The sequence below is a fragment of the Streptomyces sp. NBC_00572 genome (assembly GCF_026341815.1).
Lineage (GTDB): Bacteria > Actinomycetota > Actinomycetes > Streptomycetales > Streptomycetaceae > Streptomyces.
The window spans coordinates 173014-288356 of the sequence record NZ_JAPENX010000002.1; the positions used below are offsets into that span (position 1 = coordinate 173014).

Annotated in this window: 99 protein-coding genes, 1 tRNA gene and 7 pseudogenes; 46 read left to right on the top strand and 61 right to left on the bottom strand. The window is 69.6% G+C overall.

Annotation, left to right across the window (positions count from 1 at the left end; translation table 11 throughout):
• Positions 1-261: 261 nt before the first annotated feature.
• Together OG514_RS33095 and OG514_RS33100 are read left to right on the top strand one after the other, a co-directional pair.
• Positions 262-348: pseudogene (locus tag OG514_RS33095) on the top strand (IS5/IS1182 family transposase); the annotation flags it as partial.
• 450 nt (positions 349-798) lie between these two features.
• Positions 799-2385: an N-acetylmuramoyl-L-alanine amidase gene (locus tag OG514_RS33100; RefSeq protein ID WP_266901154.1), complete on the top strand. Its 1587-nt coding sequence runs from the start codon at positions 799-801 to the stop codon at positions 2383-2385.
• A 614-nt stretch (positions 2386-2999) separates the two neighbouring features.
• On the opposite strand, the gene OG514_RS33105 is transcribed toward OG514_RS33100, so the two are convergent.
• On the bottom strand, positions 3000-3941 hold the full coding sequence (locus tag OG514_RS33105; RefSeq protein ID WP_266901155.1) for a hypothetical protein: 942 nt from the start codon (positions 3939-3941) through the stop codon (positions 3000-3002).
• Between the two features lie 77 nt (positions 3942-4018).
• On the bottom strand, positions 4019-4852 hold the full coding sequence (locus tag OG514_RS33110; protein ID WP_266901156.1) for a hypothetical protein: 834 nt from the start codon (positions 4850-4852) through the stop codon (positions 4019-4021).
• A 508-nt stretch (positions 4853-5360) separates the two neighbouring features.
• On the opposite strand from OG514_RS33110, the gene OG514_RS33115 reads away from it, so the two are divergent.
• Positions 5361-6176, top strand: a complete 816-nt coding sequence (locus OG514_RS33115; RefSeq protein WP_266901157.1) for a hypothetical protein — start codon at positions 5361-5363, stop codon at positions 6174-6176.
• A 329-nt stretch (positions 6177-6505) separates the two neighbouring features.
• Here OG514_RS33115 and OG514_RS33120 read toward each other — a convergent pair whose 3' ends face one another.
• Together OG514_RS33120 and OG514_RS33125 are read right to left on the bottom strand one after the other, a co-directional pair.
• Positions 6506-7432 carry an IS5 family transposase gene (locus tag OG514_RS33120; RefSeq protein WP_266901158.1) on the bottom strand — a complete coding sequence of 309 codons (927 nt, stop codon included), beginning with the start codon at positions 7430-7432 and terminating at the stop codon, positions 6506-6508.
• Positions 7433-7862: 430 nt separating this feature from the next.
• A complete protein-coding gene (locus OG514_RS33125; protein WP_266901159.1) occupies positions 7863-8663 on the bottom strand; it encodes a maleylpyruvate isomerase family mycothiol-dependent enzyme in 801 nt (266 codons plus the stop codon).
• 151 nt (positions 8664-8814) lie between these two features.
• Between OG514_RS33125 and OG514_RS33130 the strand changes: the two genes are divergently transcribed.
• Both OG514_RS33130 and pyrF read left to right on the top strand, forming a co-directional pair.
• Positions 8815-8964: a hypothetical protein gene (locus tag OG514_RS33130; RefSeq protein WP_266901160.1), complete on the top strand. Its 150-nt coding sequence runs from the start codon at positions 8815-8817 to the stop codon at positions 8962-8964.
• A gap of 141 nt (positions 8965-9105) precedes the next feature.
• The gene (gene pyrF, locus OG514_RS33135; protein ID WP_266901161.1) at positions 9106-9801 is read left to right on the top strand and encodes an orotidine-5'-phosphate decarboxylase; all 696 of its coding nucleotides are present in this window, start codon (positions 9106-9108) and stop codon (positions 9799-9801) included.
• A 21-nt stretch (positions 9802-9822) separates the two neighbouring features.
• Here the strand turns inward: pyrF and OG514_RS33140 are convergent, their stop codons facing one another.
• From OG514_RS33140 to OG514_RS33160, 5 genes are all read right to left on the bottom strand, one after another.
• The gene (locus tag OG514_RS33140) at positions 9823-10944 is read right to left on the bottom strand and encodes an IS630 family transposase (RefSeq protein ID WP_323181670.1); all 1122 of its coding nucleotides are present in this window, start codon (positions 10942-10944) and stop codon (positions 9823-9825) included.
• 112 nt (positions 10945-11056) lie between these two features.
• Positions 11057-12043: an IS481 family transposase gene (locus OG514_RS33145; protein ID WP_266901163.1), complete on the bottom strand. Its 987-nt coding sequence runs from the start codon at positions 12041-12043 to the stop codon at positions 11057-11059.
• Positions 12044-12128: 85 nt separating this feature from the next.
• Positions 12129-12668 carry a 2'-5' RNA ligase family protein gene (locus OG514_RS33150; RefSeq protein ID WP_266901164.1) on the bottom strand — a complete coding sequence of 180 codons (540 nt, stop codon included), beginning with the start codon at positions 12666-12668 and terminating at the stop codon, positions 12129-12131.
• Entirely contained in the window at positions 12649-13155 is a 507-nt protein-coding gene (locus OG514_RS33155) for a hypothetical protein (RefSeq protein WP_266901165.1), read from the bottom strand. Before OG514_RS33155 ends, OG514_RS33150 begins: the two co-directional genes overlap by 20 nt.
• A gap of 299 nt (positions 13156-13454) precedes the next feature.
• The gene (locus tag OG514_RS33160) at positions 13455-13886 is read right to left on the bottom strand and encodes a subtilase-type protease inhibitor (RefSeq protein WP_266901166.1); all 432 of its coding nucleotides are present in this window, start codon (positions 13884-13886) and stop codon (positions 13455-13457) included.
• A gap of 622 nt (positions 13887-14508) precedes the next feature.
• Between OG514_RS33160 and OG514_RS33165 the strand changes: the two genes are divergently transcribed.
• Both OG514_RS33165 and OG514_RS33170 read left to right on the top strand, forming a co-directional pair.
• Positions 14509-14934 (top strand): hypothetical protein, encoded by a 426-nt coding sequence (locus OG514_RS33165; protein WP_266901167.1) that lies wholly within the window; start codon positions 14509-14511, stop codon positions 14932-14934.
• A 500-nt stretch (positions 14935-15434) separates the two neighbouring features.
• Positions 15435-16262 carry a hypothetical protein gene (locus tag OG514_RS33170; RefSeq protein ID WP_266901168.1) on the top strand — a complete coding sequence of 276 codons (828 nt, stop codon included), beginning with the start codon at positions 15435-15437 and terminating at the stop codon, positions 16260-16262.
• Positions 16263-16492: 230 nt separating this feature from the next.
• Here OG514_RS33170 and OG514_RS33175 read toward each other — a convergent pair whose 3' ends face one another.
• On the bottom strand, positions 16493-17026 hold the full coding sequence (locus OG514_RS33175; RefSeq protein ID WP_266901169.1) for a hypothetical protein: 534 nt from the start codon (positions 17024-17026) through the stop codon (positions 16493-16495).
• A 264-nt stretch (positions 17027-17290) separates the two neighbouring features.
• Entirely contained in the window at positions 17291-17569 is a 279-nt protein-coding gene (locus OG514_RS33180) for an antibiotic biosynthesis monooxygenase (protein WP_030766880.1), read from the bottom strand.
• Between the two features lie 91 nt (positions 17570-17660).
• Between OG514_RS33180 and OG514_RS33185 the strand changes: the two genes are divergently transcribed.
• Complete coding sequence (locus OG514_RS33185) at positions 17661-18233, top strand: TetR/AcrR family transcriptional regulator (RefSeq protein WP_266901170.1); 573 nt, start codon at positions 17661-17663, stop codon at positions 18231-18233.
• On the opposite strand, the pseudogene OG514_RS33190 reads toward OG514_RS33185, so the two are convergent.
• A pseudogene (locus OG514_RS33190) lies at positions 18223-18467 on the bottom strand (IS5/IS1182 family transposase); the annotation flags it as partial. The gene OG514_RS33185 and the pseudogene OG514_RS33190 overlap by 11 nt on opposite strands.
• Before the next feature lie 515 nt (positions 18468-18982).
• Here OG514_RS33190 and OG514_RS33195 point away from each other — a divergent pair.
• Positions 18983-20614 (top strand): VCBS repeat-containing protein, encoded by a 1632-nt coding sequence (locus tag OG514_RS33195; protein ID WP_266901171.1) that lies wholly within the window; start codon positions 18983-18985, stop codon positions 20612-20614.
• A 49-nt stretch (positions 20615-20663) separates the two neighbouring features.
• Here OG514_RS33195 and OG514_RS33200 read toward each other — a convergent pair whose 3' ends face one another.
• Complete coding sequence (locus tag OG514_RS33200) at positions 20664-21773, bottom strand: DUF5954 family protein (protein ID WP_266901172.1); 1110 nt, start codon at positions 21771-21773, stop codon at positions 20664-20666.
• Between the two features lie 473 nt (positions 21774-22246).
• On the opposite strand from OG514_RS33200, the gene OG514_RS33205 reads away from it, so the two are divergent.
• Both OG514_RS33205 and OG514_RS33210 read left to right on the top strand, forming a co-directional pair.
• Positions 22247-23644, top strand: coding sequence for a S1 RNA-binding domain-containing protein (locus OG514_RS33205; protein ID WP_266901173.1), 1398 nt, complete (start codon positions 22247-22249; stop codon positions 23642-23644).
• An 842-nt stretch (positions 23645-24486) separates the two neighbouring features.
• Positions 24487-26274 carry an NAD(P)-binding domain-containing protein gene (locus tag OG514_RS33210; protein WP_266902255.1) on the top strand — a complete coding sequence of 596 codons (1788 nt, stop codon included), beginning with the start codon at positions 24487-24489 and terminating at the stop codon, positions 26272-26274.
• Between the two features lie 418 nt (positions 26275-26692).
• Here OG514_RS33210 and OG514_RS33215 read toward each other — a convergent pair whose 3' ends face one another.
• From OG514_RS33215 to OG514_RS33250, 8 genes are all read right to left on the bottom strand, one after another.
• On the bottom strand, positions 26693-27343 hold the full coding sequence (locus tag OG514_RS33215) for a GNAT family N-acetyltransferase (RefSeq protein WP_266901174.1): 651 nt from the start codon (positions 27341-27343) through the stop codon (positions 26693-26695).
• Positions 27344-27346: 3 nt separating this feature from the next.
• Positions 27347-28183: a hypothetical protein gene (locus OG514_RS33220; RefSeq protein WP_266901175.1), complete on the bottom strand. Its 837-nt coding sequence runs from the start codon at positions 28181-28183 to the stop codon at positions 27347-27349.
• The gene (locus OG514_RS33225; protein WP_266901176.1) at positions 28153-29673 is read right to left on the bottom strand and encodes a class I adenylate-forming enzyme family protein; all 1521 of its coding nucleotides are present in this window, start codon (positions 29671-29673) and stop codon (positions 28153-28155) included. Before OG514_RS33225 ends, OG514_RS33220 begins: the two co-directional genes overlap by 31 nt.
• Positions 29670-30107 (bottom strand): GNAT family N-acetyltransferase, encoded by a 438-nt coding sequence (locus tag OG514_RS33230; protein WP_266901177.1) that lies wholly within the window; start codon positions 30105-30107, stop codon positions 29670-29672. The genes OG514_RS33225 and OG514_RS33230 overlap by 4 nt, the downstream gene beginning before the upstream one ends.
• A 27-nt stretch (positions 30108-30134) precedes the next feature.
• Positions 30135-30434: a phosphopantetheine-binding protein gene (locus OG514_RS33235; RefSeq protein ID WP_266901178.1), complete on the bottom strand. Its 300-nt coding sequence runs from the start codon at positions 30432-30434 to the stop codon at positions 30135-30137.
• Between the two features lie 72 nt (positions 30435-30506).
• Positions 30507-31478 carry an alpha/beta hydrolase gene (locus OG514_RS33240; RefSeq protein WP_266901179.1) on the bottom strand — a complete coding sequence of 324 codons (972 nt, stop codon included), beginning with the start codon at positions 31476-31478 and terminating at the stop codon, positions 30507-30509.
• The gene (locus OG514_RS33245; protein ID WP_266901180.1) at positions 31468-32268 is read right to left on the bottom strand and encodes a hypothetical protein; all 801 of its coding nucleotides are present in this window, start codon (positions 32266-32268) and stop codon (positions 31468-31470) included. Before OG514_RS33245 ends, OG514_RS33240 begins: the two co-directional genes overlap by 11 nt.
• Positions 32265-33065 carry an HpcH/HpaI aldolase/citrate lyase family protein gene (locus tag OG514_RS33250; RefSeq protein ID WP_266901181.1) on the bottom strand — a complete coding sequence of 267 codons (801 nt, stop codon included), beginning with the start codon at positions 33063-33065 and terminating at the stop codon, positions 32265-32267. The genes OG514_RS33245 and OG514_RS33250 overlap by 4 nt, the downstream gene beginning before the upstream one ends.
• A gap of 383 nt (positions 33066-33448) precedes the next feature.
• Here OG514_RS33250 and OG514_RS33255 point away from each other — a divergent pair, with 383 nt between their 5' ends.
• The 4 genes from OG514_RS33255 to OG514_RS33270 all read left to right on the top strand — a co-directional run bounded on the left by OG514_RS33255 (position 33449) and on the right by OG514_RS33270 (position 36936).
• Entirely contained in the window at positions 33449-34651 is a 1203-nt protein-coding gene (locus OG514_RS33255; protein WP_266901182.1) for a hypothetical protein, read from the top strand.
• Between the two features lie 51 nt (positions 34652-34702).
• Positions 34703-34936, top strand: coding sequence for a ferredoxin (locus OG514_RS33260; RefSeq protein ID WP_266901183.1), 234 nt, complete (start codon positions 34703-34705; stop codon positions 34934-34936).
• 113 nt (positions 34937-35049) lie between these two features.
• A complete protein-coding gene (locus tag OG514_RS33265) occupies positions 35050-35817 on the top strand; it encodes an iron-containing redox enzyme family protein (RefSeq protein ID WP_266901184.1) in 768 nt (255 codons plus the stop codon).
• 177 nt (positions 35818-35994) lie between these two features.
• Positions 35995-36936, top strand: a complete 942-nt coding sequence (locus OG514_RS33270; protein WP_266901185.1) for a 3-oxoacyl-[acyl-carrier-protein] synthase III C-terminal domain-containing protein — start codon at positions 35995-35997, stop codon at positions 36934-36936.
• Positions 36937-37304: 368 nt separating this feature from the next.
• On the opposite strand, the gene OG514_RS33275 is transcribed toward OG514_RS33270, so the two are convergent.
• The gene (locus tag OG514_RS33275) at positions 37305-37508 is read right to left on the bottom strand and encodes a cold-shock protein (RefSeq protein ID WP_147981444.1); all 204 of its coding nucleotides are present in this window, start codon (positions 37506-37508) and stop codon (positions 37305-37307) included.
• Between the two features lie 667 nt (positions 37509-38175).
• A complete protein-coding gene (locus OG514_RS33280; protein ID WP_266901186.1) occupies positions 38176-39444 on the bottom strand; it encodes an MFS transporter in 1269 nt (422 codons plus the stop codon).
• A 172-nt stretch (positions 39445-39616) separates the two neighbouring features.
• On the opposite strand from OG514_RS33280, the gene OG514_RS33285 reads away from it, so the two are divergent.
• Positions 39617-40177: a CGNR zinc finger domain-containing protein gene (locus OG514_RS33285; RefSeq protein ID WP_266901187.1), complete on the top strand. Its 561-nt coding sequence runs from the start codon at positions 39617-39619 to the stop codon at positions 40175-40177.
• A gap of 194 nt (positions 40178-40371) precedes the next feature.
• Here OG514_RS33285 and OG514_RS33290 read toward each other — a convergent pair whose 3' ends face one another.
• The gene (locus tag OG514_RS33290) at positions 40372-40917 is read right to left on the bottom strand and encodes a hypothetical protein (protein ID WP_266901188.1); all 546 of its coding nucleotides are present in this window, start codon (positions 40915-40917) and stop codon (positions 40372-40374) included.
• Between the two features lie 290 nt (positions 40918-41207).
• On the opposite strand from OG514_RS33290, the pseudogene OG514_RS33295 reads away from it, so the two are divergent.
• Positions 41208-41576 (top strand): annotated as a pseudogene (locus OG514_RS33295) (hypothetical protein); the annotation flags it as partial.
• Between the two features lie 845 nt (positions 41577-42421).
• On the opposite strand, the gene OG514_RS33300 reads toward OG514_RS33295, so the two are convergent.
• Positions 42422-43843 carry a hypothetical protein gene (locus tag OG514_RS33300; RefSeq protein ID WP_266901189.1) on the bottom strand — a complete coding sequence of 474 codons (1422 nt, stop codon included), beginning with the start codon at positions 43841-43843 and terminating at the stop codon, positions 42422-42424.
• Between the two features lie 142 nt (positions 43844-43985).
• Between OG514_RS33300 and OG514_RS33305 the strand changes: the two genes are divergently transcribed.
• Entirely contained in the window at positions 43986-44255 is a 270-nt protein-coding gene (locus tag OG514_RS33305) for a hypothetical protein (RefSeq protein ID WP_266901190.1), read from the top strand.
• Positions 44256-44461: 206 nt separating this feature from the next.
• On the opposite strand, the gene OG514_RS33310 is transcribed toward OG514_RS33305, so the two are convergent.
• Positions 44462-45373 carry a transposase gene (locus OG514_RS33310; RefSeq protein WP_266901191.1) on the bottom strand — a complete coding sequence of 304 codons (912 nt, stop codon included), beginning with the start codon at positions 45371-45373 and terminating at the stop codon, positions 44462-44464.
• 284 nt (positions 45374-45657) lie between these two features.
• Between OG514_RS33310 and OG514_RS33315 the strand changes: the two genes are divergently transcribed.
• Entirely contained in the window at positions 45658-46089 is a 432-nt protein-coding gene (locus OG514_RS33315; RefSeq protein ID WP_266901192.1) for a VOC family protein, read from the top strand.
• A 67-nt stretch (positions 46090-46156) separates the two neighbouring features.
• Here the strand turns inward: OG514_RS33315 and OG514_RS33320 are convergent.
• Positions 46157-46552, bottom strand: a pseudogene (locus OG514_RS33320) (transposase family protein); the annotation flags it as partial.
• A 404-nt stretch (positions 46553-46956) separates the two neighbouring features.
• Between OG514_RS33320 and OG514_RS33325 the strand changes: the two are divergent.
• A pseudogene (locus OG514_RS33325) lies at positions 46957-48186 on the top strand (IS110 family transposase).
• 33 nt (positions 48187-48219) lie between these two features.
• Here the strand turns inward: OG514_RS33325 and OG514_RS33330 are convergent.
• Positions 48220-48381, bottom strand: a pseudogene (locus tag OG514_RS33330) (IS5/IS1182 family transposase); the annotation flags it as partial.
• A gap of 239 nt (positions 48382-48620) precedes the next feature.
• Positions 48621-48887, bottom strand: a complete 267-nt coding sequence (locus tag OG514_RS33335) for a hypothetical protein (RefSeq protein ID WP_266901193.1) — start codon at positions 48885-48887, stop codon at positions 48621-48623.
• Positions 48888-49903: 1016 nt separating this feature from the next.
• Here OG514_RS33335 and OG514_RS33340 point away from each other — a divergent pair.
• A complete protein-coding gene (locus tag OG514_RS33340) occupies positions 49904-50260 on the top strand; it encodes a DUF805 domain-containing protein (protein ID WP_266901194.1) in 357 nt (118 codons plus the stop codon).
• 945 nt (positions 50261-51205) lie between these two features.
• On the opposite strand, the gene OG514_RS33345 is transcribed toward OG514_RS33340, so the two are convergent.
• The 4 genes from OG514_RS33345 to OG514_RS33360 all read right to left on the bottom strand — a co-directional run bounded on the left by OG514_RS33345 (position 51206) and on the right by OG514_RS33360 (position 57840).
• Positions 51206-51688: a DedA family protein gene (locus tag OG514_RS33345; protein WP_266901195.1), complete on the bottom strand. Its 483-nt coding sequence runs from the start codon at positions 51686-51688 to the stop codon at positions 51206-51208.
• Between the two features lie 1611 nt (positions 51689-53299).
• Positions 53300-54874: a hypothetical protein gene (locus OG514_RS33350; protein ID WP_266901196.1), complete on the bottom strand. Its 1575-nt coding sequence runs from the start codon at positions 54872-54874 to the stop codon at positions 53300-53302.
• Positions 54875-54892: 18 nt separating this feature from the next.
• On the bottom strand, positions 54893-55078 hold the full coding sequence (locus OG514_RS33355; protein WP_266901197.1) for a hypothetical protein: 186 nt from the start codon (positions 55076-55078) through the stop codon (positions 54893-54895).
• Between the two features lie 17 nt (positions 55079-55095).
• Positions 55096-57840 carry a hypothetical protein gene (locus OG514_RS33360; protein ID WP_266901198.1) on the bottom strand — a complete coding sequence of 915 codons (2745 nt, stop codon included), beginning with the start codon at positions 57838-57840 and terminating at the stop codon, positions 55096-55098.
• A 538-nt stretch (positions 57841-58378) separates the two neighbouring features.
• On the opposite strand from OG514_RS33360, the gene OG514_RS33365 reads away from it, so the two are divergent.
• From OG514_RS33365 to OG514_RS33375, 3 genes are all read left to right on the top strand, one after another.
• Positions 58379-59422 (top strand): calcium-binding protein, encoded by a 1044-nt coding sequence (locus tag OG514_RS33365; protein WP_266901199.1) that lies wholly within the window; start codon positions 58379-58381, stop codon positions 59420-59422.
• Positions 59423-59736: 314 nt separating this feature from the next.
• Positions 59737-61401 (top strand): LuxR C-terminal-related transcriptional regulator, encoded by a 1665-nt coding sequence (locus tag OG514_RS33370; RefSeq protein WP_266901200.1) that lies wholly within the window; start codon positions 59737-59739, stop codon positions 61399-61401.
• Between the two features lie 153 nt (positions 61402-61554).
• Complete coding sequence (locus OG514_RS33375; RefSeq protein WP_266901201.1) at positions 61555-61854, top strand: hypothetical protein; 300 nt, start codon at positions 61555-61557, stop codon at positions 61852-61854.
• 216 nt (positions 61855-62070) lie between these two features.
• On the opposite strand, the gene OG514_RS33380 is transcribed toward OG514_RS33375, so the two are convergent.
• Both OG514_RS33380 and OG514_RS33385 read right to left on the bottom strand, forming a co-directional pair.
• Positions 62071-62328 (bottom strand): DUF6221 family protein, encoded by a 258-nt coding sequence (locus OG514_RS33380; RefSeq protein WP_266901202.1) that lies wholly within the window; start codon positions 62326-62328, stop codon positions 62071-62073.
• A 78-nt stretch (positions 62329-62406) separates the two neighbouring features.
• A protein-coding gene (locus tag OG514_RS33385) for an IS5 family transposase (protein WP_266901203.1) occupies positions 62407-63266 on the bottom strand; the annotation gives its coding sequence in 2 pieces (ribosomal slippage) (positions 62407-62924 and positions 62924-63266; 861 coding nt in all).
• 427 nt (positions 63267-63693) lie between these two features.
• Between OG514_RS33385 and OG514_RS33390 the strand changes: the two genes are divergently transcribed.
• Together OG514_RS33390 and OG514_RS33395 are read left to right on the top strand one after the other, a co-directional pair.
• Complete coding sequence (locus tag OG514_RS33390; protein WP_266901204.1) at positions 63694-63945, top strand: hypothetical protein; 252 nt, start codon at positions 63694-63696, stop codon at positions 63943-63945.
• 367 nt (positions 63946-64312) lie between these two features.
• A complete protein-coding gene (locus OG514_RS33395; RefSeq protein WP_266901205.1) occupies positions 64313-64891 on the top strand; it encodes a DUF6368 family protein in 579 nt (192 codons plus the stop codon).
• An 863-nt stretch (positions 64892-65754) separates the two neighbouring features.
• On the opposite strand, the gene OG514_RS33400 is transcribed toward OG514_RS33395, so the two are convergent.
• Both OG514_RS33400 and OG514_RS33405 read right to left on the bottom strand, forming a co-directional pair.
• Positions 65755-66114 carry a DoxX family protein gene (locus tag OG514_RS33400; protein WP_266901206.1) on the bottom strand — a complete coding sequence of 120 codons (360 nt, stop codon included), beginning with the start codon at positions 66112-66114 and terminating at the stop codon, positions 65755-65757.
• Between the two features lie 168 nt (positions 66115-66282).
• On the bottom strand, positions 66283-66777 hold the full coding sequence (locus tag OG514_RS33405; RefSeq protein ID WP_266901207.1) for a cupin domain-containing protein: 495 nt from the start codon (positions 66775-66777) through the stop codon (positions 66283-66285).
• Between the two features lie 80 nt (positions 66778-66857).
• On the opposite strand from OG514_RS33405, the gene OG514_RS33410 reads away from it, so the two are divergent.
• The 3 genes from OG514_RS33410 (at position 66858) to OG514_RS33420 (ending at position 69002) form a co-directional block, all read left to right on the top strand.
• Positions 66858-67709, top strand: coding sequence for a LysR family transcriptional regulator (locus tag OG514_RS33410; RefSeq protein ID WP_266901208.1), 852 nt, complete (start codon positions 66858-66860; stop codon positions 67707-67709).
• 172 nt (positions 67710-67881) lie between these two features.
• Positions 67882-68424 carry a 2'-5' RNA ligase family protein gene (locus OG514_RS33415; protein WP_266901209.1) on the top strand — a complete coding sequence of 181 codons (543 nt, stop codon included), beginning with the start codon at positions 67882-67884 and terminating at the stop codon, positions 68422-68424.
• Positions 68425-68621: 197 nt separating this feature from the next.
• A complete protein-coding gene (locus OG514_RS33420) occupies positions 68622-69002 on the top strand; it encodes an FKBP-type peptidyl-prolyl cis-trans isomerase (RefSeq protein WP_323181672.1) in 381 nt (126 codons plus the stop codon).
• Positions 69003-69370: 368 nt separating this feature from the next.
• Here OG514_RS33420 and OG514_RS33425 read toward each other — a convergent pair.
• Positions 69371-69444 (bottom strand) — tRNA-Met (locus OG514_RS33425).
• Positions 69445-69493: 49 nt separating this feature from the next.
• Between OG514_RS33425 and OG514_RS33430 the strand changes: the two genes are divergently transcribed.
• Together OG514_RS33430 and OG514_RS33435 are read left to right on the top strand one after the other, a co-directional pair.
• A complete protein-coding gene (locus OG514_RS33430) occupies positions 69494-69664 on the top strand; it encodes a hypothetical protein (protein WP_266901210.1) in 171 nt (56 codons plus the stop codon).
• 323 nt (positions 69665-69987) lie between these two features.
• Positions 69988-70593: a hypothetical protein gene (locus OG514_RS33435; protein ID WP_266901211.1), complete on the top strand. Its 606-nt coding sequence runs from the start codon at positions 69988-69990 to the stop codon at positions 70591-70593.
• Here OG514_RS33435 and OG514_RS33440 read toward each other — a convergent pair.
• Positions 70568-70840: a hypothetical protein gene (locus OG514_RS33440; RefSeq protein ID WP_266901212.1), complete on the bottom strand. Its 273-nt coding sequence runs from the start codon at positions 70838-70840 to the stop codon at positions 70568-70570. The two genes, OG514_RS33435 and OG514_RS33440, sit on opposite strands and share 26 nt — an antisense overlap.
• 181 nt (positions 70841-71021) lie before the next feature.
• On the opposite strand from OG514_RS33440, the gene OG514_RS33445 reads away from it, so the two are divergent.
• On the top strand, positions 71022-72251 hold the full coding sequence (locus OG514_RS33445) for a PP2C family protein-serine/threonine phosphatase (RefSeq protein ID WP_266902259.1): 1230 nt from the start codon (positions 71022-71024) through the stop codon (positions 72249-72251).
• Positions 72252-72303: 52 nt separating this feature from the next.
• Here OG514_RS33445 and OG514_RS33450 read toward each other — a convergent pair whose 3' ends face one another.
• Positions 72304-73020, bottom strand: a complete 717-nt coding sequence (locus OG514_RS33450) for a triacylglycerol lipase (protein WP_266901213.1) — start codon at positions 73018-73020, stop codon at positions 72304-72306.
• A gap of 162 nt (positions 73021-73182) precedes the next feature.
• Here OG514_RS33450 and OG514_RS33455 point away from each other — a divergent pair, with 162 nt between their 5' ends.
• Positions 73183-73779, top strand: coding sequence for a histidine phosphatase family protein (locus tag OG514_RS33455; protein WP_266901214.1), 597 nt, complete (start codon positions 73183-73185; stop codon positions 73777-73779).
• Positions 73780-73882: 103 nt separating this feature from the next.
• On the opposite strand, the gene OG514_RS33460 is transcribed toward OG514_RS33455, so the two are convergent.
• The 3 genes from OG514_RS33460 to OG514_RS33470 form a co-directional block, all read right to left on the bottom strand.
• The gene (locus OG514_RS33460) at positions 73883-74914 is read right to left on the bottom strand and encodes a polyprenyl synthetase family protein (protein WP_266901215.1); all 1032 of its coding nucleotides are present in this window, start codon (positions 74912-74914) and stop codon (positions 73883-73885) included.
• 101 nt (positions 74915-75015) lie between these two features.
• The gene (locus OG514_RS33465) at positions 75016-76164 is read right to left on the bottom strand and encodes a tetratricopeptide repeat protein (RefSeq protein ID WP_266901216.1); all 1149 of its coding nucleotides are present in this window, start codon (positions 76162-76164) and stop codon (positions 75016-75018) included.
• 464 nt (positions 76165-76628) lie between these two features.
• Entirely contained in the window at positions 76629-77279 is a 651-nt protein-coding gene (locus tag OG514_RS33470) for a DUF4360 domain-containing protein (protein ID WP_266901217.1), read from the bottom strand.
• A 1131-nt stretch (positions 77280-78410) separates the two neighbouring features.
• Between OG514_RS33470 and OG514_RS33475 the strand changes: the two genes are divergently transcribed.
• Entirely contained in the window at positions 78411-80300 is a 1890-nt protein-coding gene (locus OG514_RS33475; protein WP_266901218.1) for an ATP-binding cassette domain-containing protein, read from the top strand.
• A gap of 339 nt (positions 80301-80639) precedes the next feature.
• Here OG514_RS33475 and OG514_RS33480 read toward each other — a convergent pair whose 3' ends face one another.
• Complete coding sequence (locus OG514_RS33480) at positions 80640-81668, bottom strand: zinc-binding dehydrogenase (protein ID WP_266901219.1); 1029 nt, start codon at positions 81666-81668, stop codon at positions 80640-80642.
• Entirely contained in the window at positions 81661-82098 is a 438-nt protein-coding gene (locus tag OG514_RS33485) for a tautomerase family protein (RefSeq protein ID WP_266901220.1), read from the bottom strand. The genes OG514_RS33480 and OG514_RS33485 overlap by 8 nt, the downstream gene beginning before the upstream one ends.
• A gap of 83 nt (positions 82099-82181) precedes the next feature.
• On the opposite strand from OG514_RS33485, the gene OG514_RS33490 reads away from it, so the two are divergent.
• Positions 82182-82766, top strand: coding sequence for a TetR/AcrR family transcriptional regulator (locus tag OG514_RS33490; protein WP_266901221.1), 585 nt, complete (start codon positions 82182-82184; stop codon positions 82764-82766).
• Positions 82767-83087: 321 nt separating this feature from the next.
• Here the strand turns inward: OG514_RS33490 and OG514_RS33495 are convergent, their stop codons facing one another.
• On the bottom strand, positions 83088-83426 hold the full coding sequence (locus tag OG514_RS33495) for a hypothetical protein (RefSeq protein ID WP_266901222.1): 339 nt from the start codon (positions 83424-83426) through the stop codon (positions 83088-83090).
• A gap of 139 nt (positions 83427-83565) precedes the next feature.
• On the bottom strand, positions 83566-83922 hold the full coding sequence (locus OG514_RS33500) for an HGxxPAAW family protein (protein ID WP_266901223.1): 357 nt from the start codon (positions 83920-83922) through the stop codon (positions 83566-83568).
• A gap of 107 nt (positions 83923-84029) precedes the next feature.
• On the opposite strand from OG514_RS33500, the gene OG514_RS33505 reads away from it, so the two are divergent.
• Both OG514_RS33505 and OG514_RS33510 read left to right on the top strand, forming a co-directional pair.
• Positions 84030-84536, top strand: a complete 507-nt coding sequence (locus OG514_RS33505; RefSeq protein ID WP_266901224.1) for a MarR family transcriptional regulator — start codon at positions 84030-84032, stop codon at positions 84534-84536.
• A gap of 320 nt (positions 84537-84856) precedes the next feature.
• Positions 84857-85405: pseudogene (locus OG514_RS33510) on the top strand (IS5 family transposase); the annotation flags it as partial.
• Here the strand turns inward: OG514_RS33510 and OG514_RS33515 are convergent.
• The gene (locus OG514_RS33515; RefSeq protein WP_266902331.1) at positions 85400-85750 is read right to left on the bottom strand and encodes a hypothetical protein; all 351 of its coding nucleotides are present in this window, start codon (positions 85748-85750) and stop codon (positions 85400-85402) included. The pseudogene OG514_RS33510 and the gene OG514_RS33515 overlap by 6 nt on opposite strands.
• A gap of 128 nt (positions 85751-85878) precedes the next feature.
• Entirely contained in the window at positions 85879-86781 is a 903-nt protein-coding gene (locus tag OG514_RS33520; RefSeq protein ID WP_266901225.1) for an AraC family transcriptional regulator, read from the bottom strand.
• A gap of 435 nt (positions 86782-87216) precedes the next feature.
• On the opposite strand from OG514_RS33520, the gene OG514_RS33525 reads away from it, so the two are divergent.
• The 3 genes from OG514_RS33525 to OG514_RS33535 all read left to right on the top strand — a co-directional run bounded on the left by OG514_RS33525 (position 87217) and on the right by OG514_RS33535 (position 90881).
• Positions 87217-88332, top strand: a complete 1116-nt coding sequence (locus OG514_RS33525) for a serine hydrolase (RefSeq protein ID WP_266901226.1) — start codon at positions 87217-87219, stop codon at positions 88330-88332.
• 252 nt (positions 88333-88584) lie between these two features.
• On the top strand, positions 88585-90279 hold the full coding sequence (locus OG514_RS33530; protein WP_266901227.1) for a serine/threonine-protein kinase: 1695 nt from the start codon (positions 88585-88587) through the stop codon (positions 90277-90279).
• Entirely contained in the window at positions 90276-90881 is a 606-nt protein-coding gene (locus tag OG514_RS33535) for a hypothetical protein (protein ID WP_266901228.1), read from the top strand. Before OG514_RS33530 ends, OG514_RS33535 begins: the two co-directional genes overlap by 4 nt.
• Before the next feature lie 266 nt (positions 90882-91147).
• Here OG514_RS33535 and OG514_RS33540 read toward each other — a convergent pair whose 3' ends face one another.
• A complete protein-coding gene (locus OG514_RS33540) occupies positions 91148-91585 on the bottom strand; it encodes a hypothetical protein (RefSeq protein WP_266901229.1) in 438 nt (145 codons plus the stop codon).
• 915 nt (positions 91586-92500) lie between these two features.
• Here OG514_RS33540 and OG514_RS33545 point away from each other — a divergent pair.
• The gene (locus OG514_RS33545) at positions 92501-92884 is read left to right on the top strand and encodes a hypothetical protein (protein ID WP_266901230.1); all 384 of its coding nucleotides are present in this window, start codon (positions 92501-92503) and stop codon (positions 92882-92884) included.
• 260 nt (positions 92885-93144) lie between these two features.
• Here the strand turns inward: OG514_RS33545 and OG514_RS33550 are convergent, their stop codons facing one another.
• From OG514_RS33550 to OG514_RS33560, 3 genes are all read right to left on the bottom strand, one after another.
• Positions 93145-93879 carry an SOS response-associated peptidase gene (locus OG514_RS33550; protein ID WP_266901231.1) on the bottom strand — a complete coding sequence of 245 codons (735 nt, stop codon included), beginning with the start codon at positions 93877-93879 and terminating at the stop codon, positions 93145-93147.
• 233 nt (positions 93880-94112) lie between these two features.
• On the bottom strand, positions 94113-94349 hold the full coding sequence (locus tag OG514_RS33555) for a hypothetical protein (protein ID WP_266901232.1): 237 nt from the start codon (positions 94347-94349) through the stop codon (positions 94113-94115).
• 829 nt (positions 94350-95178) lie between these two features.
• Positions 95179-95520: a DUF5713 family protein gene (locus tag OG514_RS33560; protein ID WP_266901233.1), complete on the bottom strand. Its 342-nt coding sequence runs from the start codon at positions 95518-95520 to the stop codon at positions 95179-95181.
• A 507-nt stretch (positions 95521-96027) separates the two neighbouring features.
• Here OG514_RS33560 and OG514_RS33565 point away from each other — a divergent pair.
• Complete coding sequence (locus tag OG514_RS33565) at positions 96028-97611, top strand: phosphodiester glycosidase family protein (RefSeq protein WP_266901234.1); 1584 nt, start codon at positions 96028-96030, stop codon at positions 97609-97611.
• 391 nt (positions 97612-98002) lie between these two features.
• Here the strand turns inward: OG514_RS33565 and OG514_RS33570 are convergent, their stop codons facing one another.
• Positions 98003-100909 carry a BTAD domain-containing putative transcriptional regulator gene (locus tag OG514_RS33570; protein WP_266901235.1) on the bottom strand — a complete coding sequence of 969 codons (2907 nt, stop codon included), beginning with the start codon at positions 100907-100909 and terminating at the stop codon, positions 98003-98005.
• A gap of 80 nt (positions 100910-100989) precedes the next feature.
• Between OG514_RS33570 and OG514_RS33575 the strand changes: the two genes are divergently transcribed.
• The 4 genes from OG514_RS33575 (at position 100990) to OG514_RS33590 (ending at position 104711) form a co-directional block, all read left to right on the top strand.
• On the top strand, positions 100990-101535 hold the full coding sequence (locus OG514_RS33575; protein ID WP_266901236.1) for a carboxymuconolactone decarboxylase family protein: 546 nt from the start codon (positions 100990-100992) through the stop codon (positions 101533-101535).
• A gap of 28 nt (positions 101536-101563) precedes the next feature.
• Positions 101564-102631, top strand: coding sequence for a GNAT family N-acetyltransferase (locus OG514_RS33580; protein ID WP_266901237.1), 1068 nt, complete (start codon positions 101564-101566; stop codon positions 102629-102631).
• Between the two features lie 87 nt (positions 102632-102718).
• On the top strand, positions 102719-103384 hold the full coding sequence (locus OG514_RS33585; protein ID WP_266901238.1) for a DUF4097 family beta strand repeat-containing protein: 666 nt from the start codon (positions 102719-102721) through the stop codon (positions 103382-103384).
• Between the two features lie 109 nt (positions 103385-103493).
• Positions 103494-104711 carry a serine hydrolase gene (locus OG514_RS33590; RefSeq protein ID WP_266901239.1) on the top strand — a complete coding sequence of 406 codons (1218 nt, stop codon included), beginning with the start codon at positions 103494-103496 and terminating at the stop codon, positions 104709-104711.
• Between the two features lie 74 nt (positions 104712-104785).
• Here the strand turns inward: OG514_RS33590 and OG514_RS33595 are convergent, their stop codons facing one another.
• The 7 genes from OG514_RS33595 to OG514_RS33625 all read right to left on the bottom strand — a co-directional run bounded on the left by OG514_RS33595 (position 104786) and on the right by OG514_RS33625 (position 115340).
• Positions 104786-105883, bottom strand: coding sequence for a MerR family transcriptional regulator (locus tag OG514_RS33595; RefSeq protein ID WP_266902261.1), 1098 nt, complete (start codon positions 105881-105883; stop codon positions 104786-104788).
• A 139-nt stretch (positions 105884-106022) separates the two neighbouring features.
• Positions 106023-107915, bottom strand: coding sequence for a glycoside hydrolase domain-containing protein (locus tag OG514_RS33600; RefSeq protein ID WP_266901240.1), 1893 nt, complete (start codon positions 107913-107915; stop codon positions 106023-106025).
• A gap of 189 nt (positions 107916-108104) precedes the next feature.
• Entirely contained in the window at positions 108105-109067 is a 963-nt protein-coding gene (locus OG514_RS33605; protein WP_266901241.1) for an ABC transporter substrate-binding protein, read from the bottom strand.
• A 1-nt stretch (position 109068) separates the two neighbouring features.
• Positions 109069-111048 (bottom strand): proline/glycine betaine ABC transporter permease, encoded by a 1980-nt coding sequence (locus OG514_RS33610; RefSeq protein ID WP_266901242.1) that lies wholly within the window; start codon positions 111046-111048, stop codon positions 109069-109071.
• A 193-nt stretch (positions 111049-111241) separates the two neighbouring features.
• Positions 111242-112312: a glycine betaine/L-proline ABC transporter ATP-binding protein gene (locus OG514_RS33615; RefSeq protein WP_266901243.1), complete on the bottom strand. Its 1071-nt coding sequence runs from the start codon at positions 112310-112312 to the stop codon at positions 111242-111244.
• Positions 112309-113835, bottom strand: coding sequence for a GMC family oxidoreductase (locus tag OG514_RS33620; RefSeq protein ID WP_266901244.1), 1527 nt, complete (start codon positions 113833-113835; stop codon positions 112309-112311). Before OG514_RS33620 ends, OG514_RS33615 begins: the two co-directional genes overlap by 4 nt.
• Entirely contained in the window at positions 113832-115340 is a 1509-nt protein-coding gene (locus OG514_RS33625; RefSeq protein ID WP_266901245.1) for an aldehyde dehydrogenase family protein, read from the bottom strand. Before OG514_RS33625 ends, OG514_RS33620 begins: the two co-directional genes overlap by 4 nt.
• Positions 115341-115343: the final 3 nt, after the last annotated feature.

Genomic DNA, 115343 nt, shown 5'->3' on the forward strand with positions numbered 1-115343 from the left:
CGTGAAGGTGGCCATCCGGTCGACCAGGGGCTGCTATGGCGTCAGGACATCGTTCAGGAACAGCTCGACGGTCTCGCTCCGGGGGGGTGCTCGTCGTGGAGGGAGGTGGTCCGCGTCGGGAATCTCCGCGTACATGCCGTGGGGCGGGACGCGGGACATCTTTTGGACCCGCGATCCGATTCCCCGATATGCGCGATAAAGCCGTGTCCTGTGCCATGGCTTGAAATTTCCAACCGGTGGCGGACCGGAATCGCTCACCGTCTCGGGCGGATGTGCGCGCTGCGGCCCCGCAAGCGGTTCGCGAAGGACCCCGTGTTGATCGCAGACGGCAGTCTGGTCCCCACGCGTGGGATCGCTGCTCCGGTGCGGTGACGGGGCTCTGTGTGTTGGGCGTGTCGGTGGGACCGCGAGGCCCCCTCCAAAGGATTGTGACGGCCGCAGCATCGGCCCTGGACCACACCACGACCGCCACAGCGAAATGGACATGGGATGACCAGAAGACACCGGCGGCACCAGGGTTTCGGCGCTGCGGGAGTGGCAGTGACCCTCATCTGGGGATGTGCCACCGCCGGGAACGCCCGGCCCTCCGACGCGGCACCCGGCGGCTTCGAGCGGGCGGCCGAGCAAGCGGCGGCGGAATTCGGTGTGCCGAAGGAAGTGCTTCTCGGCGTCAGCCACGAGTCCTCGTGGTGGGAGCCCAATGGCGGGCGCCCGAGCACCAAGGGGGGTTACGGTCCGATGCACCTCACGGACACGACGTCCGGGGGAACGTACGACCATCGCCCAGGCGAAGGGCCGGTGGACGCAACGGGCACCGACGACCCCTCCGAGCACACGTTGCAGGCCGCCGCCGCGATGATCGGCGTCGCGCCCCCGACTCTCCAGCGAGACGAACTGCAGAACCTTCGAGGCGGCGCTGCACTGCTCGCCTCGTACCAACGGCAGATCACCCGTGACATGCCGCCCGACCCGGGTAGCTGGTACGGCGCTGTGGCGCACTACAGCCAGGCCGCCGACACCGCCGCGGCCGGACGGTTCGCCGATGGCGTGTTCACGGTGATCCGCACCGGCAAGCAGAGGGTGCGCAAGGACGGCCAGAGGGTTTCCTTGACGAAGACGCCGTCCGTGCGTCCGACGAGGTCACAACTCGCGTCCCTGGGGCTGCGGACGACGGCCGCGGCGGCAGTGCCGGAGTGCCCCAGCGAGCTGAATTGCCGGTTCGTTCCCGCAGCTGCCTCGAACTACCAGGTGTCCACACGGAACGCGAACGGCATGGACGTCGACTTCATCGTCATCCATGACCTCGAAGGGTCCTACGAGGGGGGAGTCAGCTGGTTCCAGGATCCCGTCAGCGGGGCTTCCGCGCATTACGTGATGAAGGCCGACGGCAGTGCGGCAACGCAGATGGTCGCCACCAAGGACATTGCTTTCCACGCCGGAAACTACTGGACCAACCTGCACGGCGTCGGTATCGAACTGGAGGGATACGCTGCCCAGGGGCCCACCTGGTTCACTCCGGCCCAGTACAAGGCGACTGCCGCGCTGGTGGGCTACCTGGCACGGCGCTTCGATGTCCCGCTGGACCGCAAGCACATCATCGGGCACGACAACGTCCTTCCGCCGAGGCCGGCCCGCGTGCCGGACGCGCACTGGGACCCCGGCCCCTACTGGGACTGGGAGAAGTTCATGGCTCTCCTCGACACCGACCGCCGCCAGGAGCGCGAGGCCGAGGGAGGAGAGACGGGCGGGAACATCGGAATCGGACAGGCGGTCACGATCGCCCCGGCCTACGGCCAGAACGCGCAGACGGTCACGGTGTGCGCCCCGACGTGCCGGTCCCAGACACAGCCTTCGAACTTCCTCTACGTGCGCACGGAACCCCGCACCGACGCTCCGCTCGTCTCCGACCTCGCCCTTCGCCCCGACGGGTCGGCGGGAAGCCACCGCATCGACGACTGGGGATCCACCGCGATGTGGGGCCAGGAATTCGTGGTCGCCGACACGCGAGGGGACTGGACGGCCATCTGGTTCGGCGGACAGAAGGGATGGATCCACAACCCGGCGGGCACGAACACTCGCCCCGCCCCGAACGCGCGGATCGTCCGTCCCGCGAGCGGGGCGAAGTCGGTCTCCATCTACACGACGGCCTACCCGCGAGCCGACGAGTACCCCCAGGGAGTGCCCGCATCGGCCCAGACGCGGTTCGCCATGTACACGTTCCCTCAGGGGCAGGCGTACGTGGCCGCTCCCACACCAGTGAACGCAGACGACTTCTTCCCTGCCACACCCACGCGCCCGGAGGTTGTGGTCACCGGTGACCAGGCGTATGACGTGATCCAGTACAACCGGCGCCTGGCTACCGTGAACACCGCGGAGACAGACTGACAGCCCCGGAGCCGGCGCGCGCCCCAGAGTGAGCCGCGGCAGAGCCGCGGCAGCACTGCCATGGCTTCCTACTGGGGACGGCGCCCGACGCCGCAGTGCAGGGGGCCCGCCCTCTTCCCCGGCGCGCCGCTACCCAGCCGGCTGGCATCCTCGTTGACGACGTAGCCGACGTTCCGTGGAGTTCCGTAGTACTCGCCCTTCATCTGCCCGGTGCTGAGCCAGGCGACGAAGCAGTACAACGGGGTCGGGTTCGACGTGTCGCCCTTGTCGGCGACGAGGGAGGCCTCCGACGGGAAACCGCTCGCGCCACAGCGACTTCTGGCGCCGTATCTTGATGGAGGCCCCACTCGTCGCGACGACCTTGCGTTTGCCCTGGTACTCGGCATCGGCGTCGGCCAGGCCCTTCTTGCGGGCGAGGACCTTGTTCTTCTCCACCTTCGCTTGCGCGTCGCTGGGGCCCGTTCCTCGTTCTGAGCCATCGCCTCCGCAACATGTTCAGCGCCCGGGTAACGAAGCCCGGATTCTTCTGTCCATGCCGGTTTGCTGAAGGTGTCCGGCACGTAGCCTCCTTGTATTCGGTTGTCTTCCCTCGGCTCGATGCCGGGTCGGTCCGACTACGCCAAGACGTCGATGTGGCGTGCGCAGGCATCCTGGATTGCCTGGAGGTCAACACGTACACGGCCGCCGCCCCCGGGACAGCCCGCCTCGATTTCTGCCAGCACCTTCCTGCCCAGTTCAGCTACCGCTTCGTCGGCAAGGAACGGCAAGCCGATGGTGCGGTAACCGGTGTCCACGGTGGTCGAGAGGTCGCGCTTGAGAGCGTCCCAGCTTCGCCGGGCGGCCATCCGCTTGTCTGCCTGCTTGTCGTCCGCCCTCTGCGGAGAGCGGGCCTGATCCAACGCGTCCAGGTCGCGGAGCAGGCTCTGCACGTCGGTGTGGATCTGCGTGCAGAGTTTCCGCGTACGAGCGAAGGTCTTATGGGTAACCACGGCCATCGCGACAAGGAGGGTCAGGGCGATGGAGAGCAGCGGTGCGGGATAGGCGGCGCTGAAGCGTGCGTTCAGAAATGAGGCGATGGCAAGGATCCCCGCGGCGTTCGCGATGGTCCGCGAGGTGGCGGCGCGCCGAACGCGACCGGGGAGTCGCTGAAGGAGGAAGTCCTTCGGCTCCATCCACCGCATGGTCAGGGGAAGCCCGATGTAGATCAAAGCCAGGGATGCAGCCGCCGGGCTGTAATCGAGTGGTTGAGCCGTCCCCTTGGCGACCTTGATCCCGACCGCAACGAGCGTACCGAGGGTGAAGAGGGCCATTACGGAGAGGGCCGCGACGATCTTGACTAGTCCGTCGCGCAGTGGGCTCTCCTCCAGGAAGCGCTTCAGGGGCGTCAATCCGGAGATCGCAAGGCCGCCGCCCACAAGAAACAGGACCAGGCCGGGGGTTCGGTCGCTGCCTTCGGTGAGGGTGTTGCCGTAGGCGTTGACCAGGATGCCGATAGGGATGCAGGCGAGCCTCCAGTAGGCACGCACGCCATGAGCCGTCAGCTGCCAGAGCGTCATGCGTGCAACTGTGTGGAAGCGCAGTACCCGACGGGGGCGATTTGAGGTAGATGTGAGGGTTCAGGATCGGGGCACTTTCACGACATCGGACCCTTCGTCGTCCAGGCGGCCGCGAATCCGCAGTGGTCGTGTCGGCAGGTGCCGCATTCGCCGCAGCGGCAGTCGTCGGTGTCGATGCACGGCTCGTCGGGGCCGAGGGCTCGGCCGAGGTCGGTGTGCGCAGCGCGTGCCGCTCTCTGGACTGTTCGGCAGGTCAGGCCGCCGAGTTCATCCGGAGCGTCCGTGAGACGGCGCGGACGGACGAACGCCACTACCAGGAGCCGGATGTTGCAGCTCTGCTCGGCGAAGTGCGGGCCGTTTTTCGGTTGATGGCCTTGCGGAACGCAGAGGTTGAACCCAAAGCGCCCAGGGGCGTCAGGAATGCAGCCCAAGCGGTGATGGATTGCGCATCTGGCGTCGTGGAGACCGCCATTGTGTTCGGTCCAGTCGCCCATGCCGAAAGGGCCTTTGTAGAGCTGCTCCACAGCGGAGTGACGGCCGCTGCGACGGCCCACACTGTCCTTAATGATCCAGCGGCGACCGTTGAGGCGTGCCCGCAGGCTTTGTCGACGGTCCCCGGCCTTTCTGCCGGCCAGGTGGCTGGGATCGTGAATGCAAAAAACAGCGTCAACTCGTGGGGCGAACGCAAGAGAGAAGCGGGCAACGCCCTCGTGGAGCCGTTGGGCGAGTTTGCGGAGGCCGTCCGCGAGATGCTGAAGCCTGACGATGACTTCGCCCCGTCGGTGCCGTGCAGCGCCGGCGATGGTGGCGGCGCGCGGCACCAGTCTCCGACCACGAGATGAGCTCCGAGCTTGGCCGCACCAGAACTCCGTAGCCATCGACAGCGCCGTCTCATGCGGTGCCGAAGGCATGACGGCACTTGCATCCTTCACCTTCGTGCGCCACAGCGACGGGCTCCGCTACCCCTTCGAACGTGACGGCGAGCACAACGGCCGCCCCGCGTACCGTCGAACGGACGGAAGCGTGAGGTGTGTCTGTTCACCGACCGACGGCTGGCACAGCGAGATCGCTGACGGCCTCGTCACCGCCCATCCCCTCAACACTCACCCTGACGGCCTCGTCGCCACCCATCCCCTCAGCACTCACGCTGACGGACCCGAACCCCCTGCCGCCGTCTGACGCAGCTTCAAAGACGACCGTTCCTACCTCGACGACCTCCGGCCCCACTGCCTCGAAGCATGATCCGCCGGACAGACAGCACCTAGCCCGTTTGGCACCAGAATGTCCCTGGTACGAGGCCGAGCGAACGTTTCTGCGGATCCGGCACCTCACACGATGGCCATGATCACGAGGGAACTACCCGCACCGGGGACCACCCGCATCGGGACTCCCCTCGCCGTCCCCCGGAGGTGGCCACCCGTGGCCGTCGTCATCATCGTCGCCGTACTCGCCCTGCTCGCGGGTCTCGCCGCCAACCGCTGGCTGCGGCCCCGGCTGCTCAGCGAGGACGACGACACAGGCATGGCTGTGAAGGACCCGGTCGGCCCACTGCTGACCCTGACGGTCCTCCTACTCGCCTTCGTCCTGGTCACGGCCAACGGCTCCTACGGCAAGGCCGAAGTCGCCTCACGCGGCGAGGCCCGAGCCCTCGACCAGCTCGTCGAGACCGCCGAATACGCGCCCGAGGCCCAGCGCGCACAGATCCAGTCCGCCGCCGTCTGCTACGCCCGCGCCGTCCGCACCCAGGAATGGCCGGCCATGGCAGACGGCAAGGGCTCCTTGGCGCCGAGCGTATGGTCGACGGACTTCCGCACAACCGGGGATGGTGTGCCGAATACCCCGGCGCCTCAGTTCGCAGCGGCGCCCGACGCTGCGCAACGCGCTGAGCCGCCGCTTCCCCCGCTCGCAGGCCGGCCCCTGCCAGGCAACCGCGCCGCGCCGCAGGAGTTGAGCCAGAGCCGCCTCCTCGTGAACAACCAATCCGGTGGTGTCGACAAAGGACTCATGAGGCTGGGAGAGGGCGGGACCCGGACGAGACCGCAATGCAGGCCAGTCCGTCGTACTCCTCGGCCAAGAAGGACGGGCTTAGAGGTTGTTGTCCTTCCGGGCTTGAGGACTGCGTTCTCGCTGGTCAGGCATAGGGTCGGCGGTCTTGTGGCAATGGTGACGTGTCGTGTCGTTGCTGTGGTGGAGGTCGAGGATGCCGTCGGTCGTGGGACTGCTGGAACAGCGTGAGCTCACCGCTCGCCGTCGTGTCGACGATCTGCGGGAGGACGGCGACCGCCTCCAGGCGGAGCTGGCCGTGGCTGAGCGGGAGTGGAACGAGTGGGTCATCGCCCGCTCACGCGTTGGCGAGGTACTGGCCCCGGGCAACGACGCCGTCGTCGGCCCCGCCGCCTCCGAGGTCTGCCGGCTCCCGGTGTGCAACCGGCGCGGCTCGAACCGGCGGAGGCGGCGAAGCCGAAAACAGTGGTGCCGGTGTGGCGCGCGGGCCTGGCCTGGTCGGCGCTGTCGGTGGACCACCAGCGCATCCTGCAGGCCCTCAGCGACCGTATCCGACTCGCTCAAGGAGCGTTGACGTGCCAGGAGATGGCCGCCTGCTTCGGCCTGGACCCCGTACCGGGAAAGGTGGAGGCACTGCGATCGAAGGCCAAGCGGCTGACGGCGCGCGGCTGGCTGATCGAGCCGGCACCTGGCCGATTCACGCTCGCGAAGGACGTGGCCGGGCCGCGGCGGGTCATGAGCATCGTCATCGACCAGTAGACCATCGCCTCCGCGCTGGCGATGGAACGCTCGAAGTCGCGCACGAGACGGCGACTTCGCATCAGGTGGGCGAAGAACCGATCGACGATCCACCGCTTGGGCAGCACGACGAAGCCGCGCATGTCGTCGCTGCGTTTGACGATGGCGAGGACCAGGGCGAGGGCCGCGAGGGAGTACTCGACGAGGCTGCCGGTGTATCCGCCGTCGGCCCAGACCAAGGCCAGCAGGTGGTGCGCGGCAGTGACCTGGGTGAGCAGAACCTGGGCCGCGGCGCGGTCGCCCACATCCGCTGCGGTGACCATCACCGCGAGCAGCAGGCCAAGGGAGTCGACCACGACGTGCCGCTTGCGCCCGTTGACCAGCTTGCCGCCGTCGAAGCCGCGGCTGTCAGAGCCGACGACCGCGTCCGCTTTGACCGACTGCGAGTCAATCACGCCCGCGCCCGGCTCCGAGTCCCGCCCAGCCCGCTCGCGGACCAGGCGGCGGAGCCGGTCGTGGAACTCGCGGACCAGATCGTGGTTGCGCCAGCGCCGGAAGAACGCGGAGACCCGGTCCCACGGTGGGAAGTCGGCAGGCATGGCCCGCCACTTCGTGCCGTTGTCGACCAGGTAGCGGATCGCGTCCAGCATCGCGCGGTGGCAATAAGCCTCCGGTTGCCCGCCCCGGGCCCGCAGCCAGCCCGGCACCGGCAGCAGTGGCCGGACCACCGCCCACTCGGCGTCCGACATGTCGGTGGGATACCGACGCTCGCGCGCCCCGTGGTCTCTGGCGTTCCCGAACCTGTGAGCCAGACAGTCACACACGCGAGAGTGGCCGAAGTGGAGCCCACTCCCGCGTTGGCGTAGAAATGCGACAACAGGGCCTCCTGGACCGCACGTTGGCTTCGACCCTCTTCGAGCTACCAAGCGGCCCCGCTCTCATGCACGGCAGCCGCCGCAGTCACCCGATCGACTGACTTCTCGACGAGATCGGGACGGCAGTCGCGTCGCTTCTCGTGATCGCTGGGACGGCCAAATACGCACTGCCCTCCAGGTAGACGGTCGGCTTGGTGACGCCCGAGGCCGCCTCGCGGGTTTGAGCCCGGTGCCGCGACTGACGAACCTGGGGAAGAGTCGTGTCCTACCGGCTCGAGGCGCGGCCAACCGCCCACGCTACGTCCTACTTCTCCTCCGGCTCCCAGGCGCGGAGCAAGTCGAGAAGCCCTGCGTCTCCGTCAACGTGCAAGGAGTCGGCCTGGATCCGGTCGTACAAGTAGAGGACCAGCTCACTGGCCGTGCCATGGACGGAGGCGCCGGCTGCGTCCGAGTCCTCGCCGGTCGCGGCGGTGGGCGCGGGGATGCGGGTGGTGCGTGCGCCGTCGCCGTCGACGGTGAGGCGCCAGGAGCGGCCCTCGGCGGCGTGGAAGTCGAAGGCCGTCGGCTTGTGCGGCCAGGCACTCGGCGTTGCGCAGACGGTGAACAGGAACTCCTCCACACCGTCGAGTGCCAGCTCGACGGGCAGCGGCTGCGGGGCGCCCCCGGCGAGCTGGGCGTCGTAGGTGTGCACCGCGGTCTCCTGGACCCGGTGCCGGGCGGTGCCGCCGGCGGTCTGCGGTGACTGTGACGCGGGCCACCACGTCCAGCAACCGCTCTCCGGTCCCGCCGCGCGCAGGGCGCCCAGCAGAAGCTGCGTCGACGCGTCCAGCCAGGCCAGCAGGGCCTCACGCTCCTGCGGCACTTCCAGCGCGGCGCGCGCGGCGACGGCCTCGGCCGGGGGCCCGTCGGCGGACCCCGCGCCGACGATGGCGGCCCAGAAGCGGTCTCCCCCGCCCAGGTGCTTCACCAGATCGAACAGCGTCCACCCAGGGCAGGACGGCACCTGCGCGTCGAGACCGGGCGCGGCGGCGACCACGGCACGGAAGGCGGTCGACCGTTCATCGATCAGTCGCAACAGGTCAGGGAAGTCAAGATTCTTTTCCACGCCGGATGTCTATCACCGTGCTCCGGTGATCGGACAGCGATTTTCACAGTCGCCGCCGGTTGGCCATTGCGGACGTCCTCGCCTCCCACCGCTCGGGTGACAAACTGCGCACTGCTGCGAGGACGCTGGTGGTGGCGATACGCCAGGCGTCGTGCCTGTGGGTGCCCTGGCCTCGCCGCGCGGCCGGGCACCTCAGCGACGTGACGTCCACCCGGTGCGCGCGGTCATGCTGCCGCTCGATGTGATGGACGCGGAGGTCACGACGGCGGAGGAGGAGCGGTCGGGTCGGGAGTTCAGGTGACTCCCGTTCGACCAGCACTCCTCAAGTACGGAACAACAACAGCCACTTAAGCCAGCTAGTGCCGTGACCGGAAACGATCACCGGGTTGGCGTTGGTCGACCCCGGTAACTGGCCGTGTGAAGGGGGCGGCACAATGTCCCGATGGATCCGAGAAGCCAGATCATCGTCGCCTTGGATTGCGACAACCGTGCAACCGCTGATGCTGTTGTTGAGCAGCTGGGCGGCGAGTGCCGCTTCTACAAGGTCGGCCTGGAACTGCTCACCGCAGCGGGGCCGGAAGTCATCAAGGACCTTGTTGCACGAGGCAAGGAGCTCTTCTTGGACCTCAAGCTCTTCGAGATCCCGAACTCGGTTGCCGGGGCAGTTCGCGCCGCGGGAGCATTGGGCGTGTCCATGGTCACCGTGCACGGCATGGGCGGCATCAGCATCATGTCCGCCGCGGTCGACGCTGCCCGCGACTTCCCCGGACTGCGCATCCTTGCCTTGACCGTGGTCACCAGCATGACCGACGCGGATCTTACTGACATCGGTGTCGGCGGTACGGTGGATGAGCAGGTGCTCCGGCTGGCCCGCCTCGCGCAGAAGGCCGGCTGCCACGGCGTGATCGCCTCGCCGCAGGACGTTGCGGCCTTGCGCAGCACCCTGGGCCCCGACGCCCTGATCGTCACTCCGGGAGTCGCGCTGCCTGGTGAATCCCCGGCCGAGCACGCCCGTCCCGGGACACCACGTGCGGCGATCACCGCTGGGGCCTCGCACGTCGTCGTCGGCCGGACGGTCACTCGTGCCGCTGACCCGGCGGCCGCATTCCGTCTCGTCCGGGCGAGTCTGGCTCCGTAGCAGACGCGCCCCGACCAGGGGTCAGACAAGCGCGGGGAGGGAGCGGCCGCCCCAGCGGATGCCCCTCTCGCTGCGTATACGAGCGCGCTCCTTCCGCTGGGCGGCGAGGACGTCCGGGTGACGCGCATTCTTGTTGCGCCAGCGCAGGTAGGCGTGCAGAGCCCGGGTCTGGACGGTGTGGTTGCGGTGGTTGGAGTTCGCGACGGTGAACTGTCGCAACGGCCCGAAGTGGGCCTCGATCGGGTTGGCCCAGGACGCGTAGGTCGGGGTGAAGCACAGCTCGACCCGGTTCTTCCTGGCCCAGCGCCGGATGGTCTCGCCCTTGTGAGCGGACAGGTTGTCCAGGAGGACGTAGATCGGGGCGCCGTCAGGGCGGGCCGCGCGGATCGACCTGAGCGCGGCCAGGGTGTTCGAGGCACCCTTCTTGCGACGGTTGACGCCCCACAGGGTGTCGTCGCCGATTGAGTAGCAGCCGTGGAAGTACCGGACGCCGTGAGTGCGGTGGTAGGTCGCCGGGTGTCGCTCAGGGCGACCGGCAGGGGCCCAGCCCGATCCGGCGGTCGGGCGGATGCCGAGCGGGCCGAACTCGTCGAACGCGAAGACGCGGCCGGGAAAGCGGTCCAGGACGTGCTCGATTCGGTCGAGCTTGGTGTCACGGTCGGGGTCCGGGGACTCCTTCCAGGTCTTGGTGCGTTGGAAGGTGACGCCGCGGCGGGCGAGCAGGGCTCGTAACGCCTCACGGCCGATCCGGATGACGCGGCCGTGCACTTTGCGCAGGTAGGCGGCGAGTTTGCGGATGGACCAGCGGGTGAAGGGCTGGCCGAGTTTGGTCGGACGGGTGGTGGCCGTCTGGACGACGAAGTCCTCGTCGTCAGGACTGAGAAGGCGGGGACGGCCTCCCGCCCATTGAGGGTCCAGGCATGCCAGGCCGATCTCGTTGAACCGGTGGATCACGTCGCGGACGGTGTCCTCCGCGGCCTGGACCAGTTGCGCGATCACAGGGACCCGGTTCCCACCGGCCGAGGCCAGCAGCATCATCGCGCGCCGGTACCGCACCGAACTGGTGCTGCCCCGGCGCACGATCCGCTGCAGCTTCTGCCCCTCCTGGTCGGTCAACCTGCGCACACAGACAGGCTCAGCCACCACACCCCCAGCGATCGGACGGACGGACGTCACCGCACATCCAACCGCCACGACCACCAACCCGGCGAACCTTCCCGGTCAAAGCACTAGCTGTGCAACTGCCGGAGCTTGGTTACACCGGGGTCTGAGCTTTCTGCTTGAGGCGTTCGTAGGGTGTCTGGCCGCCGAGGGCGCCGTGGCGACGGTGGTAGTTGTAGTAGTCCTCCCACTCTCGCAGCTTGTCATTGAAGACGCCGGTGTCGTCGATGACGACGCCGGCGAGCATGCGGTAGAACTCTTCGGCGTCGATGCGGTGCGATCGTTCGACCTTGCCGGTGAGGTGCGGGGATGCGGGCTTGATGTAGGTGTGGGCGATGCCCTTGTCGAGCACGTTCCAGTGGAAGACGGACTGGAACTCCGCGCCGTTGTCGGTCTGGATGACCTCGACGCGGAACGGGAGCCGCTCCAGGACGTAGTCCAGGAACTGGACGGCGGTCTTCTGGTCGCACCGCGGGTAAATCCGCAGGACCCGCGGGCGGGTGCAGTCGTCGATGGCGGTGAACTGGTAGTACTTCGCCCGGCGCCGCCGTTTCGGAGGGGTCCCGGTCACCGGCGCCGCGGCGGGGGCCTGCTCAGGAAGGCCGATCGGTTCGATGAACTTGACGTCGATCTGGACCCGATTGCCGGGCAGCTGTTTCTCGTAGCGGGTGTAGCGCTTGTCATGCCGTTTGTAGCGCTGGGAGGCCGGCAGCCGGTTCATCCCGAGCTTCTTGAGGATGCGGTAGACGGCTGAGCAGGCGATGTCGATGTCGTGGTACCGCTTGAGGTACATCTTGATCTTCATCGGACCGAAGTGATAGTGCCGCCGCAAGTAGACGATTTTGTCGACGACGTCAGCATCGGTGGCGTGAGGGCAGTGGTGCGGCTTGCTGGAGCGGTCCCGCAGACCTTCGATGCCTTCGTCCTGGTAGCGGCGCTGCCACTTGTAGAAGCAGGTGCGGCTGATGCCGTAGTAGCGGCAGGTAAGCGCTACGTTCCCGGTGACTTCCTCGACATGGCGCAGGACCGCCAAGCGGTGCTGGGCTTGGCGGTCCTGCTGCTGTTGCAGCGAAGGGGGCATGGCAGATCTCCGTCACGGCCGGAGACCCATGCGTAACCAACGTCCGACAGTTTTATAGCTAGCTAGCTGGAGCTTCAGGCTGTGCTCATTCCGAGAGGGCGAATGACGCTCTTTCCTGCCACTTCGTGCCGTCGTACACGATGAGTTCGACCGACGAGACGTGAGAGGTGAACGGGAGCCCGTCGGCGAGATCGGCTTCGATCTTCTCCAGTACAGCATCTTGCTGGCCTTGAGCGATGGTCAGGTGCGGGACGAACTCGGTGAACCGCCCGCCATACGGAGGTGCCTCGGGCCATCGATCAGCGATCGCCTGGGTGAGCTGCCGCAACTGAACGTCTGGCTCGGGAACGAGATACGACACCCCCGGGAACCGTCCACATCTCTCGAACCGCAGGTTAAAGGCATGGTGGCTTCCCATCACGTCCGCGAGCGCGGAGTGGACGCCCGAATCCATGCGGCTCTCGTCGAGAAACGGGTAGAGCACGGTGACATGTGCTGGAACCCCGGCCTGTGCTGAGGGGTCCAACTGTTCGCGCCACCCTCGGACGGCGGACTCTGCCTCGGGGATCCGGACGATAAGCCCGGTCTGGCCTGCCTGAAACGCGCTACCACTTTTGTCTGCCATGACATCGAATGGTGTCACGTCTGCCGCACGCGGCACGGCGCATTTTTGGCTGAACGATCAGGACGGATCTCCGGCACACGTCGGCGAGAAGGGCCGCCGAGACGGCGACACTGCTGCCGGTGGACGCCGCCGGAACCCATGAACAGACGCTGTCGGTTGAAGGGCTCTGACTCAAGGAGTTGAGCCAGAGCCGGTTGAAATGAACGAAGCCAACCGGGCGAATACCGAGATCGGCCACGCGTTTCTCGTCGCGGGGGCCGTCCTGGGCGCGGTGCATGCGGTCGACGTGGTCGGTGACGAGTTTGAGGAGCTCCGGCTCTGGCTCGTAGCCGAGCGCTGCGAGTTCGGGTGGCAGGACGTATCCCGGCGGCTGCTGCGCGTAGACCTCCGCCATCCGCTGCCAGTGGGCCTGTGCCAGCGTCTCGGGCCAGGCACCGGCCAGCGGGGGCGCATCCGGGATTCGGCGGCCGGCGGCTCGGCGAGCCATTCCCGACCACGAAGGCGAGAGAGCAGCCGAGCACTCCCGCGCCGACGATCACGACATCTGCCCCGCCTGCCGCACGCTTCATGCACCCCCGCGCTGGTCCGGAACCGGCAGCCCGGCGCCCTTGCCCCTGCCACAGGCCCCGAAGCCCCCAGTGCCCGCAGACCACCGGGATTCGACTGACAGTCGGCGCCTCCGCGCCGGGTCCGTCCGCGGTGGCCACGTCCGGCACCGGGGCGGGCCGTCCTCAACCCCCGCTCGCCTTCGGCTGTCGCCGCCCCCGTGCGGCCCATCTGAGCCGGTCAGAACGCGAAGGCCGCCCCTCCGTTCAGGGAGACGCCCATGGTGCAGGCGTTGGCGAAGGTGTACTGCCAGGACGTGCGGGACCCCTCCCACACTCCGTCCACCGTGACGGTGACGGGGTCGAAGAGCTGCGGGCACATGCGGTCCGGCTCCGGTGAGGCCAGCAGCCCCGTGAAGGCGCCGTCCTGGGAGGTGGCCTTGAGCTCGGCGCAGGCGGCCTCGGGGGCGGGGTGCGTTCCGCCGGCGGTCGGCGCGCAGCTGAGTGTGACCGCCCGCAGGATGGTGGCCGAACTCGTGTCCGTGCCCTTGCTGATGCTCAACACGACGGCGGAGGGCGCGTACAGGCTTTCGGTCCGGGCTTCCGCGACACCGGCGGTGCCGGCGAGACACAGGAGAGCGGACGCGGAGACCGCGACGGAACGACGAAGCATGACGGAGACTCGCTTTCGATTCGAATGGTTGAGGCGGCATCTACCTTCGGATCACCACCCCGTTCGCGCTTCGGAGTGTGTCTGACACACAGAGCGACCGCATCTTCGCGGTCACTATCCGGACACCTCCACCCACATGCCGGTGATCGAATGAATGTTCAGCAGGTCAGCCCTGGTTCCGAACGGCTCCGCCGCGTATCCGAACCCGCTCTCTCCAGCCCCGCAGCAACTGCCGGCCTGCGCAAGGACGCGTCAGATTTACCGACCGGTCGTTCAGTACGACCGATTCACGACGCTCGCTTCGGCGGCAGTCCTCAAGCCCTTCCCCCACGCGTCGAAGCCGTGACACCGACCGTGCGCCTTCACGGCGACCGCCATGGGCTGCCGGGACAGCACCGCGCATCGACTGGTTCAGCGCCGCCCCGACACGCCTCCCTGACAGTGGATCCATCACCGCCCCGATGGACGTGCTGAGTCTGCTGGGCGTCAGGCTGTCGAATCTCCTACGGGAGACCTGGGAAAGGTTCATTCCGCTGGCCGGAGGAGGGATGCTCAACCCTTGCGAGGTGCCGTCGACGACGTCCCCCTGACCACGCTCTTCCCTGTCCTGTCGCCTGCCGGAGTGGACGCCTTGAACGAGGTGGCCCGCAGGGTCGACGCAGCTCGTACCGGTAGGGGCCCGGCGGACTGGGAGTGGTTCCCGGAGCATGCCGCCGTCCCGGGCACGCAGCCGACGACGCCGATCATCCTCGGGCCGGCGGTCATCGAGCACGCCGAAGGGGGCGAACGGCTGGAGTTACTGCTTCAGCCGGTGTGGACAGACTTGGGCCGGCTCGCGGTCGGTGGGGCGGTGAACGTGGCCTGCTGGTGCGACACCGATCACGCCACCCATGACGTCGACGCCCTCAGGCTCGTGGCCGACGAGGAGACCTCACTGCCCGAGGTCTTCCGTGCCGGCGCCGAACGTCCGACCGGATGGCTGGCCGATCTCCACGACGCAGACCACTGGCGTGCTCAAGCGGGGTTACCTGCCCGGTGGGCCCGCTGAAAGTCCGGCGCCGGGCACGTTCGTCTGTACCTGACCGGGTACGGTCACGTGCGTGCCGCCGGCACCCGGGGCGTGCGATCGCTTCATGCTGCGGGACCGTGGCCTGTGGCGTTCCAGGCTGTGGGTGGTGGCCACGTTTCCGTCTCCGGGACGTCGCCGTTTCCTGGAGCGGATCCGCCGGCCGCCCGTGAGGTGGGCAGGAGGAGGGGCTGGTCACCGTGGACCGGCCACCAACGGACTCGTGCGCGGCGGATTCCGATTCCAACGCGCAGAGGCTCCGCCCCCCGTACTGGGGCGGAGCCTCATGGCCGTTCGTCGGCCCAACGTCCGCCTTCAGACCATCGGCCTCATCCCTCTGCATCAATGTGAGCTGCGCGCCGCCCGGTTGGCTTTTCTTGCGAGCTTTCCCCCGTCCACAGCCAGCCGTTTGAACACACGTTGCAAAGGGGCGCCGGGGGGATTCTGGAGTTGACAGCTCGGGGCCTGCCTAGGCGGGAGCCGTGTCGATGATGGTCGCTAGAGGCCGGCCCGTTGCGTTGATCGCCGCTACGGCGATCGCATTGCCCCTCACAGGAATCCCCTCGCATTCCACTGCACCTTCGGATACGTGGAAGCAGCACTGTCCGCAGGCGAGCGTCCCCCTTCCCGAGGCCTCGGGAAGGGAGAATGACTACGATGCGTTCTCCGACCCGAACGGGGCCTGCACCGTCATCCGTAACACCTCAAACGCGGTGTTCTGGGTGGAAGTGGAGGAACCGAACGAAGTGGTCTTCGTGAACGGCACCACGGTGGAAGGCGATTACCGCGGGCTGCCCGAGGAGGCCGCCGCGGCAGCCGTGGGTCAGCGCAGCAACACGCAGGTACCCGTTCTCAGTAACGGCTACGCGGTGATCCGGCACATCAAGGACTACCTCTACTGGATCCGTGCAGCGGATCTACCGTCCCAAGTCAGGGCTAGGTTTGCCTTCGAATTCACCAAAAACGTCTCCTGGTGGCTCCCGGAAATCAAAAGAGCGGCGGCGCGGGCTGCGCTGCACGAGCACATCCAGGCGTGTGCGAGGGCAGCGTCTGACCTGTGGGCCAGTCTGGAAGCCCAAGGGCGGCCGACCTCGCTGCAGCAGATCTTTGACCACCTGGGCACCGCGCAGCTCACCGCCTTCGAATGCAAACCGGTTTACGACGCAGCGAAGCCACCGAAAGACAGGGCGACAGGTCCCTTGGACACACCCCAGAGCCGAATCAGCCGGACTGCGCTGCAGAGAGCCAACACCTTGTTGGACGACTTCGCCAGGATGATCCGGAGTGGCAGAATTCCGCTGCACCGCTGAGATGGACCCGGTGAATGATACGGCCAGAGCGGGGCAACCCCTGGGCATGTCAGCCCTGAGAGGGTGGCACCCGCGCCAAGCTGAAACGCCTGGTCAAGCTCGACGTCCTCACAGAGGTCGATGCCGGCAGCTTCACCAGGAAGCAGTAGCCGACCGAGCACCGCTACCAGCAGCCCTGCCCCAGTCTCACCCGGAAATGGACGTTCACGAATCGCCCTGTGAAGTGGTTGTCACGCCTGAGCGCGCCGACGGCGGTAGTAGGAGATGGCGACTGCAGCCACCAACGGGCCCCAGGCCAACAGCGGTGCGTAGCAGACAGCCAGCAACCAGTCCTTAGCTGACGAACCCATGGAGGGGTTGGAGCCGAAGATGGCAACGAGTCCGCCGTAGGTCGTGATTGCGATCAAGGCTGCCGCACCGAGCAGCGCCGGTACAACAGCTGCCAATGGGGCGACCCGCTGTCCGCCCAGCAGCGGGATCCAGCGGGGCACGGTCTCACCCCACGGCTGGATGAGACCGAGTGTCAGCAGCGCGATGCCTTCAGAGACGAGGGTCAGCGAGGTGATGTACACCGGTTCCCACCAGAGAAGGGGGCCGTTGTTGTCCACCGGGAGCCCCGCGACCAGAGCGATCCGCCACAGCCCGGAAGGCAGTGTGACGATGGGCACAAGATGGGCCGAAATCCGCGCCCACCGGGGCACATTTGGCAACGTTCCGGTAAGCACTCGTCTCCGCCCCCGGATTTCGGGGCCCTGCTTCAGCATGCGACGTCCTTCACCTTCCTGGGAATTGCGCTGTCATCCAGGGACAAAGACGCCAGCGAGTCTGCACTGCCCAGGCCCGGCAGCTCCGCGCGTCCATCGAGGACCTCACCGCCCGCCTCGGCGAACTCGACGCGGAGAGCGAAAACCTGCGCATCACCCGCAAGACCCTCCTGAACATCCCAGCATCGGAGCCCGCCGCGGATCCGCCGCGGCCCCTCCGGCCTGATCCGCCGCCGGACGGGCCCCGGCAGGTGGTGGAGTGGGTCAGGCCGCCTCGAGCGGAACGATCGTGCGGGGGCGCGATTCCCGCTCGTCGTAGGTGACGTCTACTCCTGCTTCCTGAACGGCGGCGAGCGCCGCGATCCGTGCTTCCTCGGACTCCCACTGCACGATCGAGATCACTGCGTCGCCGGACACCCAGCACTCACCCGAGAGACATCCCGGTGTGCGCAGCATGACCTCGCGGACTTGGTGGACGCGCGAGATGAACTCATCACGGTGGGCAGGATGCGGATAGTGGTACGCCACCATTCCTATCTTCATGATGCTCTCCTTCGCTCGGGATCGCCGCAGGCGTTATACGCTTGCGTATAAGTAAGACTAGATCGAATGTACGGTTGCGTATATTCGGTGGATGAGTGAGGTGGGACACATCGTGGGCGCTCCCCGGACACCGCGCGACAGATGGGTGGAGGAAGGCCTGCGAGCACTGGCCGACGGCGGTCCCGACGCCGTCAGGGTCGAGGTGCTGGCGAAGCGGCTCGGCGTCACCAAGGGCGGGTTCTACGGATACTTCGACCACCGCGACGCTCTGCTGGAAGCGATGCTCGACACCTGGGAGCGGGAAAGCACCGACGAGGTGATCGAGCGGGTCGAGCGCGAGGGCGGCGACCCCAAGACCAAGATCCGGCGCGCGGGCGTGCTGACCTTCTCCAGTGACCGGCTGCTTCCCATCGACCTCGCGGTCCGCGACTGGGCCCGGCGTGACCAGGCGGTCTCCGAGCGCCTGCGGCGGGTGGACAACCGGCGTATGGCCCTGCTGCGCGAGATGATCGGCACCTTCTGCTCTGATCCCGACGAGGTCGAGTCCCGCAGCCTGATCGCCTTCTGCATGGCGATCGGACAGCACTCCCTCGCCGCCGACCATGAAGGGCGCACCCGGGCCGAGGTTCTCGACCATGCCACCAGCCTGATCCTCAACCCCTGAATCCCGAGCAGTCCTCGATCAGGGATTGTCCGGCGAGTCGGAGGCGGAGCCAAAGGCGCAGCGGCAACGGTCACGGTGCCGTGAAAGACGTACGCCCTCCTGTCGAAGCGTGTGGCCACGGCCCGGTAGGTCTTCAACCGGTTGATCAGCCGTTCGACTTCGTTCCTGCGCGCGTAGCGTGCCAGGGTCAAAGCCTGTGGGCCTCCCGCCGTTGCTGCCACGGCGTTGGCGGTGGAACGACGCAGTCCTGCCATCCCACCACACACCACTGAGCGGGGGTGGAACTCGGTGAAGGGGGCCGACAGCGGCGAAGTCGTACAGCGACGCTGGAGTCCGGCGGACAGAACATCGAAGGCCAGTTCGGCGTTCGGCGCCTGGTGCCCAACCTACGATGCCGTGACCGGGTCGCTACCCGGACGCTTCGTCGCCGCGATGCTCGCGCTGACCTCCCGTCTCTCGCGGCCGTCTTGATCCGGATGCACGCCTGAGGGAGGCACGGCGGATCCGAGGGATCTCACGGACTCCAAAAAGTCACTTGTTCTATAGATCATTCCGGTGAGTACACTCCGCCTACACATCCGGGGGCCTCCCTACGTACGTGCCCGTCTCGGTGGCCGTGCCGAAGCCTCGCGGACCCCCGTTCCGGTTCCGGTTCTTGTTCACGTTCCCCAGGGGGATCTTTGCGTTCTACGTTCTCTGGGCATGCCGGCCACGTCGCCACCTGCACCGCGCTCGTCCTGTCTGCCGGCATGCTGCTGGCGTCGCCCGCCATTGCCGAGTCGGCTCCTCGGCCCGTCCTGGAGCTGCCGCTGACCGAGACGTCGGTGGTGCCGACGCTCGACGTGTCGGCGCTGGACGGCATGGCCCGTACCGCTGAGGCGACGGCCGGCTCGAAGCCGCGTTTCGACGTGACCGGCGACGGCAAGACCGACCTGATCCACCGCACGCGGAACGGCTTCACCTTCGTCGCGCCGTCTTCGGGCGGGGAGCACGTCGAGTTCACCACCGCCGGCTCGTTCCTCGACCTCGACCTCGTCCCGCTCGGCGACCAGAACGGCACGGGCAAGCCCGAGGTGCTGTCGCTCTCTGCGAACGGCGCGCTGCGGCTGTACTCGGACGCCTCCACCACCACCGGCACGCCCAGTTGGACGGGCTACGGCTGGAACATCTACAACAAGGTGTTCTCGCCCGGTGACGTCGACGGCGACGGCAGGGCCGACGTCATGGCCCGCCAGTACAACGGTGACCTGTACTTCTACCGTTCGACCGGTACGGTGACGGCGCCCTTCGCCGGCCGTGTGAAGGTGGGCCCCGGGTGGGGCGCGTACGACCAGCTCGTGGGTCTCGGCGACAACGACGGCGACGGCAAGGGCGACCTGCTCGCCCGCACCCCTTCCGGCCAGGTGTACTTCTACGGCAGCACCGGCAACAAGTCGGCGCCGTTCAAGCCGCGCAGGGCACTCGCCACCGGTTGGCAGGTCTACAACCAGGTCATCGCTGTCGACGACCGCAACCTCGACGGTCACGCCGACGTGTTCGCACGTGACCTGAACGGCACCCTGTGGGCCTATTACGGCCGCGGCAACGGGACGTTCACGTCGCGGGCGCAGACCGGCAGCGCCTGGAACCGGGCGGAGCAGTTCGGTGGGGCGGGTAACGTTCCGTCCGTCGGCAAGACCCTGTTCATCGCCCGCGACAAGGCCGGAACCCTGTTCTGGCACCGCGGCCTGAACAACGGCAAGCTCGCCGCCCGCGAGCAGGTGAGCGACACCGGTGGCTACGCGGGCGCGAACCTCTCGCTCGTCTACTCGCTGGACGGTGGCACGCTCCCCGACCTCCTGGGGGTCTACAAGGGCCGGCTGTGGAACAACGGCAAGGACCTCGGCGCCGGCTGGCAGGTCTACAACCGGCTCGTCGGCCCCGGTGACCTGACCGGCGACGGCAAGTCGGACCTCCTGGCCCGTGACACGTCCGGTGTCCTGTACCTGTACCGCGGCAACGGCACCGGTACGGGCTTCGCCTCCCGCATCCGGGTCGGTGACGGCTGGAGCGCGTACAACCAGATCCTCGGCGCGGGTGACTACACCGGCGACGGCCGTGCGGACGTTCTGGCCCGTGACGGCTCTGGCAAGCTGTTCCTGTACAGGGGTACGGGCTCCGCGACGGCCCCGTTCGCGGGCCGGCTGAACATCGGCGGCGGCTGGGGCTCTTACACCAAACTGGTGGCGCCGGGCGATCTCAGCGGCGACGGCCGGGCCGACCTGCTCGCCGTGGACGCGGCTGGCGACCTGTACCGATACCTGGGCACGGGCACCGGCTCCGCGATCAGCTCGCGGGTGAAGATCGGCTACGGCTACCAGGCGTACGGCAACCTGTACTAGAAGGCCGACGGGCGCCCCGCACCTGAGTTCCGGTGCGGGGCGCCCGTGTTCACGAGGCGGCTTCGTCTTCTGCGGGCTCTTCGAAGTGGACGGTGCCGTCTTCGTCGAGGCGGGGATGGAGGGCCTGGGGGGCGTGGGTGTTGATGTCGGAGGGGCGTGGGCCTTCCGGTCCGTCGGTGCCCCAGCGCAGCAGGCGGCGGGCGCGGGCGATCCGGGAGACGGTGCCGTGGACCTCGACCTGGTTGAGCCGGCCGGCTCGGAGCCGGTCCGCGGCCTCGGCGAACGCCGCCAGTTCACCGACCGCGGGGCTGGTGTTCTCAGCGACGATTGTGTGGGCGTCGACGTCTGCGTCGGCCTCGTAGGGGATCAGGCCGCGCTTGCGCGGTTCCCACCAGGTCAGGGCGAAGGCGAGGGTTCGGCGTGCGTCGTGGGGGGTGGCTTGCAGGCCGCTGCCAGGTGTCCAGGGCTCGTTGCCGGACTTCTCTACGATCAGGAACGCCGCCGGCATGAGCACCACGTCGGGGTGACTGTCCACGGCCCGTTCGGAGTCGTGCAGTACGGGGGTGGGGAACCTGGTCCCGGTGTAGGCCAGCGAGCGCAAGGACAGGCGCTCCGCCGCCTGGAGTGGGGAGAGGGGCGCGTCCGGGTCCAGGACGAGGGTGTCGTCGACCCGCGGACTGCGGGCGCCGGCGCCGGGGCTCCAGTCGGGGGCCGGAGGGTCGGGGTCGGTGGGCCGTGGCGTTTCGATATCGCCGTGCGCGTCGATGGCCGCGTACTCCTCGGCCCGCACCACGCGGTAGCGGGTGTCGAGCACGGTGAGCTCGTCGACGTACTCGTTCTCCAGCCGGGCGACCGCCGCCAGCAGAGCACGCCGTTCCTGCCTGCTCTTCGCCTCGTCCTTCGCCCGGAACCACAGCAGGGAGTTCAGCCCGTCGCGGGCCTGCTGCGGACAGCCGTGCGTGACCTCGACGACCACCCGCCACCGCCGCCCGTCATCCTTGCCCTGCGAGGCCACGCCGAACAGCGGGCCCCGAACCGCCAGGGCGCTGTTGCGCGCCGCCGCGTCAAGGGCATCGGCCTCCATCACGGCCTCTACCGGCTCCACCGGAACCCTCACCACCACCGGCCGCCCCTCCGGCCCCACGCCCTCTTCACTCATGCCACCATCGTGGCGGCCCACGTACGCTCGCATCAGGGTTTCACCGGATCGTCCACCGACATCAGTGACGTCCCTACGGGGGCGGTCTCCTCCTCAGGCGTATTTCCGGCGCCGCGCCGTCGCCTTCTCGGCACGGACCTCATCACCCTCGCTTCTCGGCACGGTCCTCGTCAGAAGCGTCTGCTGCGGTGCCGGCAAGGCGTGCACGGCCGCCTCGATGGTCGCGGGCGCCGACGACCGGCTTCTCCAGCGCGGCCGTCGGGTCGACGACTCCCCCGCCGGGCGCCGCCTCACCCTCCAGGTGCTTCGGCTCCCGTTGCGCTGATCGATTCGGCCTGATGCGGCATGATGCGGCGCGGTATCCCGCTTGCAGAAGGTGATCTCGAAGGCGGCGATGCGCCGGCCCCCGCCCTACGCTCCCGATCACGAGATCGACCGCCGAGCGAGCATCGTCGACAACCACGGGGAGCAACGTGCCGCCTTTCGTCTACCGGATCACCAAGTACGACCCTGCCGACCGCGACGAGCACGGCAGCTACATCGGCGCTGAGGACTCGCTCAGCGACCACGGACCGGTAGAGGCTGCATACCTGCAAGCAATCGCCGCCTTCGCCGAGGACACCGGCATCGACCGCCTGGCCATTCGTGAGCCGGGGATCTCCGGCTTGGCCCACTTCGGCGTGGAACCGACGGTCGCCGGCCACGGTCTTGCCGGACACTTCCCGCCCGATCTCAGCGGGTTCCACGACGGTGCCGAGGTGTCCCTCTCCCTCGGCCTGGAGCTGGTCAGGGTCATGCTCCGCGGCAACGGCGCCCGGTGCGGTCTGGAGGTGGAGGGCAGGTTCGTCGTGGAGGTCGGTTGGGACCAGTACGTCTACGTCCGCAGCGACAAGCCCTGCGAGCGCGCCGTCTCCCACGTCCGGGCTCTCGGTCTCTTCCCGGAGCGGCTGGACGCCTCGCCCTACGACGCGGGCTTCGACGAGCCCGGCGTGCAGCGACCCGCCGACGAGGACTTCTGGGCCCGTCTGCGCTGGTCCATCGCCATGCGGCACGCAGCGATTCTGGAGGAGGGGTACCTCCACAATGCCTCCCGCTGGCATCGCCTCACCGAAGACACACTCGATGCGGTGCGCGCCCGGCTCACCCCTCGTGCCCAGCTGACCGTCTGGCCTGACCTGTCCACCGATGTCGACGCGGTCCTCGCCTCGCTCCCCGACGAAGGTCCGGTGGAGTTCGTATGGGAGGACGAGAACGGGGTCGTCTCCAGCACGATGGCCGACGAGTCCGAGTACAGGGACCTCGCCGCCCGGGTCGCAGGCGCCCGCGCCGCCATGGCCCTGTCCTTGGTTCTCGACGAACGCCACCCGCTGTTCACCGCGGTCCTGCCCGACAGCGACGGCGTCCTGCGCGCGCGATGGAGGACCGAGCCGACGCCGAGCGACCGGAACTGGGCCTTCCTCAAGACCCTTCGCCGTGGGCGGATCTGCACCGGCACGGTCACGGAGATCGCCGGCTTCGGTGTGACGTTCGTGGACATCGGCGGCTTCATCGCGATGATCAACATTCCCGAGCTGTCCTGGCGGCCTTTCGATCACCCCTCCGACGTGGTCGCCGTCGGCCAGGAGATCTCGGCCGAGATCCTCGACGTCGACCTGGTGCGCGAGCGTGTACCGCTGTCCCTGAAGGCATTGCAAGAGGACCCGATGCCGCAGTTCATCGAGCAGGTCGGCCACATCACGAAGGTCCCGGCGCCGCGAGTACCGATCCACCGTGGACAGGGACGGCCGCGCGCCTTCGGCACGCGAGGGGGACTCGCCCCACCACCCCTCGCGTGCCGACCGCGTGTCCGGATGAGGCGGTCTCGCTCGTGACGGCGACCGCTCCCGACGCCCTGGCCGTCGCGCTCGGCAGTTCGCACGCATGCCGACCCGCGGCGCCGTCCTCGACTTCGACCTCATCACCCGCCTCCGGACCGCTGTCGCTGTCCCCTGTTCCTGCACGGCTCCTGCGCAGTCGTGGCCTCGGTCAGCTGATGAACGCTCAGGAAAGCGGCGTGCGAAGCAGGTTGTTGCTGCGGCACGTCGCAGGAGCGGGCCAGGGTTGTCCGGTAGGCGGCCTGCGAGGCGGTGCGGCGGATGCTCCCGGACCCCGGAGGAATGCCTTCATATTCCTCTCGCTCTCGACCGCCTAGGAGATGAGCCGGCGTCGCCGGACCGCCGGAGGGGAGGCGAGGGACGCATATCAGACATTAACGATGTCTTCACTTCCGCCCACCGCGCATATCCACGGATCAGGCGGTGCGAATGCTCTGCGATATCGCGCGTGCATGCATTCTTGATTCCGCCCACCAATTGCCCACCAATTGCCCACCAGAAACTATCAATCGAAATCTTTGATGTCTAGACCAATGAGATAATTCAAGGCCCCTTCGTAACGCGATACAGCCCTAGACGTACACATTGCCGCAGGTCAGAGGCAATCCGGAGCTTTCAACTCCGGTTTGTTCAACTGTCGGCACTTGCCCATCTTGTCTCACTCTCTGAGCATCGATCAAATTCCTGTTGCACCCATACGGGCCTCGTGTAATCTTCCGATCATGCAGATCAAGGAATGCTGACTCTTTCCGCCTCCAATATCACTGCAGGTCAGAAAATAGAGGAGAAGACCCATGGGTGGCCGCTTCGACATGGGAGCACCAGGCCTCGCAAACGACATGAGGGGAATAGCGGTCGAATCCGTTCCCATCGCGTCCCTGATCACCAGAGAATCTCCGAGAATTCAGGCGGAATTACCTGAGCACGTCCGGTTGCTCGCGGAATCGGACAAGCCCTTTCCGCCGATCGTGGTGCACCGCCCCACCCTGCAGGTGGTCGACGGAATGCACCGGGTCCGTGCCTCGCTGCTCCGCGGCGCGGAGCGCATCGACGCACGGTTCGTCGACGGCGACGAGCGGGACCTCTTCCTGCTGGCCGTGCGTCTCAACATCACCCACGGCCTCCCCCTCTCGCGCGCCGACCGCCGGGCGGCGGCCACCCGGATCCTGCGGTCCCATCCCCAGTGGTCCGACCGGGCCATCGCCGAGGCGACCGGCCTCGCCGCCAAGTCGATCAGTGCCATCCGCCGGGACAGCGTCGCCGCCGACACCACGCTGAACGTGCGGATCGGGCGAGACGGCAAGCGCCGCCCCCTGAGCAGTATCGAAGGACGCAAGTCCGCCAGTGAGCTCATCAAAGCCCGGCCCGGCACCCCGTTGCGCCAGATCGCCAAGGAAGCGGGCATCTCTCTGGGCACCGCCGCGGACGTACGGTCCCGGGTGCTGCGCGGCGAGGACCCGGTGCCGCAGGGCAGGACGCGTGTGTCGCGGGCGTCGGCCGTCCGTCGGCCCGTCACGACCGTCACCGCCGTCACCACGGAGCTGCCGGCCTCACCCGCGGCGACCCGGTCCGTCGAATCTCCAGCCCAGCGCGACGTGGCGACCATGATGCGGATCCTGCTCTCCGACCCGTCCCTGCGCTTCAACGAGGGCGGCCGCAGCCTGCTGCGGTGGCTGTCCGGACACGTGCTCGAGTCCCGGGAGGCCCAGACCGTCGCCGACGAGGCGCCGAGCCACTGTGTCGGCACCATCGCCGACCTGAAGAGGGATATTTCCATGCGCGTGGGATTCGTCGGTGCCGGATTGATGGGGGCACCCATGGTGGAACGTCTGATCGCGGCGGGGCACGACGTCGTGGTCTCGTCCCGCGTTCCTGCGGCGCTGCCGGCGGAATGGCACACGGTGAGCGGTCCCGCGGCCGCGGCCGACGGCGCCGACGTCATCTGCACCGTGCTGCCCGACTCCGAGGAGGTCCGCGCGGTCGTCGTGGAGATACTCACGGCCGCGAAGCCCGGTGCGGTCGTCGTGGAGATGTCGACCCACTCCCCGCGGGTCGCGCGCGAGCTGGCAGCCCTGGCCGGGGCGCTGGGCGTGGACTATCTGGACTGTCCCGCCGGCGGGGGGATCGCGGCCGTGCGCGCCGGGGCGCTGGCGTTCTGGGTGGGCGGAGCCGACGCGGCCGTGGAGCGAGCGCGGCCGGTCCTCACCGCGATCGGCGACCCGGACCGGCTGCGCCACTGCGGGCCCGTCGGGTCGGGTCTCGTGGTGAAGCTGCTCAACAACTACCTGGTGGCCGTCAACGCTGCCGCCTCCGGAGAAGCACTCGCCCTGGCGCGCGAGGCCGGTGTCGACGTCCGTACCGCGATCGAGGCCGTCACCTCGGGCGGCGGTGGGGCCAACGCCCAGCTCGCCAACCTGTATCCGAACCGCGTCCTGGCCGGGGACTTCGAGGCCGGCTTCAAACTCGGCTACATGGTGAAGGACTTGCGCCACGCCTTCGACCTGGCGGCGGAGCTGGGCGTCGACTCCCCGCTCGGCCGGGCCGCCGGGGCCCGCATGGACGAAGCCGCCGACCGCTACGGAACCGAGGTCGACTTCGGCTCCGTGTCCCGCCTCAGCGGCTGGTAGCGAGCGACGGACGGCCGTCGGCTGCGGTGGCGCCCAGCAGGCCGCGGCCCCCGGCCGCGACGAGGGTGCGGACGGGGGCCGGCGGAGAGCACGAGACGGCCGAAAGCGGTGGCGGCCGATATCGACGAGCACGCCGCAGCCAGGCCGTGCCCGGAGTGGCGCCGTCTGCCCGCAGGGCAGGGCCCGCGGCGTCTGGTGCGTGCCGGCAGGGTGCCGGGATGCCCTCGTAGCAGGGCTACTCGGGCATCCCGGCAACGCGGCGATCGCGCGTACCAGACGCCGCGGGCCAGGCGGGATTCTTCGGACACGGCCCAGCGCGACGTCGGGCGCGCACCGGCCGTAGCGGCGCCGGGTGCATGCCTCCTGCTGGTGGCGGTTGTTGTCGACGGCGGGCGCGCGGCTGCCGGCGCGCGGTGCGTCACCCTGCGGAGTGGGACCCGTTCGAGCGGGCGCGGGAGCGTTCCACCTTCTCCTCCAGCAGCTTGCGGCACTCCGGCCACTCCTCGGCCGTGATCGAGAACATCGCCGAGTCGCGCAGCCTGCCGTCCTCGCCCGGTGCCCAGGACTTCGACCAGTTCCGCAGCACGCCCTCGAACCGCGCGCCCGTGCTCGCGATGGCGGCCCGGGACCGCTCGTTGCGGGCGTCCGTCTTGAGGTCGACCCGCGACACCCGCCACTCCTCGAAGGCGTGCCGGAACAGCAGGTACTTCGTCTCGGTGTTCACGCCGGTGCCCTGGGCGGACCCGGCGAGCCAGGTGAAGCCGACCTCGATGGCGAACAGCCGGTCCTCGCCCGGCCACGGGCGCGGATCCCAGAAGGCCGTGGCACCCACCGCCCGCCCCGTACGGAGGGAGATCTGCGCGTACGGCGCCAGTCGGCCCGCCGCCGCGCGCCCGAGCTGCTCGTCGATGTAGCGGCCGGTCTCGGCGGCCGTGGGCACCCAGGTGAACCCGTAGGAGCTCCGGTCCTCCTCGGCGGCGGCGGCCAGGTCCTCGGCATGACGGTGCGTCAACGGCTCCAGCCTGACCAGCGAGCCTTCGAGGACCGGCGCCTCACCCGTGAAAACCATCGTTCATCCCATCCTTCTCATTCGGTTCCTCGCGACGGAGAGCAGTTCGACGGGTGCCCCGCCCGGCGTCCGGATCAGGGCCATGGCCAGACGCCGACCGCCGACGTCCGTCACGATCGGCGCGGCGAGCAGAGTCGCGCCCGCGGCCAGCGCGCGGTCGCAGTCCGCCTCGACAGAGGTGCTGAACACCCCCATGGACGGAAATCCGATGTCGTTCATGGCGTGGCCGGGTCCGTCCTCGCTCCGGGCAATCACGAACGCGCACTCCCCCTGCGGCCGCGGCGACGGGATCGTTCCGCACGCCACGTCCGAACCGCGCTCCTGCCAGGAGGCGTCGGCGAACTCCGCCCAGAACACGGTCTCTTGGATCACGTCGGGCACCGTGCAGAGTATCCCAGCGAGCCCGCCCCCCGTGGATGCGGCGTCGTACCACGCGAGGCCGCCGACCGCGGGCAGTCGGCGGCGCACCGGATCGGCCATCGGGCCGGCCCGCCGGAGCGCGTCCCGCACCCCCGGCTCCCCCGCCTCCTGTTCCGGGGCCGCGTCCCCGTCCGGCGGAGGGCTGCGGAACAGTGCCCCGTACGCGCTCGGCCGGCCGGACGTCCGCCGGTGCTGTACGACTTCCAGCCGGAGGCCTCCCGGGCCGGCGAGCAGGGCGAGCGGCAGCAGGGTGTCCCCGTCGTCGATGCCCTCGAAGCCGGCTTCCAGCGCCACCTCGTCGCGGAAGACGGGCGCGAAGCCCCACGGCTCCGCCAGGGCCGTCCCGTGGTCCAGGCCGGCTTCCATGGTCAGGTGCGTCACTCCGGCGATCACCGCGCGCCCGCCCCGTGGTCCTGCCACGAACCGGCCAGGCTGCGCGGCACCCCGGGCAGCGCGTCCCAGCGGGCGACCACCGAGGGGCGCTCCAACTTGTCCTGCCCGCCCCTGGGCAGGGGTTCGTCGGTCAGGACCACGCGGCACGGCGCCCGCTGGGCGCCGAGGGCCTCCCGGAGATGGGCCAGGATGTCCTCGGCCGTCACGTCGCCGCCGTCCACGAGCCGTACGAGACAGCCGATGTCCTCGGTGCTGTCGGCCAGCCGCAGGGCCAGCGCCGCCGCCTCCAGGATCTGCGGGTGCGCCGACGCCACCTCCTCCACCTCGTTGAGGTAGATGGCGTAACTCCCCTTCATCACGGCGTCCTTGCTGCGCCCGACGAGGTGGTAGTTGCCCTCCTCGTCGCGGCGGCCGATGTCGCCGGTGCGGAGCCAGCCGTCGACGAGCGACTGCGCGGTGGCGGATTCGTTCCGGTAGTAGCCGGTGAACACCTGGGCTCCGGAGAGCTCGATCTCGCCGACGCCCTCACCCTCGACGATCGCGCCGGAGGCCTCCCGCAGCCGTGCCGTCACCCGCTCGGGGACGCCGACGCTGTTGGTCGCCAGGCCGTCCGGGCCGAGGTGGCCGAAGAAGGCCGCCGACGAGGTCTCGGAGAGCCCGTACGCGTTGTACAGCGGCGTCCCGAACCGGCGCTGGAACCGCTCCTGCGTCCGGGGCGAGAGCGGAGCACTGCCCGTGAGGCACAGCGGTGCCTCGACGCTCGTGTCCCGGTCGGCCGCGAACCGGTTGACCAGCTCGATCAACTGCGGCACGAGGAAGGTCTGGTCGATTCCGTGGTCCTCGATCCGCGCCCAGTAGTCCCGCGCGGTCGCCACCGTCAGCTCCGGCAGGACGACGACGGTCGCCCCGAGGACCGCGCCCCAGGTGTGGTGCAGGTTGATCACTCCGGAGCCGGACATGCGCATCGAACGGGCGATCCGCCGGACGGGTCGGCCGCGCAGCCGCCTCGACGCGGAGGCGTTGCCGAGCGTCCCCTCGTACAGGCGCTCGTGGGTGAAGACGATGGCCTTGGGGTCCCCGGTGCTGCCCGACGTGTAGCCGATGAACATGGCGTCGGCCGGCGCGTCGGACGGGTCGGAGGCGAGGGGTGCGACGGACGGCGGGGCGCCGGTCCCGTCGGCGTCCAAGGTCACGCCGAACGCCGGCGTGCTGTGCGCCAGGACCGACGACGTCATCCGCCCGCCCCACTTGGCGTCCAGGAGGACGGGCGGGCAGTCGAGCTGCCAGAGCGCGAGCAGGGTCGGCACCAGGTCGGGATGGTCCTCCAGGACCAGGGACGACACCCGGTGCGGTGTGATGCCCTGGTCGATCAGCGCCTCCCGGATCTCCCCGGCCCGGATGCACAGGTCGGCCCAGGTCTGGACGGTGCCGGTGTGGGGCTCGCGCGCGTGGACGACGGCCGGGTCGTCCGGTCGCGCCGAAGCGAGTTCCTCATGGCACCTGAGCAGCTCCCTCACGCCCCGGCGGCCTTCCACTCCAGGTGGTGCAGGCTGAGTTCGAAGCCGTTCCGGAGGTACGTGCGGTGGGCACGCCTGCGGTGGTAGCCGGTGTCCAGGTGGACGGCGCCGCAGTCCAGCCTGCGCGCCTCGTCCTGGACGAAACGGAGGACCGCGCTGCCCAGTCCCGCCCCGTGGTGCTCGGTCAGTGCGCCGAGGTCGTCCAGGTAGATGGCACGGCCCCAGGCCATCGAGTGGACGATCCGGAAGCCGGCGGCTGCCCGGACCTCACCGTCCTGCTCCAGGAAGGCGATCCGGTACGCCTCGCCCTGCTGGACCTTCCAGCGCTCGACGAACTCGTCCTCCGAGGTGATGTGGGGGCGCAGTTCGCGGAACACCGGCCAGCACCGGCGTACGTCCTCTTCGTTCCGGGCGGTGTGGATCTCGTGGGTCATCGGCTCTCCTGACGTCGTGGCATCGGTTCACGGGTGGTGCGGGACGGCCGTCGGGGTGCCGGGGCCGTCGCCTGCGGTGCTCACGCTCCGGGCGAAGACGAAGCCGTGGGCCTTGCGCAGGGTGGAGAGCTCTTCGATCCTCAGGGTCACGATCTCGATCTCCTCGCCGCGCTGCTCCTCCAGGAAGTCGAGGAACGCCAGGGTCCCCAGGGAGTCGAGGACTTCGGCGGCGAAGAGGTCCGTGTCCGCGTGCACGTCCGCCGTCTCGGCGCCGATCTCCTTCAGGAAAGTGATCGCGCTCGCCACGAATTCGTCTTCGGTCGGCACGGGGCCCCTCTTTCGATGGTGTCGTTTTCGATGCGGTGCGGTTCGGTGCGGCCGGCCGGGGGCCTGCCGCGGTCAGTTCACAGCGGTGCGCAGCACTGCGTAGTGCTCGTACCGGGCTCGGTGCGACACCGTCGCCTGCCCGAGGGTGTCGAAGGCGTGGAAGGTGCCGGGGAACTGGTGGAGTTCCGTGGGGACACCGGCCGCGGTCAGCCGCCGGGCGTAGGCGGCGCCCTCGTCCCGGAGGGGGTCGTACTCCGCGGTCATGACGTACGCCGGGGGCAGGCCGGACAGGTCCGCGGCCCTCGCGGGCGCGGCGTACGCACTGACGGAACCGACGCGGCCACGGCCGAGGTAGTGGTCCCACATGTGGACGCAGTTGCGGGAGTCCCAGGCCGGAGTGTCGGTGAACGCCGCCATGGACGGGGTGTCCATGCGGTCGTCCGTGACCGGGTAGAGCAGCATCTGGAAGACCGGCGACGAAATGCCCTCTTCGCGGGAGCGCAGGCACAGCGCGGCGGTGAGGGCTCCACCGGCACTGGATCCGGCGACTGCGATCCGGGCGGTGTCGATACCTTCCGCCGCGCCGGAGCCGAGCATCCACCGGTAGACGGTCACGCAGTCGTCGAGGCCGGCGGGGTACGGGTGTTCGGGTGCGAGGCGGTAGTCGGCGGCGACCACGACGAAGCCGGTCTCCCGGCTCGTCTCCAGGCACCGAGGGTGCTCGAAGTCGAGGTCTCCGGAGAGGAAGGCGCCCCCGTGGAGGAAGAGGACGGCCGGGCGGGCCTCGGTGACGCCGGTGGGCCGGTAGATCCGTACGGGCACCCGGCCGCCGGCGCCGTCCTCGATGAGCGTGTCCCGGACCCGTACCCGGGCGTCGGTCCCGTTCCACAGTCCGGCCAGTCGTGCCAGCCTGGTGCGCCGGGCCGCCTCCCGTCGCACGGCGAGGGGGTCGGTGTGGTCGATGCGCCGGTACAGCCGGGCGGTCCGTCGGAGTCCGGGGTCGATGGGGTGGGCGAGGGCCGTTGTCGCCGGGTCACCGTGCACGCGTGTCTCCCTTCGGGTGCGGCGGTCGCCGCTGGTCCGTCGTGGTTCGGGCCGCTCGGTCCGCGGGCGCCGGATGGCGCAGGACGAGGATGGTGGCCCCGTCCGGCCCGGCCTGCACAGCCGCGCCGAGGGTGCGCGGCGGCTGCCAGCCGAGCGTCTCGGGGCCGTAGGAGGCGTCCGCCGATACGACCGTGCCGGCGGCGACGTAGAGGAACTGGCCGCCCTCCCCCGCCTCCGGGAGCGGCAGCGCCGCCCCGGGGCCGCAGGTGAGCCGACTGACCCGCAGGCCGTCGCGGGAGTCGTCCAGCAGCGTGACCCCACCGTCCGTGACGGGCGCGGCCCGATCGCCGGATTCCGGGCCGATGGCCGCGCGCGCGGACGCGTCCACGTGCAGGCTCCGTCCGGTGCGGCGGGGCGGCAGGAGGGCGCGGGACTCAGGCATGAACGCGGTCGCGTCGGTGGGTTCGGCCCGCAGGGTGAAGTAGCGCAGTGGCGGGTCGCCGCCGGTCAGCGGGCCGTAGACGGTGTGCGCGTCGGCGTAGTGGACGTCGAGTTCGCCGACCGGGCGGCGGCCGAACAGCGACCCCCGTGCGCCGCACAGGATCTGGAACTGGTCGACGGGGTGGAAGTGCGGCCGCAGCACGTAGTCCCGCTGCTCGACGAGGTACGCCTGGGGACCACTCGCCGACGCGGCGCCCCCGAAGTAGTCGACGACCCTGCTGACCCGTCCCTCGAACATCACCCGGCGCCGTACCGCCTGCCGAGGAGAGACCCACTGCGGGTGCGTCACGGCCTCCTCTGCTTCCGGAGCATGTCCAGGGTGAGCGTCGTGGTCTGGACGAAGAACTTGACCTCGTTGCCGATGGCGATGCAGCGGAAGCCTTCCGCCGCGTACTGGCGTGCCGCCTTGGTGCTCTGCGCGAAGATGCCCGCGGGTTTCCCCGCGGCGGCGCAGGCCGCGAGGACCGTCCGCCGCGCCTCGTCGAATTCCGGGCCGGCCGTGCTGCCCGGCTGTCCGAGGTCCATGGCAAGGTCGCCGGTCCCGATGAACAGCATGTCGACGCCGTCCGTGGCGGCGATCTTCTCCGCGTTGCCCACGGCCTCGCGGCTCTCGATCTGGACCACGCACAGGACCGCGTCGTTCGCCTCCTCGAAGTACCGTGCGGAGGCGGTGAAGTACGCACTCGCGCGGATCGCGTTGACGCCGCGCGCGCCACGGGGCGGGTAGCGGGTGTACCTCGCGGCCTCCTCCGCCTGTTCGACCCGGTTGACCTTCGGCACCATCACGCCGCCCACGCCCAGGTCGAGGGCGTGTTCGATGGCGTGGGGGTCGAGGTTCGGCACCCGGACGATCGGGGTGACGGCCGAGCCGTTCAGCGCCTGGACCTGGTGGAGCACATCGGTCCTGGTCATCGCGCCGGCCTCCATGTCGATGACCGCCCAGTCGATCCCTGTGTACGCGGCGGCCTCGGCGAGCTGTGCGTTCCCGCAGACCAGGAACAGTCCATAGGCCGGGCCGTCGGCCATCGCCGCCCGGAGGCGGCCGTCCGTCCACGGAAGCGGGGGGCCTGGTACGGGACTTGTCATCGCTGCGGTCTTCTCCTGTCTGCGGTTCCGCGATCCCGGGCCGGAATTCCCGGGCCCCGGTGGCCGCCCACTAAGAATTCGAAACCCGTTCTTCCGGTCCGGCGACCTATCGAATGAGGCTTGGATCGTGCCATACCGCAGGAACAGCGCACCAGCGTTCAACTGCTCCCTACACCCTTCTGATTCAGGGCGCTAGGATGACCATCGATTCGATGCGGAGAAAGTATCCGCCGAGTCCAACCCTCCTGGTCAGAGCGGCACGAATATTCGCGTGAGCTGCCACCACCTGGCATCCGAGAGGCACCATGAATTCACCTCATCCCATGCCGATATCACCATTCGACGGAATCGACAATGCCGTTCATCTCCGTACGGCGATCTCTATGGCACCGGACTCGAACTGTCTGAACGGCGTTTTCGAATCCTGCCGCCGGCCGCTCGTCTACAGCCGCCACCACTGGCTCCTGTACAAGGGCGAGTACCAGGTCCGCGCGGGCCTGCGCGGCGCGCTCGAAGCGGTCGGGTCACGCGCCCCGCAGGAGTGGGACGACGACGAGGCGGACCTCGTGCTCACGTTGTTCGCGCTCGACCTCTCGGCGGTCGGCCTCGATGAACTACTCGACCGGGCCGACTCGTCCGCCGTCCGGGCCACGCTCCTGGAACGCCACTCGCTGTACGCGGGGGTGCTCGATCCCGCGGAGGAGCCACCGGCCGCACTGCTCGACCTCGCCCGCCGGGTGGCCGAGATGCGGCCGCTGGTCACCGCTTCTCACGAGCCGTACTCGGTCATCGACGGACGCGCCTGGTACCGGACGGAAGGGCTCGTGCCGCGCACCGAGATCGACGCGTCCGTGCTCTCCGACGCCGTGGACGACGTACTCCGTGCCGAGTTCGGCATCCCGCCGGCCGCGTCGGCCGGTGAACGACTCCGTGAGGCCACCCGGGCGGCGATCGCCACGGACGGCGACAGCGCGGCCGTGCTCCGCGGCATCATGCGCGCCGCGCTCGACGACGCGACGCTGCGCGCCGACCACGTCACGGTGACCTGCCCGCTGGGCGACATGCTGGACCGGCCGCACGAGATGACCACGAGCGACGCCTTCTTCACGGAGACCCAGCTGCGGGACGGCATCGAGCTCGGCGACTACGCGGAGCGTCTCGGGCACGAGTCGGCCGACCAGCTCCAGCGCACGATCCGGGCCCGGATGCTCAAGCTCAAGCGCGGCGCGATCCGCAGCCTGTACGGCCCCGGCTGCATGCAGGGCCAGTTCGTGGAGAAGCACGGCGGGCACATGGTGTTCCGCAACGAGGACGCCCACTATCGGGGGCACCAGAGCATCGGCTGCTCCAGCGGGGGCCGAGCCGCCTTCGCCCTGCGCTACCGGCACGACGGCGACGACCGTGAACTCACGCCCATGATCGGCGACTTCCGCGTGGTGCGGATGAGCCACGACGAGTCGGAGACCTTCACGGCCGACGACCTGCGCCACACCGTGCGCTACGGCGAGTGGATCCGCGCCGTCGTGGAGGAGACGTACGCCCTGGGCGCCGTGCTGCGCGCGGACCCACCGAAGGCAGAGGCCTGACCGCCCCTCCCGCCGGGATGCGTGCGGACCCTCACTCACGAATGGATTGCGATGCGGATCTGGATAGACCAGTCGAAATGCCAGAACAGCGGACTCTGCGAGGAAGAGGCACCCGAACTGTTCTCCATAGGCGAGGACTTCCTCGCCTATGTGCGACAGGGCGGTGAGGTCCTCGACCAGCCGGGCGGCGAGGCGAGTCAGGCGGAGGTTCCCGAGGACCAGGAGGAGCTGGCGGAGCTCGCCGCGAAGGCGTGCCCCGCCGGCTGCATCCACCTGGTCGGCTGACCCGCCGCCCACCTTCCCGGCGTTCGCCCTCACCCTCGTCCACACCCCGCACCCCCCCGTCTTGACTTCCGCCCCCCACCCCACCCGATACTCCACAACCTCACGGAGAAGAAGTGACTGTCACCACCGACCGCCCGGTCGAGCCGCAGGAGCTGTCGCACGAAGAGGCGTACGACCGTGTGCACGCCCTGGCACGCGGCTGCACCGAGCATTCCGCGGTGCGCAACCCGTTCTACGACCTGTGGATCGGCCAGGAGCTCTCCGCCGACCAGGTGGAGATCGTCGCCAAGAACTTCTACGCCCGGGTGCGCCGTACCCCGGTCCGGATCGCCCTGGCGTTCCTCAACATGACCGACATCACGGCGCGCGCCGAGACGGTCGAGAACCTCTACGACGAGATGGGCAACGGCAACCCGTCGAAGGTCCACTCCGTCATCCTGCGCGAGTTCCTGGAGACGCTGCTCGGCCGCATCCGCGGCCACGCGGTCGACCTCGACGAGGTGGCCGCCCCGCTGCTGCCCTCGACCCTGCGGCTCATCGAGGAGAGCGAGAAGCTGTTCAACAGCCCGCATCCGCAGGAGGTCTGCGGCGCGCTGCTGGCGCAGGAGTGGCACGCGTACCCGCAGCTCGTGCAGCTCTATGAGGGAGTCCGCAACTACCGGCACCTCTTCGGCTTCGAGGAGTTCCACGAGAACTGCGAGTACTTCTACCTGCACATCGGTGCCACGGAGAAGGAGCACAAGGTCCACTCGCTTTCCACGGCTGCCAAAGCATGCCGTTCGACCGAGGACATCGAGCACCTGGAGCGGGGCTTCAACGCCTACCTCGACCTGCTGGCCGCCAACTGGACCGAGGTCCACCGGGAGCTCACCCGCGGCTGACCCATCGCCGGCCGCGACACGGCCGCACGACCCGCACCCGAGCCCCGCGAGGCGTGGAGTGCGGGTCGTACCGCGCCACTCCTCACGCCCGCGCGATCCCGCACCCGCGCCCCGCGACGCGTGGAGTGCGGGTCGTACCGCGCCATCCTGACGACTTCAGAGGAGCACGCCCAGAACATGACGACCGACCTACCCGCCCCGCCGCCCGAGGTCCATCTCTCCGCGCTCGCCTACGAGCTGGGCGGTTCCGTGGACATCGCGCTCCTCGACGACTCCGGTGTGGCGCAGCGGCTGGACGCGCTCACCGCGGAGGGCCTGCGCCACTGCCGGGTGTCGGATCGGTCCGCGCCGCAACTCGGCGCAGCCAGCGCACGCGCCACCCTGGCGGCCGCCGACGGTCTCATACCGGGCGCCCTCGTCCTCGCCACGGAGTCCCGGACCCCCTCCCCCACGCAGATCCTCTGGGAGACACTCCGGTCCGTCCCACTGCCGCGCACCCCCGGTCTCGTCGTCGGCGAAAACGGCTGCGGCAACGTCGCGCCCGCTCTGAGGGCCGCTCGGGGTGTCCTGCTGGCAGAGCGCGTCGCCGGCGTCCTGCTGACCTTCGCGGACCGCCTCACCACCCCGAGCCGCTTCATGCCCGACGGCGACACCGTGATGAGCGACAGCGCGGCCTCGTGCCTGGTCACCGCCGGGCCGCCCGGACACCCCTCGTTCCGTGTCCTCGCCGTCGCGACCTCCGTCCAGGCCGACCTGGTCCCCGAGGAACGGGTCCTCAAAGGCGCGCGCACCATCATGAAGGCGGTACGCGAAGCGCTGGGCCGGATCAACGGAAGCATCCCCGAGCCGGAACGGGGATTCGACTGGTTCATCACCGGCAACTACAGCGCGACCACCCGCCGCTTCCTCGCCACCGCCGCCCAGATGCCGGAGGAGAAGGCGTACTCCCCCCACCACGCCTCCTACGGCCACTGCTACTCGGCGGACCAGCTCATCACGCTCGCGGCGCTGGAAGCGGAGGGCCGGCTCACCCACGGCCATCGCGTCCTGCTGCTCGCGAGCAGCGCCCGCTCGTGGTCCCTCGTGGCCCTCGAACGCGTGGACCCGGCCTCGGCGTGACGCTCCCGCGTGCCCCGTGATCCCCAGCGTGTCGTGAAGGGTGCGTCGCCGCGGAGCGCGCGCCCTGTGATGTGCTGCAGCTGCCGGCCATCTGGCCGACGACGACAGCTGAGACCGGGCCGTCGGCGCTTCGGCTGACGAGAAGACGGGCACCGCCGCCACCCAGCCCCGGTCATGACTCCCGCCCGGATCGAAGGCATGCGATGCCGTCAAGGCCCGGCAGAAAACGCCGGCTTCGCCACCCTCTCGAGAGCCGTCCCGGTGGATGCCGACCCCCGCAAGGTGGTCTTGGGTCACCCCCGGGGTACGCCGTCGTCACCGGCGGCGCCTCCACATGGTGCAGGCGCCGCCAGAAGTGCGAGCGGGGCTCAGCCGCGGATGATGTTCTCTGCCTGCGGGCCCTTCTGGCCCTGGGTGATGTCGAACGTCACCGTCTCGCCCTCGGTCAGTTCGCGGTATCCGTTGCCGGAAATGTTGGAGTAGTGAGCGAAGACGTCCGGTCCTCCTCCGTCCTGGGCGATGAAGCCGAAGCCCTTCTCGGAGTTGAACCACTTCACGGTGCCGCTGGCCATGCTCGTCCTTCTGGTCAATTCAGCGGTGACCCGGTTCCGAGCCACCCCTGGCTTCCGTTTTCGGATGCCCGCAGCAGTCCTCCCCGCGTGCTCTCGCACTTACACGCGTTCATCGGATCTTATTCGCGCTCCGTGCCGGCGAGCGGCAAGGCGAAGGGGGCTCGAGCAGACGGCTCCAGGCGGGGCGCGCCTCCACGTAGCCTCGGCGCCACCGCTGAAGGCCGCGCTGTCTCTTGCCAGGACGCCCGACTGGCCGGCGCGGTCCAGGGTCGACCGACCGCTTCGCCACGGGCGGTCGGGTACAGGCCTCAAGCGCTTGGCCTGAGGCCCCCTTGTCGGACGTTGGCACCGGCTTCATGCTGGTCGACGAATCGTCGTTGGGGCTTCCAGGGGGCATGTGACAGCCGGTGGAGACGGGGTGCAACGTACCAGCTCACCGCCCTCCCTGGTCTCAACGCGGTGGTGCTGCGGAACGCCCGCTACCTGGACGCCGCCGTCGCCCGGCCACGGCCTGCACCCGCTGTGCGACTCGCACGCAAGCGGGCCCCACGACAACGACGACCTCCTGGAGTGACTGCGGTTTCCGGGGCGTCATGGGGAGCGACTGGCAGCGACCGCGGCTCCGCGTTGCCGCACGCGGACCGACCCCGTGCCATGGCTGCCGGCGTCAGTGGGAACCAGTTTGAAGCGGGCGCGGGAGCGGAGGTGAGGGGGGTGTCTCGGCATCGCGGAGGCCTTGGGTGGTGACCCGGGAGGCGAGTGGGATCGCGGCGAGGGTGAGCCCGAGGCCTGCGGCCACGAAGGTGGAACGGATCCCCAGGCCGCGTCCGAACAGGCCACCGCCGAGGGCTCCGAGAGGGACGACGCCCAGGACGATCAGGCGGTAGGCGGCGGTGACGCGGCCGAGGAGTTCGTCGGGGACTGCTGCTTGGCGCAGGGTGCTGACGACGATCTGGTTCAGTGAGGTGGCAAGAGCGGCACCGAACATGGCGGCCAGGGCCAGTGGCGTGCTGTGGCCCAGCCCGAGGACTGCGTAGCCGGCGGCCGGGGTGAGCGCGGCGAGCCAGGTGGTGGGGCCGCCGCCGATGCGAGGCACGACGTGTTCGGCGAGCAGTGAGCCGGCGATCGCGCCGGCTGCGGGAACGGCGATGAACAGGCCGTAGCTCGACATGGCCAGTTGGTACGGGCCGGTGATCAGCAGGACGAGGAGCCCACCGGTGGCCGCGCTGAAGAAGTTGATTGCTGCCGAGATGAACGCGACTCGGCGCAGCAGGTCGTGGCGCCAGAAGTGGGTCCATCCGGAGCGGATGTCCTGGGTCATGGTGGTCGGGTTCGAGCGGCGGTGCTCGTGTTCCGTGCTCGTGGGACGCAGCGCGGGCAGCAGCAGGGCCGCCAGGCCGGCGAGGGCGAACGCGGCCGCGCCGGTGTAGAAGGCCGCCGATGCCGCCAGCGCGAACAACGCCGCGCCGGCAGGCGGACCGATGAACGTGTTGATGACGGACTGCGTGGCGAACAGCCTGCCGTTGGCGCGCTCTAGCTTCTCGCGGGTCAGAAGACGGGGCGGGATGGCGAGGGCGGCGTTGTCGACCAGCGTTTCAGCACAACCGGCGATGAACACCGCGGCGTAGAGAAGTGCGACGTGGTGCCAACCGTTGGCCAAAGCGAGGGCGAGCAGCGCGAACCCCGCCGCGCGGAGCCAGTTGCCGACGATGAGTATCCGGCGCCTGTCCATGCGGTCGGCCATCGCCCCTGCGGGAAGGGTTGCGAGCAGCCAGGGCAGGAACTGCACCACCGTCATGCCCGCCACCACGAGCGGGTCCCGGGTCAACGTGGCGACGAGCAAGGGTGCGGCGGCCTGCAACACCCCGTCCGCGAGGTTCGAGGAGGCTTGGGATGCCCACAGTGCGGTGAACGGTCTGAGGACGGCGACGGGCACGATCGTTCTCCCCGCAGGAATCTCATGGGTGATTGACTGATAAGGCATGATGCCAAGAAGGTCACCTCACATGCAATAATGCTATTGCCCGTGAGGTCTGACGCGCAGGCGCGAGCGCCTTCGCCGGCGAGAGGAGCTGATGGTGAGGTTCGGCCACATCGCGGGCGACCGCATGCTCGACCTGGTGAACACCGTTGCCTGGCGGCTCGGCGGGCCCGAACGCATCGAGTCCCTGAAGGCCTTCTCCGACGTCGTCGAGTGGTGCAATGAATCCGACCTGATCAGCACAGATGAGGCCGAGGCCTTGCTCGACCTCGCAGGCCGGGACGGCGCCGGGGCCGAGCGGGAACGGGAACGGGTCATCGAAGCGCGAGAGTGGATCTACGGAGCTCTCTTCGACGACGACTCCGAAGCCGCCGCAGACCTCGCGAGCATGTACCGGGCGGCGATCGCCGCAGCCGACCTGGTCCACGCAGGCGGCCGCTGGCAATGGCAAGACCGGGACGCCGACCTCTGCCTGCCCCGCCATCGCATCGTCCGCGGGCTTGTGACACTCACCCAGCGCGACGACCTCGACCGCCTCCACCAATGCGAAGACGCCAAGTGCGGCTGGGTCTACCTCGACACATCACCACGGCGGAACCGCCGCTGGTGCAACACGAAGGACTGCGGCGACCGCAACCGCGCCCGCGCCTACTACGCTCGACAGAAGGCGAAGAGTCATCAGCCTTGATTCATCGACCGCCCGTGACCATGGCTTGTGACGTCGAGACTCGATCAGCGTCCCAGTCGGTACGGATGGACGCACCTCCCGACCTCACGGTGTGACGCGGGGCAGCGCCAAGCTTCGAGGCGCCCCACACGCCGGATGAGCATGGACCTCGGACGGTCCCTTCGCGGCTTGGCGGCTTGGCGGCGAACGACGTGTTACCCGGTGGTCTTTCCGGTTACGCAGGGCCATGCAAAGGACGCCTTGCAGGGCGCGCTGGCGTAGTGCCCTACCAGGGCCGACGCCGCACGGATGGTGATGATGTCGTGGGTGGAGGGCCCCAGAGCGTCGGTCACGTACTTGGACCCCTGCTTGATGGCCAGGTCCACTGCTGCGATGTCCACCCGGGGGCGGAAGCCGTCACGCTCCCGCGCTTGCGCGTGCAGGTCGTCGCCACCTAGATATCCAATGATCTTCCAGTGGAACTTGCCGCCCAGGAAGCCGTACTCCTGCTGGTTGACGTACCAGACGTTCGGCCACCTCTTATCCAAGGCTTCGACTTGGGACAGCCTCACCGTGCTCTGCAGATCGAGGATGGGTCCCCCGAGGGGCCAGACGGCGATGGAGTGGCACTGGTCGCGGGCCGGCTCCCTGCGCACCTGCATGAACGTGCCAGATGGTCCCGCCCACCCGTTGCCTTGCTCGTCCAAATGCCGCGCCATCTCATTGGCGAGCGAATCCCTGATCCAGTCGTCGTTTCCCACTTGTGGCCGCCCTCGGTCGAATCGTCACTCCACTCTGCCAGTACGTCGCGGCCGCGGATCTCAACTACTGGAAGCTACTGCAGGGTTACTTGACCGAGAGCGCGACAATCCTGACGGTCATGCCGGAGACCGCAGGACGTCCGCTCCACGGCACACGGACCTCGCTGCGCGCCCGCACCGCCCCCGCACGCTCCCGCACGCGAGCGCCATCGGCTACGAGGCTGGACTCATCGTGCGTCACGACGAACCCCGCAACCAGGCCGCGATCGAGCCGTGGCAGCCACGTCGTCGCCAGGCTCGCCGGGCATCCGCACGCCGAAGTCCGCCGCGCGGTCGCGGCCGACGAGGCGACGTCACCAGTCGTGCCGGCGGCGCTGGCCACCGGCGAGGGTCTGCCTCGCGCCCAGGGATGTCTGGTCTGCGAGCGCGAGGAAACGCCATTCGTACGCGCGCCGCAGTGCCCACGCCTCGGCTGCGATCTGCTACCCAGCGCCTCGTGTGACGGCTCCCACGAGTTCACCGTGCACGGCATGCGGCAGATGGCGTTGGGAAACCCGGCCACCCCCGCCAAAGCGGTCGTCCGCTTCCCCAACCATCCTTCAGTGCTACTGCGCTGGGCACTCGCCGCACGTCCCGACCTGTCCTCGGAGGTGCACGCGATGGCGGCGGCGTCCCGGCGCCCGAATCTGGTCTGGCCGGGCGGGGCCGGTCAGCCGTGCCGGGCCGGTCAGCCGACCGGGGGCGGATCGTTGCGGTGCTTCTTCGTGCACGCGTGGTGGTCTTCGTGCCGAAGCCCTTGAACGCGACGACGCAGGAGAGTTTCATGCCGGCCGGACCCTCGTCGTACCCACGGGACCAATCCGGCGCGTTGCCCGGGATGCCCGCGTCCGCGGCCGAGGTGTCAAGGTCCGCGCGCACGACCGCCTTCGTGAGCAGCCCGGTGCCCGTCGGCCGGGGCGACGGCGGCGTACCCCCCGCGCCGGTGTCGCCCTCACCGCAGCCCGCGGCTCCGAGCGCGATGACGGCAACCGCCACGGCGGAGGCAACCGGGGATGGTCAAACGCGCCGGCCGCCTCGCGAGCGTCCGAGCCCGTGGCCGTGGCCGTGGCCGTGGCCGTGGCCGTGGCCGTCGGGGTTCTACATCCTTGCCGTCGGTAAGCCCGCGATGTAGATCCCTTTTCTTGCGCGCACCGAAGGCGTACTGATGGGGCGTGAGGGACAGTGTGCAGTCGACCTTCACATCCAGGCTGATCGAACCCTTCACGGCGGCTTGGACCTGCAGCTCCAGGATCCGCTTCCAGGCTCCGTCGCGCTGCCACCTGCGGAACAGGTCGTAGATCCGGTCCCACCGGCCGTGCGGCTCGGGGACATCCCGTCACAGCGTGGTGGTCTGTGTCCGCCACCGATTGCCGTCGATCAGCTGCAGACGCCTTCACGTCTGTGGCCTCCCGGGCATCTTCCCGAGGGGCATGCAGCCGCACGGCATGGTGGCCCAGAACGCCCGTCAGTGCTTCAGATCGAGGACGATCAGTCGCATGATGTCCGTGCCGGCGTATGTGACGAACACTCCTGCGCCGGTGGCCATGGCGTCGGGCACGACGGTCGCCTCCGGCAGGGAGGTGGCGGCGCCCGTGGTGGCGGAGACGGAGACCGGGGTCAGGGGCGGTTCCTCACCCGCGGTGCCGTAGGCGGTGCCGTCGTCTCCGACGGTCCTGAGGGTGATCTTCTTGGCATCCTCGCCGCTGTCGGTGCAGGTGCCCTTGCCGGTCTTCAGGTCGAAGGCATTGCCGCCCTTGACCAGGAAGCGGCCGTTGGGAGACAGGGCGGGCTTCACTCCGGCGCTGTTCCTCGGGCCCGGGATGCGGATCGCGTACTCGGTGTCCTCGGTCCGGCACGGGGCAGTGGACCGGACGGCGCCCGTCGACAGGTCGTGGACGGCGGAGAGGCCGTCGCCCGCGGTGAGCCAGTTGGCGATCACGTAGTTGCCGGCGGCGCCGGCGATACGGCCGTTGGGCGTCTCCGTCATGCCCGAGCCCACGCTCTCCTCCTTGCGGACCGCCTCCACACCGGGCGGAGCGACGTGCGTGCTCTGCCAGCCGCCTTCGGCGCCGAAGCCCCCGTCGCCCCCGAAGCGATCGTCGCCGTTCGTCACCAGCCCCTTCGGGCTCGGAAACGACATCAGGTAGTCGGGGTCCGCCGACTCGCCGTTGAGGGTGACCTTCGCGTCGCTGGTGTCGCTGACCTTGCCGTCGACGGACACCACGATGTTGTCGCCGCCGTACGAGGTGACGACCAGGCCCCCTGGTCCGGGCAGAACGCTGGGACGGTCGAAGTCGCCGTCCGGGGCCTCCGCGTTCCCCGTGCCGACCGGGGCCAGGTCCTTGCCTGAGGCGTCGGCCGGGTAGAACGCGACGGCAACGACCTCCTTGTACTCATGCAGCTCGTCCTTGCGCGCCTCACCTCGCGCCCACACCGCGAAATACTCGCGGTCCTGACCGGAGATCAGGGCGATCTGCGGGACCGCCAGCGCGCCGGACTGCTCGTCCGCCTGGTTCTCGGCGAGCTTGGGGCCCTGCCACGGCTTGCTCGTCGACAGCACCTTCCCGGACGCCGCCTCGCGTACGTTCAGGACGTACCCCTGCCCTGTCTTGTCGAGAAAGGCGACCGTGCCGGCCTTCCGCGAGACCGCGTAGGGCAGCGGCTGCCCCTGGGGGAGCCACTGGGCCTCGACCTCCCAGCCCTTGGCCGCGTCAAAGGCGGCGGGGGCGGCGATCCTGCTCGTCAGCGCAGCGCCACCCGTCCCCCCGGCGCCGCCCCCGCCCGACGCGTCGCCACCAGTCGCCTCGCTGTCCGAAGAGCAAGCGGAGAGGGTGCACAGCAGCGCCCCCGCCAGCAGTATGGACGTCCCCGTCGTGCGGATTCTCATGGTCGGACCCCCGAGTCCCTATGCGCCTTGGAGGGGGCGACCAATCGTCGTCCCCCGACAGACGATCTGTAACGATCAAGCAAACGGGGAGCCTAGCAGCGCGCTGTGGGCGAAGGGCGATGCCGTCGTGAAGGACCGGAGCGTGCTCCGGCCTGAGTGCCTCGCTCCGGAGCAGATCAGTGACGGCAGCCCACCACTCCCACGGGCACCACGCCACCGCCGAGCCGCTGACGAAACGGCCCGCAGCTACAGAGCCCTCGCCGAGCCGAGGTCCGCCACGCTGGACGGCGGGCTGCTATGGCGACCCAAGACCGTCCGCAGTGGCCGGGCCGAGGACCCGCTCACTCCCGAGGAGATCAACCTCCGCGACCACCTCCAGGCCCAGCCCCACCTGCGCGCCGAGCTGCGGTAGACACGTCAACGGCGGGCCCCAAGTCGGGTTTCTCGCTTGAGGAACCGGGTCTGAAAGGCGCAGTCGTGCGCCTGGAGCCACTTGGCCACCGCCGCGTGGCGGACTTGGCCGTGGCATCGGAAGGGGACCAGCGCTCGTATCGGTTCACCTAACGAGCTCGTGCACGGTTAGCAGTGAGCCGTCGAGGGCTTCGGCAGCACCGGTGCTCACCTCTGTCGTCGAGGGTCCAGGTCCGCGGTCTGCTGGTGGGAGAGCAGGCCGGCGACGGCCTGGACGGTGTCACTCACGTGCTCGCGGCGGCCGAGGTGGCGGGCCAGTGCCCGCCAGTTCTTCAGGTGGGCGATGCCGTGCTCGACCCGGATCCGCCTGGAGGAGTGAGCCTTGCGCTGGCGCTCGTGCATCTCCTCGTACCACTCCGGGGCGTTCTTCTTGAACTTGCGGTGCGGTGGCGTCACGACGCGGCCGCCGGTCTGTGCTCCGAGTCCTTGGTAGCCGGCATCGGCAAGGATCTCGACTGCTGGACCGTCGGCCAGGATTTTGACCAGCCCTAACTCGCGGGCGTGGGTGATGTCCGCACAGCTTCCGGGTTGAGTCGGACTGCAGAACAGCACTCGCCCGTCCTCGTCGGTGAAGACCATCGCCTTCACGGCGTTCTGCTTGTTCTTGCCGGAGATGAAGCGATCCCGATCCTCGCGGCCGATGGCCGGGCGGCGGACACGGATCTCGGTGTCGTCGACAATGCCGGTCTGCCCGCTGGCGCCGAGGTGGTCGATGACGTCGGCCAGCGTTCGCAGCCGGATGCCGGGGCTGATCGTGCACCCCCGCTCGGCGAGCAGGGGCCGCACTTCGCCGATGGCCCGGGTGATGGTGGAACGGTCGACGCCGAACCAGCAGGCCAGCACGTCATGAGTAACCCCATGGCGAAGGTGCACGAGCGTGGCCAGGAGCCGGTCGACGAACACGAGCCGGTGCTTCGCGCCGGCGCCCACCGCCCGCTTCCGCGGCCGGAAGGCAAGCCCGGCCTGGTGACGCTCATGCCACAACGGACCTATCTCGGCCACGAGTTCAGCAATCACATCGGCCGACAGCCTGATGATCCGGCGGTTGCTGATGATCATCGCGCGAGTCACGGTCCCCACCACTTGACCAGGATCGACCATCAGGGGCTCGACGTCTCACTGCTCACCGTGCACGAGCTCGTAAGGGCTGTCCCATAACTGATCTTTGGCACGAGAGTGGTCGGCTGAGATCGGATCCTGGGTCCCACCCTTTGGAAGAGGCGCCGACCTCGGTTCACCCTGTGACCGCACGACACAGCAGCGGATGGCAGGGGCCGTCCTCCCGGCAACGTGTGGATCCACCCGCCCGGGGAGATGAGCAGGGCCCCTGTTATCGTGCGCCGATGTCAACGATCAAGCAGTTCCAAGTGACCTTCGACTGCGCGGAACCTGCGCGCCTCGCCGCCTTCTGGTGCGAGGTGCTGGGGTACGTCGTACCGACAGCCCCGGAGGGCTTTGCCACGTGGGAGGAGTACCACCACTCGCTGCCGCCTGAGGACGAGGTCTACTTCGCGTGCGCTGATCCCTCGGGTGTGGGCCCGCGCGTGCTCTTCCAGCGAGTTCCCGAAGGCAAGGTCGTCAAGAATCGGGTGCATCTCTGCGTGCGGGCCGGCACAGGGCTCGTGGGTGACGAGCGCCTGGCCACACTCGAGGCCGAATGCGCACGGCTGATGGCGCTCGGCGCGAAACACGTGCTGACGCAGCGCGCCGATGGCGTCAACGAGTCGTGCATCACGATGCAGGACATCGAGGGCAACGAGTTCTGCCTCGCCTGATTCTCCTCCCAGACTGCGAGGGGGGAGCCGTCTCCCGGGGACTCTCAGGTCTCGTATGCGGCAGAAGCTATCCCGTGAGAGCGAGGTTGTGCAGTCGGGCGATGCCGAGCATGGCGTGTCGGACCCCGTCGCCCTTGAGACGGCAGTCGCGGAAGATCTTTCAGGTCTTCATGCGAGCGAAGACGTGCTCGACGCGGGCCCGGACCTGTTTGTGCGAGCGATTGTGCTCGCGCTTCCAGCCCGGCAACTCTTCGCCCGGGGTACGGCGGTGGGGCACGAGGAGGCCCGTGCCCGGATAGCCGCCGTCGGCCACCGTGAGGGTCCTGCCCACGGCGGCCTTCGCGCCAGACTCCTCCCATGCCCGGCAGTCGTTGCGATTGCCGGGCGAAGGCTCACCGACCACAACGACCAGGCGGATATCCGCGTCAATGACGACCTGGTGGTTGGTGGAGTACCGGTAGTTCTCATAGGTCGTCGGTGAACCCAGGCGCGTGAGTGCAAGGGCCACCAGGCGAGGTCGAGGCCTGCCGCCCTTCGGGGACTGGATCCCTCTGGTCAGACCGGCCCTGCCTCGCCCGCTCCCTGCCGGGCCGAGACCTTCGGTAGTTCCGTGGCCTTGACCTCTCGTCAAAGACCGGTCCCGCCCGGCAGAGGCTCAAATATCACCAGCTTTCATGTCCTCAGCCCGCCGGCAGGGGCCGACCTCTCAACAGTTCGTGAGCCGATGAGCTCTCCAACAGACCGAGGTCCCTACCGGTCGCTGGAAAGACACGAACGGCTCATGAGATGGCGTGCCCAGAGCACTTCTATTAGAGCGCCGCGTGCTCCGCATGGGACCGACCTGCAGGTTGAGACGGAGGCACAGTGTTGAGCGAGATCTTCTGCGGAATTGACTGGGCGGAGGGGCACCACGACATAGCCCTGGTCGACCAGGACGGATCCCAAGTCGCCAAGCTGCGGATCAGCGACGACAGTGCCGGCTTCCACGCACTGATCGAACTCTTGACCAGGCATGGCGATTCCGCAGAGCATCCGATCCCCGTTGCTATCAAGACGCCACGTGGCCTCCTCGTCGCCAGCCTGCGGGCAACCGGCCGACAAGTCTACGCAATCAACCCACTGGCCGCGGCCCGCTACTGCGATCGCGTCTCCCGCGCCAAGTCCGATGCAGCGGACGCCCGTGTTCTGGCAAATATCCTTCGGACCGATCGGCACGCCCACGCCCCCTTCCCGACGACAGCGAGGCCGGGCAGGCCGTCGCTGTCCTGGCCCGCGCTCACCAGGACGCCATCTGGGACCGGCAACAGATGATGAACCGGCTCCCGGTCGCATCTGCGGGAGTACTATCCAGCCGCTCTTGTTGCCTTCCACGGCCCCGGCAAACCGGGACTCGATTCGCCACGTGCTCGCGTGATTCTCACCGCCGCACCCATGCCGGCCGACGCTGCCAAACTCTCCCGCAGCCAGCTGCGTGCGCTGCTCAAGCGGGGCGAGCGTCCACGCTGCGGAATCGAGGCTGAGGTCGAGCGGCTTCGGACAATCTTCCGCGCGGACTACCTGCGGCAACTGCCGCAAGTCGAGCAGGCCCTGGGACACCAGTCAGTAGCGCTCATCCGCCAGGTCGATGCCTCATGCAACAGCGTCGCTCAGCTCGCGGCAGCGACGGAAGAGGCATTCTTTGCGCACCCAGATGCCGAAATCATCACCCGCTTCCCTGGGCTGTCTGTGCTTTCCGAAGCACGAGTGCTCGCCGAACTCGGAGATGACCGCGACCGCTTTGCAGATGCCCGCGCCATGAAGGCGTACGCGGGCGCAGCCCCTATCACTCGGGCCTCCGGGCGCAGCCACGTCGTGGTGGCACGGACCGTCAAGAATCAGCGGCTGGCCTCAGCCGGGCACATGTGGGCCTTCGCAGCCCTTCGCACGCAGGCTCCACGCGCCCACTACGACCGACGGCGCGCTGGTGGAGAGCGCCATACGGCAGCTCTCAGGAACCTGTTCAAGAAACTCCTCGGCTGCCTCTACCACTGCCTGCAACGCCGCACGCTATTCGACCCCGATCGTGCTTTCGCGGCACCCCTGGAGCTCGCGGCCTGACCGCCTACTTGACCTACCGACGACATGAGATGTCTTTGACTGCTCAGCGATGCTGTGGTCCCGGGTAGGCACCAGGGTGCCGTCGACTACCAGCACGGTGTCCTTGGCGAACCGGCGCCGAGGCTGGAATGCGATGAGCGGGCCGAGCCGGTCGATGATGCGGTCGGCCGCCGACTTCGAGATGCCAAACGGCGCGCCCGCCGCAGCCCCTCTTGCAGGGTCCGGGGGGGGCGCTGACGACGGTGGAGTCGACGCGACAACCCCGTCGAGGGGTCCTTCGGCGTCGGCAGTGCCCGGGCAGCTTCTCATTCGGCCACCCTCCTGTGCCCCGCGCCTGTTGCGTGGGGCGCTGGTGCGACCGGGCGCCGCGGGACGGTGGTGTCCCGGGGAGCCTGCCCCCGCGGTCGCACCGGCTCCCCCGGTCGTTCGGCCGGTCAGAGGTTGAGGTGCTCATAGTGGATAAGGCGGGTGCGGGCTGCTCTTTCTGGGTCATACCGAGGGCCTCGGCGAATCTCGGCCGCCGGTACCTCCTGTTCACGGAAGGGGACTCGGGCGGCGGGCGGGGCGGTGGAGGCGAAGATGCCCTCCAGCTCGTCGGCGGCCTTCAGCACCAAAACGTATGCGTCTTCGTCCAACAGGAGCCGGTCCACGCGCTCGCGCATCTGCGCCAGGAGGTCGGCCAGGTCGTCGGCCCGTTTCACCGTGCGGTCGGCGACCTCACCTCGTCCATGTGGGCCGACCAGTCCCGTACGGGCCGGAGGTTTCGAAGGCGTCGGGGTCGTCGCCCTCGCGGCCTCGTCACGATGACGTCCCACCGAAAATCGGGCGTTGCCTTGATCTCCCTGGTTCAGCAACGGGCTCGTTGCGGCCGTTACGCGGTGGCCAGAAGCCCGGTCGTCTCCTCGCCGTTGCTCTGGTCATCGGCCGCCTCGCGCAGATCGGTGATGTGGCCGGGCAGCATCGCCTTCAGCTCCGCTTACCCGCAGGTGCAGAAGAGACGGCGGGCGGCGGTGAGTCTGTCCCCCAAGGACTGGATCTCTCCCTTCCGCGATGAGGCAGAGGCGGCTCTGGGGCCCGGGAGAAGTGAGCGGCGCGAAGTCGTCCTGAGCGACGGCCGCGGGTGTGACGGGCTCGTCAGGGAGGAGATGCATGCGGCCCGGCAGGTGTGGCGGTGCATCTCTTCGGTCTCGGGATCCGGGGGGGGTGGTGCTGCGGAGGGGTAAGCGTCGCTCAGGCCGCGGAGGCATGGCGAAATGGGAAGTTCGGCGGCGGCTCGTAAGCCGCGGAGGGCTGAGCACGGGCTGGTTGAATCTTCCGGACTTCGCGTTGCGCATGTATATCGCTGAGCTGGAGGGGTGAAGTCCGTCATCTTCGCCATGAAACTCGCGATCCAGGCCTTGCCGACCACCAGGATCGATGCGTCGACAGGCGGCCACCGCAGCCCCATGGTCTGCCTGCTCGACTGCGCCGACGCCATGCTGCGTAACGCACCTCCCCCAACCCCGTAGGCCCTGAACTGCCCTACCTGCATGGCTAGTTACGGTGCTCCGGCGCTCGGGACCTACGTACACTTCGCAGCGCTGCCCTGCACGAGTACCTCACCGCCGAACTCGGGCAGCAGCCGACCATCGAGGTACTCGCCGCCGAGACGCGCACTCGCAGAGCTTGCTCCAAAGGAAAGCTCCCGCTCGTCATACCTAGTCATTGGGGGAAAAGAATGAACTGGTACCTCGAAGTTCTCAAGAAGTACGTGGTGTTCAGTGGACGTGCGCGCCGCAAGGAGCACTGGATGTTCTTCGTGTTCAACATATTCGCGGTGATCGTCGTCGCGACGGTCGACCTCGCAATCGGCACATTCCCACTGCTCTACCCGATCTACTTCCTGGCCGTGCTCCTGCCGCACCTGGGCGTGACCGTGCGCCGCCTGCACGACACCGGCCGCTCCGGCTGGTCGGTCCTCATCGGCCTGATACCGGTGGTCGGCGGCATTATCCTGATCGTCTTCCTCGCCACCGAAGGCGAGCAGCGCGACAACGCCTACGGCCCGAACCCGAAGCCGGCCACGGCCTACTGACGGACCACGTCCCTGCTCCGAAACCCCCGGCAGGTCCCCTGCCGGGGGTTCCGTTGCGCATGCGGCGAGCGGGCACGGAGCGATAGGCCGCGGGCGCGCCACCGCCCCACTCCCCCGACGCCATGTTGTCGTCGCCAGGGTTCCTGGCCGATCGGACGACCGCGCACTGGAGGGGCGCAGCCCCGGGCCGAGCGCTTGGGCTCCTCGCGCGAGCCGGGAGCCGGGAGCAGGGAGCAACCGGTGGCGAATCTCGACGTCGATGCCGCTGACGGGACATTCCACGCGAGCAAGGGTCAGCGCTTGGCGGTCCGCACTTCATACCAACCCGGAAGTTGGCTGTTCCGTCGCCCGCACCGCCGGACTCCATACCTGCCTCAGGCTGCCGATCCGGCCATGCCAGCCGCCCGCCCCTCGTCGGTCCGGTCCTGTCCGGGTGCCGGAAGGCAACCCGCCATGGCCGCTACCCGCCCTTCGATGGCCTCGCGTAGCGGTGCTCGAAGTCCGCCTTGGGCAGGCCCGCCGACTTCCGACCGCTCTCGCCGACGGCAGTCTCGGCCCGGGAAACGGCCTCGCTCTCCGGAACCGCGGCGACAGCGTCCTCGTTTCCGGAGCGCTCGACGCGCTCGCCAGACCGACGCTCGTCGCGCACCCTTCCGACGCCGCCGTCCACACCCGGGCCATCGACACCGCCATACGCAGCACACTGGAGCAAGCCCCGGCCGCCTCGTTCCGACAGGCCTCCACACCACTACCCCCCGCGGACGGCCTCCTGCTCGCCACCCGGCACCCGCCTGCGGCCCGCCAGGCGGGAAGGGACGGGACGGAACGGAGGAGGGTCAAGCAACCCCGTTTCGCGCACGACCTCGCCCTACGGATCCCGTCCGAGGAGAGCGAGGGCCGTGTGCACGTCGCCCCTGTCGAGGGACCTGTACTCGCGGGACGGGCTCACGATTCGTCGGCCACGGGGCCGCCGGAGGACGGGACCGCTCTCCTCCTGAGGTACATCACCACCCCGCACACCGCGAGGAGGAGGACAGCCACGGCGGACACCCCGAGGGCCGTCCGCTCGGCGAAGAGTCGTCCCAGCACTTCGAGCACGCCGAGCCCTGCGGTCGCGTAGACCAGCGCCCAGGCCGCTCCGCCCACGAACAGGGCGGGGAGGTAGCGCGGGAGTGGCATGCGCATGCTGCCCGCGAGGAAGTTGGCGGCGGTCTGGAAACCGACGGTCAGGAAGGAGACGGCCACCACCGGCGCGCCCCACCGCTGGATCGCTCGCTCGGCGCGCCGGAACTTCGCCGAAGCGATCCGCCCCGCGAACCTGCTGCGCCGGGCACCGGCGCCGGCCAGCCACCCGACGGCGAACGTCCCTCCGGCGCGAAGCAGGACGATGACGTAAAGGGCTCCGGCCGTGACCGCGATCTTATCCACAGTGCCTCGTCTCAGGCGCCGGTCCGGAACCCGCGTTCCCCGTCACCCGCATGGGCGTCCCACTCCACCGAGCGCACGACGCGCACAAGCCCGATCACCGCCTCTCACCTGCGCCCCGCCTCTGCCCGTTCCGTCCTCTGTTTCCCACCTGCGGCACCCGAACCCGAACTCACACGCCCGAACCCGCACGTCAGACAAGGGCAGCCTAACCTAATGCCCATACAGCGGATACGGGGCAGGTTCCCTGGTCGTAGCCGGAGGGGAATGCTGCGGTAAGCAGCGGTCCACAGTCGTCGGCAGTGGTGAGGTTGCTGCCGGACGGTGCGAAGGCCCCGGCAGCCGGCAGGATTTCCTCGAAGTCGCTCGTGCGGTTGGTGGCCGTGGCCGGAAGGGCGTGTCACGGGCGGCCTTCGATGTGCGGCGGTGGGTGTCCGGTCCAAGGGTCGGCTGCGGTGGGTTCGAGACACTGTGGGGCGACGATCGCCTGCCGAGCAGAGCCTAGAGGATCATCTGCTGCGCCCTTGTCATTGCCACTCTGGCGAGGGCACTGCGCAGGCGCGGATGGCTGGGTCATGGTCGACGAACCACTGGTGGCCTTCCCTTCCCAGACGCGGATGGTCAAGATCCGTCAAGATCCCCCAGCAGCACGGACCGCAGCGGTGTCCCGCGGATCGTTGCCGTCGTCCTCGCCGGTCGTCTCGCCATAGCCAGCCGAATCGGTGATCGGCCCAGCCGTTCCAGCCACACCACGCGTAGTGACTGAGGCCGGTCATCCCAGGCGGACTGGTTGCCGGAAATTTGACGCCTCATACGAGAAGCCACCCTCAGGAACCTCAGGCGTAGGTGACTTCTTCATCCGGCACGTCGACTTCCATCTCTTTATCGGGAAGAAGGCTGGCGAGGCCGATGTCAACGTGGAGCCTGATGCCACCTGGATCAAGAGGCCGCCGAAGTGAGCTGAGGTGTATTGGCGACGTCCGTCCTGGACGGTGACATCGAGGACCTCGATCTGGCCGGGCGCCGGGACGTCGCCGTCTTCGCGGGGGTCTTCTTGGCCGTGGCCGTGGCCGCCGCGTCTTCTTCGGCTTCGCGGGCAGCTCGCGCACCGTCGCCTTGCCGCCGGCAGGGGACCTGTCTCGCCACGGCGCTCGCCCGCTTCGGCCACGGACTTCACCAGTGCCGTCATCAGGTCGACGACCGGCGCGGCCATCGACTCCTCGCTCGGCGCCGCGCCCTGACCAGCAGCCGAGTCACGGGCAACCGCCCCAACAACTGCGCCCCGCCCGGCTGCACAGGCTGAGCGAGCCCGCCGACCAGGGCCTGCGCCACCCGTGATGCAGGCCCTGGCCGTTTCGAACCTCTCCCGTAGCAACCCACACACAGACGGCAGACCTTGGCCAGTACACGACCCTGACATCGCTGGGGATGAAGGAGCTGCATCACCTCTCCGGGGCCACGGTGACGGTAGCTCCTCCGTCCCCATGGCCAATTCCGTGGCCATCGGGCTGGAGAATTGCACCATCGTCCACACCCCCGCGTCCCGCACGTCCGTCGGAGACGAAACCGACCGCGATCGAGCCCCCTCCGACGCGCCGCGTCCGGGCCTCGCGTTCAGGGCAGTGGGAACTGCGCGGCGTGACCGAAGGCGATCGCGGGGACGAAGTGGTGGGCATCCAGGGTCCCGAACTCGGGGACGGTCTTCTCGTGACCCGGTGCCTTGACGTCTCCCTCCAGGGCGGGGTCGGAGAAGTGCACCCAGGTCACCCGCCCGTCCGCGGTGTGGCCCTCCTCCGCGTAGACGCCTTTCACGGGGACGCGCGGCAGCCGGGTGACCCGGCCCTGCGGGACCAGCCCGTTGTCCGTGCGGCGGTAGGTGGTCTGCGAGTGGTAGGCGCGCAGGGTGCGTCGGGTGCTGCCCGGCAGCCACTGGCGAAACGTCTGCACCATGTGGTCCCATCCCGCACTGTCCACGCCATCGATGTCCCACAGCTCATGCCAGGAGCTCATCAAGGTTTCGGGAGGTGCGTGGAAGAGCGCCGGCGGGTAGAGGCGCTCGTCGAAACGGCGGCCCGTACAGAGGTTCACCACGGCGTTGATCCCGGCGCTGAAGCCCGAGACGGTGGCGGTGAACGTACGCGGCACCTGATCGTCGCCGCGCCGGCCCACCAGGGGGAACAGCGAGGTCCTTCCGTTGGGCATGCGTACCTTCACCAGTGGTGCGGTCCTGCTGGAGACGAGCTGGTTGGCGTAAAGGAAGCGCACGACCTCCTTGAGGAGGCGGCCGAGGCCCGGTTGGGTGTCCAGCGGACCCCAGTTCGCACTTGGCTGGACGGGCATCACCACGATGGGGTTCCGGCCGGCGGCCAGCAACTGGTAGAGGATCTTGTACCCGCTCACCAGGTAGTTGACCGCGAGCCCCACGTAGGGCTGCGTCACGTCCTTCGCGGCTTTCGCCTTGGTGATGCCGTACGGGTACTCGCCGAGGAACGGATAGGAGTCCGCGGGGTAGCCGCGGTTGACGAACGTCGGCGGCGAGTAGAAGACCACCACTTCCGGAGTCGCCGCCAACGGCTTGAACGGCACCCAGGTTCCGATCAGGAAGCGGGGCAGCCGGGCGCCGGAGAGCTCATGGGGCCCGAACTCCAGCAGGACGAACCGGCCGTGCCTGGCGAGATCGACCAGTACCCGCGAATAGTTGAAGCGCTTCCACTCCATCCCGGTGAGGTCTCCGAAGATCGGCTCGTCGAGGCGGCGCATCGTCTCGGCGTTGTGGAAGGCACCGCGATAGATCCACTCCTCCCCGCCGGCATGGTCGACGAGTGCGGCTCGGGGGTTTCCCGACAGCTCCGCTTCCGGCTGCACGGTGACGGTCGGAGCCAGCCGTACGGTGCCGATCGTGGTCGAGATGTCGAGCGCCCCGTCGTGCAGCACGGCGTGCCCCGCCGGGTTGGACGACAGCCAGCCGGAGGCGCCGATCGCGGAGATGAGGAACAGCTCGTCCGCGAAGCCGTCCATCGACACGTAGATCTCTAGTTGGTTCAGCGCCAGGGGGGCGTCCACCTGCTGCCCCGGCCTCGGGTTCAGGGTGACGGGTTCGGGGCCGCTCGGGGATGTGAAGACGAGTCGGATGCGGGCATTCGGCAAGGGCCTGCCGATGACGTCCGTGACGCCGATGGTGATGAGCATGTCGCTGGGTCCTGGTCCTCAGGTCGCGGCGGCTTCCCTGGAGATCGTCACGACGGCTTCGACATGGACGCTGAAGACCTTCTTGCCGTCGGCGGTCGTGAAGTCGACGAAGTCGCCGTGGACGGTGTAGTCGTCGGCTTTGAGCCTGCGTTCCCTCAGCGGCGGGTCTTTCGGGGTCGCGTACTCGACGGTGTACACGTTCACAGCGGCCTCCTGTGCCGTCACAGCTGCTGTCCGGTCTTCGGGTCGTACTGCACGGCCACTGCGGCCACCTGGTCGGTCGGAAGGACCTCGGTCCACTGGTCGAACACCTCGTACGGCTGGGCCGGACGGAATCCCCCGGCCAGAGGGTCGAAACCGGTCTCGAAGATCTTCTCCGAGACCTGGGTGACCTTGTAGTCGGTGTTGGCCACCTTCAGCTGGTCGGCGACCAAGGAGAGCACCTGACCGATCTTCTTGCCCTGGAACGTGTCGGGGTCGCCGTCCCGGCGGACGTAGGGCACGTCGAGCCCGGCTTCCCCCTCGACGCTGGTCAGCCAGTCCAGAGCGGCCTGCTCCTGACCCGGCCGGACGGGGAGGACGGCTTTGACCCAGGCGGCGTTGAGGAACTCGTTGCGCCGCTCGTCGCCGTCGATCTGGATGAGCCATCCCAGAGAACTCCCGAGCGGCGCGGGCTGGGTCTGCTCCGTGATGAGGTAGTCCACCCGCCATTCCGGCGACGACGACTGCGCGTCGACCGCCCGGTACTTCTCGGCTCGGGAGTACCAGCCGGCCACTGTCTGCCCCTGGAGGGGAAGGGCCGCGGCCCCGGACGGCGTCGTCTCGTCCTCCGGAGGCAGCGGATACCGGCCCGTGCTGTTCATCGTGACGGCGGGGGAAGGCACCGGGCCCGGGCGCCAGTAATCCGGGGCGACGAAGTACAGCATCTCCTCCACGTCGAAGAGATGCTGGATGCCCTCGGCCTCGGGGAAGGGCAGATGCGCCGGGTTCCTAGGGTACTGGTCGGCCTGCTCCAGCCGACGGATGAGGTTACGGAAGACCACCCGGCGCTCTTCGCTGCGCATCTCCTCGGGGGTGCGGGCGCGCATGGTGCTCACCAGGCGCAGCCGCTCATGGACGGCTTTGCCGTAGGCCTCGTGCTGCAGCCGGGCGACTTCCTTCTTGTAGGCGGCTTCCGCCTCGTCGTTGGCTTTCTCGATCGCCTGTTTGGTCTCCGCCTTGGGCGTGTACGTGATGGCCGCGCTGAAGGGAAGGGACTTGTTGCCCTGGAAGTTGGCGTATGTCAGCCGCAGTCCGAGGCTGTTCTTGGCCACCTCCGGGTTCTCCGGGATGCCCAGGACAGCGGGGTCGAGTGTGAACTGGACCTGGGCTCCGCGGAAGTCGACCTCCGGGGCGACGCCCTTCTTGATCTCGTAGCCGTCCGGTGGCGCCGGCAGCGGGAAGTTGAACCGGAACTGGATGAGATCGTTCTCCCCCACGTCGGGTTCGAAGATGCCGACGTTGGGGTCGGTGTCCGGCTTGTAGGTGTTCTCGGCGTCGTGATCCGCGCCATGGGTCAGGACGAACGTCAGCGACAGCTGGTGCGTGACCTTCTGGTCCTGAGGGACGGCCTTCTTCTCCGGCTTCTGGATCGCGGTCAGGTCGGGCGCCTCGACGACGTGGACCATGTCCCCCAGCCCGAGTTCGCCGCCCGGCTCGCCGATGAACACCTGCCAGCACAGCCGCGTGCCGATGTGCTGGAGCTGCACCCCGACCTTCCGCATCTTGCGGCGGATCTCGTAGTTCACCAGCTCGGTGGTGTTGTTCTGCAGGACGTACCGGCGGCTGGAGGTGTCCGTCGATTCGGTCACCGTCTTGAAGGTGGTCCTGAAGTTCCGCTTGATCTCGCTGGTGGCCTTGGCGGTCTGGGTGCGGGCGTGCTTGTGGGTGGCTTCGGATCCCCGTTTGACGGTGTTCTGGGTGCTGAAGCTGGCGCTGGCGTCGGCGTGGTAGATCTTCGCGTTCACTCCGCCGGTGGCACTGACGCCGAGTTTCGTGTCCGTGGAGTTGTCCTCCTTGACGGCGTCGGCGACGTCGTCCTGCTCGGTCAGGCTCTCCTCGGTCTTCCGCGAGACCTCCTCGGACACCTCGGCGACCTTCTCTACCAACGTACGCCTGGTGCTGGTCTCGACGACCTCGACGCTGCCGCCCGGGCTGACCCAGATGTGTCCCGCCGGCGTGCCGAGGAAGGTGTCGAACTCGAAGAAGTACTCCCGGAAGAGATTCACCATTCCCACCGGTGACAGGCCGGAGAGTTCCACCGCGTCGTAGTGCTGTGCGAGCGCGGCAAGCGCCGGATCGGTCATCGTACGGGCCTCCGGGCCGCGGAAACGCCCGAGCGTCGTCAGACCGGCGAACGGGGAGGAAGGATGGGCCGTGGCGGCAGCCATGGAGGAGTAGGCGCCGAACCATCCGGTCAGCGGGTGGTAGACGCCGAACAGTTCACTGGCGTACGGCAGCGAACCCGTAAAGTCCGCCAGCGGCCGTCCCACGAACGTCGGCAGGCCCGGAGCCGGCACATTGATGCGCTGCGAATGACTCGTGGACCCGTTCGCCACGACGGCGAAGGGCACCGAGACAAACGGGTTTCCGGAGGTGGACTTCATGAGGAGGACGTCGCCGTTGGCGGCGCGGGCCGGGGCCACGAAGGCGATCGTCTGGGGCCCGGATCCGCTGATCACCCGGCCCACGTACTGGCGCGGGTCGTTCGCGTCCTTCTGGAGAAACATCCCTTCCAGGCCGACCACTCCGGGGAGCGAGGCGGGATCCAGCACGCTGATGTCGGTGGACAGCGCGAGTGAGATCCGGTTCCCGTTGGGGAGCTCCTGCGGGTTGCCTTCGACCTTATAGGTCCAGAGCCTGTACGAGGATCCAACTGCGCTACCCAGGACGGGCGTTGCGCCGACGAACGTGACGACCAGCGTCATGTCGGGTAACCCTTCACTCGGTCAGTACATGCCTTCCAGGTTCCATGGCGGGACTGGATCCTCACCACATCAGCTGCCCGGCCACCCGACTGGGCCAGGCAGTGTCTCTCTTTGGCCCTGCCAGAACAGCTCCCCGTACCACCGGCGCACGCGAACCGGATCACCCCGCGCGAGCAGGCCGCTGTCGAGGCGGTCCGCCGCGGCCCTGAGGACGCCCCCGACTACGGCCGGCCCTTCGGGCAGACGACGCTACTTTCGAAACACGCCCTAAGACGAAGCGGGACCGGAGCTGTGCGGGAGCGGAGACCGGCCCGTCGTGCCGCCGTCCTGCTGGCCGCTACGGGCCTGCAGGCGGCGCTGATGGTGCCCATCGCCACGCCTGCAGCGGCGGTGCCCGTGACGAACACGTTCACGACGCCCGGTGAACACGACTTCGTCGTACCCTCCGGCGTCACGCAGCTTGCCGTCACCGCCACCGGATCCGCGGGCCGTAGTGGCACACCTGCGGGCCGGGGCGGCGCGGGCGGGAGCGGCTACCGTGACGGGCAGCCTCGCCGTCGCCCCCGGCTCCACCCCCTACGTGAACGTGGACGCCGGTGGCGGACCAGCGGCCGGCGGCACGGAAACCAGTGGCGAGGCCAGCGACGTTCGGACCTGCAGCTCGGCCGACTCCGGCTGCGTCCTGACCGGCACGGTCGGCACCGGCCCGCGCCTGATCGTCGCGGCCGGCGGAGGCGGAGGGGGCGCGGGTGGTGTCACGATCGCGGCGCCCGAAGCCGTCGGTGGTGATGCCGGAGACACCGGGGAGAACGGTCAGGGACGCCCGGAGGGCGGCCGAGGCGGCGGAGGTGCCACCCTCTCCGCCGGTGGCACCGGCGAAGAGTCCTGCCGGTCGGAAGCGCTGCCGAACGGCACCGTCGGCCTGGCGGGTCTCGGAGGAGGAGGAGGAGGAGGAGGAGGAGGCCTTGCCCTGGGCGGCGGCGGGGGCGGCTGGTTCGGTGGCGGAGGAGGCGGGGGCTGCAGCGCCGTCTTCCCCGACGGCACCCTCGGTCCCGCAGGCGGAGGCGGCGGAGGCGGCGGATCGAACCACGTGCCCGCCGACGGCAGTTCCACGTACATGGGCGGGCCTGCTCAGGTGACCATCACGTACGACGTGCCGCCGCCCGCCACCTGCGCGACGGTCGCCCAGGCCACGGTCACTGGTACAACCGGCAGCAACCACCTGACCGGGACGCCCGGCGATGACGTGATCTTCGCCCTCGCGGGCAACGATGTGGTCGACGGCCTCGGTGGCAACGACCTTGTCCGTGGCGGCGACGGCAACGACCGCCTGGCCGGGAACGGCGGTGCCGACCGCGTCGAAGGAGGCGGCGGCAACGACGCCCTTGACGGCGGGAGTGGCGACGACACCCTGGATGGTGGAGCCGGCAACGACGTGGTGTCGGGCGGGCCGGGCAACGATGCCGACGGCGGTGGCCTCGGCAACGACGTCCTCGGCGGCGGAGCCGGTACCGACACCAACGACGGCGGGCTCGGTCGCGATGCCTGCCTCCGCCCGTCCACCGGCCCGGGCTGCCCCTGACGCACCGGCGCCAGGCCGATGCGAGTGGTACTCCGCCGAGCCGCCTCCTGGAGCGGGTTCGGATCGCCGGTCGACGGCACTCATCGACCGACGATCCAATGATCTGATTGACGGGCGTTTCGATGATCTGGCCGAGACCCTCGCTTCGATGATCTGAGGCCGGTCCGTTTGAGCGGGCTTGTCTTCGGCGCCGACCGGGCTGACCCAGAGACGTTCGATCTCGCCAGGGCTGCTCCTTGGCCCGCGCCAAGGCGTAACACGCCCTGCGAGCGTTGACCCGTGGTGTCGTGCGGCAACGGGTCGATACTCGCCTCGTGGACACCGACACCGATCTTGCCCGCGGCCGTGCGTACTACGCCGCGGCGGCCTGGCTCGATGCCTTCGAGGGGTTGGGGGCCGTGGACGCGGCGACACCGCTGGGGCCCAGTGACCTGGAGCTACTGGCGAGGTCCGCGTACATGCTCGGCCGCGACGACGAGTACGTGGCGGGGCTGGAGCGCGCGCACACGCTGTGGCTGGACGCCGGCGACGTACCCCGCGCCGTCCGCTGCGCCGTATGGATCGGCCACAGCATGCTGTTCCGGGGGCACGGCGCCCGGGCGAGCGGCTGGTTCTCGCTCGGCGAGCGGCTCCTGAAGGCCGACGGGCGGGACTGCGTCGAACGCGGATACCTCCTCATCCCGGTGTGGCTGAGCCAGATGGGTGGCGGTGACTGGCAGTCTGGTTACGCGACGGCGACCGAAGCCGCCGAGATCGGCGAGCGGTTCGGCGACGCGGACCTGATGTGGTTGGCACGTGACGAGCAGGGCCGCGCCCTGGTGAGCCTGGGCCGTGTGAGCGAGGGCATGCGCCTCGTCGACGAGACGCTCGTGGTCGTCGAGTCCGGTGCGCTTTCGCCGATCGTCAGCGGCATCGTCTACTGCAACACCATCGTCTTCTGCCGCGATCTGTTCGATCTGCGTCATGAGCGTGAGTGGACGGACGCCTTGACCCAGTGGTGCGACCGGCAGCCGCAGATGGTCGCCCACAACGGTCTGTGTCTGGTGCATCGGGCCGAGGTGCTGCAGTACAGCGGCGCCTGGCCCGCCGCACTCGATGCGGCCCGCCGAGCGACCGAACGATTCGCGCGGGGCGTGCTGAACCAGATTGCCTGCGGTCAGGCGTTCTACCGGCAGGGCGAGATCCACCGGCTGCGGGGTCGCCTGCCCGAGGCCGACGCCGCGTACCGGGAAGCCAACCGCTGCGGATTCGAGCCGCAGCCCGGATTCGCGCTGCTGCGGCTGGCGCAGGGCAACGACGAGGCCGCGGCAGCGACGATCCGGCGTGCCATCTCCGAGTACACCCGGGAGCTGGAGCGAGCGGCTCTGCTTCCGGCGTACGTCGAGATCATGCTGGCCGGGGCCGCCCCCGACGTCGACGGTGCGGCCGAGGCCGCCCACCAGATCGAGGCGATCGCGGAACACCAGGGCAGCGACGTGCTCCGTGCGATGGCGGCGCACAGCGTCGCCTCGGTGGCATTGGCGAGGGGCGACGCCGAAGCCGCTCTCACGGCAGGAAGGCGGGCGTGGCACGCGTGGCAGGAGCTCGGGGCGCCGTACGAAGCCGCCCGGGCGCGCGTCCTTGTGGCGTCCGCCTGCCGCTCGCTCGGTGACGACGACGCATCCGCCCTGGAGCTCCAGGCGGCTCGCGCCGTGTTCGCCGAGCTCGAAGCAGGGCCCGACGTCACTCATGTCGATTCCCTCGCTCGTGGCGGGCCGGCCCCGGACACCCACGGTCTCTCGGCCCGCGAGCTCGAAGTGCTCCGCCAAGTGGTCAGCGGCGCGCGTAACCGGCAGATCGCCTCCGCTCTGGTGATCAGCGAGCACACCGTGGCCCGGCACCTGCAGAACATCTTCGCCAAATTGGGTGTCTCCTCGCGGACGGCGGCGAGCACCCTGGCGTTGGAGCACGGCCTCGTCAGAGCCGATGGTCAGGAATGACCATCCCCTTCGCTGACTGCTTGGTGAATACGCGCGATGCGACGCCCGCCTCCGCATGCCTACTGTCGAATCGTCCGAACGAATCGACACGGCATGGCACCGCATGACACTGCATGGCACCGCATGACGTGGCGCTGAACCGAGGAGGACACCATGTACGTCGTGGTCCAGCACCAGATCTTGAACCCGGAAACCGCCTATCCCCGCGGCCAGGCCCTGATGAGCGGCACCGGAGCACCCGACGGCACCCGGGTGCTGCAGTTCTACCCGCACGTCGACGGGTCCGCCGCGATGTGCCTCTACGAGACCAGGTCCGTCGGGGACGTCCAGCGCTTCGTCGACACGACTCTCGGGGACTCGAGCATCAACATCTGCTACGAGGTCGACTCCGAGAAGGCCTTCGCCGACCGTCCACTGGGCCTGAAGCAGTCTCCGGCGCCGGTCACCCACTAGGGGGTGTCTTGTCGATCAGGCCGGATCAGGGAGCGGCGTCTGGTGCATGGGGTCTCCCCAGGCCCGCAGGGGCCGAGGGGACGCATTGCAAGGCGGAGGAGGGAGGCATGGCGGAGCCATGCCGACCGACGACAACGCGGCGAGGCGCGGCGCCAGCCGCCGCGAGCCCGGCCTGATCGACAAGACACCCCCTAGAGCGTGTCTCTTTGATAGGTCCTACGGACGCCACTCCGGGCGGTAGCCGGGGTGCTCGGCATACGACTGCGCCAGCACGTTGAGCGCGTAAGCGAGACCTGCGTGGCGGTCGTCTGCTGGATCCATTGCCTCGTATTGCCTGGTCAGCATGTCGACCAGATCGAGCATCGGCAGGTGGCTGTCGAGGAGGGCGTCGCCGCCGAAGCGGTGAGCCACCTCGGCATAGGCGTGGTTGTCTTCCATGTTGCGATCCCGAAGGAACTTAACGAGGTCGTCCATGAGGCGATTTTTGCGTACTGGCCGGCGGCGTCGGGCGCGTTCGCCTTCCACTTCGATGATCCCGCCTCCTGAGTCGGGTCATCTGCCTGCCCATATGAGGATGGCCGCGAGGCGGAGTGCGGCCTGGTAGGCGATGGCGAGCTTGTCGGTCCGCATGGCCAGGCCACGCCATTGCTTGAACCGGTTGATGCAGCGCTCGACGGCGTTGCGCTGCTTGTATGCCTCGGCGTCGAAGGCGGGTGGGCGGCCTCCGGCGCGGCCTCGCCGCAGGCGATGGCCGATCTGGTCGGAGGGCTGGGGGATGACAGCGCGGATCCCGCGTCGGCGAAGGTGATTCCGGATTGCGCAGGATGAGTAGGCGCGGTCCGCCAGGACGGCATCGGGTCGGGTCCTGGGTCTTCCGGGTCCGCTTCGCGGAACACGGATGCTGGCCATGACAGTCTCGAAAGCCGGGGCGTCGCCAGCCTGGCCTGCAGTGACGCGGAGGGCGAGGGGCCGTGCATGGCCGTCACTGGCAAGATGGATCTTCGTGCTCAGGCCACCGCGAGAGCGTCCGAGAGCGTGGTCGTCGGGTTCGGCCAGGTCTGGAGCCCCTTTTTCCGGGCTCCGGCGGCGTGCTGGTGGGCCCGGCAGATGGTGGAGTCCACCGAGACGGTCCAGCCGATGTCGGCATCAGCGTCGGCCGCTGCCAGGACTGCGGCGAGGATGCGCTCCCAGGTTCCGTCCACGGCCCATCTGATCAGCCGTTTGTGGGCGGTCTGGAACGAGCCGAGTTCGTCCGGCAGATCCCGCCAGGGCGAGCAGGTTCGGTACTTCCACGCGATGGCCTCCAGGGTGCGGCGGTGGTCGGCCCACCGCCGGCCGCGGACCGGATCGGCCGGCATCAGCGGCTCGATCCGATCCCACATCGCATCAGTGATCACCAACCGAACAGACATGTCCGATCAACTGATGAACCGATCAAAGAGACACGCTCTAGGTCCCCTGCCCGGAAAGCCAGGGAAGCCAGAGGCGGATGCAGGCCTACGGGTCACCCTGGACTCAGACGGGCCGGACCGACGTCAGGAGTCCGCCCTCACATACGGCAAGGACGCCACCGACGTGCTGCCGGCAGGGCTGCCCAGCCCGCTCCGGGCGACCGGCGAAGCGCGCCGCCTGGAGCGGGGTAACCCGAATGTACGGGCCCCCTCCACCGCTTCTGCGATCCGGTGCCCAGCAACCCCGGCACACCACACGGCCGCGCGGCGGCCGCCTCGTCTTCGCCACCCAGCACCAGGGTGTCAGGGACTGCTCCTCCCGAACCTGCTGATGCTCCTCTTGATCGTCAAGAACTCGACGGGCCGAGGTGCAGGGTAGGTTCGCTCCATGTCACTGACTCCCGAGGCTGAAGTCCGCACCCGTGACGAACTGGTCTCGTTCGTTCGAGGACTGCATGAGGACTACCTGCGTCGAGGTGACGAGTGGGAGAACCAGACCCTCGACCGCTTCCTTGAGGCCCTTGCGGCGTGGGTGCATGACTCACCGGGCTGGTATCAGAACATGGGGCAGGAACTCCCCGAAGGTGGCGACTGGGCATTCCTCGCGAGAGCGCTTCAGGCCGCCACGGTCTATGAGTGAACCCTTGCGCCGAACAGTCAAGCTGCACAGTCGGTGATGCCGGGAACGGCGCCGGTGAAGGCCGCGTCGGCGGCGCTGGAGGCCGCCTCGGGAAAGGTGCGACGGTTGGTCCTTCTGTCACCGACCTTGGAGTGGCCGACCAGCACATGGCCGCTCGGCGACACTTCGCTATCAAGTACTCCTGAACGGTCCAGACTGGGTGTTCCGCGCCACCGCGTGCGGGTCAGGCGATTCCCTCCCTGTGACACGGACATCCCTCCTCGGCCCAGAGCACTGGGCGATGGCTCATAAATGATCAAGCGGTTGCCATCCGGACTTGGTAGAACCGGGTCTGGATGGGACGGGGATACGACTTCTTGGGGGCGACATGTCGGGACCGGCGGTCGGGCTGTGGCTCTTCGAGCCGCGCGCATTCGGGGACATCCTGGCCGATGTGGTCCCGTGGCTGGAAAGTTTCTGCGAGCGGGTCGAGACCAGGGCCGGCGGCGACCTGGACTTCTGGGTGCGAGACGGTTCGGCCGTGGGTCTGCCTGCGGTGGACTCCATCGGCGCCGGCGTGTTCTTCCTGTCGGAGGACGAGGCGATACCGGCGGAGGACGAGGACTACTCGGCGTTCTCGCAGCCACCAGTACAGGGGCTGGTGCTCGGCGCCGGCTGCTCGGGCCCGGCGAACCACCAGGTGCTGGGCCACCTGACCATCGCGCTGGCCGAACGCCTCGGCGCATTGATCGACTTCGATGGCCTTCTGGGCCATCCCACCCCGCGTGATGACACGGGCGATGGAGCGATTCTGGATCGGTCAAGGTCCCTGGTGGCCTCCCTTCCGGGAAGCGTCGCGGAGGTCTCGTATGACACCGGGGGCGGTGGCCGGTCGTTTCGGCACGTCGGTGACGTGGAGTTCCTGGAGGCCTGGCTGCAGCATCCGGGTTTCCATCTGGTCAAGTAGCGCCCGCCACTCACTCGGCGACGCTCGGGTCAGGTCGTTGTGTCGTTCCTGGCCGCCGGTGATCGCATCGCTTTCGAAGGCGGCAGGCTTGTCGTCGTGCGGGCCGGTGGAGAGCGACTGTCGCCGGCCGGGGACTGGTCCACTCGTTGCGGGCCCGGATCTCTACGCCGTCGGTAGAAGCCGCTTCTCGAACGATGCGTCGATTCGGGGGTCACGGGAAACAAGGGCTCGAAGGCACTGACGGTGCCGGGCGACTGCCCGCTCGGCGGCCTCGCTCAGGTTGTGCCAGAAGTGCCACCGGTCCGCGACCTGAACAGCCTGCGGGCGACCGGCGGCGCCTTCGACGAAAAGCGGCGCCCGGTCTCGGCAGACGACCTCAACGCCTGGCCGGTCGGCGAGCCAGGCCGCCAGGCCCGGACACCTCCCGGTCCGGCAGCAGGTCGACGGGGCGGCGCCTCTCGATGCCGACGAGGTCGGCGCCGTAGGGGCGGCCCTTGCGGGTGGCGTACTTGTCGACGCCGACCGACTACCCGCGGCACGGGGACTTCGGGATCGGGGAGTGCGTCGACCAGCCGGAGCACCGTGCTGCGGCTGACCGGTACCCCGGCGAACGCCGGCGATGCAGGCTCCGGCCCGCCCCAAGGCGGCCGGACCGACCGCTGCCAGGGTGGAGCGCAACCGCTCGGACCGCTGACCGTGCCGACGTGTCAGGCCAGATATCTGCTCGACGAAGGAACGGCCCGCACACCCCGAGTTTCCGCAGATGAACCGACGGACCCCCGGCTGGAGAACAACGCTTCGGCCACCGCTCGGCACATCAGCGGTGGCCTCCGTCGCATCCGTCGGTTGATGTCCGTGCTTGATCACAGCCCGGCGGCCAGCCAGATGGTCACGGCCGCGGCGGCGATGAGCCCGATGTTGAGTGTGATCCGGTCGTCTTCGCCGGTCAGATGGACGGCGACCGCACCGGTCTGCAGGAGTACGAACCCGATGGCCGCGGCGGGAGCCAGCCAGGGAGCGACGCCGGTCAGCGGCGGCAGGATCAGCCCGGTCGCACCGAGTATTTCGACCACACCCAGCGCCCTGATGGCGGCCAGCGGTATGCGGTCGACCCAGGCCATCATCGGTCGGAGTTGGTCACGGCTGCGGATCACCTTCATCGCCCCCGCGTAGAGGTAGAAGAGGGCGAGCAGTCCGGCGACGATCCAATAAGCGATGTTCATGGTTCCCGTTCATGGGCCGCCGGTTCTCGGGGCCCGTTGGTTGAGTCGATTGCCGGACAACCCCCTGGCGACGACGCGGTCCGTGATCGGAGGAGCCTGGCCACCGAAGGGCGGGAGAGCCCCGGCCTTGCAGATGGGGAGGAGCACGGTCGAGCCGTCCCGTCGGTTTCAGGTGAAGTCGGTGGCGGGCTCGGTCGCGTAGCGGCTCATTGCGTCGATGTTGGTTTGTGGCGTCAGTGGCCGACCGTCGGCGTTCATGTCCTGGAGGTCTCGGAAGTACTGCACGTACAGGTCGGGGGTGAACGTGCTGAGCATGACTGCGGGTTGGTCGGTCGGGTTGGCGAACGTGTGCGGCGTGCCTGGTGGAACCATCACGAGCGTGCCCGCGGTGGCGTCGTGGTCCTCGTCCCCGACGGTGAACCGGACGGTGCCGGAAAGGATGTAGAAGCCCTCGTCGTGTCGGGCGTGGCGGTGCTGCGGCGGTCCCTGGGTGTGAGGGGCGAGGACGGACTCGGCGATCGCGAGGCGGTGCCCGGTGTGGCTGCCGTCCTCGAGGATGCGCATGCGCGTGGTGCCCAGGACGATCGTCTCGCCGTCGCCGGGACCCACCACCGAAACGGAGGGGTCAGCCTGCGACTCGCGGGTCTTCGCTGCGTCGGTCATGCCCACAAGTGCATCGCCGCGGCCCCCGGCTGTCCAAGACCTATCCCTGTACGTCGATACCCAGTGGGTATCGTTGCAGCGTGGAGCTACAGACCTTGCGCTACTTCGTGGCCGTCGCCGAGGAACTCCACTTCGGCAGGGCCGCTACCCGGCTGCACATGAGCCAGCCACCGCTGAGCAGGGCGATCAAGCGGTTGGAGGCCGATGTCGGGGCCCTGCTGTTCGTCCGCTCGCCCGCCGGTGTCACGCTCACCCCGGTCGGCGCGGTGCTGCTCGACGAGGCGCGGGCCCTGCTCGACCATGCCGACCGCGCCCGCGTACGTGTGAGCGCGGCGGCCGGCGTCGCGACCATGACCGTCGGCATCCTGGGTGACGGCACCGACCCGGGAGTGGCCAGGCTGGCGGCGGCCTACCGCCGACGCCACCCCGGCATCGACATCCGCATCCGCGACACCGACCTGACCGACCCGACCTGTGGGCTGCGCGCCGGACTGGTCGACGTCGCCCTGACTCGGGCGCCGTTCAACGAGACCGCCCTGACGGTGCGTGAGCTGCGCAGCGATCCGGTCGGCGTGGTCCTGCGCGCCGACGATCCGCTGGCCCACCACGACCGGCTCAGGCTGGCCGACCTGAGCGACCGCCGCTGGTTCCAGTTCCCGCAGGGGACCGATCCCGTCTGGCAGTCGTACTGGAACGGCGGCAGATTGCGCGAAGGCCCCGTGGTGCGCGCCGTCCAGGAATGCCTGCAGGCCGTGCTGTGGAACGGCACGGTCGGCCTGGCCCCACTCGGACACGACCTGCCCGCGGAGTTGGCCGTGGTACCGCTGATCGACATGGCGCCGAGCCGGGTGGTGGCGGTGTGGAACGAGGGTGACACCAACCCGCTGATCCGATCCTTCATCGAGACGGCGACAGCCGCGTACCGCCGCTGACGGCATCGCGGCATCGGCTTCCCCTGCGCCCCCAAGCCGTCCAGACCGTCAGCCACACGCACGCCTCGCGCTCACCGCGTGATCAGGCCCGCCGCGACCCCCTCTCCGACCTGCCCCGATTTGCTGAGTCGGGTTGTGCCGGGGCCTGCGCCTGACCTGCGATGATGATGGCGTGCCAGAGTCAGGAACCACTGCCGTTGTCATTGTTCTGCCCGATGCCGCGTCACTTGTCGATGCGGCGTGGCGGATCGACCCGGCTCTGGTCCGTCATGGGGTGCCGGCGCACGTCTCGCTCCTCTACCCGTTCGTGCCGGAAGCGGCGCTGACAGATCAGGACGAGCAGAGCGTGCGCTCCCTGGCGGCGAGGTTTCCGGCAGCTGACCTGCTCTTGGAGGAGGTTGTGACGGCGTCCGGCTTCGTCGCCGTCGCCGTTCCGGGACTCCAACCGGTCGTCGATGCGTTCCATGCCCAGTGGCCCGGCGTGCGCCCGTACAAGGGCCGCTTCGGGGCGCGGCCTGCCGCCCATGTCACGGTCGCTCTGGGTGCAGACGACCCGACGGCCGCCGCCCACGTGCGCGCTGCGGTCGGCAGCCTGCTGCCGCTGCGCACCCGTGCGACGGCGGTCCAGCTGGTGGTGCTGACGGAGGAAGGCTGGCGGGCTCGGTTGACCGTGCCCCTCGGCGGCTCGCCGGACAGCCTCCTCCCAAGGCTGTAGTCCCGGACGCATGACGATCAGCCCGGCCACCGAGAGGCTGACCATGGTGCGGATTGCCAGCTCAGCGCCGTGCTCGGTTCGATTCGTCGTGCTCCAGGGGAACGGCATTGTCGGTAGCGTGGCCACGTGCTGCGTGGAGTGACCATGCGCCCGGCTGGTCCGTACGAGGGCCTCCGGCGGAGAGTGATGAGGCTGCAATGGGTGAACTGACGAAGCCCGAGATCGACCTTCCGGAAGGAGACGCTCCCACCGAGCTGACGACCCGGGACCTGGTCGTCGGGGACGGGGCAGAGGCGAAGCCGGGCCGGGTTGTCCAGGTTCACTATGTCGGAGTCACCTTCGAGTCCGGCAAGGAGTTCGACGCTTCCTGGGACCGGGGCCAGCCGTTCAAGTTCGCCGTGGGCGGTGGCAGGGTCATCAAGGGCTGGGACCGGGGGGTCAGGGGGATGAAGGTCGGCGGTCGGCGCGAGATCATCGTTCCCCCGCGCCTCGGCTACGGCAACCAGTCGCCCTCACCGTTGATCCCGGCGGGTTCGACGCTCGTCTTCGTGGTGGACCTGCTCTCGGTCGCCATCTGAGGCAAGCCTGCTAGCGCCCGGCCTCTCCGGGGCGGCTGTCGCGCTTGGGGCCTGTGCACGTTGCCCGTCCTGCAACCGAAGTTCCGTGGGACGGGCCCCGGCCCGGCCACCGGCATAAGCCGCACCTGGCTCTCCCGGGCCGTCGAGCACCTCACGGAGCGGTCATGGGAGAGACCGCCGTCAGCGCCCGGGGCATGGACCGCCGCCTGCCGACATCAGCAGCACGTTCGGCGCCCCGTACAAGCGGACCTGCTCCGACCTCGTCGCAGGCCAGTCGGCCAGTGGGCTCCACCCGCATGGACGGTTTGTGGTGCAGGTACATGTATGAGGCCCGGATCCACAAGATCCGGGCCTCATACAAACTTCAGTAGCGGGGACAGGATTTGAACCTGCGACCTCTGGGTTATGAGCCCAGCGAGCTACCGAGCTGCTCCACCCCGCGTCGGTAGGACCAACACTACGTCATCCACGGCACCACTTGAGACCATGCCGTGAAGCTCTGCCGCGATGTGGGCTGGAACGGCTCGTGGGTCTGCCGGCACCAGGGTCACTCCCTCCCCGACCTCGCCGCGTCCGGCCTGAAGTTCTTCAGCCCCGGTCACGGCCAGGGCGAGCTCGTCAACGACCGGGTCGGGTCGTACCTGCGAGTCTCCGCCTGCTGACGACACCCGGACCGGGCGCCGGTCCGTCGGGACTCCCCCACTGGACCGTCGTCCGACGTCCGAGCGCGGCTCTGGTGCCGTCGTGCGGACGGAACAGCCGGTCGAGCGCCGCCTTGTCACCCGTCGGGGGTGACGAAGGTTCGGTGCCAGGTGTGCAGCGTGAGGAATCGGCTGCCTGGCCGGTCTTGAGCGTCGGCGTGCGCGTGTGTCGCACGTTTGCCCGGGAGGCGCGGTGGAAGAGTTGAATCGGACGACCGGTCGGCTGCCCCGCGGCCTGGGCGGCCGGACCTCCTCGACGCCGCGACTCGAACGGGAGTCATTCGTTGCGCTTCTACGCCCAGACACCCGCACGTCGGAACCGCCAGGTGCTCGTCGACCTGATCGCCGTGGCCCTGATCGCCGCCGCGGTCTGGGCAGCCCTCGTCGTCCGCGAGACGATCATGCTGCTGGCCGAACCGGGACGCAAGGTGGAAAGTTCCGGTGACCGCCTCGCCGAGGAGCTCGGAAACGCGGGGGACGCGGCGTCGGACGTACCGCTCATCGGGGGCGTCCTGAAGAGGCCGCTCCAGTCCGCGGCCGACGCCAGCTCCGGATTCGCCGACGCGGGGGTGTCGCTCCAGGAAACCGTCAGCCAGGTCGCCAACGTGATCACGACGGCCCTCATCGTCATCCCGGTGTTCTTCGTCCTGCTGCTGTGGCTGCCGCCGCGCCTTCTCTGGATCCGGCGCAGCAGCACCCTGCGCCGTCTCGCCGACGCTCCCGGAGGCGCCGACCTGCTCGCCTTGCGCGCCCTCACCGGTCCTCCGGCCGCGCTCGCCAAGTTGCCGGTCCCACCGGGCGGATGGGCCGACGCCTGGCGTCAAGGGGACCGGGAAGCCATCACCGACCTCAGCGCGATCGCCCTCAAACACGTCGGGCTACGACCTTGAGAAGTGCCGCCCGGACGCATTCCTGGGTGGACCATGTGCTGCCGCTGGTGCGGTTCGGCGCGTCGCAGCATCCAGCCCGCAGTACGCCGTCGAGCACAGTTGCGAGCAGGCCTTCGCGCGGGTCGTGGTCGTAGGAGTGGTAGGCCACGGTCTTCGAGGGCCCCGCCGCTCCGGTGATCTTGTTGTGGGTGGTGGCTACGGTGCCGTGGTCGGCGGAGTGGCCGCGCGTGACGGGGGCCAGGATCACTTCCTGACGTTCGGCGGGAAGCGGGTTCCGGTGGCTCCCGGCGGCCGCCCTGCCGTACCCCCGTAGGGCCGATCGGGTGACGGCCCGACGCCGCACAGCATTGGACTTCGGCCGCCGCCGCACCTTCCCTCCTATCGTGGAACGGAACACGGTGGCGGTCGATGTCGGGACGGGCAACGGAATGAACGAACAGCAGGTCGACTACGCAGCCGTGTTCCAGGCCCTGCCCGGCATGGTCGCACTGCTCACGCCCGACCTGGTGTACGTCGACGTCAACGAGGACTTCGCACGCCTCGCCGGGCGTTCCCGCGCGCAGTTGGTCGGCCGCTACATCTTCGACGCCTTCCCCGAGAACCCCAACGACTCGGCCGCCGCCGGCATGCGGGAGACCGAGGCGTCGATGCTGCGTGTGGTCGCCACCGGCGAGCGCGACACCATGGCTCTGCTCCGCTACGACATCGAGGACGCCCGGCGGCCCGGCCACTGGCAGGAGCACTTCTGGAGCCCGGTCAACGCACCCGTGCTGGGCCCCGACGACCAGGTGGTGCTGATCGTGCACCGGGTGGAGGAGATCACTCCGCTCATCCGGGCCCGTGGCGGTCTGGGAGGCACCACCCAGGCCGCCAGACTGGAGGCCGAGCTCTACACGCGCTCCCGGGAATTGCAGGAGGTCAACGAGCGCCTGCGCAAGGCGCACGCCCGGGAGCGCAAAGTGGCACTGGCCCTCCAGGCGGCGATGCTGCCCACCCCAAGCCCCGTCGGACACCATCGGGCGGCCGTGCGCTACCGCCCCGCGGTCGGCGGCCTCAACGTGTGCGGCGACTGGTACGACCTGGTCGGCCTCCCCGGGGACCGTATGGCGGTGGCCGTGGGAGACGTGGTGGGCCACGGCCTCACCGCCGCCTGCGTCATGGGACAGCTGCGCAGCGCACTGAGCGCGGCAACGCTCGTCGCCGACGGCCCGGCGCAAGCACTCGACGTCCTCGGGCTCTACGCCCGCTCCGTCGAGGGCGCCGAGTCGTCCACCGTGGCGACGACCTTCATCGACTGGAGCACCCACACCCTCACCTACAGCAGCGCCGGCCACCCTCCGCCCGCCCTGCTCTCCCCCGGCGGCGACGTGATCTTCCTCGACGGGGCGACCGACCCGCCGCTCGGCGCCCGCCCCGAACACGTCTCCCACCCCCAGGCAACCGCTCCCTTCAGCGAAGGCGCGACGCTGGTGATGTACACCGACGGCCTCATCGAGCGCCGCACGGAGGACATCGACGTCGGCCTCGCCCGCCTCGCCGAGTCCCTGCGACGGCGCAGACGAGACACCCCGGAGGCCTTGGCCGACGCCCTCCTCGCGGACCTCCTGGGCGCCAACGGCAATGCCGATGACACGGCGCTCGTCGTCATCCGCCTGTGATCCGAAAACGCGGCTGTATCGGCCGCGAGCCCGGCTGTCGGCAGGACACGGCTCAGGAACGGAGGAACGTGCGGACGCCCTGGGAGACTGCGTCGTCTCCCAGCAGGTCGTTGTGGGCGAGGCAGCCGGCGGCGTTGTTGGTCGCGCCGTTCAGAGGGACGCTGCTGTCGGGGTTGATGACCTCGTCGCAGGCGGACCACCAGGTGGCGTAGCGGACGGTGCCCGGCGTCTCGTCACCCGTCGCGAGACTCTTCTGGACGTACGAGCCAGGAGTCATGTCGCGGCACGCCTGATCCCACAGGGCACAGGCCCATGCGGTGCTGGTGCCGTGGTTGGGGCCGGCGAGGGAGGCCAAGTGGGCGACCGAGGCCTGGCCGGCGGGGTCGTACTTCGCGTACCAGCGGGTGACGAGACTGCCGAAGGAGTGGGCGACGAGATCGACACGGGCGGCGCCGGTCCGCCGCTTCACATCCTCGACGTACGCGGCGAGTTCGCCGGACAGGACCTCGTTCACGGACCGGTGCGTGTCGTAGCCGAAGGAGAAGAGCTCGGCGTCCGTGTACCCGTCGGCCTTGAAGTCCTCACGCAGACCGCCCCATACGCCGGGGTCGGCGTTGTAGCCGTGGACGAACACGACCGGAGTGTGGGCGACCGCGCTCCGAACGGGCGCCTGGGCCCGGACCGCGGAGGCGGGCACGAGCAAGGAGACGACGGCGGCGAGCATCGGAACGGCGATCCTGGCCGCGATCCGGGAACCGGGCTTCAACACACTTCCCCCTAGGACGTGTTACGCACGAGTAGCCAGGAGCATGGTGGGGCCTCGGGACCCGGATGAACAGCCCTCGTACGCCGTGACACGCGCGGCGACGGCGTGCGGACGTACGCGCAGCGTCCATGGCCGTTCGGCGACCCACCCCGTACGCTCAGGAACGTGCAGCTCTCCTCCGAGTCCCCTCAGCACATCGGGTCCGCCGGCGGTCGACCTCGCCGACTGCTGGTCCTGCGCCACGCCAAGAGTGCCTGGCCGGAAGGCGTTGCCGACCGGGACCGTCCCCTCGGCCCGCGCGGGCTGCGTGACGCCCCGGCCGCCGGGCGCTTCCTGGCGGAGAACGGCGGGCTGCCCGACCTCGTCCTGTGCTCCCCTGCCCGGCGCGCCCGCCACACCTGGGAACTGGCGGCCGCGGAGCTGGACAGCCCTGTGCCCACCCGCCATGACGCGCGACTGTACGGGGCCGACGGCCCGGAGCTGCTCGACGTCCTCCACGGCGTGCCCGACGAGGTAGCGACGTTGCTCCTGGTCGGCCACAACCCCGGCCTCGAGGACCTGATCCTGCTGCTTGCCGCCGAGGCGGACGGGGCGGCCGGTACGGCGGGGACGGACAAGGACGTCCTGGACCGCGTACGGACCAAGTTCCCCACGTCCGCGATCGCCGTCCTGACCTGGTACGGCACGTGGACCGACCTGCGCCCGGGCGAGGTGCACCTCACGGACCTGGCGATTCCTCGCGGGGTCCGCGACTCGTCCTGAGCGCAGCTTTCGCCCGCAGACCCCGTAGGAGGGGTCGGGTCGGCGGGAGAGAACCCCACCGGCGGGTCCGGAAGCTCGGCATGCGCCACCAGGGCAGCACGCGTCACCAGGTGCGGTCGAGCAAGTGGGTGAACAGCACGTCCAGTTCCTGTGCTGCACCGTGCGCCAGCGACGCCTCTCGCAGGGCGCGGTGAGCAGCGTCCACGTGTCGCCGCGCTTCCTCGCGGGTCTCGGTCCGTCCGCCGGCCTCCTCCACGAGCGCCGCCACGTGTGCCGCGGTTTCGCCGTCGATCCGCTCCGCGGTGGCGAACAGCATCGCCAGTTCGTGCGCGGCCTTGCCTCCGTCGGCCAGAGCGACGAGGACCGGGTAGGTCTTCTTGCCCTGCCGAAGGTCGGCGTGGACGGGTTTTCCGGTCACTCTCGGGTCGCCCCAGATACCGAGGATGTCGTCCACCGCCTGGAATGCGAGGCCGAGATGGCGTCCGGCTCGTTCGAGCCTGCTCACGGTCCTGTCGGGGGCGCCGCCGAGGATCGCTCCGAGCGCGAGCGCGCACCCCAGCAGGGCTCCTGTCTTGTGGTCGGCCATGGACCGGTACTGTTCCGGCTCGACCGCTCCGGGCCCGGACCAAGGACGCTCCTCGAAGCGCAGGTCCTCCGCCTGGCCGGACACCAGCGTGTTCAGGGTGTGGGAAAGGTGCCGCACCGCAGCCGCCGTGTGAGGGCCCGGGGCCTCCGCCAGGGTTGCCACGGCCTGGGCGAGGAGGGCGTCGCCGGCCAGGACGGCCGGGCCGGTCCCGTAGGCCTTCCACACCGCCGGGCGCTGCCGGCGCAGGGCGTCGGCATCCATGATGTCGTCGTGGAGCAGGGAGAAGGTGTGCACGAGTTCGACGGCCACGGCGCCCGGGACGGCGTCGGCGCCGTCCGCGCCGACGGCCTCGGCCCCGAGCACGGCGAGCGCCTGCCGCACCCCCTTGCCCTCGGATCCGCCGGTGTCCGGGGTTCCGGCCGTGTCGGCCCAGCCCAGCGCGTACGCCGCCATCTCACCGGTCCAGGGGTGCAACCGGCCCACAGCGTCCACCAGCGCGGGCCGAACCAGCTCACGGCACCGCCCCAGGAGAACGGTCGCAGGGGTCACGTGCGTACGAGAGGTACTCGCCGGGGCCACCGCTACGGCCGTAGCGCCCGGCGACCCGCCGGGAGGCCCGCAGACTGCCCGGGCAGACGTCGGGAGGGCGCTCACCGCAGCCCCTCCACATCGGCCTTCTGCAGGGCTTCCGTGCCGACTGACGGCAGCACCGGTCCGACTGCCCCTGTTCCGTCTCCGTTGTGGTCCGGCAGCGGGCCGACACCCAGCTCGGCCGCGGCCTTGTCCACCATGTCGCGGGCGTGCCTCAGCCCGATGCGGTCCAACGTCGTGCGCAGGTCGGCCAGCTCCTCGGCCGTGTGCGCGGTGTCACGGCCCAGGCGGGCTTCGGCCTTGACCAGGCCCAGCCTCGACAGCGCCGTCCCCCGCGGCTCCTCCATCTCGCGGAACTCCTCCAGGGCCTGCACGTACAGCTCACGGGCCTGCCCGTAACGGCCCGCCCGGTACAGCACGTTGCCGCGCATCTTGTGGTTGTAGGCGAGCGCGCCGGTCAGCCGTATCTCCCGGCATGCCTCTTCCGCCTGCGACAGCAGGGACAGGGCCCGCTCCACGTCCCCGTCCCGTACGGACACCACGTCGGCGATGCCCCGCAGGGCCCAAGCCCACCCGCGGCGGTCCTCGGCGCGCGACGCCGTATCGGCCGCCTCCTCGAAGAGGGCGAGGGCTTTGTCGTAGGAGCCGGTGTTGCGGTGCATCTGGGCGATGCCCTCCAGTGCCCAGACCGTGTGCCGGGCCTCGCCGCGGCGGCGGGCCTCGGCCAACAGCTCTTCGTGCAGCCTCCCCACAGCCTCGTAGTCGCCCTGAATACGACCGGTCTCGGCCAGCCCCGCCAGCGAGTAGCCCCGCACGACGACGTCCCCGCCCCGCTCTCCTGCCTCGGCTGCGAGCCCCAGCAGCCGGTACGCCAGCCTGAGCGCACCACGCTGGCGGGCCAGCGTGCCGCCGCTCCACAGCGCCCACGCCATGGCCCCCTCGTGACCGACCGAACGCGCCGCCCGGTAGCTCGCCTTCCACGCCCGGTCGGCCTCCTCGATCCGCCCGAGCCTGCGGCATGCCTCCGCCACGGCCAGCCCGCAGCGTGCCGCCTCCCGTCGGTTCCCGGCCTCCTCCGCCGCCCGGAGTTCCTGGACTCCGCGGGCGAGAACCTCGGGCAGGGAGGCGTTCACCGACAGCGACCCCAGAGCCCCTTGGTACTCCGGCGCCGACGCCATCGCCGGCCTCTCAGTCACCTGACCTGCCATCAGAACCTCCTCAGGTCGACTCGACGATCAAGCCGACGCGAGGATCAAGACGTCTGTCTCAGGGCCAGGTTCCCCATCGGTAGCAATGTCCGTCTCAGTACGGGCATCGGGTCATCCTCAAGTACTAGGCGGTGGCCGGAGCTCCTCAGCGAGACGTACGTCGGCGCGGTTCCGGCGTGTGAGGAGGATCTCGCGGCAGGGCCAGATGACGTGTCAGCCCGTGTGCGCCGGATGCCCGTCATGACCGGTGGTCCCTCCAGTGATGCGGACGTCGCACCGCGCCAAAGGGTCGCCTGCGAACGAGGCGCCTCCGCGCGGCGGCCGAAGCGGGTCGCCGGTCGGAGTCGGCCGGCGGATCGGAGTCGGCCGGCGGATCGGAGCGAGTCGAAGTCGGCCGGCGGATCGGAGCGGGTCGAAGCCGGTCGGCGGCCGGGCGCGTCGGTGCGCCGCGACCGCCGCGCGCGTCAGTCGTCCGGACACTCCTTCCACGCCAGGTGATAGACGGTGCTGATGTCACCGTCCGTGGAGTCCATGGTCATGTAGCTGGTGGTGCTCGGGTTCGACGTGCCGGCGTTCACCCGGAGCTCGGTGTTGATGTTGAAGTTGCGCTGAACGCCACAGGGCGCCCACACCAGTTGTGCCCAGTCGGTGTCGTCCGTCGCCTGCCAGTTGTCCTCGTACGGGCCCCGGAAGGTGTGCGTGCGGGAGGCGGTGTTCGGTGAACCCTGGAAGTAGTACGAGGCCTTCTCCGTACTGCTCGCTCCGTGCTGGATCGAGGCGTAGCCCCGGTAGTCGGCGCTTGCGATCGCGTAGGTGAAGCCCTGCGGCACGTGCACGAGAAGGTTCAGCTGACAGTTCCTGCGGGCCGCGGTGGGGGACGAGCCGCCGCCCACCTGCGCGAGGTACTCGCTGTAGGTGACGGTGAAGGCGGTGTTGTCCTCGGACACCGCGATGGCGGCGGTCCCCAGCGGGCAGCCGGATCCGTTCACCGTGGCGATGTCGATGACGATCTTGTCCGGCGGCGGGTCGACGATCGACGACGGGCCGACCTGGGCGGGCAGGGCCGAGGCGAACAGGGCGGCGACCGCCCCGCTCACGAGCAGGGGAACTTTCATGTTTCTCCCATCCGGTGCTTCGGTTCCCGACGGGCGCGGACGCACGGGTGCGTCCGCGCCACGGGTTGGGTTGCGGCGCGCCACGCTCAAGGGCGGCGGCCGTCACGGACCTACTGCGGTGGAGACCTGGTGCGAGGGATCGGGAAGGCCGGAAGTACGCAGCGGGGTAGTCCAACCGGCAATCGTTGAACTATCATGCGAATGAACTCTGTCCGGCCACCCCGCCGTTGTGAGCGGGGATGGTCGAATGCTAGGGGTGCATGCACGTCGAGGCAGGACTGCGGCCAGCCATAAACCGCGTTCCGGATCGCCCTCTTTTGGCGCAGAAGATTGCTTGGCGCCTCTTGAACCCCCATGGAGGCAGGGCTACCGCCCCGGGCCGTCGTACGCGCCACGGTGCGGTCTCGTGAGAGGGGACACCGGGTTCGCCCAGTAGTCCCGGCGGTCGCGGCCTCCGTTACGGGTGATCCGGGAGCCGCTCTTCGGGGCGAGGACGGGGACCGCAGCTCGTAGCCGTCCACGGAGTGGATCGCCTCCCTCGCGCCGACGCCGCCGGTGCCAGGTTCACGAAGTGGGGTCGCCCACGACGCCGTTGACGACCGGCCAGGACACTCCCTGGAAGTCGCTCCACAGCCAGGAGTTCCCGGGCCCGGTGGGCAGCAGGAAGTCGTTGTATCCACCCAGTTCTCGGCGATCAACCGGTCGGCGTCGCCATGGCCTTACCGGGCGGCGGCCTCTCCGACGAGGAACCACGCCTCGTTCGCCCACCTGGTGCTGACCCGCGGTATGACGACAGGGGCGAGCCCGAAGGGCGCTCCCGGGCGCCCGGGCGAGGCCACTTCCCCCAGCGAGTCGGCGGCGTTCCCGGCTCGCCCCGGTCACGCCCCTTTGTCGGCCCTCCGGCAACCGGGTCCGACGTCACCCCTCCGTCGAACATGCCGAGCGTCGGCGTTTCGGCCAACCGGGCTGCTCCTCATGCCTGTTGTGGGGTCTGGGTCCGTGCATTCTCCACGCTCCGACACGCGCCGAATCTCGGGGTTCCGACAGAGACCGAAAGACACCAGTTCGATATCCCGGCGTGCTCGTTGAGCTTCACGACCACGCCCGACGACCGTCCAGGAGGACCCGCCGTTGACCTCGACCGCGATGAACGACCAGCAGGACACCACGCCGCCGCCTCCGCCGCCCGCGGAGATCACCTACAGCGGTCAGTACGCCATCAATCCGCTCGCCGAGGTCTCCTTCCGGCGAATGTGCGCGCGGATCCCTGCCGTCCTGGGCCGGGTCGCGCGGCTGTCGTGGCGGATCGACCGGCGGGCCGTGCAGCTGCTTCTCGGCTGCCAACTGGTCACGGGCGCCTCGGCCGCCGTGCTGTTGACCTCCACCGCCCGCGCCATGGAGCCCGTCCTCGGAGCCGGCACCGCCGGGGACCGGCTGCGGAGCGCGCTGCCGGCACTGCTGGTGGTGGCGCTCGCCGCCGCGCTGGCTCGTACCGCGGGGGCGGTGGCCGCGTATGCGGAGCGGCGGATCACGCCGCGGCTGACGACGGAGACGGACTCGGCTCTGGTCGAGGCGGTGTGCCGGGTGGAGGCGGTGGCGTACGCGGAGGACGGGTTCTCGGACCGGCGCGAGGCGGCCGAGATGGGGGTGATGCGCACCCACGTGATGGTGACCGACGCGCAGCGGTTCGTGTCCGCGGTGATCCGCATGGTCACCGCCGGGGGTGTGCTGTCGGCGCTGAACCCGCTGATGCTGCCGTTGCTCCTGCTCGCCGTGCTCCCGGCCGGTGTCGGGGCAGTCCTGAGCGCGCGGGTCGACTACGAGATCCACTACGGCAACATCGCCGACCGCAACGTGCGCGGGATGATGCGCTGGTGGGCGACCGAGTCGAAGTACAGCGACGAGGTCCGCGCGAACTCGATGACCGACTACCTCACCTACTGGTACCGGGCCCTGTCCGACCGGTGTGACCGGCGCACCCTGGCCGCCGCGCCGCGGACCCTGCGGATCGCGCTGCTGTCCGCGCTGGCGGGAGGCGTCTTCCTGATGGTGACGTGGGGTGCGCTGGCCTGGCTGGCGATGTCCGGCCGGATCGACCTCGCGGTCGCCGCCACGGCCGTCATCGCCGTGCAGACCACACTCTCCGCCCTGTCCCAGGTCGTCATCCACGGCGCCGCGGTCTTCCACACGAGCCTCTACCTGGGCGACATGCAGACCTTCCTCGACGACGCCGCCGCCCGGGCCCCCAGGCGTGGCCCCCACCGTCTCACCGCACCGGTCGACGAGATCCGCCTGGAGGAGGTCGTCTACCAGTACCCGGGCAAGGACAAGCCCGCCGTCGACGGCGTCTCCCTGACCCTGCGGCGCGGCCAGATCCTCGCGATCGTCGGAGCGAACGGCTCGGGCAAGTCCACCCTCACCCGACTGCTCACCGGGATCTACCTGCCGGACAAGGGCACGGTCGCCTGGAACGGCACTGATCTCGCCGGGGTCGACCCCGCGACGGTGTGGGCGAACACCGGTCTGGTGCCGCAGATCTTCGCGCAGTGGCCGCTGCGCGTGCGCGAGAACGTCACCCTCGGTCAGCCTCACACCCACGACGACACCCCCGTGTGGGAGGCCGTCGACGCAGTCGGTCTGCGCGACGCCGTCGACGACCTCCCCTCGGGACTGGACACCCTCCTCGCCCGGGACATCTTCGGCGGGACGGAACTCTCCGGCGGCCAGTGGCAGCGCATCGCGTGCTCCAGGGCGCTGTACCGCCGGCCGGAGCTGCTGATCCTCGACGAGCCCACCTCCCAGATGGACCCCCGCGGTGAGCACCAGATCTTCGAGCGGATCAAGGCCATCGCCTCCGGCCGCATCACGATCGTGGTCACCCACTGCCTGGAGAACACCAGGATCGCCGATCACATCATCGTGATGGAGCAGGGCCGGATCACCGAACAGGGCCGGTACGACGACCTCGCCCATGGCGGCGGAACCTTCGCCGAGCTGCTGGAACTGTCCCAGGACCGCTGATCGACCACGCCACCACCTGTCCTGCCCCGCGGCAGGACGGGCACCGCCAAAGAGGAGCAGTGCCGCATCCCTCACCACGGCCGCGAAGCGCGTCCCCCGCTCACGTGACCCCACCGGAGCGGGCGGGGGTGGGACCGGATGAGCGTCCCCCTTCGCGCGCAGCGGACGCCCGCGTCGACGAGCCGGTCCTTCCCGCATCTCCTGGCGAGCGAGGGCACGAGCCTCGCCGGTTCGGCGGTGGGCACCATCGCCCTGGCCGCGCCGGCCGTCCTCGAACTTCACGCGACGACCACCGAGGTCGCTCCGATCGCCTTCGTGGTCGCGGGTACGACGGCGTGGTCAGCGTGCGCCCTGGGGCGAGGTGGTGTCGCGAACGAAGACGGGCTTGAGGTGCTTCTCGGGCAGGGCGTCGGGAAGTTGCTCCCAGTCGAGGACGTGGGAGACGACGCGGGCGGGATCGACGGTGCCGGAGGCAGCGAGGTCGAGAGCGTCGGGGATGTGGGCGCGGACGTTGTCGCGGGCGATGCGCAGGGTGACGCCGGTGAGGTACATGTCGAGCAGCGGCAGTTCGCCGGGGCGGAAGTGGTTGCCGGCCGACTCGCAGATGCCCTCCGGCGCAAGGGATCTGACGGCGAGGGTGAGCTGGTCGACGCGGCCGGTGGCCTCGACGGCGAGGTCGAAGCCGTGCCGGATCGGTTCGATCGCCTCGGCGGTACGCGCGCCGAAGCCTTCGGCGAGCTTACGGTGCTCGGGGTCGGGGTCGACGTACAGGACGTCGGAGGCGCCGAGGGCGCGGGCGATGTCGCAGACATACAGGCCGATGCTGCCGCGGGCGACGACCAGTACCCGGGCGCCGGGCCGGGCCTTGAGGTGGGGGGCGACCAGGCGCCAGGACAGTGACCAGTTGTCGCTCGCCGAGGCCATGGCGACCGGGTCGAGGCCGGCGGGCAGCGGGACGAGCATGGCGTCGGCGTACGGGACGCGGACCAGGTCGGAGAAGAGGCCGCCCCAACTGCCGCCTATCGGCGCCCCGTACATCGCCATGTGCGGGACCGAGGTGCAGTGGGCGGTCAGCCCGGTGCGGCAGTGGTCGCAGGCGCCGCAGCTGATGGACCAGGGCACGACCACGAGGTCGCCAGGAGCGACGGCGGTCACGTCGTCGCCGACGTCGGTGACGCGGGCGACGCACTCGTGGCCGAGGGCGAACGGCGGGTCGATGAAGCCGTGTCCAGCCAGGATCGCGGAGTCCACGTCGCAAGAGGTCGCGGCGACCGGAGCGACGATCGCCTCCTGGCCGGACCGCACCGTGGGGTCCGGGGCCTCGCGCCACTCGACCGCGCGGCGGCCCCTGTAGGTCAGCTCACGCATCGGCCTGCTCCTTGCCCTGCTGCGCCAGGGCTACCAGATCGGCGTAGCGGACGACGGAGCCGCCGGCGCCCCAGGTGCCGTCCGGCTGTTCGTGGACGAGCACCCAGACACGCAGGGCCTCGGCCGGAGCGAGACCGGCTGCGGACAGGACCGTCTTCGTCGCGTCCTCGACGAGTCCGGCCTTGCGCCGCTCGGACAGTGCGCCTGCCGGCACGGTCACCTCCACGAGGAAGCGGGGCACGTCGTCCTCGGCGGTGGTCTGGGCGCCTTGGGGCAGCTCGACGAGATAGCTCCACGCCTGGGCGCGGAAGAAGGCGGTGTCGGGCGCGCCCTCCCAGTGCAGCAGTACGGAGGCGAGGTCGCGCTGAACAGTGGCGCGGGCCTCCTCGGTGAGGGCACTTGCGGGGACGGTCAACCGGATCATGGGCATGGCAGCAGCTCCTATGACGCTCGTTATAGACGCCGGTCACGGTAGACTATGACGGACGTTATAGCCAGAGGGGAAGTGACCAGGTGCCCAAGAGCAGCACGCCGTCGCGCGAGCGGATCGTGGCCGGGGCGGCGGACATGATCAGCCGACGCGGTCTGAGCGCCACGAGCATCCGGGAGATGGCCAAGCACGCGAAGGCACCGCTCGGCTCGACGTACCACTACTTCCCCGAGGGCAAGCAGCAGCTGGCCACGGAGGCCGTCCGATTCACGGGCGAGTGGGTGGCCCGCAGTCTGCGCAAGGAGCTGGAGGCGGGGCCGGCCGAGGGCCTCCGGGCGTTCCTCGCCCTGTGGCGGAAGATCGTCGTCGAGAGTGACTTTCACGCAGGCTGCCCCGTCCTGGCGGTGGCCATCGAGGAACCCCCGGCCGACGAGGTCCCGCCCGCTCTGGCCGCCGCTGCCGAGGTCTTCGAACAGTGGGAGGCCCTGCTCGCCGCCTCCCTGCGCGAGCACGGCACCGAAGCCGAGCAGGCCGCACAGCTCGCGACGCTCATCGTCGCCGCCGTCGAGGGCACGGTGGCCATGTGCCGCGCCCAGCGCAGCACCGACCCTCTCGACCGCACCGCCGAACAGCTCGAAGCCCTCATCGCCGGCGCCACCAGGAACTGACCGGCCGCGAGGCATCCGTCCGGTCTCATGCGGGGTCGGCCTGCTGCGGCAGCAGCGCCGCCGCGCGCGAGAGTCGTCCCGGATGGTGACGCGGACGGCGGCGGCCGTGGCGCGGCCCTCACCCACTCCGGTACTGCGGCCCGCCGTGGCCGAGCACGCCGGTGGTGACCTGTACGCGGTGGCGGTGGACACTGCTTGAAACGGCGACCGACTGACCGTCGCACAGGCTGACGCTCCCAGGTCGGCGCGCCCACCGGCTCGCCCCCCATCAAGCCCGCGCGTCCACCCAACCTGACGAGAGGTGGACGCGCGGGGCCGAGGTCACGCGCCGAGCGCGGCGCGGATCGCCTTGACCTTCTCCTCGGTGAACACGCCGCTGTCGAGAAGCGAGAGGACGGACAGCACGCCGCCGCTGGAGCCCCAGCTGCCCTCGTCGATGACACGGAAGTTGACCCACCAGGTCGGCGACGGCTGCGGCAGGCCGCAGGCGTCGGCCATCGCGGCGAGGACGCGCTCGACGACGGCGGTCCTGACCTCCCGACTCCAGTCTCCGTCCATCACCGCCACGTCGATCACCATGACGTCGGCGTCCGGACCGATGTCCGCGAGGAGCCGGCCGCCGATGGCCATCATGTCGGGCTCGCGCTCGACGAAGTGCACCTGGAACCCAACCCGCGCGGGCGGGGCGAACTGCCCAACCTCGGGCACGAGGACCGCCCGACGAGGCGGCCCGCCAAGACGATCGAGGTCGTGGCGCTGGCACTGCGCCCGGTAAGGGCCCGTCGGGAGGGATCCAGAGCTACGCCGGCTGTTCCAGGGGTGCGGGCTCGATCGAGACAGCAGGCGCGGCAACAGGGTTCCGTCCTGCCAACCGGCAGCCGAGGCAGTCGGGATGGCCCTGTCGTGCCCGTGTGTCGCGGACGCGCCACGGATGTTGATCGGCCGGCCGCGGCCCCGTGGCCTTGCCCCACCCCGCCAGGTGAAGGAACCAGGTGGCAAGCGCGGCGAGAACCACGACGGTTCCACCCAGCACCAGTCCCCCGGTCGAACGGGCGGCGAACGCCACGCCCATCGCCGTACAACCAGCAGTGGCTATGCCGGTACCTGTCCAGCCGGCGACCGTGTGGCCCAGGTCGTGGTCTCCGTGCGCGCTCACGGTCGTCTCCTCAGGAAATGGGATGCTGGAGCGGCTGGCCGGGGCCTACCCGCTCAGGAATATCTTATCTCGCAAGATAATTTACTTAGAGGCTAAGGGGATATGTGGTGCAGGGCAAGGTACGTCCGCCGGCGACGGCCGAACACGCGCTCTACGCGATGGACCGAATGATCGCGACCGCACAATTCGGACAGCAGGACATCGCGCGGCTGCTCGGCCTCAACGTCACGGATCTGACCTGCCTCGGTTTCCTCGTCGAGGCCGCCACGGCCGGCGAGTCCCTCGTGGCGGGCGACCTCGCCGAGCGGGCCCGACTGACCACCGGCGCGGTGACCGGCGTCCTCAACCGCCTCGAGAAGGCCGAGTACATCCGCCGCCAGGCGGACCCCCAGGATCGCCGAAAGGTTCGGGTGATCATGGAAGAGTCCGCGCTGGAGCGCATCCTTGAGGCTTACGGCCCCTTCTACGAGCGTCTGGGCATGCTCTTCGCCGACTACAGCCCGGACGAGATCGCCGTACTGGCGGACTGGTTCACCCGCGCCAAAGCCCTGCTCCAGGACTCCTTGGACGAGATCCGCCAGGATGTCTCCGGTTGGTCTCCGTCTGACCGCTGAACGCCCCGTCGACTCCCACAGCCCACCATCGGCTTCCCCTCGGCGGCTCAGTGGAGCGTTGTTGCCGGCGACACAACGACGACCTTCCCCACAGCGCCGCGGCAGCAGACGACCCAGGTCAGCCAAGGCGGGACGCTCGGCGACTCGACACACCGCCGGCTTCATCACCCCTCGCAGGCCCTGAAAGGAACCAGCCTGCACACCAACCGTGCAGGCCGCCCTTTACAGGCCGCGCCCGCGGCCCAGCAGCCCTCAAAGACAGCCAGGACCTGTCCGGCCGATCATGTGACTGGTCCCGCGCGGGATTCGTTGATGTGGGCATGGGACGGGGCGATCTGACGGATGCCGAGTGGGAACGGCTGCAGCCGTTCCTGTCCAATGGCAAGAGGCGCTGCGACCCATGGCAGGACCACAGGCACCTGATCGAAGGGAGTCTGCACCGGGTTCGAACCGGGGCGCAGTGGCGTGACCTGCCCGAACGGTTCGGCCCGTGGTAGACGGTCCACGAACGCCACCGGCTGTGGTCCGCAGACGGAACGTGGGAGCGTCTGCTCCAGCGGGTCCAGGCCGCGGCGGACGCGGCCGGTGAGATCGACTGGGACATCTCGGTCGACTCCACCAGCGTCCGTGCGCACCGGCACGCGGCCGGCGCCCGGACCGACCTGCCGCCGACACCGGCTGCACAGGGGGCAGAGCAGGCAGAACACCAGGACGGGCCGGGCAGGCCTCGCAAGAGGCCGGACAGTGTCGCGGCTGACAAGCCGTACAGCAACGGACCTTGCCACGAGTCGGTCGCCACTCGCTACGACGAACGCGGCTTCGTCTTCCTCGGCACCACGGCAGCGGCAGCCCTCGAAGTCTGGCTACGAACGTGGTTCCGGAGGCGATATCTCCTCGTCGTTGCAGCCGTAGTCGGCCCAGTCGGTGAGGAGCTCGGCCAAGCTCGCAAGCGGCGTTGTCATCGGCCACGGCGCACGTTCCTCGCGGCCTGTCCATGTCAGGTGAACCACAGCCCAGAGGAACGATCGGTCCGCAACACTGAACAGGACGTCGTCACATCCTCCGCATCGCGCCACGGCGCTGGCCTTCACTCCGTGCAGTGGGTGACCAAGGGGAAGCTCACGATGCAGTTCGATCTCGAAGTCGTGCATGCCGTCATCGAGCACCCACCACGGGGCGGGCAGGAGCGATGGGTCATCCGGCATGTGCTGCACCACAGCATCCTTGCAGAACCCCCTCGGCCGACCTTGATCGGCCGGACAGTCCCAGGTGATCCCCCGCAACCGGACGGTCCTCAGCGAAGTCTCCATCGCTGAAGGTCTTCCAGGTCTTCGGACGGTGTTCAGCCCCCGGCGCTCCCGCTGCCCCGTTCGACCGGAATCCACAGCTGGGAGTCGGTCTCCGTGCCGATCTCCACCGGCTCCGTCCGCAGGAGCTCCGGACCTGGCCGGCTCACGTACGGGTTCGAGGGGAACCAATGCGTGAACACGTCCCGCCACAGCTCCTGGAGGGCGCCCGGATAGGGCCCGTGGTTGTCGAAGACCGCCCATATCCCGGCCGGCACGTCGAGGGCGTCCAGGGTGTCGAGCTCCTCGGCGGCCGTCCCAAGACCGGTCGCCACGCCGATCCAGTAGTCCACCTCTGCGCCCTCCTCCCGGCTGTCGGTCAGGTGCACCACCGCCGACAGGACCCCCTCAGGCTCCCGGTCGGCCAGCTCCTTCATCCGTACGATCGCCTGCTTGTCCAGGCTCTCCAGGTGCGCCTCGGCGGCCGCGTTGACCCCCTCGTGCACGAGGGGGACCCGGGCCTTCCTGCCGACGACCCGAAACGGCTCCTTCTCCACGATCCGGTACCGCATGGTCGTACTCCCTTCGACGACGACACGGAAGGACATGCGCGGCTGCGCCGTGAGCACCGCACCCGTGCGCCGGGCCTCGCCCGGCCCGATGCCGTGCACCGACCGGAATGCTCGGGCGAACGCCTCGCCCGAGCCGTACCCGTATCGCACCGCGACATCGAGCAGCGTCAGCTCCCCGGCCAGCACCTCGGCCCCGGCTAGCGTCATCCGCCGCCGCCGCACGTAGACCGGGAGCGGCATTCCGGCGAGCGCGGAGAACAGCCGCCGGAAGTGGTACTCCGACACCGCTGCGATCCGGGCCACCTCGGCCATGTCGATCTCCCGGTCGATCTCCCGGTCGAGGCAGGCCTCCAGGTGGTCCAGTGCCTGATTCAGCCGTTCCAGCACGCGTAACGTTCCTTCCTTCTTGGGCCGCCTCCACTGCAGGAACGCCCATCCGCCGTGACGACCAGCCGCTGCGGCAACGGTAGCGGCCGGCACCCCAGCCCCAGCCTCAGCCGGAGTAGCTGACCGCGCGCGGCGCCCTGGCGGTCATCCGTGCTGCGCTCTCGGACACCGGCCGGGCTGTCGTGGCGCACATGCTCGACGAGTGATCCCGATGGCTGTTCTCCGTGGGAACAGCTACCACCACGGCTGGTCTTCGGGACAGCCGACAGGGCCGTCAACCGGCCGGGGGAATCAGTAGCGGTCGAACGACGGGCCGACCGCGCGGGCGTCCGGCCGCCTTGCCGGGGCAGAGAAGACTTGATCGCGCCCAGCCCGACAAAAGCAGTGCGGGAATTGTTGGGCAGGACGCCCCGGCGTTACCTGAGGCTTATACCCATGAGCGATATCAAGGGATTCTGTGAGCCTCGGTTTGACGCAGTGCGTGAGGCACTTGCAGCGTCGCTCGGCAAGGACGACGTGGGCGCCTCGGCGGCCGTCTACGTCGACGGCGAGCCGGTGGTCGACATCTGGGGCGGGTACGCCGATGCGGACCGTTCCGTCAGCTGGGAGCGCGACACCCTCACCGGCGTGAACTCGACGACCAAGAACATGACCGCCCTGTGTGCGCTGATCCTGGCCGACCGGGGCCGGCTCGATCTGTCGGCGCCGGTCGCCGCCTATTGGCCCGAGTTCGCCGCGGCAGGCAAGGAGAACGTGCTGGTGCGGCACGTGCTGTCGCACACCGCAGGGCTGCCTGACCTGTCCCGGCTGACAGCGGTCGAGGAGCTCTACGACTGGGAGAGCGTGACGGCGGATCTGGCCGCGCAGGCACCCGAATGGGAGCCCGGAACGGCCGCCGGCTATCACGCGCTCACCTTCGGGTTCCTCGTCGGTGAGATCGTCCGCCGCATCACCGGTCGCAGCCTCGGCGAGTTCTTCGCCGAGGAGGTGGCCGGGCCGCTGGGCGCGGACTTCCACATCGGGCTCTCCGCCGAGCATGACCACCGCGTCGCGCCGCTGATCCCGCCGCTGTCACTGACTGACGAGTACGCCGCCAGCGCGCCGCTCGGACCGGACGGTGCACGCCGGGAGCACACCGGTGCCGTGATCCAGGTCAAGGACACCAACTCCGTGGCCTGGCGTCGAGCGCAGATCCCTGCGGTGAACGGCTTCGGGAACGCCCGGTCTGTCGCCCGTGTCCAGTCGGTACTGGCAAACCGGGGCTCGGTCGGCGGCGTGCGACTGCTGTCCCCCCAGGGTTGCGAGCCCGCGTGGCAGGAGGTGTTCTGCGGCGACGATCGCGTCCTGCGGACCCCCATGTCCTGGGCGGTGGGCTTCGGTAGGTTCGGCAACACCTTCGGCTGGGGCGGCTGGGGCGGTTCGCTGGTGGTGAGCGATCCCGGCTCACGCATGACGGTGGCCTATGTCATGAACCAGATGGTCGATCGCGACCAGCGGGACGACAACCGCGGCATGGAGATCGTGATGGCCGCCTACGGCGGACTGCACTGACGGCGGCGACGGGCAGTCTGGGCCTGCCCAGGCTGCCCGCTCCCTTCCCCCTCCCACTCTCTCTTCCCGCTGGTCCCGCCGGTGGCCGGTCGGCCCGGTGCGTGGTCGGCCGATTCCTCTTCGCTCGGGGCGCGTTCCGGAACTGTCACGGTCCGCAGTGCGTCTGCCTGCCCTCTTCCGCGGGGAACCGGCCGTGGCCAGAATCTGTCCATGTGAGGGGAATGGTCGGCCACGGCGTCGAGGGGGACGGGCATGGGCGCATGGGTGATCCCGGGGTATGTCGAGGCCCGGGAGCTGGGTGCGGGTGGCAGTGGGCGCGTGGTGCTTGCCAGGCACGAGGTGACCGGCTTGCCGGTCGCCGTGAAGTACCTGAGTGAGCGGTTCCGTTCGGACGAGGCGTTCGTGCGGGGGTTCCGGTCCGAAGCCCGGCTCCTCGGGGCCCTGGACAGCCCGTATGTCGTCGGGTTCTACGAGTACGTCGAGGCGCCGCGAGGCGCGGCCATCGTGATGGAGCTCGTCGACGGCGTAGCTTTGCGTGCCCTCATCGCGCGGGAGGGGTCGACGGGTCCCGAGGCCGCCCTCGTCGTACTCAAGGGCTCGCTGCTGGGCCTCGCCGCCGCTCACCGGGCGGGCGTCGTGCACCGCGACTACAAGCCCGAGAACGTTCTGGTCGCCACCGACGGGTCCTCCAAGCTCGTCGACTTCGGAATCGCGGCCGGCCGGGGCGCCACACCCGGTGTCGCCGGAACGCCCGCCTACATGGCGCCCGAGCAGTGGAACGGCGCTCCCGCTTCACCGGCGGCCGACGTCTACGCGGCGACCGCGACCTTCTTCGAATGTCTGACGGGCCGTAAGCCCTTTTCTGGCGACAACTTCGCTGAGCTCGCTCTGCAGCACCTGGACACTCCCGTTCCCGACGGTGAGGCGCCGGAGCCGCTGCGTCCGCTCATCCGGCGGGGCCTGGCCAAGTCCCCCCACGAGCGGCCCGAGAACGCGGCCGCGTTCGTGACCGAGCTGGAATCGGTCGCCACGGCCGCCTACGGATCGGACTGGGAGGAGCGCGGCCGGGGACGACTGGCAGCGTTGGCCGCGCTCCTGCCCCTGCTCTTCCCCTCCTCGGGCGGCGGTGCGTCCGAAAGTACGACCGCCCTCGCCACCACCACCATGCCGGCCCCGCCGCCGCGCTCCAGGTGGCGATTCCCTCGCGGGGTGCCGGCGGGTGCCGCCGCGCTGCTCCTGGCGCTGCTGCTCGCCCTCGCCGCGCGGGCCGGCGTCGAGGCGGCGGACGGCGACGAGGCCGCCCAGGCATTCGCGACGACGAGCACCGGGCCGGGCACGTCACCGCCCGAGCCCGGCACGTCACCGCCATCGCTGTCGTCCCCGGGCCCGGAACTTCCTCCGACAACAACGACTCCGGCGCCCTCCTCCTCCGGGAACACCGGGCCGAGCGCCACCCCCGCCGGGTCTCCCACGGACGAGACGACGACAGCGACGGCGACCGTGGCCCCTCCCCCGACCTCCTCCGGCTCGGCATCGCCCACCGCGCCCACGTCCACTCCCACTTCACCTTCCACCGCAACCCCGCCCACCCCGACCCCGACCACGACTCCCGCTCCCCCTCCTGTCACCGTGACCGCGGTCTCCGTCACGAGCCTGCGCCAGACGGGGCCGACCGCCGCGTCGGGGACCGTCGAGGTCACGACGGACGGAACGGGACCGGTCACGATCTACGTCGAGTGGTTCACCGGCGACGAGAAAGGAGCGCCGGGCACGCCCGACGGCTCCGAGACCTACCGGCGTGAGGGAGCCACCAGCTACACCCTCACGCTCGCCCACGACGTCCGGGGCGCCGGATGCTACTGGGGGCTGCGCGCGACCACGTACCCCGCCGCCTCGAACGGCGGTTCCCTGCAGCAGATCTTCATCCGGCGGTGCACGATCTCATGAACGACGACGACTACAGCGCCACCGAGCTCGGCAGCCACTGGTTCGAGCGTCCGACGCCGGAAGCAACGCCCGACCGGGTGGAAGGCGAAGTGCTGCGGTTCGGGCCGGGCGTGACCGCGGCAGCCGTCCGGCGTGCCGAGAACAGTCCCACAGTGGTCCAGATCTGGCACGGCACACTTCCCGGAGTCCCCGCGCCACGGCCCGCCCGCTCCCGATGGCCGTGGCGCTACGCGTTCGCCGCCGTCGTGCTGGTCGCCGTCCTGGTCTTCCTCGCCTGGCGGCAGTACGGGCCCACCGTCGCGGTGCGGGACGTCACCGTCAGCACACCAGGGCACAGGCTCGACTGCGACAGCACGGCGGACGTGGTGGGCGTGGTGCGCACGGACGGGCGACCGGGCACCCTCACGTACCGCTGGGAACGCAGCGACGGAACCCGGTCCGGGGCCCTGACCGAAAAGCTGACTCGCGGACAGAAGGAAGCGAGGCTCCACCTCCTGTGGACCTTCCGCGGGTCCGGTACGCACCAAGCCGTGGCGCGGCTCGTGATCACCTCCCCCAGCCCCCACTCGTCGGCCGTGACCTTCACGTACCACTGCGGTTGATCGGCATAGCGGTACGTGAACACCGGGGACCGCCACTGAGGCGGGCGCGACGGTGAGAGGAGCGTTGCGGCGTCCACCGGACCGGGCGAACGAGCAAGCGCGGGGCATGCGGCGCGCCAGGAGCACCGGCTTCATCCGGAACACGACCGGTTGGCGAGCGTCCCGACCCCGCCGCCCTGGCGGCTTCCGCTGTCTCCGCGTGGGGTGTCCGTACGAGCGTCGCGGACTCGCGCCGTCCGAAGCGTGCCTGGAGGCGCTGCGCGCCTTTACACCGCCGCAGAGCCCTCCGCCTCCCTCGTGATCACAGCGACGGACCGGTTGCGTAGCCGTTCAGCCAGGTACTCGATTTCCACGGACGTGCCGACCATGCCGACGGCCCTGAGTTCGGCGGCCGTCAACCGTGCTTCACCGAGCGAGAGGTGGTGCGTTTCGCGCAGGGCCTGCAGCACGGGAACGAGGCTGGCTGCCTCGTTCGCAAGGCGTAGCCACACGGCCCCGTGTCTGGTCAGCAGGGCCTGCCTGATCTCCTCGGGGGCCGGGCCCGTATCCATCTCGCACCATGCGTTCGGGCAGGCTCGGCATTGCCCTTCAACGCCCCACCAGAGCCGACCACGCTCGATGAACTGCCCTACGTCGCGAACCAACTCGCCGCCACAGCTCGCGCACTGCGATGTGAGTGTCACTCCCTGAGTGGCGGTGATCATTGGTCTCGTTCCCTTCGGCACGGATCCGGCTGATCCTGCCGCACACAAGGTGATCCGGCGACCCGATTGTTCGGACATACGAGGTGACAGCGTGCCGGGGTCGTGCGGCAGTTGATATCGGTGGTGCGGGTGGTAGCACCGTCTGTCTGTCTCGTGCACTGGCACGCAAGGGCCTGGAGGGACCTCCCAGGAAGGTGGTCAGTGCTGCGGACCTTGCGGTTCCGCGCCCGGGTCGCCGGCCGTTCGGCGCCGAGCAGTCGGACTGTGCCCAGCGTCCGGTAGCCGGTCAGCGGTGTGAGGGGCCCGGATTCGTCGCGTCGTCAGTACGCCTCCAACGACCAGAGGGCGCCCACCTCGTCGTCGGACACGGCGAGCGGGCAGGCGAGGTCCGCGTAGAGGTCGATGCAGCACCGTCGCCTTGGTCCAGTAAGACGTCCGAGGGGGCGAAGGCGTATGCGGGCATCGTTCCGCGGGCGATGTTGGTGCGGTCCGAGGTCGATCGGACCCAGAGCCGCGGATCAGGGACCGGTCGGCGCAGCACGGCATGGGCATGCGTCCAGCGCCCAGCCTTCGTCTGCCAAGGTCCGGTGGCCACGAACGTGTACCTGGCTTCGAGCAACCGCATTGCCGCCGCGGGCTCGTTCGGCCGGTAAGTCTGCCGCCTGGCCGACTGTCCGGTAAGTGAGACGGGCTTCTTCGCTGTAGCCCCACCGTGTGATGATCCCGGCATGCAGCGGCGTCTCATTATTAGCGCCCGCGTGCCGGCACCGAGGTGACCTGGGGGCGATCCCTCCCAGGCGGCCCCACCGCCCGCACGCAGACCTCTCGCGTTCCGCGAGGGGTCTTTTTGTTTCTCCTCAGCACCCCTGACGCAACGGCCCACCCGGCCTGGCAGACCTGGACAGGAACACTCTCATGACAGACGGCAGCCTTCGAATGTTCGGCACGACGCTGCGCAACGGATCGCAGACCGCGCCACTCCAGGCACAGCGGCCTCCTCAGCCGACCACTGCAATGCCGAATGAGGACGAGGCTTCCCACCCTGACGCCTGCACCATGATCGTGTCGCTCAGGGACACCCCTGGGGCGCTGGGCCGGATTGCCGCGACTCTCAGCAGCACACCCGTGTTGGCACTGTCGTACGTGGTCACGGGCACGGAACATGCTGTCGCCGAGATCCGAGTGCCGCGAGTCTGCGCAACGCGTGCCCGGAACAAGCTGAGCCGCATGGTGGACACCGTCGCGGTTACGGAACCCTGCCGGGTCCTTGCCCGGCACAGCCAGCCGGTGCTCGGCTGAGCTGGCGAAGCCATCTCTGGACACGGCCTCGATGCGGCCCGGCACCGCCTCCGCGCGCCCGGACATTCTCCAGGATTCGTATCCGTGTTCGGTGTCAGGTCTGCACAACGCGCACCCCGACCACCGGCCGAGGCCGGGGGTGGCAACGGCCTCGGCGCGGGTGAGTGGCCGGGTGTGGGGGCTTGCCATGTGGCACCCAGCACCCACCGAGGTGGCCGCTGTCCTCGACCCGACTCTCGACCTGACGCGGGTAGGACGGATCAGGTGGGCGCGTCGAGCAGGTGGGCTCCGTTGTTGCGGACGTTGTTGACGGCAGTGGAGACGGGCCGGGCGTTGAGTCGGCCTTCCGCGGGCCTGGTGAGGAGGGCGCGGAGGTCTTCGGTGTCGTGGTGGTGGGGGTCGAGCCAGGCGTCGTAGTGGTCCGGGGTGAGGGCGAGTGGCATGCGGGGGTGCACGCGCCCGGCCTGGTCGGTGGCCTCGGTGGTGATGATCGTGCAGGTCGTCAGCCAGGCATCCGGGTCGTCGTCGCTGGTGACGTCGGGGTCGCGCCAGTACTCGTACAGGCCTGCCATGGCCATGACCTGACCGTCGTCGGGGTGGATGAAGTAGGGCTGCTTGCGGGTCTTGCCCGTCGCCTCGTCCTTGACCGGGTCCCATTCGTAGAAGCCGTCGGCAGGCAGCAGACAGCGGCGCCTGGCGAACGCACGCCGGTAGGCGGGCTTCTCGTGTACGGTCTCCACCCGCGCGTTGATCATCCGCGCACCGACCTTCGGGTCCTTCGCCCACGACGGCACCAGGCCCCACCGCAGCGCCCGCAGCTCGCGGCGCACCTCGTCTCCGCCGTCGCGACCGGCACGTTCGAGGACGGCATAGACCTTGTCCGTCGGTGCGACGTTCCAGCTCGGCGCCAGCGTCTCCTCGGGACGCCAGACGGTGATCTGGAAGAGCCGGTTCAGGTCCTCAGGACCACGGGTCGAGGTGTATCGGCCACACATGCAGCAACTGTGCCACGACACCCGCCGGCGTTCCTCATGAGAACGGGCTCTGGCTCAACTTCTGTGATGCGGTGCGGTTGCCTGCTGGCACGGCCCAGGCTGCGAGCGGGGGCATCGGCGGCCCGGTCGAGCGCCCGCTGTCAGCGCACGTCACGCGGTGGGCGGCCTGCGCGCTTCGACCACAACGACAGAGAAACGGGGGCCGCGGGCCAACGGGCCAAAAGGCCCGCCGGTCAGGCGACCTTCTGACGCTCGGGCGTCTGCCGCGTCTGCCGCGTCTTCACGCCGCCGACGACGAGCGCCAGCCCCACGACGACGATGCCGAGGTAGGCGGTGGCCGTAAGGTCGACGACTCTGTGCATCCAGCCCCACTCCGTGCCGAAGAAGGTCTGCGAAGCGAAGCTGACCAGCCCCTGGGCTCCTACGACGTAGCCGATGCTTTCGACGGTGTATCCGATGGTTGTTCGCACGGATCAATCCTGTCGCGGCGGCGTCGCAGGATCCTCCTCCGCAGGGCCGAAAAGACAGTAGGCCAAAGGATGCAGTCGCTTGGCGGGAGCACCAGCACAGCACCACGCCGCGGGAGGGGAGTGGCCGACACCAGACTGGCTATGTCGGTGAGTTCCGGCTCTGGCTCGACGTCTGCGCTCAGGCGAAAGCCGATCACGGCCCTCCCGGGCCAGGGTTGTCCTATTCCTCGTCCTCGTCCTCGTCGTCGACAACGGCAAGGTCCTCAAGGATCCTGAGCCGCGCGCGCTCGACGCCCAGGAAACGGACGGCCTCGTCGCGCACCTCGTCGAGCGTGTTCAGCCGTAGGCATCAAAGGCCGGACGGAGCATGAGCGGCCATCGGGTGATCGTCCGTACCGAGTACGTGTCGTCCGAGACAGACCGCGGTGTGACAGGCGCGGCCCCGGGATGTTGCCGTAGAGCTCCACCGCTACGGGGGGAAGGGGGTTGGGCGCCGGTCCGTGACCGGCGCACTTCCACGACACGCCCTTCTGCATGTCGAAGGCGAGGATGTGCCGCTCTGACGAAAGCGAGCCGATGGGCTGGTTCGCGCCTTGGCAGGCCCCGCTGACCAGGCGGTTGAAGCCGTGCGTTCGGTTCACTGAATACCCGCCGCCGTTGGAGCCCGCGCCGGTCTCCGAGTAGCCGCCGATGCACCTGCCGGTGTCCACGTGGGTGATCTCGACGTTGGAGATGGCTGATGCCTAGCCGACAGCACGAGCCTCAGTGCCCCTGCCGGCGACGATGACCTTCATCGTCGCGCCTCGCCTGACCACCTGCCGGTCCCCGCTCACCAGTCCCGGCCGGCGATCAGTTCCTCTCCATCCGCGTCCGCGAACCCGTATGCCGACGCGACACACCAGAACTCCTCGCCGATCCACTCACGCGCAGTCGTCTCGATCTCGCTCCCGGCTGCGTCGAACTCCGCGTCCAGAAGGTTGAATTCCTCCGTCGCGGCGTGGGTGAGCGCGTACAGGGCCTTCAGATCCGACGGCTGATCGGCCTCTATTCGCTCGCACAGCCGCAGCAGGATCGCTGCGCCCCGGTCGACGATGTGATCGGGGAAGTATGAGTCCTCGTACATCTGCCGCAGAAATGTGTGCCCTGCTATCTGCTGGTTTGTGATCGGCATGTGCCCTCCAGGATTTTGACCGCGTCGCCCGGATCCATCTGTTCGTCTTCGCCGCCGTCGATGAACCACAGGACCTCCACCGCGGCCTCGGTAGAAGCACGACGATGGTCTCCCAGTAGATCAACGGCAGAGTCCCGCCATCCCACCACACGCCACTGACAACACCCTCCGTGAGTCCCTGCGGATGGTGGTCCAGAGCGGCATCTCGCCTACTCAGTCGCGCACTTCTGTTCTGACCTCGTACTCTGACCTGGCCCGTTCCGAGAGCTTCACCAAGGCGTCCCGCCCCCGGCCAGGCCCCGTGCCCCACCCGGGCCGTCAGTCGGGCCGTCAGCCGGGCCAAGCCTCCGTCAGGGCGGGGTCGGAGGCATTTCGGTGTCGGGCCGCCTGCAGAACCATTTCGCATGTTCGTATATCTGGAGGATTGTCTTGCCCAGACTTCGTCGCGGCCTCGCGGCTGCCATCGCACTGACTTCACTGGCCGTGCTGCCACCCGGTGCATCAGCTGTGGCAGAGGAATCCAGCGGGACAGCAGAGCACATGCCGCTCGGCCCCGCAGACCTGCAGGCTGTCGCGGAACCGGCCGAGACGTTGGCGCCCGGGGTCACCTACCAGAAGTTCACCCAGGGCCAGGCGTCCGACCTGTGGTCGGTCGAGTTGGAGATCCCGTACCCGAACGGCAAGAGCTGGCGGGTCGGCAACAAGACGTACGCCGACGCCTTGGTCAAGGACCTGGCCGCCCACGGGTTCGCGGGCCGTGTCGACTCCAGGGAGTTGCCCGTCCTGACGGGGAGCGGCAGCCCGTTGTCCGGGCACGCGGTTCGTGTCGGGCAGTTCGCCCCCGCCGAGCAGGCTCTGGCGAACCAGATGAAGGGGTGGCTGGAAACCTCCGGGTACGGCGCCCGCACCATCTATACGGCCCAGGACGGCTCCGCCACCACCGGGCCGTGGCAGGTACAGGTCGTCAGGGTGGATGCCACCGCCGACGTCGCCTTCAAGGCCGTACACGGACAGGCCGTCAGCACGACGCAGACGGTCCGCGACATGGCCGAGGCGGCCGGCGGCCTGGTCGCGGTCAACGGATCCGAGTTCGACATCGATTCGCCGTCCAACAAGGAGTTCTCCGGCTACGACGGCGATCCTGAGGGGCTGTACGTACAGGGCAACAACCTCCTCAGCGAGGCCAACAACGGCCGCACCGCCCTGCTCCTGGAGGGCGCTGGAGGCCGGGTCCGCGTCGACGAGATCACCTCCAGGACGCAGGTGACCGCGCCCGACGGCCAGGTCCGCCAGGTCGACGGCGTCAACCGCGTGCCCGGCCGGATCCGCGGCTGCGGCGGAATCGGTGACGACCACCGCCTCGACGGCAAGGGGGCCAACCCCGAGGGCAAGCCGTGGCGGGGCGTCATGTGCGTCGACGACAACGAAGTCGTGATCTTCCGGCCCGAGTGGGGGACGACGACCCCGCCGCCGCGACCCGAGGTCGGCAACAGCGTCGATGTCGTCATGGACGGCAACTGGACCGTCAAGGAGATACGTCCGGCCGGGGGCCCCATCCCCGCGGGCAGCAGGATCATGCAGGGCATCGGCACCGGGGCGGACTGGCTCCGTGCCCACGCCGTCGTCGGTCAGGCCTTCAAGCCCGGCACCACCATCACCGACTCCCAGGGCAAGTCGGTGACCAGCCCGACCCTCTCCGCGGTCGCAGGCGGCGGCCCCGCCCTGGTTCGCAACGGCGAGGTCCTGGTCAACACGGTTGCCAACGGCATGCACGACGCCGTGTACGGCACCCCGACCAGCGCCATCACCGAGCGCCACCCCCGCACCCTCGCAGGGGTCACCGCCACCGGCGAACTCCTCCTGGTCACCGTCGACGGGCGTTCCCCCGGCACCAGCGTCGGCGTCACCGCCCACGAGGCCGCCGACGTCATGAGGTGGCTCGGCGCCACGGACGCACTCAGCCTGGGCATCGGCGGCGACACCACCCTCGTGGCGAACGACAGCCTTTACAACCGCCCCATGGACAGCTGGACCGCGAGCGGCTCCACTGAACGCAAGGTCGGCAATGCCGTTGTCGTCGTGAAAAAGTAGCAGGCGGCGACCGGCAAGTAGGCAGGCGGCATCCTCCCGCTACGGGGCGTGCCGCCATCAGCCACCTGCCGGGGTCGGCGTGGGCGTGGCCCGTTTCCCGGGTACGCCTACGCCAACAGCGTTCTGCCCGGAGCCGTTGCTGCCAGTGCCAGTGCGCGTCAGACCATCGCTGGGGCGACGGCGATTGATCGACCGAATCCGGGGCGGGTGAGAGCCGGGAAGGCATGGATCAGCCGCCTCAAGCGCAACCGGTGGCGGTCGCCCCCGGTTCGACAAACCCGCCGACCCCTTCGAGGCCACCGTCCCCGTCGTCGCGTTCGGCGAATGGCGGTGAGGGTCGGAGCCGCCGACACCTCCATCTGGTTGGGGGGGCTGGCGGGTGGTCGGGGGTCTACGGTGCTTCGGGGTCGTCCGCGGTCGGTGCCAGTTCGGTGATGAAGGTGCGGAGCTCTTCGGCCTCGGGGACGGCGAGGGCGGTGTAGAGGTCGAGGGCCTGTCGGGCGTGGTCGTGGGCGAGGTCCGGTCGGCCGAGGTCGCGGTGGACGTGTGCCAGGCCCTTGTGGGCTCGGGCCTGTTCGGGGCGGTAGCTGCATTCGCGGGCGAGGGTCAGCGCGGTGTCGTGTTCGGTCGCGGCCAGGGGGAGGTCGCCCATGGAACGGGCGGCTTCCGCAAGGGCGTTGAGGGATTCCGCCTCGTCGCCGGGGAAGTCGTGGTTGCGGCTCAGCTCCAGGGCCTCGTGGTGGTGGCGCCGGGCCTGGTCGTAGTGGCCCTGCCGTTGGTACAGCAGTCCGATGTTGTTCAGGACGATGGTTTCGCCGATGCGGGATCCGGATTCGCGGTATACGCGGAGGGCCTGGCGGTGGTGGTCGTGGGCGTCCTCGTATCGCTCTTGGCGCTCGTGGTCGATGCCGAGGCCGGTCAGGCAGCGGGCTTCGCCGGCACGGTCGCCGAGTTCGCGGAAGAGTGCCAGGGACTCCACGCAGTGGTCGTGGGCCCGGTCGTACTCCCGCCGTCGCCTGGAGACGTCGGCGAGGTTCTGCAGTGCGCGGGCCGCGGCGACTTTGTCGCCGCTCTCGCGCGCGAGGTCCAGGGCGTGCCGGTAGTGCTCGGCCGCTTCCTCGTACGCGCCGTGCCACCAGAAATGGACCTCTCCGAGGTCGATGAGGGTGCGCGCCTCGGCGGTCGTGTCGCCGCTTCGGCGGCTGGCCTGCAGGGCCAGGCCGTGGAGGGTCATGGCGTCGGCCTGGTGGGCGTGGCCCAGCAGGTAGCGGTGCAGGGTGGCGGCCAGTTGGCTGGTGTGCGGGCCCCGGTCGTGGTCGGCGGCGTACTGGCCGGCCGCCATGAGGTTCACGCGTTCGGTGTCCAGCCAGGTGATCGCCTCGGCCTCGTTCCGCGGGGGCCAGGTCGGGGTGTCCGGTGCGGGGATGCGTGGTCTGCGGTTCTTGCCCTCGGGGTACAGGTGGTCGATGGCCGCGCTCGCGGTGTGGAGATAGTGGTGGAGGAGCCGGCCGAGGGCCTCGTGCTGGGCGTTGGGGGGTTCCTGGGCGGCCGCGGTGGCCAGGGCGTGCTCGCGCAGCAGATCGTGGAGGGTGTACCGGCCTGGCTGGTACTGGATCAGGACGTGGGCGTCGAGGAGGTCTTCGAGGAGCATCTCGGCCTCCTCGGGCGGGAGCCCGGCCAGCGCGGCGGCCGCTTCCGGGCTGATGTCGCGGCCCGGCTGCAGTCCCAGAAGCCGGAACATTCGCTGCTGATCGGGCGTCAGCTGTTCGTAGGACAGCGTGAACGCTGCCGCGACTCCCCTCTCCGAGGTGGCCAGCTCGGCCAGTCTGCGGCGCTGGTCGCGGAGCCGGTCCGCCAGGTAGACGACGGTCCAGCGGGGGCGATGGCGCAGGCGGGCGGCGGCGATGCGGACGGCCAGCGGCAGAAAGCCGCACAGTTGCAGGACGTCGAGGACGGCCAGGGGCTCGGCCTCCGCTCGTTCGCCCACGATCGCCGTGAACAGCTCCACGGCGTCCGCGGCGGGCAGCACGTCCACGGACAGGGCGTGTGCTCCGTCCAGGTCGGTCAGCCGTCGGCGGCTCGTGACGAGGAGGAGGGCGCGGGAGGCACCCGGCAGCAACGGGCGTATCTGGTCGGTGCCGAGGGCGTTGTCCAGCACGGCCAGCACCCGACGGCCGGAGAGCTCGGATCGCCACAGCGCGGAGCGGTCGGTGACCGACGCCGGGATGTGCTGTGCGGGCACGCCGAGTTGGCCCAGGAGGATTTCGAGCGCGGCACCGGGGTCGAGCGGCGTCTGCCCGGCGGTGTGGGCCTGCAGGTCCACGAAGAGCTGCCCGTCGGGGAACTGGTCCGCGAGGCGGTGCGCCGCATGGACCGCGAGCGTCGTCTTGCCGACGCCGGCCATCCCGTCGATCGCCGAGATCGTCACGACTCCGCCGCTATTGTTCTCCCACTGGCGGGTCAGCCCGTCGAGCTCGTCCTCGCGTCCGGTGAAGTCCGGGACGTCGTACGGCAGGAAGTTGATCCCCTGCGGCTTCGTGGGCGCGGTGGCCGGTGCCCGGAGGTCGGGTGCGTCCCGGAGGATGTCCTGTTCGAGCTTGCTGAAGGCGTGGCCGGGGTCAAGTCCCTGCTCCTCGGCGATGGTTGACCGGAAGGTCCTGGCCACGTGCAGCGCGTCGGGTTGGCGTCCCGCGCGGTGCAGGGCGAGCATCAGCTGGCAGCAGAGCCGCTCCCGCAGGGGGTGGGCCGCCGCGTGGGCGGTGAGTTCGTCGATGAGCTCGTCGTGGCGGCCCAGGGACAGTTCAAGGTCGGCGAGGCGCTCGACGGCGGTGAGCCGCTGCCCGTTCAGGCGTGCTCTGGCGCCCTGGACATAGTGGGCGGTGATGTCGGCCAGCGGCTCTCCCCGCCACAGGGCCAACGCGCGACGTATCTGGTCCACGGTGCCCCGTGGGTCGTCGGGGGTGTCCGGCGCCTTGACGATCAGGGCGGTGAAGTCGTCCAGATCGAGTTGTCCCGGCTCGGGAGTGATCACGTACCCGGCCGGCCGAGTGGCCAGCATCCGGTCGGCTTCCGAAGCGCGGAGCATCCGTCGGATGGCGGCGATCGTGGTCTGGATCTGCGCGCGGGCGGAGTCCGGCGGCAGCGGCCCCCACATCGCTTCGATCAGGCGGTCCGTGCTGATGGCGACCCCGGCGTGCAGCAGCAGGTAGGCGAGTACCGCGCGATGGCGGGGTGCCAGCCCGGGTGACTCGGGACCGGGAGCCAGGGCCTCCACCGGGCCGAGGATCGTGAACCGCATTCCGTCACTCCGGGGGTCGCCAGCGCGTGCATAGAAGAAGCATCGGGAATGTATCAAGATCGACTGGCAGGGTTCCCGTCATGCAAGCACTCCACACGATCGATCCGGAGACGGCGACCGGTGAAACCGCGGGTCTGTTCACCGCCACGCACCGGGCCCTGGGGGTCGTCCCCAACCTGGCCAAGGTGATGGCCAACAACCCGACCGTACTGAAGGGGTACGTGGACGTCGTCACGGCCCTGGGCACGCAGGGGACCTTGTCGGCGGATGTGCGCGAGCGCATCGCGTTGCTGGTGGCGCAGGAGAACCGATCCGACTACTGCCTGTCCGTGCACGCGTTCCGCGGGACCAGAGTGGTGGGACTGACCACGGCCGAGGCGACCCGTGCGCGGCGGGGCGAGGCCGACGAGCCCTGGGCCGCCGCCGTCCTGGACCTGGCCGCCGCGGTGGTCCGGGACCACGGAGTCGTCTCCGACGCACAGCTTGCCGCGGCCCGGCAGGCCGGCCTCTCCGACGGGCACGTCGTCGAGGTCATCGCCCATGTGGCGCTCAGCGTTTTCACCAACTACCTGGCCACCGCGGCGCGGATCGACATCGACTGGCCGCTCGTACGCCACACCGACTGAGAAATCGCGATGACGTGAAACGTACGCGATGACACAGTCGGGGCCGGATCACCCGAACCGGATCCACCCAGCCCTCCCAAGAACAGGAATCAGAGCCATTTCCACCCAGGAGTCCCCCATCATCACCGCCGTCGCCCTCCCTCAGATCTCCACCGAAGACGCCACCGCCTGGCACGCTGTCGTGGCGGCCTCGCTCGCCGTCGATCTGCCCCAGGAGCCCCAGCCCACGTTCGAGCAGATCCATGCCCAACTCACCGTCACGGGGCGGCACGACCGCCGGCTGCGGTGGCTGGCCACCGCGGCCGACGGCTCGGTCGTCGGTGTGGCCGGGCTCCGGCTGTTCACCTCGCCCGGTCAGAGCCACCTCGCCGAGCTGGAACTGCACGTCACCCCGGACCAGCGGCGCTCCGGTGTGGGCTCGCAGCTGCTGGCCGCAGCCGTGAAGGCCGCACAGGCCGAGCAGCGTCGCAGCCTGGTGGCCGCCGCACCCGGTGACGGACCGAGCGGCGCCTTCTGCACCGCGCACGGCTTCCGGCGTGTACTGGCACTTGACCACCTGCTGCTCGACGTCGCCGACGCCGACACCGCCGAGGCCGACACCGAGCACCCCGGCTACGAGCTGGCCGGCTGGACCGGCACGGTTCCCGACGACCTGGCCGAGGCGTTCGCCGCGGCCAAGAACTCGATGAACGACATGCCCATGGGCGACATGGACTACGGCAGCATGACCTGGACCGCCGACCGGGTCCGCGCCATGGCCGAGGTGCTGGCCGACCGCGGTGATCTGCTGCTGACGACTGCCGTGCTCCGCAAGGGCGAGATGGCCGGATACACCGAGATCGTCATCCGGGCCGGGGAGACCCTCCGGGCCCTGCAGTACGACACCGTCGTGGTGCCCGCCCACCGCGGTCACGGGCTCGGACTGTGGGTCAAGGCCGAGATGGTGCGCAGGCTCCGCGCCGAGCACCCCGGAATCGAGGAGATCGAGACCGACAACGCACAGGAGAACACCCACATGCTCGCCGTGAACCGCCGGCTGGGCTTCCGCTTCCACCGCAGCACCCACGAGTACCAGCTCGACCTGCCCGCCAACTGACCACTCCCCTGCCTGCCTCCTCCCCGTCGTCACCGCTCCACTCCCTCGCCACTCCACATCCTCACCGCTCCACAAGGAGAACGTCCGTTGCAGAAGTTCGAGACCCCCGACCCGATCACCACCGTTCTGGAGATACCCGCCGGCCGCATCAGCCTCCTCGCCTCCGACCGCGCCGAGACCACCGTCCAGGTGCGTCCCGCGGACGCCGCCAAGGGACGCGATGTGAAGGCCGCCGAACAGACCACGGTCGCGTACGGCGACGGCGTGCTGCGCGTCATCGCGCCGGAGGCGAAGAACCAGGTGCTGAGCGGCCTCGGATCCGTCGAGGTGACGGTTCACCTGCCCAGCGGCTCTGGCGTCGAGGCCACCTCCGCCGCCGCCGAGGTGCGTACCGAGGGCCGGCTCGGCGACGTCAGCGTCCACGGCGCCCACCGCCGCATCGAGATCGCCGACGTGGAGGGCCTGCGCCTCACCGCCGTCGACGGCGACGTCCACGTCGGCCGCCTGGGCGGGTCCGCGGAGATCTCCACCGCGCGGGGCGGCATCACCGTCGGCGAGGCGACCCGCGGCACGGTGGTGCTCCGTACTCAGCACGGTGACATCTCGATCGCCGCCGCCCCCGGCAGCTCCGCCACTCTGGACGCCGACGCCCGCCACGGCCGCGTCAGCAACGCCCTGAAGAACGACGGCTCCCCCGTGCTGGACATCAGGGCAACCAGTGGCAACGGTGACATCGCCGCCCGCAGCCTCTGACCCTCTGCGTCCGTCACCGCCTCCTCGCGCGGCCCGACGGTTCCCGAGTGAAACCTCCGCCCCGACCGTTCCACCCCGTCACTTCCACCCGACCAGGGAGCACCCCACCATGTCCCACTTCACCGCAGCAGGTCAGCGCAAGATCCGCGACGTGCTGGCCCGGCACGTGGAGTCCGGCAAGATCCCCGGCGTCGTCGCGCTGTTCAGCAAGGGCGACGAGACGCACGTCGAGACGCACGGCACGATGCGGCACGACGGAGGCGCCCCGATGCGCCGGGACACCATCTTCCGGATGGCCTCCGCCTCCAAGCCGCTCTCGATATCGGCGGCGATGGTGCTCCTGGACGAGTGCCGGCTGCGGCTGGACGACCCCGTCGACCGGTGGCTGCCGGAACTGGCCGACCGTCAGGTGCTGAAGGCGTTCGACGGCCCCATCGACGAGACGGTCCCGGCGCGCCGCCCGGTCACCGTCCGGGACGTACTGACCTCCACCTTCGGCCTCGGGATGGACTTGACCTCGATCGGGACGCCGATCATGAACGAGGTCTTCGCACAGGGGCTGACGCCCAACCTGCCCACTCCGATGCCCGATCAGGACGAGTGGCTGCGCCGCCTCGGCGCGCTGCCGCTGATGCACCAGCCCGGCGACCACTGGCAGTACCACATCGCCAGCGACCTGGCCGGTGTGCTGGTCTCCCGGGTGACCGGCCAGTCCTTCGACGAAGTGCTGCGCGAGCGCGTCCTCGGCCCGCTGGGGATGAAGGACACCGGCTTCCACGTCCCGGACGAGAAGGCCGACCGCATGCCGGTCCTCTACGCGCCCGACCCGGCGTCCGGCGAGTTCCATGTGTGGGACGAGTCCAAGGGCGGCCGGTGGAACAGTCCTCCGGCGTTCCAGGGCGGCGGGGGCGGTCTGGTCTCCACCGCGGACGACTACCACGCCTACTTCAGGATGCTGCTGAACGGCGGCAGGCACGGCGGCGAGCGGATCCTGTCCCGGCAGGCGGTGGAGCTGATGACCACCAACCGCCTGGCCCCCGTGCAGAACGCCGCCCGCACCGAGCTGGCCACCAACAACGTCCACATCTCCTACGGTCAGGGGCAGCACGGAGGCTGGGGCTTCGGGATGGCGGTACGGACCTACCGCGGCGACTACGCGCCCGTCGGCCAGTTCGGCTGGGACGGCGGCGCCGGCACCTCCACGTACGCCGACCCCGTCAACAACGTCGTCGGCGTCCTCCTCACCCAGGTCGGCACCTCCGCCCCCCACTCGATCCACCTCATGCACGACTTCTGGACGACCCTCTACCAGGCGATCGAGGAGTAACCCCCCCCGCAGAACTACCGACGGTGCCCGAACCGCCCCGCAGTGCCGGGGCGGAGCGGCGCATTCCCGGCCCTTCAGGCGATGAGCAGGCGGAGGCCGAGATCTGCCGCGTCGAGGTCGGCGAGGTCGCTGTTGCGCTCGGCCCACCGGCCGGATTCGAGGTCCTCGCCGAGGCTTCGCACCGCCCGCTGCTCGGCCTCGGGCCCGACTTTCGTCCACACCGACATCGCACGGCGCACGTGGTCCTCCAGATACGCCTCCGGCCGACGCCAGTACGCCTCGAACAGGCCATCGGCGCAGTCCCACGGGATGGGCACCGGCTCAGCGCGGGCGCCGATCGCTTCGGCCATCCCGGCGAGCGAGGGAAATTCCGCGAGGACGGCGGCGAACTCGGGCAGGTAGTCGCGGGTGAGCCAGAACCGGTCCTGCCATCCGGGCTCGTCGGTGTCGAACGTGAGCACCACCACGCGGCGGCCCACGCGCCGCATCCCGCGCAGCCCCGCCAGCGGGTCCCCCCAGTGGTGAACGGTGGAGACCGCCATCGCCACGTCGAAGGACTGATCCGCGAACGGCAGGCTCTCCGCGGCGGCGGCCACGCACGGCGCCGAGCCGGCTGGCCGTTGCGCCCGCATGACCGCCGATGGCTCCACCGCGGTCACGTCGCGGTCGAGGGGCTCGTAGGAGCCGGTGCCGGCCCCGACGTTCAGGACCGTCCGCGCGTCCCCGAGGGCGCCCCAGATCTGCGCGGCGATCTGCGGCTCGGTACGCCGTGTCGCGGTGTAGGCGCCGCCGATCGCGTCGTACAGCCGTGCACCGAGCACCTCCAGTTGTTCCTCCGGTGTCACCTTCAGTCCCTTCGCTCGTGCCTCAAGTTCCCTGTCGATGGCCGCCACCATGGCGTCGGCGCGATCACGCCGCTCCAGCACCAGGCCGCGCAGTCGGCGCAGGTGCGCGACCGTGTCCGTGGACGGGTCGTCGACCAGTTCCGCCACCTCCCGCAGTCCGAAGCCCAACCGCCGATATGCCAGCACCTCCCGCAGCCGCTCGACGTCGCCCGCGGAATAGGCCCGGTACCCGGCCTCGGTCCGCGCCGACGGCCGTACGAGCCTGATCTCGTCGTAGTGGTGCAACGTGCGGACGCTCACGCCGGCGAGCTCGGCCACGTGTCCCACGGTCCAGTGATCTTCCACGGCACCGACTATGCGGCCTGACGTCACGTGAGGGTCAAGAGCCTCAGTCGCGGCGGCCGGAAGCGAACGCGCGGCAATGGGGGGGCTGTTCCGGCGGACGAGCACCGGATTTGGCGGTCGGTCAGACGAGATCGAGCAGGGTGAGCCGTTCCATCGGCACGTAGTCGAGCAGGGCGGAGTCCCAGTGGGTCGCCCACACCGAGCCGTCGCGTGCCACGGCGAGGACCTCGACGTCCCCGGCGCCCTGGCAGCACGCGGTGACGATGTGGGCGAGCTTCCGCGGCGTCCCGCCGATCCGCCGGAGCGCGGTCCAGACGCCCGTCGCCGTCGTCAGGAACGTGTTGTAGAGCATGCCGTCGCGGCCGATGACGAACACGTCGAGGAACTCGGGCGAGCGGCTCGTCGCGGCGATCCGGGAGGAGGGCTCCAACGGCACGGCCCCGCCGCCGATCTCGCGCGTGGTGCCCCAGAGCGAGGCCGCGGTCCACGGGGTGCTGTAGAGCCGGAGCTTCGGATCGCCGTCGCGGCGCCCGATGAACGGGACCTCGATGAGGTCGGGGCCGGGACTGCACGGCGCGAGGTTCGTCATCGGGTGAGCGCGGACGAGAAGGTCCCCGATGGCGAAGGAGTCGCTCCAGTTCCCCGGCCCGAGGGAGAAGGACGTACGCGGCACGGAGTCGCTGCTCACCCAGAACAGGTCCAGGAGGCCGGTCTTGCGGCTCAGCGCGGCGAGGCCGTTCGTACGGAGCACGAAGGGCGCGACGGGCCCGGCCGGGGCGCGGAGGTGGTCGGGGTCGGTCCAGGTCCGCGTGGCCTCGTCCCAGCGGCTGCCCGCGATGTCGGCGGCCTGCCGGTCGTGGACGAACACCTCGGGTGCCCCTCCTTGGCGCCGGGCGATCACGACACCCGCGAGCGGGTCGATGAGCACCGTGTCGCTCTCGGGCACGTTGAACTCCTGCCAGGCCCCGGAAACCGCGTGCCGGAAGGTGTGGACGTGCCAGGTGCGGTCGTCGCCGTTGTCCCAGAGGGCGAGCCCGGCGAGCCAGTCGGTCAGCGCCGACATCGGCGCGAACGGGTTGAGGGAGGCCGTCGAGACCGATCCGTCGAGATCGGCGTCGAGCGTGGCCGCGCCCGGCGACCACGTCACCCTGACGGCCTTGCCCCGGCGCACCGCGAACGCCCCGAGCCGGTCGGTCGTGCCGGGCGCGCCGACGACGGGCCCGCCGCGCACTTCGACGGGCTGGTTCCCGCTCTCGGGGAAGGCGGGGTTGCGTACGACGGCGACGTCCGTGTCGATGTCGGGGAACCCGGCGATGGGGCCTCCGGCGGGCCGCTCGACATTGATCCGCCACTGCCGGGCGATCGCGTCCCGGTCCGGCGGCTCGCCGTCGGTGCTGTCGATGGGCGGCGTCGCGAGCTCCACCTTGCCGTCCACGATCGTGATGCCGCCGGCGCTCGCCGGAAGCACGTTGACGTTCCACACGTACAGGCCCGGGCACTCCTCGCGGAAGGCGAACGAGGACGGAGGATGGCAGTAGACGCCGGGCCGGTATCCGAGTTCGGCGAGCCGGTGGAACCAGGCGGAGCAGTACTCCCGGCCCTCCTTCACCGGCGGGCTGCCTGCCTCCCAGTCCAGATAGATCACCGAGCCCTGCGGGAGACCCGCGCTCGTCGCCTTCACGGCGGCGTCCTCGGCGTTCGCCACCGCGATCTGCACCCGGAGGTCGATCGGCCCGTCCGCGTTGGTCGGGGCCTGCTGTCCCCAGTAGATCGGCAGGAGCCCCCACACCGGCCGCAGGTCGAACCATCCGTTCATCCAGCCGCCCACGGGATGGGCGCCGACGCCGCCCATCCGGTTGTGGCCGTTCCGCGGCTTCGTGACCGCGATCTCGCCGACGGCCGGGGCCGGCGAATCGAGGTACATGCCCGTCCAGTAGATGTTGGAGAGTTCCCAGATCGCTTCCATCACGGGCTTCCCCGGATACGTGCCCGTGTCCATTCCGGCGTAGAGCATGGCGGTCCTCTCCCCGGCCGCCCCAGGGCGCGTACGCCCGTGACGCCGGGGCACGTACTGCCTCCTTCCACCAGCATGGCCCCGGTGGCCACGTTCCTGCCACCAGAGGCAGGCCCTGTGAGCGCTCGCGGGTGCGGGCGAGCACGGCGGACCGGCATGTCCATCAGGTCCGGTCCACCGCTCCAACCGTCAGGACGGGAGCCACGTCCGCCAGGTGGCCTCGTTCTCCTTCACCCAGCGGCCCGCCGCCTCCTGCGGTGACAGCTTCTGGTCCGCGATCATCAGGGCGACGTCGTTCTGCATGTCGGTCGTCCACCTGAACTTCTTCAGGAAGGCGGCCGCGTCGCCTCCGCCGTCCGCGAAGCGGGCGTTGAGGAACTTCTGCAGCGGCGTGTGCGGGTACGCGCAGGCCACCTTCTCCGGGTCCGCGTCGCAGCCCTCCTTGTAGGCGGGCAGCTTCACCTCCGTCATCGGGACCTTCTCGAACAGCCACTGGGGTTTGTACCAGTAGCTCAGGAACGGCTTCTTCTCCTTGGCGAACTGCTTGATCTGGGTGATCTGCGCCGCCTCCGAGCCGGCGAACACGACCTGGTAGTCGAGATCCAGGCTGTTCACGAGCGCCTTGTCGTTCGTCACGTAGGACGGGGAGCCGTCGAGGAGCTGGCCCTTGCCGCCGCTCTCCGCGGTGCGGAACTCTTCGGCGTACTTGTTCAGGTTCTTCCAGTCGGTGACGTCCGGGTGCTGCTCGGCGAAGTACGTCGGCACGTACCAGCCGATGTGGCCGGTCACCCCGAGATCGCCACCTCGCCTGATCGTGCCCTTGTCGTCGATGTACCGCTTCTCCTGCTCCGGGTGGCCCCAGTCCTCCAGGATGGCGTCGACCCGGCCCTGGCTGAGCGCGTCCCAGGCGGGTACCTCGTCGATCTGCACCGTGTCCACCCGGTAGCCGAGCTCGTGCTCCAGGAGGTACTGGGCGACGGCGACGTTGGCCTGCGCGCCCACCCACGACTGTACGGAGAGTGTCACCGTACGGGAGCCCTTCGCGTCGGCGTACGGGGAGGACTGGCGGGTCATGTCGGCGGCGCCGCAGCCGGTGAGGCCCACCGCCAGGGCGGCGGCCGTGACGAGGGCGGCGATGCGTGTGCGAGCCATCTCAGGCCCCCTTTCCCGCGAGGTCGCGGCGTTCCGTCGGCTGGGTGACGCGGTCGAGCATCAGGCCGAGGCAGACGATCGCCGCGCCGGCCACCAGTCCGGTCGCCAGGTCGCCCTGGGCGAGGCCGAAGACCGCGTCGTAGCCGAGCGCTCCACCGCCGACGAGGCCGCCGATGACGACGACAGCGAGGACGAGTACCACGCCCTGGTTGACGGCGAGCAGCAACGCGGGGCGTGCCAGCGGAAGTTGGACCTGGAACAGCTGCTGCCGCCCGGTCGCGCCCAGGGAGCGCGAGGACTCCATGGCGGCCTGGTCCACCGCGCGTACGCCCTGGGCGGTGATCCGTACGACCGCGGGCAGTGCGTAGACGACGGCGGCCGCGACCGCCGGGGCACGGCCCACGCCGAACAGGGCGACCACGGGGATCAGGTACACGAACTGCGGCATCGTCTGGAAGACGTCGAGCACCGGTCGCAGCGCGCGTCCCAGGCGAGTGCTGCGGGCGGCGGCGACCCCGAGTGCGACGCCGAGCAACAGCGTCACGGCGACGGCGGCCAGGACCTGGGACAGGGTGTCGAGCGCCGGGTCCCAGACGCCCAGCACGCCGATCGCGGCCATCGCGAGGACGGCGGTCGCGGCGGTGCGCCAGGTACCGATGAGCAGGGCGAGGACGCCCACGGTCAGCAGGACCGCCCACCAGGGCAGCCACTGCAGGCCGTCGCGCAGGGGGTTGAGGACCCATGTGGTGAACCACCCCGCCCAGTCGGCGGTTCCGCCGATGACGGGCACGCCGGAGTAGAGGTGGGCGGTCATCCAGTCGACCGCCCCGTTGACGGGCTCGGCGATGTCGACCGTCCACGCGTCGGGCCAGGAGAGCCGGTCGGACAGCCGGCCGGCGACGGCGACGACGGCGGTCGCCGCGAGGGCGACGGCCCAGCCGAGCCGGGACCTGTGGGCCGGAGCCGTACCGATCCGCTCTCCGGCCGCGGCGGTGACCCGGTCCAGGACGATGGCGAGCAGCACGATGGGCACGCCGGCGGCGAGCGCGGCACCGACGTCGACGGAGGCCAGCGCCTGGTAGACGCGGTCACCGAGACCGCCCGCTCCGATGACGGACGCGATCACGGCCATGCCGAGCGCCATCATGATCGACTGGTTCACGCCGAGCAGGAGCTCCTTGCGGGCCAGCGGGAGGCGGGCCGTGAGCAGCCGCTGCCTGCCGGTGGCGCCGAGGGACGCGGCAGCCTCCATGACACCGGCGTCCGCGCCGCGCAGCCCGAGCGCGGTGAGCCGGGCCATGGGCGGGGCGGCGTAGACGACCGTCGCGAGGACGGCCGCGGGCACGCCGATGCCGAAGACGAGGACGACGGGCAGGAGGTACGCGAAGGCGGGCAGCACCTGCATGGTGTCGAGGACCGGCCGAAGGACCCGGTCCATGCGGGCCGAGAGGCCGGCGGCCAGGCCGAGGAGACCGCCGAGGAGCACGGACGCGGCGACGGCGACGACCATCAGGGCGAGCGTCTGCATGGTGGGCACCCACATGCCGAGCAGCCCGCAGGCGCCGAAGGCGGCGACGGAGGTCAACGCGAGTCGGACGCCCGCGACCCGCCAGGCCAGCAGCCCGGCGGCGGCGGTGACGCCGGCCCAGCCGAGGGCGAGCAGCAGCAGGTACACGGCGCGGACGGACACGACCACGACGTTGCTGACGTGTCCGAGGAAGTAGAGGAAGAGGGGGTGGCCGTCGCGGTTGTCGATGATCCAGTCGCTGGTGCGCCCGAGCGGACCGGACAGATCGACGGCGAGCGACGCGGGCCAGCTGCCGCCGCCCAGAAGCACGGCGCCGAGGACGAGAGCCAGGGCCGCGCCGAGGCCGACGCCGATCAGCCGGACGCGGTGGCGCGCGAAAGCGCGCAGCGCACCGGGCGCGGTGTCGGCGGCGGCTGTGGGGCGAGGAGGAGCGGGGGTGACGGTGGCGGTCATCGGCCCCACCGACCCGTGGCGTCGGGGGCGGTTGCGCCGTACGGCGACGGCCGGGTGGCGGCACCGGTCGTGGTGGCACGCCGCGGCCAGGTCAGGCCATCCGTCGTGTCGCCACGCCGCAGCCAGGTCACCGTGTCCGTCGCGGGGGCTCCCGTCGTGCCGCCCGGCGGCGGCCAGGTCGTATGGGCGTACATCAGGCCACCGCCTTCCGCGACGCGGCCGGGACCCCGGCGACGACACCGAGGAGTCCCGCGTGGTCGACCACACCGAGGCAGCGGCCGTCCTCGACGACCCGCGCGTTCACGCCCGCACGGGCGACGGCCTCGATGGCCTCGTGGACGGTGGCGCTCGGGGCGAGCGCGGGGCCGGTCTCGCGCTCGTCGGCGAGCGCGGGGCGCATCGCCGAGCGGACGGTGAGCACCTGCTCGCGCGGCACGTCCCGGACGAAGTCCCTGACGTACTCGTCGGCGGGGGAACCCACGATCTCCTCCGGCGTGCCGAGCTGCACGATCCGGCCGTCGCGCATCAGCGCGATGCGGTCGCCGAGCCTCAACGCCTCGCTGAGGTCGTGCGTGATGAAGACCATCGTGCGTCCCTCCTCCCGGTGCAGACGGATGACCTCCTCCTGCATGTCCCGGCGGATGAGCGGGTCGAGCGCGCTGAACGGCTCGTCGAACAGCAGGACTTCGGGGTCGGCGGCGAGCGCGCGGGCGAGCCCGACCCGCTGCTGCTGGCCGCCGGACAACTGGCTCGGCCTGCGGTGCTCCATGCCGTCCAGGCCGACCTTGGTGACGAACTCGGCTGCACGCTCGCGTCGTTCGCCGCGCCTCACACCCTGGATCTCGAGCCCGTACGCGATGTTGTCGAGCACCGTCCGGTGCGGCAGCAGCCCGAAGTGCTGGAAGACCATCGCGGCCCGGTGCCGGCGCAGCTCGCGGAGCCGGCCGCTGTCCATGGACAGCACGTCCTCGCCGTCGATGGAGATCGTGCCCGAGGTCGGCTCGATGAGCCGGGTCAGGCAGCGGACGAGCGTCGACTTGCCCGAGCCCGAGAGGCCCATGACGACGAAGACCTCGCCCTTGCGTACGTCGAAGGAGACGTCTCGGACGGCGGCGGTGCAGCCTGTGCGCTCGCGCAGCTCGGCAGCGCCGAGCGCGGCGAGTTCCTTGTCGGCGGGCACGCGGTCGGCCTTCGGACCGAAGACCTTCCACAGTTCGCGGACGGAGAAGACGGGTTCGGCGGTGTCCTGCGTCAGGTCGTTCATCGTCGGGTGCCTCCCAGCAGGTCGACGCATTTCTCGCCGACCATGAGGACGCCGATCATCGGGTTGACGGCGGTCATGGTCGGGAAGACGGACGCGTCGGCGATCCGAATGTTGTCGAGCCCGCGGATCCTCAGATCGGGTGCGACGACGGCGAGTTCGTCGTCGACGGAGCCCATCCGGCAGGTGCCGGCCGGGTGGTAGACGGTGTGCGCGACATGGCGGGCGTACGCGCTGAGTTCCTCGTCGGAGGTCACCTCGGGCCCCGGGCAGACCTCGCGCTTCAGCCAGCCGGCCAGTGGTTCGCTCGCGGCGATCCGACGGGCGATGCGGATGCCGTCGACGAGGGTCCGGCCGTCGTAGTCGTCTTCGTCGGTGAAGTACCGGAAGTCGAGTGCGGGCTTGACCTCGGGGTCGGCGCTCGTCAGGTAGAGCCGGCCGCGGCTGCGCGGCTTGGGGATGTTCGGGGTCATCGACACGCCGTGCGCGGGCCGTTCGTAGCCGATCCGCTCCGGGTTGTCGGTGAAGGGGATCTGGTAGAAGTGGAACATCAGGTCCGGCCCCTCGGCCTCCGGGTCGCGGCGGACGAACAGCCCGGCGTCGGAGTCCATCGCGGAGTTCTCGGGGATGGGGCCGTGCGTCTCCCACACGATGACCGACTCGGGGTGGTCGAGCAGGTTCTCTCCGACGCCCGGCAGGTCGTGTACGACGGGGATGCCGAGCTTCTCCAGGTCGGCGCGCGGCCCGATGCCGGAGTGCAGCAGCAGGCGCGGGGTGTCCACGGCCCCGGCGCACACCAGGACCTCGCGTCGGGCGCGTACGACGTGCTCCGCGCCCTCCTTGGTGCGGATGTGCACGCCGCTGGCACGGGTGCCTTCTAGCTCAAGGCGGAACGCCCAGGTCTCCAGGGCGATGTGCAGGTTCGGCCGGTCGAGGAAGGGGTGCAGGTAGGCGACCGAGGCGGAGGACCGTTTGTTGTTCTCGGGGTGGTAGGCGAGGTCGAAGAAGCCGACGCCCTCGTGGAAGGGCTGCCGGTTGAAGCCCTCGACGCGGGGAACGCCGAGCGCGGTCTGCGCCGCGTCGACGAAGTCCCGGGCTATCGCGTTCCGGTCGGCCTCGTCGACGGGGACGATGTTGTTGCGCAGCCGGGCGAAGTACGGATCCATGGCCGCCGCGTCCCACCCCTCGGCGCCGGCCTCGGCCCACTCGTCCCAGTCGGAGGGCAGTGGCTTGAACGCGATGAGGGTGTTGTGCGAGGAGCAGCCGCCCAGGACCCGCGCACGGCTGTGCCGGATGTACGAGTTGCCGCGGGGCTGCTCGGTGGTGGGGTAGTCGTAGTCCAGCTCGCCGCCGAGCAGGCCCATCCAGCGGCGCAGGGTGAGGACGTCGTCGCGGCCGACGTCGCTGGGGCCGCCCTCGATGACGGCGACGGTGACGTCAGGGTCCTCGGTCAGCCGGGAGGCGATCACGGAACCGGCGGTGCCGCCGCCGACGACGACGTAGTCGTACACGTGCTGGTCGTTCATGCCTGGTCCTTCTCCGTCGTGCCCGCGAACCAGCGCACGGGGCGCGGAGCGAGGTTCTGGTAGATGTGCTTGGCCTCGCGGTATTCGGCGAGGCCGCTGGGGCCCAGTTCGCGGCCGATGCCGGACTTTCCGAAGCCGCCCCATTCCGCCTGTGGCAGGTAGGGGTGGAAGTCGTTGATCCAGACGGTGCCGTGGCGCAGCCGGGCGGCGACCCGCCGGGCGCGGTCTTCGTCGGAGGTCCACACCGCGCCGGCGAGGCCGTACTCGGTGTCGTTGGCGAGGGCGACGGCCTCTTCCTCGGTGCGGAAGGTCTCCACGGTGAGGACGGGGCCGAAGATCTCCTCGCGGACGACCCGCATGCCGCGGTGGCACCGGTCGAGGACGGTCGGCCGGTAGAAGTAGCCGGGGCCGGCGGGCCTCTCGCCGCCCGCACGCAGGACCGCGCCCTCGCCGAGGGCGGAGGCCACGTACTCCTCGGTCCTCGCCACCTGGGCCGCGGAGACCAGCGGCCCGCACTCGACGCCCTCGTCGGTGCCGCGGCCGAGGCGGATCAGTTCGGCCCGGCGGGCGAGCTCGGCGACGAAGCGCCCGCGCAGCGACTCCTCGACGATGAGGCGGGAGCCGGCGGAGCAGACCTGGCCGCTGTGGATGAAAGCGGCGTTGAGCGCCTGGTCGACGGCGGTGTCGAACTCCTCGGGCGTCGAACAGGCGTCGGCGAAGACGACGTTGGGGTTCTTGCCGCCCAGTTCGAGGGCGACCTTCTTCACGCTGTCGGCGGCCGCCTTGGCGACCTTCGTGCCGCTGACGAGACCACCCGTGAACGAGACGAGGTCGACATCGGGATGCTCGGCGAGCCGGGCACCGACGGTGTGACCGGGGCCGGTGACGATGTTGGCCGCGCCGAGGGGCAGTCCGGCCTCCAGGAGCAGTTCGACCAGTACGACGGTGCTCAGCGGGGTGATCTCGCTGGGCTTGATCACGAACGTGTTGCCGGCGGCCAGGGCGGGCGCGATCTTCCAACTCGCCTGGAGCAGCGGATAGTTCCACGGCGTGATCAGGGCGCACACGCCGACGGGCTCCTGCACGACGACACTGCGGATGTCGTCCGAACCCGCGTCGACGACCCGTCCACCGTCCTCCTTCTCCACGAGGTCGGCGAAGTAGAGGAAGGCGTCGCGGACGCAGTCGACGTCGACGCGGCCCTCCTCCAGGGTCTTGCCCGCGTCCTGGCTCTCCAGGGCGCCGATCCGCTCGCGGTCGCGCTCCAGCAGGTCGGCGACCCGCCGCAGCAGGGCGGCCCGATCGGCGACCGGCGTACGCGGCCAGGAACCGTCGTCGAACGCGGCGCGCGCCGCGGTCACGGCGTCGTCGGTGTCCTGGACACCGCCCTCCGCGACGACCGCGAAGGCGGTCGCGTCGACGGGGTCGATGATCTCGCGCGTGGCGCCGGACAGGGCTGCGCGCCACTCTCCGCCCACATGGATGGTCTGTTGTGCTGCCGTCACGTC

Bases quoted from the DNA above. Each gene is read 5' to 3' on its own strand.
- OG514_RS33360 (WP_266901198.1), bottom strand. From the start codon at position 57,840: ATGACGCTGGTCGTCACGTTCGTCGGCGCAACGCCCGTCCTGGGTAGC.
- OG514_RS33470 (WP_266901217.1), bottom strand. From the start codon at position 77,279: ATGAAAGTTCCCCTGCTCGTGAGCGGGGCGGTCGCCGCCCTGTTCGCC.
- OG514_RS33545 (WP_266901230.1), top strand. From the start codon at position 92,501: ATGACAGACGGCAGCCTTCGAATGTTCGGCACGACGCTGCGCAACGGA.
- OG514_RS33185 (WP_266901170.1), top strand. From the start codon at position 17,661: ATGAGTGAGGTGGGACACATCGTGGGCGCTCCCCGGACACCGCGCGAC.
- OG514_RS33465 (WP_266901216.1), bottom strand. From the start codon at position 76,164: ATGGCAGGTCAGGTGACTGAGAGGCCGGCGATGGCGTCGGCGCCGGAG.
- OG514_RS33550 (WP_266901231.1), bottom strand. From the start codon at position 93,879: ATGTGTGGCCGATACACCTCGACCCGTGGTCCTGAGGACCTGAACCGG.
- OG514_RS33175 (WP_266901169.1), bottom strand. From the start codon at position 17,026: ATGCTGAAGCAGGGCCCCGAAATCCGGGGGCGGAGACGAGTGCTTACC.
- OG514_RS33255 (WP_266901182.1), top strand. From the start codon at position 33,449: ATGGCACCGGACTCGAACTGTCTGAACGGCGTTTTCGAATCCTGCCGC.
- OG514_RS33620 (WP_266901244.1), bottom strand. From the start codon at position 113,835: ATGAACGACCAGCACGTGTACGACTACGTCGTCGTCGGCGGCGGCACC.
- OG514_RS33105 (WP_266901155.1), bottom strand. From the start codon at position 3,941: ATGACGCTCTGGCAGCTGACGGCTCATGGCGTGCGTGCCTACTGGAGG.
- OG514_RS33150 (WP_266901164.1), bottom strand. From the start codon at position 12,668: ATGGCAGACAAAAGTGGTAGCGCGTTTCAGGCAGGCCAGACCGGGCTT.
- OG514_RS33570 (WP_266901235.1), bottom strand. From the start codon at position 100,909: ATGCGGTTCACGATCCTCGGCCCGGTGGAGGCCCTGGCTCCCGGTCCC.
- OG514_RS33540 (WP_266901229.1), bottom strand. From the start codon at position 91,585: ATGATCACCGCCACTCAGGGAGTGACACTCACATCGCAGTGCGCGAGC.
- OG514_RS33485 (WP_266901220.1), bottom strand. From the start codon at position 82,098: ATGCCCATGATCCGGTTGACCGTCCCCGCAAGTGCCCTCACCGAGGAG.
- OG514_RS33315 (WP_266901192.1), top strand. From the start codon at position 45,658: ATGTCAACGATCAAGCAGTTCCAAGTGACCTTCGACTGCGCGGAACCT.
- OG514_RS33530 (WP_266901227.1), top strand. From the start codon at position 88,585: ATGGGCGCATGGGTGATCCCGGGGTATGTCGAGGCCCGGGAGCTGGGT.
- pyrF (WP_266901161.1), top strand. From the start codon at position 9,106: ATGGATCCGAGAAGCCAGATCATCGTCGCCTTGGATTGCGACAACCGT.
- OG514_RS33395 (WP_266901205.1), top strand. From the start codon at position 64,313: ATGTCGGGACCGGCGGTCGGGCTGTGGCTCTTCGAGCCGCGCGCATTC.
- OG514_RS33590 (WP_266901239.1), top strand. From the start codon at position 103,494: ATGTCCCACTTCACCGCAGCAGGTCAGCGCAAGATCCGCGACGTGCTG.
- OG514_RS33210 (WP_266902255.1), top strand. From the start codon at position 24,487: ATGAGGGGAATAGCGGTCGAATCCGTTCCCATCGCGTCCCTGATCACC.
- OG514_RS33380 (WP_266901202.1), bottom strand. From the start codon at position 62,328: ATGGACGACCTCGTTAAGTTCCTTCGGGATCGCAACATGGAAGACAAC.
- OG514_RS33275 (WP_147981444.1), bottom strand. From the start codon at position 37,508: ATGGCCAGCGGCACCGTGAAGTGGTTCAACTCCGAGAAGGGCTTCGGC.
- OG514_RS33155 (WP_266901165.1), bottom strand. From the start codon at position 13,155: ATGGCTCGCCGAGCCGCCGGCCGCCGAATCCCGGATGCGCCCCCGCTG.
- OG514_RS33260 (WP_266901183.1), top strand. From the start codon at position 34,703: ATGCGGATCTGGATAGACCAGTCGAAATGCCAGAACAGCGGACTCTGC.
- OG514_RS33610 (WP_266901242.1), bottom strand. From the start codon at position 111,048: ATGACCGCCACCGTCACCCCCGCTCCTCCTCGCCCCACAGCCGCCGCC.
- OG514_RS33535 (WP_266901228.1), top strand. From the start codon at position 90,276: ATGAACGACGACGACTACAGCGCCACCGAGCTCGGCAGCCACTGGTTC.
- OG514_RS33310 (WP_266901191.1), bottom strand. From the start codon at position 45,373: ATGATCATCAGCAACCGCCGGATCATCAGGCTGTCGGCCGATGTGATT.
- OG514_RS33600 (WP_266901240.1), bottom strand. From the start codon at position 107,915: ATGCTCTACGCCGGAATGGACACGGGCACGTATCCGGGGAAGCCCGTG.
- OG514_RS33110 (WP_266901156.1), bottom strand. From the start codon at position 4,852: ATGCCTTCGGCACCGCATGAGACGGCGCTGTCGATGGCTACGGAGTTC.
- OG514_RS33340 (WP_266901194.1), top strand. From the start codon at position 49,904: ATGAACTGGTACCTCGAAGTTCTCAAGAAGTACGTGGTGTTCAGTGGA.
- OG514_RS33480 (WP_266901219.1), bottom strand. From the start codon at position 81,668: ATGCGTGAGCTGACCTACAGGGGCCGCCGCGCGGTCGAGTGGCGCGAG.
- OG514_RS33215 (WP_266901174.1), bottom strand. From the start codon at position 27,343: ATGGTTTTCACGGGTGAGGCGCCGGTCCTCGAAGGCTCGCTGGTCAGG.
- OG514_RS33200 (WP_266901172.1), bottom strand. From the start codon at position 21,773: ATGAGTGAAGAGGGCGTGGGGCCGGAGGGGCGGCCGGTGGTGGTGAGG.
- OG514_RS33350 (WP_266901196.1), bottom strand. From the start codon at position 54,874: ATGCTCATCACCATCGGCGTCACGGACGTCATCGGCAGGCCCTTGCCG.
- OG514_RS33580 (WP_266901237.1), top strand. From the start codon at position 101,564: ATGACACAGTCGGGGCCGGATCACCCGAACCGGATCCACCCAGCCCTC.
- OG514_RS33405 (WP_266901207.1), bottom strand. From the start codon at position 66,777: ATGACCGACGCAGCGAAGACCCGCGAGTCGCAGGCTGACCCCTCCGTT.
- OG514_RS33230 (WP_266901177.1), bottom strand. From the start codon at position 30,107: ATGACCCACGAGATCCACACCGCCCGGAACGAAGAGGACGTACGCCGG.
- OG514_RS33615 (WP_266901243.1), bottom strand. From the start codon at position 112,312: ATGAACGACCTGACGCAGGACACCGCCGAACCCGTCTTCTCCGTCCGC.
- OG514_RS33120 (WP_266901158.1), bottom strand. From the start codon at position 7,432: ATGTCGGACGCCGAGTGGGCGGTGGTCCGGCCACTGCTGCCGGTGCCG.
- OG514_RS33445 (WP_266902259.1), top strand. From the start codon at position 71,022: ATGAACGAACAGCAGGTCGACTACGCAGCCGTGTTCCAGGCCCTGCCC.
- OG514_RS33390 (WP_266901204.1), top strand. From the start codon at position 63,694: ATGTCACTGACTCCCGAGGCTGAAGTCCGCACCCGTGACGAACTGGTC.
- OG514_RS33560 (WP_266901233.1), bottom strand. From the start codon at position 95,520: ATGCCGATCACAAACCAGCAGATAGCAGGGCACACATTTCTGCGGCAG.
- OG514_RS33605 (WP_266901241.1), bottom strand. From the start codon at position 109,067: ATGGCTCGCACACGCATCGCCGCCCTCGTCACGGCCGCCGCCCTGGCG.
- OG514_RS33525 (WP_266901226.1), top strand. From the start codon at position 87,217: ATGAGCGATATCAAGGGATTCTGTGAGCCTCGGTTTGACGCAGTGCGT.
- OG514_RS33375 (WP_266901201.1), top strand. From the start codon at position 61,555: ATGTACGTCGTGGTCCAGCACCAGATCTTGAACCCGGAAACCGCCTAT.
- OG514_RS33145 (WP_266901163.1), bottom strand. From the start codon at position 12,043: ATGCCCCCTTCGCTGCAACAGCAGCAGGACCGCCAAGCCCAGCACCGC.
- OG514_RS33300 (WP_266901189.1), bottom strand. From the start codon at position 43,843: ATGAGAATCCGCACGACGGGGACGTCCATACTGCTGGCGGGGGCGCTG.
- OG514_RS33270 (WP_266901185.1), top strand. From the start codon at position 35,995: ATGACGACCGACCTACCCGCCCCGCCGCCCGAGGTCCATCTCTCCGCG.
- OG514_RS33180 (WP_030766880.1), bottom strand. From the start codon at position 17,569: ATGAAGATAGGAATGGTGGCGTACCACTATCCGCATCCTGCCCACCGT.
- OG514_RS33285 (WP_266901187.1), top strand. From the start codon at position 39,617: ATGCTCGACCTGGTGAACACCGTTGCCTGGCGGCTCGGCGGGCCCGAA.
- OG514_RS33420 (WP_323181672.1), top strand. From the start codon at position 68,622: ATGGGTGAACTGACGAAGCCCGAGATCGACCTTCCGGAAGGAGACGCT.
- OG514_RS33400 (WP_266901206.1), bottom strand. From the start codon at position 66,114: ATGAACATCGCTTATTGGATCGTCGCCGGACTGCTCGCCCTCTTCTAC.
- OG514_RS33575 (WP_266901236.1), top strand. From the start codon at position 100,990: ATGCAAGCACTCCACACGATCGATCCGGAGACGGCGACCGGTGAAACC.
- OG514_RS33250 (WP_266901181.1), bottom strand. From the start codon at position 33,065: ATGACAAGTCCCGTACCAGGCCCCCCGCTTCCGTGGACGGACGGCCGC.
- OG514_RS33160 (WP_266901166.1), bottom strand. From the start codon at position 13,886: ATGCTTCGTCGTTCCGTCGCGGTCTCCGCGTCCGCTCTCCTGTGTCTC.
- OG514_RS33195 (WP_266901171.1), top strand. From the start codon at position 18,983: ATGCTGCTGGCGTCGCCCGCCATTGCCGAGTCGGCTCCTCGGCCCGTC.